This is a genomic window from Mycobacterium sp. 1245111.1 (assembly GCF_001673405.1).
Classification (GTDB): domain Bacteria; phylum Actinomycetota; class Actinomycetes; order Mycobacteriales; family Mycobacteriaceae; genus Mycobacterium.
In genome coordinates this window covers 1-115,343 of record NZ_LZLV01000020.1, presented here as the reverse complement: position 1 = coordinate 115,343, position 115,343 = coordinate 1, and the positions used below count along the sequence as shown (strand labels likewise).

Annotated in this window: 101 protein-coding genes, 2 tRNA genes and 2 pseudogenes (1 of these 105 running past the window's edge); 61 read left to right on the top strand and 44 right to left on the bottom strand. The window is 65.6% G+C overall.

Annotated elements, in window-relative coordinates:
* The 4 genes in view from A5658_RS04330 to A5658_RS04315 are tightly spaced (at most 15 nt apart) and all read left to right on the top strand, a layout consistent with a single transcriptional unit that may run on beyond the window.
* Positions 1-60, top strand: the 3' end of a protein-coding gene (locus tag A5658_RS04330; protein WP_067331532.1) for an acyl-CoA synthetase. 1,566 nt of this gene lie to the left of the window's left edge; only the last 60 of its 1,626 coding nucleotides appear in the window; its start codon lies off the left edge, out of view; the stop codon is at positions 58-60.
* Positions 57-896, top strand: coding sequence for an amidohydrolase family protein (locus tag A5658_RS04325; RefSeq protein WP_067331531.1), 840 nt, complete (start codon positions 57-59; stop codon positions 894-896). The genes A5658_RS04330 and A5658_RS04325 overlap by 4 nt, the downstream gene beginning before the upstream one ends.
* Positions 897-898: 2 nt before the next feature.
* Complete coding sequence (locus A5658_RS04320) at positions 899-1,945, top strand: acyl-CoA dehydrogenase family protein (RefSeq protein WP_067331530.1); 1,047 nt, start codon at positions 899-901, stop codon at positions 1,943-1,945.
* Positions 1,946-1,960: 15 nt separating this feature from the next.
* Complete coding sequence (locus tag A5658_RS04315) at positions 1,961-3,151, top strand: acyl-CoA dehydrogenase family protein (protein ID WP_067331529.1); 1,191 nt, start codon at positions 1,961-1,963, stop codon at positions 3,149-3,151.
* Positions 3,152-3,158: 7 nt separating this feature from the next.
* Here the strand turns inward: A5658_RS04315 and A5658_RS04310 are convergent, their stop codons facing one another.
* Together A5658_RS04310 and A5658_RS04305 are read right to left on the bottom strand one after the other, a co-directional pair.
* Complete coding sequence (locus A5658_RS04310; protein WP_067331526.1) at positions 3,159-4,304, bottom strand: thiolase family protein; 1,146 nt, start codon at positions 4,302-4,304, stop codon at positions 3,159-3,161.
* Positions 4,301-5,533 carry a cytochrome P450 gene (locus tag A5658_RS04305; RefSeq protein WP_067331524.1) on the bottom strand — a complete coding sequence of 411 codons (1,233 nt, stop codon included), beginning with the start codon at positions 5,531-5,533 and terminating at the stop codon, positions 4,301-4,303. Before A5658_RS04305 ends, A5658_RS04310 begins: the two co-directional genes overlap by 4 nt.
* A 79-nt stretch (positions 5,534-5,612) precedes the next feature.
* Between A5658_RS04305 and A5658_RS04300 the strand changes: the two genes are divergently transcribed.
* Positions 5,613-6,458, top strand: coding sequence for an acyl-CoA thioesterase domain-containing protein (locus A5658_RS04300; RefSeq protein ID WP_067331627.1), 846 nt, complete (start codon positions 5,613-5,615; stop codon positions 6,456-6,458).
* A gap of 15 nt (positions 6,459-6,473) precedes the next feature.
* Here the strand turns inward: A5658_RS04300 and A5658_RS04295 are convergent, their stop codons facing one another.
* Positions 6,474-6,953 carry a helix-turn-helix domain-containing protein gene (locus A5658_RS04295; RefSeq protein WP_067331522.1) on the bottom strand — a complete coding sequence of 160 codons (480 nt, stop codon included), beginning with the start codon at positions 6,951-6,953 and terminating at the stop codon, positions 6,474-6,476.
* A gap of 92 nt (positions 6,954-7,045) precedes the next feature.
* Between A5658_RS04295 and A5658_RS04290 the strand changes: the two genes are divergently transcribed.
* Complete coding sequence (locus tag A5658_RS04290) at positions 7,046-8,230, top strand: acetyl-CoA C-acyltransferase (protein WP_067331520.1); 1,185 nt, start codon at positions 7,046-7,048, stop codon at positions 8,228-8,230.
* A 149-nt stretch (positions 8,231-8,379) separates the two neighbouring features.
* On the opposite strand, the gene A5658_RS04285 is transcribed toward A5658_RS04290, so the two are convergent.
* Together A5658_RS04285 and A5658_RS04280 are read right to left on the bottom strand one after the other, a co-directional pair.
* A complete protein-coding gene (locus tag A5658_RS04285; RefSeq protein WP_156751253.1) occupies positions 8,380-8,874 on the bottom strand; it encodes a hypothetical protein in 495 nt (164 codons plus the stop codon).
* Positions 8,875-9,340: 466 nt separating this feature from the next.
* Positions 9,341-10,411, bottom strand: coding sequence for a hypothetical protein (locus tag A5658_RS04280; RefSeq protein WP_156751252.1), 1,071 nt, complete (start codon positions 10,409-10,411; stop codon positions 9,341-9,343).
* Between the two features lie 583 nt (positions 10,412-10,994).
* On the opposite strand from A5658_RS04280, the gene A5658_RS04275 reads away from it, so the two are divergent.
* The gene (locus A5658_RS04275; RefSeq protein WP_156751251.1) at positions 10,995-11,624 is read left to right on the top strand and encodes a hypothetical protein; all 630 of its coding nucleotides are present in this window, start codon (positions 10,995-10,997) and stop codon (positions 11,622-11,624) included.
* 129 nt (positions 11,625-11,753) lie between these two features.
* Here A5658_RS04275 and A5658_RS04270 read toward each other — a convergent pair whose 3' ends face one another.
* The 4 genes from A5658_RS04270 to A5658_RS04255 form a co-directional block, all read right to left on the bottom strand.
* On the bottom strand, positions 11,754-12,647 hold the full coding sequence (locus A5658_RS04270; RefSeq protein WP_067331512.1) for a hypothetical protein: 894 nt from the start codon (positions 12,645-12,647) through the stop codon (positions 11,754-11,756).
* Positions 12,648-12,921: 274 nt separating this feature from the next.
* Positions 12,922-13,476: a hypothetical protein gene (locus A5658_RS04265; RefSeq protein WP_156751250.1), complete on the bottom strand. Its 555-nt coding sequence runs from the start codon at positions 13,474-13,476 to the stop codon at positions 12,922-12,924.
* An 86-nt stretch (positions 13,477-13,562) separates the two neighbouring features.
* Entirely contained in the window at positions 13,563-13,850 is a 288-nt protein-coding gene (locus A5658_RS04260) for a hypothetical protein (RefSeq protein ID WP_067331508.1), read from the bottom strand.
* A gap of 242 nt (positions 13,851-14,092) precedes the next feature.
* Positions 14,093-14,629 (bottom strand): hypothetical protein, encoded by a 537-nt coding sequence (locus A5658_RS04255; RefSeq protein ID WP_067331506.1) that lies wholly within the window; start codon positions 14,627-14,629, stop codon positions 14,093-14,095.
* 73 nt (positions 14,630-14,702) lie between these two features.
* Between A5658_RS04255 and A5658_RS04250 the strand changes: the two genes are divergently transcribed.
* Together A5658_RS04250 and A5658_RS04245 are read left to right on the top strand one after the other, a co-directional pair.
* Positions 14,703-16,001 carry a cytochrome P450 gene (locus A5658_RS04250; protein ID WP_067331504.1) on the top strand — a complete coding sequence of 433 codons (1,299 nt, stop codon included), beginning with the start codon at positions 14,703-14,705 and terminating at the stop codon, positions 15,999-16,001.
* A 35-nt stretch (positions 16,002-16,036) separates the two neighbouring features.
* Complete coding sequence (locus tag A5658_RS04245; RefSeq protein ID WP_067331500.1) at positions 16,037-17,362, top strand: cytochrome P450; 1,326 nt, start codon at positions 16,037-16,039, stop codon at positions 17,360-17,362.
* On the opposite strand, the gene A5658_RS04240 is transcribed toward A5658_RS04245, so the two are convergent.
* The 5 genes from A5658_RS04240 to A5658_RS04220 are packed head-to-tail and all read right to left on the bottom strand — an operon-like array spanning position 17,338 to position 21,617.
* Positions 17,338-17,718 (bottom strand): nuclear transport factor 2 family protein, encoded by a 381-nt coding sequence (locus A5658_RS04240; protein ID WP_067331499.1) that lies wholly within the window; start codon positions 17,716-17,718, stop codon positions 17,338-17,340. The two genes, A5658_RS04245 and A5658_RS04240, sit on opposite strands and share 25 nt — an antisense overlap.
* Positions 17,715-19,370 (bottom strand): acyl-CoA synthetase, encoded by a 1,656-nt coding sequence (locus A5658_RS04235; protein ID WP_067331488.1) that lies wholly within the window; start codon positions 19,368-19,370, stop codon positions 17,715-17,717. The genes A5658_RS04240 and A5658_RS04235 overlap by 4 nt, the downstream gene beginning before the upstream one ends.
* Positions 19,371-19,378: 8 nt before the next feature.
* On the bottom strand, positions 19,379-19,999 hold the full coding sequence (locus A5658_RS04230) for a PaaI family thioesterase (protein ID WP_067331485.1): 621 nt from the start codon (positions 19,997-19,999) through the stop codon (positions 19,379-19,381).
* Positions 19,996-20,622 (bottom strand): cysteine hydrolase, encoded by a 627-nt coding sequence (locus A5658_RS04225; RefSeq protein ID WP_369830479.1) that lies wholly within the window; start codon positions 20,620-20,622, stop codon positions 19,996-19,998. Before A5658_RS04225 ends, A5658_RS04230 begins: the two co-directional genes overlap by 4 nt.
* Before the next feature lie 2 nt (positions 20,623-20,624).
* On the bottom strand, positions 20,625-21,617 hold the full coding sequence (locus A5658_RS04220; protein WP_067331481.1) for a Rieske 2Fe-2S domain-containing protein: 993 nt from the start codon (positions 21,615-21,617) through the stop codon (positions 20,625-20,627).
* A 77-nt stretch (positions 21,618-21,694) separates the two neighbouring features.
* Here A5658_RS04220 and A5658_RS04215 point away from each other — a divergent pair, with 77 nt between their 5' ends.
* The 5 genes and pseudogenes from A5658_RS04215 to A5658_RS04195 all read left to right on the top strand — a co-directional run bounded on the left by A5658_RS04215 (position 21,695) and on the right by A5658_RS04195 (position 25,290).
* Positions 21,695-22,030: a nuclear transport factor 2 family protein gene (locus A5658_RS04215; protein WP_067331478.1), complete on the top strand. Its 336-nt coding sequence runs from the start codon at positions 21,695-21,697 to the stop codon at positions 22,028-22,030.
* A 12-nt stretch (positions 22,031-22,042) separates the two neighbouring features.
* Entirely contained in the window at positions 22,043-23,170 is a 1,128-nt protein-coding gene (locus A5658_RS04210) for a PHB depolymerase family esterase (RefSeq protein WP_197503044.1), read from the top strand.
* Positions 23,167-23,404 (top strand): annotated as a pseudogene (locus tag A5658_RS04205) (hypothetical protein). Before A5658_RS04210 ends, A5658_RS04205 begins: the two are co-directional and overlap by 4 nt.
* A complete protein-coding gene (locus A5658_RS04200) occupies positions 23,401-24,444 on the top strand; it encodes a TIGR03857 family LLM class F420-dependent oxidoreductase (protein WP_067331473.1) in 1,044 nt (347 codons plus the stop codon). Before A5658_RS04205 ends, A5658_RS04200 begins: the two are co-directional and overlap by 4 nt.
* A 9-nt stretch (positions 24,445-24,453) precedes the next feature.
* Positions 24,454-25,290 (top strand): SDR family oxidoreductase, encoded by an 837-nt coding sequence (locus A5658_RS04195; RefSeq protein ID WP_067331471.1) that lies wholly within the window; start codon positions 24,454-24,456, stop codon positions 25,288-25,290.
* Between the two features lie 22 nt (positions 25,291-25,312).
* Here the strand turns inward: A5658_RS04195 and A5658_RS04190 are convergent, their stop codons facing one another.
* Positions 25,313-26,809: an acyl-CoA carboxylase subunit beta gene (locus tag A5658_RS04190; RefSeq protein ID WP_067331469.1), complete on the bottom strand. Its 1,497-nt coding sequence runs from the start codon at positions 26,807-26,809 to the stop codon at positions 25,313-25,315.
* An 80-nt stretch (positions 26,810-26,889) separates the two neighbouring features.
* Between A5658_RS04190 and A5658_RS04185 the strand changes: the two genes are divergently transcribed.
* The 3 genes from A5658_RS04185 (at position 26,890) to A5658_RS04175 (ending at position 29,723) form a co-directional block, all read left to right on the top strand.
* Entirely contained in the window at positions 26,890-27,348 is a 459-nt protein-coding gene (locus tag A5658_RS04185) for a pyridoxamine 5'-phosphate oxidase family protein (protein ID WP_067331467.1), read from the top strand.
* 85 nt (positions 27,349-27,433) lie between these two features.
* Entirely contained in the window at positions 27,434-28,477 is a 1,044-nt protein-coding gene (locus A5658_RS04180) for an LLM class F420-dependent oxidoreductase (RefSeq protein WP_067331464.1), read from the top strand.
* 10 nt (positions 28,478-28,487) lie between these two features.
* Positions 28,488-29,723 carry a cytochrome P450 gene (locus tag A5658_RS04175; protein ID WP_067331462.1) on the top strand — a complete coding sequence of 412 codons (1,236 nt, stop codon included), beginning with the start codon at positions 28,488-28,490 and terminating at the stop codon, positions 29,721-29,723.
* Positions 29,724-29,725: 2 nt separating this feature from the next.
* On the opposite strand, the gene A5658_RS04170 is transcribed toward A5658_RS04175, so the two are convergent.
* The 4 genes from A5658_RS04170 to A5658_RS04155 form a co-directional block, all read right to left on the bottom strand.
* Entirely contained in the window at positions 29,726-31,084 is a 1,359-nt protein-coding gene (locus A5658_RS04170) for a 13E12 repeat family protein (protein ID WP_067331460.1), read from the bottom strand.
* A 111-nt stretch (positions 31,085-31,195) separates the two neighbouring features.
* Positions 31,196-31,966, bottom strand: coding sequence for an alpha/beta fold hydrolase (locus tag A5658_RS04165; RefSeq protein WP_231997204.1), 771 nt, complete (start codon positions 31,964-31,966; stop codon positions 31,196-31,198).
* On the bottom strand, positions 31,938-33,095 hold the full coding sequence (locus tag A5658_RS04160) for a Zn-dependent alcohol dehydrogenase (RefSeq protein WP_067331458.1): 1,158 nt from the start codon (positions 33,093-33,095) through the stop codon (positions 31,938-31,940). The genes A5658_RS04165 and A5658_RS04160 overlap by 29 nt, the downstream gene beginning before the upstream one ends.
* A complete protein-coding gene (locus tag A5658_RS04155; protein ID WP_067331455.1) occupies positions 33,092-34,315 on the bottom strand; it encodes a cytochrome P450 in 1,224 nt (407 codons plus the stop codon). The genes A5658_RS04160 and A5658_RS04155 overlap by 4 nt, the downstream gene beginning before the upstream one ends.
* 98 nt (positions 34,316-34,413) lie before the next feature.
* On the opposite strand from A5658_RS04155, the gene A5658_RS04150 reads away from it, so the two are divergent.
* The 3 genes from A5658_RS04150 to A5658_RS04140 are packed head-to-tail and all read left to right on the top strand — an operon-like array spanning position 34,414 to position 36,964.
* Positions 34,414-34,773, top strand: a complete 360-nt coding sequence (locus A5658_RS04150) for a Rieske (2Fe-2S) protein (protein ID WP_067331453.1) — start codon at positions 34,414-34,416, stop codon at positions 34,771-34,773.
* The gene (locus A5658_RS04145; RefSeq protein ID WP_067331451.1) at positions 34,770-35,822 is read left to right on the top strand and encodes an amidohydrolase family protein; all 1,053 of its coding nucleotides are present in this window, start codon (positions 34,770-34,772) and stop codon (positions 35,820-35,822) included. Before A5658_RS04150 ends, A5658_RS04145 begins: the two co-directional genes overlap by 4 nt.
* Positions 35,819-36,964 carry an amidohydrolase family protein gene (locus tag A5658_RS04140; RefSeq protein ID WP_067331449.1) on the top strand — a complete coding sequence of 382 codons (1,146 nt, stop codon included), beginning with the start codon at positions 35,819-35,821 and terminating at the stop codon, positions 36,962-36,964. Before A5658_RS04145 ends, A5658_RS04140 begins: the two co-directional genes overlap by 4 nt.
* On the opposite strand, the gene A5658_RS04135 is transcribed toward A5658_RS04140, so the two are convergent.
* Both A5658_RS04135 and A5658_RS04130 read right to left on the bottom strand, forming a co-directional pair.
* The gene (locus A5658_RS04135) at positions 36,961-37,584 is read right to left on the bottom strand and encodes a hypothetical protein (protein WP_156751249.1); all 624 of its coding nucleotides are present in this window, start codon (positions 37,582-37,584) and stop codon (positions 36,961-36,963) included. The two genes, A5658_RS04140 and A5658_RS04135, sit on opposite strands and share 4 nt — an antisense overlap.
* Positions 37,581-38,318, bottom strand: a complete 738-nt coding sequence (locus tag A5658_RS04130; protein WP_067331446.1) for a hypothetical protein — start codon at positions 38,316-38,318, stop codon at positions 37,581-37,583. Before A5658_RS04130 ends, A5658_RS04135 begins: the two co-directional genes overlap by 4 nt.
* A 130-nt stretch (positions 38,319-38,448) precedes the next feature.
* On the opposite strand from A5658_RS04130, the gene A5658_RS04125 reads away from it, so the two are divergent.
* Positions 38,449-39,585 (top strand): acyl-CoA dehydrogenase family protein, encoded by a 1,137-nt coding sequence (locus A5658_RS04125; RefSeq protein ID WP_067331620.1) that lies wholly within the window; start codon positions 38,449-38,451, stop codon positions 39,583-39,585.
* On the top strand, positions 39,585-40,844 hold the full coding sequence (locus A5658_RS04120) for an acyl-CoA dehydrogenase family protein (RefSeq protein WP_197503037.1): 1,260 nt from the start codon (positions 39,585-39,587) through the stop codon (positions 40,842-40,844). Before A5658_RS04125 ends, A5658_RS04120 begins: the two co-directional genes overlap by 1 nt.
* On the opposite strand, the gene htpG is transcribed toward A5658_RS04120, so the two are convergent.
* Positions 40,841-42,772: a molecular chaperone HtpG gene (htpG, locus tag A5658_RS04115; protein WP_067331443.1), complete on the bottom strand. Its 1,932-nt coding sequence runs from the start codon at positions 42,770-42,772 to the stop codon at positions 40,841-40,843. The two genes, A5658_RS04120 and htpG, sit on opposite strands and share 4 nt — an antisense overlap.
* Before the next feature lie 313 nt (positions 42,773-43,085).
* On the opposite strand from htpG, the gene A5658_RS04110 reads away from it, so the two are divergent.
* From A5658_RS04110 to A5658_RS04070, 9 genes are read left to right on the top strand one after another with little or no spacing between them, the layout of a single operon-like run.
* Positions 43,086-43,949, top strand: coding sequence for a mycofactocin-coupled SDR family oxidoreductase (locus tag A5658_RS04110; protein WP_067331441.1), 864 nt, complete (start codon positions 43,086-43,088; stop codon positions 43,947-43,949).
* Positions 43,950-43,999: 50 nt separating this feature from the next.
* A complete protein-coding gene (locus A5658_RS04105; protein ID WP_067331615.1) occupies positions 44,000-44,323 on the top strand; it encodes a DUF4286 family protein in 324 nt (107 codons plus the stop codon).
* Between the two features lie 32 nt (positions 44,324-44,355).
* Positions 44,356-45,294: a thiamine pyrophosphate-dependent dehydrogenase E1 component subunit alpha gene (locus A5658_RS04100; protein ID WP_082992940.1), complete on the top strand. Its 939-nt coding sequence runs from the start codon at positions 44,356-44,358 to the stop codon at positions 45,292-45,294.
* Between the two features lie 4 nt (positions 45,295-45,298).
* Positions 45,299-46,297 (top strand): alpha-ketoacid dehydrogenase subunit beta, encoded by a 999-nt coding sequence (locus tag A5658_RS04095; protein WP_067331437.1) that lies wholly within the window; start codon positions 45,299-45,301, stop codon positions 46,295-46,297.
* Entirely contained in the window at positions 46,290-46,532 is a 243-nt protein-coding gene (locus tag A5658_RS04090) for a lipoyl domain-containing protein (protein ID WP_067331613.1), read from the top strand. Before A5658_RS04095 ends, A5658_RS04090 begins: the two co-directional genes overlap by 8 nt.
* Positions 46,533-46,538: 6 nt before the next feature.
* Positions 46,539-47,411 (top strand): enoyl-CoA hydratase-related protein, encoded by an 873-nt coding sequence (locus tag A5658_RS04085; protein WP_067331435.1) that lies wholly within the window; start codon positions 46,539-46,541, stop codon positions 47,409-47,411.
* Positions 47,412-47,413: 2 nt separating this feature from the next.
* The gene (locus A5658_RS04080; protein WP_067331433.1) at positions 47,414-48,946 is read left to right on the top strand and encodes an acyl-CoA synthetase; all 1,533 of its coding nucleotides are present in this window, start codon (positions 47,414-47,416) and stop codon (positions 48,944-48,946) included.
* A gap of 9 nt (positions 48,947-48,955) precedes the next feature.
* On the top strand, positions 48,956-50,308 hold the full coding sequence (locus A5658_RS04075) for an SRPBCC family protein (RefSeq protein WP_067331431.1): 1,353 nt from the start codon (positions 48,956-48,958) through the stop codon (positions 50,306-50,308).
* A complete protein-coding gene (locus A5658_RS04070; protein WP_067331428.1) occupies positions 50,305-52,005 on the top strand; it encodes an FAD-binding protein in 1,701 nt (566 codons plus the stop codon). The genes A5658_RS04075 and A5658_RS04070 overlap by 4 nt, the downstream gene beginning before the upstream one ends.
* Here the strand turns inward: A5658_RS04070 and A5658_RS04065 are convergent, their stop codons facing one another.
* From A5658_RS04065 to A5658_RS04045, 5 genes are all read right to left on the bottom strand, one after another.
* Positions 52,006-52,854, bottom strand: coding sequence for an enoyl-CoA hydratase-related protein (locus A5658_RS04065; protein ID WP_067331426.1), 849 nt, complete (start codon positions 52,852-52,854; stop codon positions 52,006-52,008). It abuts the gene before it with no gap.
* 30 nt (positions 52,855-52,884) lie between these two features.
* Positions 52,885-54,090, bottom strand: coding sequence for an amidohydrolase family protein (locus A5658_RS04060; protein WP_067331424.1), 1,206 nt, complete (start codon positions 54,088-54,090; stop codon positions 52,885-52,887).
* Positions 54,091-54,163: 73 nt separating this feature from the next.
* Entirely contained in the window at positions 54,164-55,207 is a 1,044-nt protein-coding gene (locus A5658_RS04055) for a hotdog fold thioesterase (RefSeq protein ID WP_067331422.1), read from the bottom strand.
* Between the two features lie 79 nt (positions 55,208-55,286).
* A complete protein-coding gene (locus tag A5658_RS04050) occupies positions 55,287-55,844 on the bottom strand; it encodes a hypothetical protein (protein ID WP_067331611.1) in 558 nt (185 codons plus the stop codon).
* 78 nt (positions 55,845-55,922) lie between these two features.
* Positions 55,923-57,434, bottom strand: a complete 1,512-nt coding sequence (locus A5658_RS04045) for an MFS transporter (protein WP_067331610.1) — start codon at positions 57,432-57,434, stop codon at positions 55,923-55,925.
* Positions 57,435-57,795: 361 nt separating this feature from the next.
* On the opposite strand from A5658_RS04045, the gene pstS reads away from it, so the two are divergent.
* The 4 genes from pstS to A5658_RS04025 all read left to right on the top strand — a co-directional run bounded on the left by pstS (position 57,796) and on the right by A5658_RS04025 (position 61,458).
* Entirely contained in the window at positions 57,796-58,890 is a 1,095-nt protein-coding gene (gene pstS, locus A5658_RS04040) for a phosphate ABC transporter substrate-binding protein PstS (protein ID WP_067331419.1), read from the top strand.
* A gap of 207 nt (positions 58,891-59,097) precedes the next feature.
* Positions 59,098-60,060: a metal-dependent hydrolase gene (locus tag A5658_RS04035; protein ID WP_067331417.1), complete on the top strand. Its 963-nt coding sequence runs from the start codon at positions 59,098-59,100 to the stop codon at positions 60,058-60,060.
* Positions 60,060-60,248, top strand: a complete 189-nt coding sequence (locus A5658_RS04030) for a ferredoxin (RefSeq protein WP_067331414.1) — start codon at positions 60,060-60,062, stop codon at positions 60,246-60,248. Before A5658_RS04035 ends, A5658_RS04030 begins: the two co-directional genes overlap by 1 nt.
* 4 nt (positions 60,249-60,252) lie before the next feature.
* Complete coding sequence (locus A5658_RS04025; RefSeq protein WP_067331412.1) at positions 60,253-61,458, top strand: NAD(P)/FAD-dependent oxidoreductase; 1,206 nt, start codon at positions 60,253-60,255, stop codon at positions 61,456-61,458.
* Positions 61,459-61,460: 2 nt separating this feature from the next.
* Here A5658_RS04025 and A5658_RS04020 read toward each other — a convergent pair whose 3' ends face one another.
* The 5 genes from A5658_RS04020 to A5658_RS04000 form a co-directional block, all read right to left on the bottom strand.
* Complete coding sequence (locus tag A5658_RS04020; RefSeq protein ID WP_231997203.1) at positions 61,461-62,933, bottom strand: class I adenylate-forming enzyme family protein; 1,473 nt, start codon at positions 62,931-62,933, stop codon at positions 61,461-61,463.
* Positions 62,930-63,865 carry an acyl-CoA dehydrogenase family protein gene (locus tag A5658_RS04015; RefSeq protein ID WP_067331408.1) on the bottom strand — a complete coding sequence of 312 codons (936 nt, stop codon included), beginning with the start codon at positions 63,863-63,865 and terminating at the stop codon, positions 62,930-62,932. The genes A5658_RS04020 and A5658_RS04015 overlap by 4 nt, the downstream gene beginning before the upstream one ends.
* On the bottom strand, positions 63,862-65,010 hold the full coding sequence (locus tag A5658_RS04010) for an acyl-CoA dehydrogenase family protein (protein WP_067331406.1): 1,149 nt from the start codon (positions 65,008-65,010) through the stop codon (positions 63,862-63,864). The genes A5658_RS04015 and A5658_RS04010 overlap by 4 nt, the downstream gene beginning before the upstream one ends.
* Positions 65,011-65,012: 2 nt before the next feature.
* On the bottom strand, positions 65,013-66,131 hold the full coding sequence (locus tag A5658_RS04005) for an acyl-CoA dehydrogenase family protein (protein ID WP_067331609.1): 1,119 nt from the start codon (positions 66,129-66,131) through the stop codon (positions 65,013-65,015).
* 70 nt (positions 66,132-66,201) lie between these two features.
* The gene (locus tag A5658_RS04000; RefSeq protein WP_067331403.1) at positions 66,202-67,275 is read right to left on the bottom strand and encodes an acyl-CoA dehydrogenase family protein; all 1,074 of its coding nucleotides are present in this window, start codon (positions 67,273-67,275) and stop codon (positions 66,202-66,204) included.
* 92 nt (positions 67,276-67,367) lie between these two features.
* Between A5658_RS04000 and A5658_RS03995 the strand changes: the two genes are divergently transcribed.
* Complete coding sequence (locus tag A5658_RS03995; RefSeq protein WP_067331401.1) at positions 67,368-68,219, top strand: LLM class flavin-dependent oxidoreductase; 852 nt, start codon at positions 67,368-67,370, stop codon at positions 68,217-68,219.
* Here the strand turns inward: A5658_RS03995 and A5658_RS03990 are convergent.
* A complete protein-coding gene (locus A5658_RS03990; protein ID WP_067331608.1) occupies positions 68,200-68,928 on the bottom strand; it encodes an SDR family oxidoreductase in 729 nt (242 codons plus the stop codon). The two genes, A5658_RS03995 and A5658_RS03990, sit on opposite strands and share 20 nt — an antisense overlap.
* Positions 68,921-69,742, bottom strand: a complete 822-nt coding sequence (locus A5658_RS03985; RefSeq protein WP_067331398.1) for a FadR/GntR family transcriptional regulator — start codon at positions 69,740-69,742, stop codon at positions 68,921-68,923. The genes A5658_RS03990 and A5658_RS03985 overlap by 8 nt, the downstream gene beginning before the upstream one ends.
* Before the next feature lie 193 nt (positions 69,743-69,935).
* On the opposite strand from A5658_RS03985, the gene A5658_RS03980 reads away from it, so the two are divergent.
* Both A5658_RS03980 and A5658_RS03975 read left to right on the top strand, forming a co-directional pair.
* Positions 69,936-72,317 (top strand): CoA transferase, encoded by a 2,382-nt coding sequence (locus tag A5658_RS03980; protein WP_082992934.1) that lies wholly within the window; start codon positions 69,936-69,938, stop codon positions 72,315-72,317.
* A gap of 13 nt (positions 72,318-72,330) precedes the next feature.
* Positions 72,331-72,522: a ferredoxin gene (locus A5658_RS03975; RefSeq protein ID WP_067331394.1), complete on the top strand. Its 192-nt coding sequence runs from the start codon at positions 72,331-72,333 to the stop codon at positions 72,520-72,522.
* Here A5658_RS03975 and A5658_RS03970 read toward each other — a convergent pair.
* Positions 72,519-73,742: a cytochrome P450 gene (locus tag A5658_RS03970; RefSeq protein WP_067331392.1), complete on the bottom strand. Its 1,224-nt coding sequence runs from the start codon at positions 73,740-73,742 to the stop codon at positions 72,519-72,521. The two genes, A5658_RS03975 and A5658_RS03970, sit on opposite strands and share 4 nt — an antisense overlap.
* Positions 73,743-73,884: 142 nt before the next feature.
* On the opposite strand from A5658_RS03970, the gene A5658_RS03965 reads away from it, so the two are divergent.
* Genes A5658_RS03965 through A5658_RS03935 form a run of 7 tightly spaced genes read left to right on the top strand, consistent with a single transcriptional unit; the run spans position 73,885 to position 79,694 of the window.
* Positions 73,885-75,006, top strand: a complete 1,122-nt coding sequence (locus A5658_RS03965; protein WP_067331389.1) for an aromatic ring-hydroxylating dioxygenase subunit alpha — start codon at positions 73,885-73,887, stop codon at positions 75,004-75,006.
* A 10-nt stretch (positions 75,007-75,016) separates the two neighbouring features.
* Entirely contained in the window at positions 75,017-76,615 is a 1,599-nt protein-coding gene (locus A5658_RS03960) for an AMP-binding protein (RefSeq protein WP_067331387.1), read from the top strand.
* 17 nt (positions 76,616-76,632) lie between these two features.
* A complete protein-coding gene (locus A5658_RS03955) occupies positions 76,633-77,043 on the top strand; it encodes a nuclear transport factor 2 family protein (protein ID WP_067331385.1) in 411 nt (136 codons plus the stop codon).
* Positions 77,016-77,567, top strand: coding sequence for a MaoC family dehydratase N-terminal domain-containing protein (locus A5658_RS03950; RefSeq protein ID WP_067331383.1), 552 nt, complete (start codon positions 77,016-77,018; stop codon positions 77,565-77,567). The genes A5658_RS03955 and A5658_RS03950 overlap by 28 nt, the downstream gene beginning before the upstream one ends.
* Positions 77,567-77,971, top strand: coding sequence for a MaoC/PaaZ C-terminal domain-containing protein (locus tag A5658_RS03945; protein ID WP_231997206.1), 405 nt, complete (start codon positions 77,567-77,569; stop codon positions 77,969-77,971). Before A5658_RS03950 ends, A5658_RS03945 begins: the two co-directional genes overlap by 1 nt.
* 5 nt (positions 77,972-77,976) lie before the next feature.
* Positions 77,977-78,495, top strand: a complete 519-nt coding sequence (locus A5658_RS03940) for a maleylpyruvate isomerase family mycothiol-dependent enzyme (protein WP_067331378.1) — start codon at positions 77,977-77,979, stop codon at positions 78,493-78,495.
* Positions 78,486-79,694 (top strand): NAD(P)/FAD-dependent oxidoreductase, encoded by a 1,209-nt coding sequence (locus A5658_RS03935; RefSeq protein ID WP_369830478.1) that lies wholly within the window; start codon positions 78,486-78,488, stop codon positions 79,692-79,694. Before A5658_RS03940 ends, A5658_RS03935 begins: the two co-directional genes overlap by 10 nt.
* Before the next feature lies 1 nt (position 79,695).
* Here A5658_RS03935 and A5658_RS03930 read toward each other — a convergent pair whose 3' ends face one another.
* Positions 79,696-81,168 (bottom strand): aldehyde dehydrogenase, encoded by a 1,473-nt coding sequence (locus A5658_RS03930; RefSeq protein ID WP_067331376.1) that lies wholly within the window; start codon positions 81,166-81,168, stop codon positions 79,696-79,698.
* A 101-nt stretch (positions 81,169-81,269) separates the two neighbouring features.
* Here A5658_RS03930 and A5658_RS03925 point away from each other — a divergent pair, with 101 nt between their 5' ends.
* Positions 81,270-82,589, top strand: a complete 1,320-nt coding sequence (locus A5658_RS03925; protein ID WP_067331374.1) for a lipocalin-like domain-containing protein — start codon at positions 81,270-81,272, stop codon at positions 82,587-82,589.
* Positions 82,590-82,598: 9 nt separating this feature from the next.
* On the opposite strand, the gene A5658_RS03920 is transcribed toward A5658_RS03925, so the two are convergent.
* The gene (locus tag A5658_RS03920; protein ID WP_067331371.1) at positions 82,599-84,236 is read right to left on the bottom strand and encodes a serine/threonine-protein kinase; all 1,638 of its coding nucleotides are present in this window, start codon (positions 84,234-84,236) and stop codon (positions 82,599-82,601) included.
* A 141-nt stretch (positions 84,237-84,377) separates the two neighbouring features.
* Between A5658_RS03920 and A5658_RS03915 the strand changes: the two genes are divergently transcribed.
* The 5 genes from A5658_RS03915 (at position 84,378) to A5658_RS03895 (ending at position 98,000) form a co-directional block, all read left to right on the top strand.
* A complete protein-coding gene (locus A5658_RS03915; protein ID WP_067331601.1) occupies positions 84,378-85,577 on the top strand; it encodes a low temperature requirement protein A in 1,200 nt (399 codons plus the stop codon).
* 478 nt (positions 85,578-86,055) lie between these two features.
* Complete coding sequence (locus tag A5658_RS03910) at positions 86,056-95,268, top strand: type I polyketide synthase (protein ID WP_067331369.1); 9,213 nt, start codon at positions 86,056-86,058, stop codon at positions 95,266-95,268.
* 34 nt (positions 95,269-95,302) lie between these two features.
* The gene (locus tag A5658_RS03905; protein ID WP_067331367.1) at positions 95,303-95,695 is read left to right on the top strand and encodes a holo-ACP synthase; all 393 of its coding nucleotides are present in this window, start codon (positions 95,303-95,305) and stop codon (positions 95,693-95,695) included.
* Positions 95,696-95,759: 64 nt separating this feature from the next.
* Positions 95,760-97,085 (top strand): dipeptidase, encoded by a 1,326-nt coding sequence (locus A5658_RS03900; protein ID WP_067331365.1) that lies wholly within the window; start codon positions 95,760-95,762, stop codon positions 97,083-97,085.
* 57 nt (positions 97,086-97,142) lie between these two features.
* Entirely contained in the window at positions 97,143-98,000 is an 858-nt protein-coding gene (locus A5658_RS03895; protein WP_067331363.1) for an adenylate/guanylate cyclase domain-containing protein, read from the top strand.
* A 25-nt stretch (positions 98,001-98,025) separates the two neighbouring features.
* Here the strand turns inward: A5658_RS03895 and bcp are convergent, their stop codons facing one another.
* Complete coding sequence (gene bcp, locus A5658_RS03890) at positions 98,026-98,499, bottom strand: thioredoxin-dependent thiol peroxidase (RefSeq protein WP_067331361.1); 474 nt, start codon at positions 98,497-98,499, stop codon at positions 98,026-98,028.
* An 88-nt stretch (positions 98,500-98,587) separates the two neighbouring features.
* Here bcp and A5658_RS03885 point away from each other — a divergent pair, with 88 nt between their 5' ends.
* The 4 genes and pseudogenes from A5658_RS03885 to A5658_RS03870 all read left to right on the top strand — a co-directional run bounded on the left by A5658_RS03885 (position 98,588) and on the right by A5658_RS03870 (position 104,574).
* The gene (locus tag A5658_RS03885) at positions 98,588-98,815 is read left to right on the top strand and encodes a DUF3618 domain-containing protein (RefSeq protein ID WP_067331358.1); all 228 of its coding nucleotides are present in this window, start codon (positions 98,588-98,590) and stop codon (positions 98,813-98,815) included.
* 97 nt (positions 98,816-98,912) lie between these two features.
* Positions 98,913-99,101: pseudogene (locus tag A5658_RS03880) on the top strand (sigma factor-like helix-turn-helix DNA-binding protein); the annotation flags it as partial.
* Complete coding sequence (locus A5658_RS03875) at positions 99,098-101,812, top strand: AAA family ATPase (protein ID WP_067331353.1); 2,715 nt, start codon at positions 99,098-99,100, stop codon at positions 101,810-101,812. The pseudogene A5658_RS03880 and the gene A5658_RS03875, both read left to right, overlap by 4 nt.
* Complete coding sequence (locus tag A5658_RS03870; protein WP_067331350.1) at positions 101,779-104,574, top strand: toll/interleukin-1 receptor domain-containing protein; 2,796 nt, start codon at positions 101,779-101,781, stop codon at positions 104,572-104,574. Before A5658_RS03875 ends, A5658_RS03870 begins: the two co-directional genes overlap by 34 nt.
* Before the next feature lie 3 nt (positions 104,575-104,577).
* Here the strand turns inward: A5658_RS03870 and A5658_RS03865 are convergent.
* Positions 104,578-104,653: transfer RNA gene (locus tag A5658_RS03865), tRNA-Lys, on the bottom strand.
* 217 nt (positions 104,654-104,870) lie between these two features.
* Here A5658_RS03865 and A5658_RS03860 point away from each other — a divergent pair.
* Together A5658_RS03860 and A5658_RS27900 are read left to right on the top strand one after the other, a co-directional pair.
* On the top strand, positions 104,871-106,028 hold the full coding sequence (locus A5658_RS03860) for an Ig-like domain-containing protein (RefSeq protein ID WP_067331599.1): 1,158 nt from the start codon (positions 104,871-104,873) through the stop codon (positions 106,026-106,028).
* 130 nt (positions 106,029-106,158) lie between these two features.
* On the top strand, positions 106,159-106,335 hold the full coding sequence (locus A5658_RS27900; protein WP_156751248.1) for a hypothetical protein: 177 nt from the start codon (positions 106,159-106,161) through the stop codon (positions 106,333-106,335).
* 29 nt (positions 106,336-106,364) lie between these two features.
* On the opposite strand, the gene A5658_RS03855 is transcribed toward A5658_RS27900, so the two are convergent.
* Positions 106,365-106,440, bottom strand: a tRNA-His gene (locus A5658_RS03855).
* Between the two features lie 41 nt (positions 106,441-106,481).
* The gene (orn, locus tag A5658_RS03850; protein ID WP_067331348.1) at positions 106,482-107,129 is read right to left on the bottom strand and encodes an oligoribonuclease; all 648 of its coding nucleotides are present in this window, start codon (positions 107,127-107,129) and stop codon (positions 106,482-106,484) included.
* A 118-nt stretch (positions 107,130-107,247) separates the two neighbouring features.
* Here orn and A5658_RS03845 point away from each other — a divergent pair, with 118 nt between their 5' ends.
* On the top strand, positions 107,248-108,783 hold the full coding sequence (locus tag A5658_RS03845) for a helicase HerA-like domain-containing protein (RefSeq protein WP_067331346.1): 1,536 nt from the start codon (positions 107,248-107,250) through the stop codon (positions 108,781-108,783).
* Positions 108,784-108,785: 2 nt separating this feature from the next.
* Here the strand turns inward: A5658_RS03845 and cmrA are convergent, their stop codons facing one another.
* Complete coding sequence (gene cmrA / locus A5658_RS03840) at positions 108,786-109,592, bottom strand: mycolate reductase (RefSeq protein ID WP_067331344.1); 807 nt, start codon at positions 109,590-109,592, stop codon at positions 108,786-108,788.
* 24 nt (positions 109,593-109,616) lie between these two features.
* Between cmrA and A5658_RS03835 the strand changes: the two genes are divergently transcribed.
* Complete coding sequence (locus A5658_RS03835; protein ID WP_067331341.1) at positions 109,617-110,945, top strand: MFS transporter; 1,329 nt, start codon at positions 109,617-109,619, stop codon at positions 110,943-110,945.
* A gap of 6 nt (positions 110,946-110,951) precedes the next feature.
* Here the strand turns inward: A5658_RS03835 and A5658_RS03830 are convergent, their stop codons facing one another.
* Positions 110,952-111,707 carry an MmpS family transport accessory protein gene (locus A5658_RS03830; RefSeq protein WP_067331596.1) on the bottom strand — a complete coding sequence of 252 codons (756 nt, stop codon included), beginning with the start codon at positions 111,705-111,707 and terminating at the stop codon, positions 110,952-110,954.
* 76 nt (positions 111,708-111,783) lie between these two features.
* Positions 111,784-112,416 (bottom strand): TetR/AcrR family transcriptional regulator, encoded by a 633-nt coding sequence (locus tag A5658_RS03825; protein WP_067331338.1) that lies wholly within the window; start codon positions 112,414-112,416, stop codon positions 111,784-111,786.
* Between the two features lie 81 nt (positions 112,417-112,497).
* Here A5658_RS03825 and A5658_RS03820 point away from each other — a divergent pair, with 81 nt between their 5' ends.
* A complete protein-coding gene (locus A5658_RS03820; RefSeq protein ID WP_067331335.1) occupies positions 112,498-114,048 on the top strand; it encodes a carboxyl transferase domain-containing protein in 1,551 nt (516 codons plus the stop codon).
* Positions 114,049-114,053: 5 nt separating this feature from the next.
* A partial coding sequence (locus tag A5658_RS03815; protein ID WP_156751247.1) for an acetyl/propionyl/methylcrotonyl-CoA carboxylase subunit alpha occupies positions 114,054-115,343 on the top strand: 1,290 nt, incomplete at its 3' end.

Here is a 115,343-nt window from a genome sequence, read left to right as displayed (position 1 = left end):
AAGGCCGACTACCGCTGGGCGAAAAGGCAAGCGACAGAAAAGGCGTCGATGTCCACATGAGCACAAACCAAGTCATCGACTGCCTGGTCAACGTGCATTTCGGTGAGACCGAACAGCAACCGACGTGGATGCTCAAGGTTCGCGACGACTACTTCAAAGGCCCCGACTCGATGTTCGCCCCGGTCGACATGTCCGCGCTCATCGATGAGATGGATGAGCAGGGTGTGCGCAAGGCGATCCTGATGGACAACCTGGCGAAGCCGTCGGTCACGGCGCGAAAATTCGTCGAAGCCAAGCCCGATCGATTCGCGCTCGCCATGGGCGGTGTCAACCTGCTTCGGCCGATGCCGTCGCTACGCGAACTCAGCGCGGTGGTCGACGACCTTCCGGTCGCGTATGCCGTTGTCGGCCCGAGCTTCTGGGGCGATGGCATGTACCCGCCGAGCGACGCCGTCTACTACCCGCTGTACACCAAGTGCGCCGAGATCGGGCTGCCGCTGTGCATCAACACCGGACTTCCCGGTCCGCCGATTCCCGGTGAGGTGCAAAACCCGATCCACCTCGACCGGGTGTGCGTGCGCTTCCCCGAATTGAAGTTGTGCATGATCCACGGCGCAGATCCTTGGTGGGACATCGCGATCCGGCTGCTCATCAAGTATTCGAACCTGCGCCTGATGACCTCGGCCTGGTCACCAAAACGGCTACCCGACAGCCTGCTGCACTACATGCGGACCCGCGGACCAGACAAGGTGATCTATGCCTCGGACTGGCCAGTGCTGAAGATGCGCCGCGTGATCCCTGAAGCCCAGGCACTGGACCTACCCGCCGACGTTCTGGAGAAGTACCTCTACACCAATGCGCACACCTTCTTTTTCGAGGGCGACGAGGAGCACTGACTATGGACCGTTACGAACTCCGCAGACTTGACTACAGTCTCAGCGAGGACCACCAAGCGCTACAGGCCGCCTACAAAGACTTCTTCAAGACGCACTGCCCGATCGAAACCGTCCGCGCCGCAGAGGAATCCGGCTTCGACAAGAGCCTCTGGGAACGGTTGTGCGGGATGGGCGCCACTACGATGGCGTTGCCCGCCGACGTCGGCGGAGACGGTGCAACGCTCGTCGACCTGACGTTGGTCGCCGAGGAGATCGGCCGCTCACTGGCACCCGTGCCGTGGATCGACCACGTCTGCGCCGCACGGTTGCTCACCCGGCTGGGGGCGGCCGAACCCGACATTGTCAGCGGCAAGCAGATCGCCTCATTGGACCCCCAACATGACAGTGTCACCGGGATCCGGCTGATTCCCGCCGCGTCGATCGCCGACCAGATCATCGTGCGGGACGGTAGTGGAGATGGGGCCGTTGTCCGACTTCAATTCGACACCCGGCCGACAAAGGTGGACAACATCGGTCGGCTCCCGATGGCATGGGTCGATCCGGATGCCGCCGACGCCAGCGTGGTTCTCGGCAGCGGGCCCGAGGCGCTGGCGGAATACCAACGCGCACTGGATGAGTGGCGGGTGTTGATGGCCGCGGCGCTGACCGGGCTGGTCGAAGAGACGATGACGATCGCTGCGGAGTTCGCCAAGACCCGCTACACGCTCGGTGTGCCGATTTCGACGCTGCAGGGCATCTCGCATCCGCTGGCCAACATTGCGATCGCCGTGCAAGGCGGCCGCAATCTGGCGCGCCGTGCGGCGTGGTTCCTGGATAACGAGCCCGACGAGCGTCCCGAGCTGGCGCCGTCGGCGTTTGTGTTCATGGCCGAAGAAGCGTCGAAAGCCGCGACGATGGCCGTGCACGTGCAGGGCGGTCTCGGTGTTTCCGCGGAGGCCGCCGCGACGGCGTATCTGGTGCGTGCCCGCGGGTGGGCCCTGGCCGGCGGCGACCCCGGCGCAAGCGCCAAATATGTCGGTGAGCTCGTTGCCGCTCGTGAAAGCCGTTGAGGAAAGGACATATAAGTGGATTTCTCACGAGTCACCCTCGCCGATGGCGATCAAGCCTTCCTCGAGGAGGCCCGCGACTTTCTGACCACTCACGTCACCGACGAGGTTCGGCGGCGTGACCGGGAAACCGGTGACAACTTCGACGAGGGCGTGCATTTGGCCCTCGGTGCCGCCGGTTACCTGGAAGGCGAGTGGAAAGGCGCGTCCGAGGGCGGCTTCACCCGGGTTCGCCGTCGCATCTGGGAACTGGAAAAGCGCCGGGTGCACGTTCCCTGGGTGACTTGGGGGACCACCGCCATGGTGGCGCGTTCGGTGGCGAAATTCGGCTCACCGGAGCTGCAGGCCGAAGTCATGCCGCGGGTCTTCAGCGGCGAGGTGCGGCTGTGCTTGGGTTACACCGAACCCGAGGGCGGTTCCGACATCGCGACCTGCAAGACCCGCGCCGTGCGCGACGGCGACGGCTGGGTTATCAATGGCTCGAAGATGTTCACCACTGGCGCACACAAATGCCAGTACGTGTTTCTGATCACCAACACCGACCCCGAGGCGCCAAAGCACAAGAGCCTGACCATGTTCCTGGTGCCGCTGGATTCCCCGGGCATCGACATCCAGGGCATCCGCACCGTCGACGGCGACCGCACCAACCTCGTCTACTACAGCGACGTCCGCGTCGACGACAAGTACCGACTGGGCGAGGTCAACGCGGGCTGGACCGTGCTGCGTGAGCCACTCAACACCGAGCACGGCGCGGTCGCGGCCGCGCCCGACGGCCTTCAGGACGTCTCGATCATGATGCATCAGGCCGGCTTCATGGCCGACGCGCTGGACAAGGCGGCAGCCAAGACGGCGGAACGGGATCCCAACGGGCACAGGCTGGTTGACGACGGCTCGGTGGCATATCGGTTGGGTCGCAGCGCAGCGAGAATCGAGGCGGCGCTCAGCGCGCCGAGCATCTTCGGCCGGGTGGCGATCGCGCAGACGATGCGCGACGTGTCACCGGAGCTGATGGATCTGCTCGGCACCGCGTCGGCGCTGCCAATGGGCACCGATGGCGCGGCCGACGATGGCGCATCGGAATACGCGTACCGCTTCGCACCGCTCGTCGGAATCTACGGCGGCACCCTGGAGGTGTTCCGCAACATGATCGCGCAATACGTGCTGGGCTTGGGCAAGCCGAACTACTCAGCGCCGAAGAGGGTTTCGTAACGCCGGTTCAGGCCGTCAGGACGGTTGCGGCCGCTGTCCCGGGCGCGCCGTATAGCTGAGCAAACCCGACCTTCGGATTGCCTGGGATCTGTCGGTCGCCCGCCTCGCCGCGGAGCTGGCGAACGATTTCGTGAACCTGGCGCAGCCCCGAGGCGCCGATTGGCTCACCGTTGGCGATCAGTCCACCGTCGGTGTTGATCGGCATCGTCCCGCCGATCTCGGTGGCGCCCTCGGCCAGCAGCTTTTGCTGATCGCCGTGCGCGCAGAACCCGCACTCGGCCATGTGGATGATTTCGGCACCCGCATCGGTGTCCTGCAGTTGGATGACGTCGACGTCTTCCGGTGCCACGCCGGCCTTTTCGAAGGCTGCCGTGGCGGCGTAAACAGTCGGAGACACGTCCTCCTCGACCGGAGCGAAGGTGGTGTTGACCTCGTAGGCGCCGTAACGGCGAGTCCGGATCTCCACCGCCCGCAGGTATACCGGCTTGGAGGTGTAACGGTGCGCAATGTCCGCCCGGCACATCACCGCGGCCGCGGCACCCTCGTCGGGTGCGCAGAACATGTACTGTGTCAGCGGGTAGTTCAGTGTCGGAGACGCCAGGATGGCCTCTTCGGAAATCGGTTTACGCCGGAATGCGTTGGGATTCAACACACCGTTGCGGAAGTTCTTTGCCGCGACTTTGGCGAGTGTCTCCTGGGAGATGTGGTGCTCGTGCAGATAGCGGTTCGCTTTCATACCGAAGAACTGCGTGGTGAGATACTGGCCGTTCTCGGCATACCAGCTCGGCATACCCACGAGCGCCGGGTCTTCGGTGAACGCTCCGCGCGGATGCTTGTCCATGCCGACGGCGATGCCGATGTCGTAGTCGCCCAACCGGATCCCGTCGGCGCACGCCTTTAGCGCACTGGCCGCCGTCGCGCACGCGTTGAACACGTTGGTGAACGGAATGCCGGTCAGTCCGACCATAGCGACGATCGCGTCGGGGTTAGCCACTGTCCAGCTGCCGCCGGTGGCGAACTCGATGTCCTGCCACGCGACACCAGCGTCGGTGATCGCGGCAAAGATCGCGTCGACTCCCATCTGCATCGCGGACTTGCCTTCGAAGCGACCGAATGGATGTAGCCCGACGCCGATGATGGCTACGTCATTCATGCGGTAGCTCCTGTCGGGCTCAGCGGTGCGAAGGTCACCGGGAGTGCGGTCGGCGAGCGGAACGGCTGGCCGTAGATGTGCGGGTCGTTGTCGGTGATGAGCTCAATGTCGGTCAGGCGGTTCAGCAGGCACTCCAACGCAACTCGGGTTTCCATGCGTGCGAGGTGCAGCCCCAGGCAGGTGTGTTCACCGGCGGCGAAGGAGATGTGCGGCGTCTGCGCGCGGAAAATGTCGAATTCCTCCGAGCGTTCCCAGCGGCGCTGGTCGCGATTCGCCGAGCCGATGCACAGGTCGACAGCAGACCCCTTCGGGATCGTAACACCCTGCAGCACAGTGTCTTCGGTGGTGAACCGTTGGACCGTGGTCAGCGGTGTCTCGAAGCGCAACCCTTCTTCGATCGCCGGCGCGATCAGCGTGCGGTCGGCCTGCACCGCGGCGAACTGCTCGGGATGGGTGAGCAACAAGAACAGTAGGTTGCCCGACGACCGGTAGGTGGTCTCCAGGCCGGCGGGCAGCAGCAACCGCAGGAACGAGTAGATCGCTTCGTCGCTGAGCTTTTCGCCGTCGATCTCGGCGGTCACCAGATCCCCGATGATGTCTTCGGTCGGTTTGGTCCGGCGTTGCTCGATCTGTTCCAGGAAGTAGTCCTTCAGCGCGGCGGAGGCTTCGAAGGCGCGCTCGTATTTGACCGTGTAGTTGATCAACTGCACCGCGCGCTTGCGGAATGCGGGCAGATCTTCTGCGGGCAGACCCAAGAGCTTGGCGATCACGCGGGTCGGAAACTCGAAGGTGAAATCGCGGACGAGATCTGCGGTTCCGGCGTCGACGAATTCGTCGATGAGCCCATCGCAGATCGGCCGCACGATCTCGGGTTCCCAACGCGCAAGCGCCTTCGACTTGAACGCCGCGGACACCAAATTGCGGTGTTCGCGATGCGTTTTGCCGGCCATCGCCAAGATGGAGGGACCGATGAACAACCCGATCGTGTTGTCGTAGTAGGTCGAGCTGAATACCTGGGCGTCGCGGAACGCGGCGTTCACCGCCTCGAACGACACAGCCGCGAACGGGTTTTTCGGACGTAGCGACTCCGGCGTCTTCGAGTAGTCGATGACCGTCCCGCGGACCACTGGCGCATCGGTTCGTTTCTGGGCGAAGTAGGGGTACGGGTTACGGATGAAGTCGACAGGCTTGTCGTCGCTGACGGCCACATCTTGAACTGGACTTTCCACAGCTTCTCCGTCTTCGCTAGACGCTCGTACTGTAAAGATTACAGTATAGGATGTGGGCTTCCAGAAGGGACGCATCAGAATGACCGAGCCGAACACCGTCACGGATGATGTCGAGCCGGCGGCGCACTCCGCGTACTTTCGGCGCGACGAAGATCGTTACGTGCCAACCCCAATCGCGCGCGGCGGGTGGGGGCCGACGGTCAGCCGCGCGGGGTGCAACTGCGGATCGTCGACCGCGCTTTCGGCCGCCCAGGCCAAGAGCCCCCCGGCGGCATGTCCGCTGACCGTCGACCTTCCCGCACCCATGGCATTGGAACCGGTGGAGCTGCACACTCGCGTCCACCACGAGCGGCGGCGGTTGCGGCTCGTGGAAGTCGTGCTCTTCCAGCAGGGCACCGCGGTGGCGCGTGGCAGCGCACTGTTTTTGCGGCGCGGCCAGCAGCCCGAGGGTGACGTGTGGTCAGCACCCGTGCAGATGCCACCGCTACCCGTCGAGCAGAACGGCAACCACCCCTCACTGTTTATCCGGACCTACGGCTGGGGCGTCGGGCTGCAGAATCCCGATCCCGAATGGGCCGCCTCACCCGGACCGAAATACACGTGGTTAGAGGAGACCCGTCCGTTGCTCGACACCGAACCATTGAGCGCGTTCACCCGCGCCGCGATGGCCGGCGACGTCACGGCCTCAATCGCCAACTGGGGAACCCGCGCGCTCCAGTTCATCAACGTCGACTACACGCTGGCGCTGAGCCGCCTGCCAGACGGACCCCACATCGGCTTGGCCTCACAAACTCACTACAGCAACGACGGGATAGCCACCGGTTCGGCCGTGCTCGTCGACCACAGCGGCCCGATCGGCAGTTGCATGTCAGTTGCTTTGGCGCATTCCGGATTTCGTCCGCCATCAGCGATGCCGCCGACCTGACCGACAGTCGTCCGCTCAATCGCGACCTTGCCGCGCCAACCGCACACCGAGCTCGTCGGGAGGCACTGGGTGGCCTTCAGTGCAGCGGATTTCGACGGTCGCGTCGGCCCCGCAGTCGAGGTGCGTGAGACGGAGCCGGTTGTGGCCGGGCAGGTGACGCCTGCCCCATTCGAACATCGCCCACACCACCGGCATGAAATCGACGCCGGCCTCCGTGAGGACGTATTCGTCGCGCGTGCGCTGTCCCGGCTCGCGGTAGGGCTGGCGCGTCATCAGTCCGAGGTCGACCAGTTCGGACAGTCGCGCCGCGGCGGCGGCCTTGGTGATTCCCACGCGATGGGCGAAGTCGTCGAATCGGGTGGTGCCGTAGTAGGCCTCGCGCATGATCAGCATCGCGGACTTGGTGCCGAGCGCTGACATGGTCTTTTCGATCGCGCAGTGGCCGACCGCCGACCAGGCGTCGCGATCGGCCAGCACGCCTTGCAGGAGTGGCATACATCACCTCCATTCTGGGTTGCTCCCAGTATACCTAGGTGTTACACCTGGGTATAGCGACATAAACCTAGTGGTGGACTCAAGGAGGAGTCATGGGATACCAGGATCGCGACGCCGTCATTGTGGGCGCAGTACGCACGCCTGTCGGCAAGGGCAAGGCGAGCGGCGCTCTGCACGGCATCCTGCCGGCGGACCTGTTGGCGCACAGCTTGCGGGAGCTGGTGGTGCGCAGCGGCGTGGACCCGGCGCAGATCGACGACGTAATCGCGGGAGCGGTGACCCAGGTCGGCGATCAGGCGGTTAACATCGCGCGTAATTCACTGCTGGGCGCGGGCTTCCCCGAGTCGGTTCCGGGTACGACGATCGACCGCCAATGCGGGAGCAGCCAACAGGCGATCAGCTTCGCCGCCCAGGGCGTGCTCGCCGGCGCCTATGACATCGTCGTGGCGGCCGGTGTGGAATCCATGAGCCGGGTGCCGATGGGCAGTTCGGTTCTGCCGGGCAGCAACCCGTTCGGCGACGGCATGAAGGACCGCTATCCCGACGGCCTCGTACCGCAGGGCATCAGTGCCGAACTGATCGCCGCGCGTTGGGGTTTCTCGCGGGCCGAACTGGATGAGTTCTCCGCGGGCAGCCACGAGAAGGCCGCGCGCGCAACGAAAGACGGGCTCTTCGAGAACGAGCTGGCCCCGATCGCGGGGTTGAGCACCGACGAGATCATCCGGCCCGGCACCACCGTCGAGACGCTGGCCGGACTGAAGCCGGCGTTCTACGACGCGGCGGTGGGAGAGCGCTTCCCGCAGATCAATTGGGAGATCACGCCGGGGAACTCGTCGCCGCTGTCCGACGGCAGTGCCGCGGTGTTGATCACCAGCGGAGCGGCCGCGAAGAAACTCGGTTTGCGTCCGCTCGCCCGGATTCACACCACCACGGTGGTGGGCTCGGATCCGCTCTACATGCTGACCGGTGTCATCCCGGCCACCGAGAGGGTGCTGCACCGTGCCGGGCTGAAACTGTCCGACATCGACCTGTTCGAGGTCAACGAGGCCTTCGCTCCGGTGGTGCTGGCGTGGGCGAAGGACACCGGCGCCGATCTAGCCAAGACCAACGTCAACGGCGGCGCGATCGCGATCGGACATCCGTTGGGCGCCAGCGGTGCTCGCATCATGACCACGATGGTCAACGCTCTCGAACAACGCGGCGGCCGGTACGCCCTGCAGACGATGTGCGAGGGCGGCGGCATGGCCAACGCCACCATCATCGAGCGCTTGGACTAAACACCACCAGTAGCTGATCCCCTCCTGCGTTAGGCAGGAGGGGATTTTGCTGTCGGATAGTCCCGAAGGCTGTGTTGTCTGAGTGTCATCTTGACTACCTATATCTCTGCGGCGGACTTTATGCGCGCCTTCACTTTCCCTGCGACGTCTCACGGAACGAACGGCGCGCTGCCGTAGCGACGAGCGTTGTACCAGAATGCGTCCATTGCGGTCATGGCGCTGCCGTGTGTGAGGAACCAGTGCCCGTGTTGATTGACGAGCACGATGGGCTTGGCCTTGCTGACTTGATGAAACGACCCGGTGGTCGCCAAGGTGGCTCCCGCGAAATTGTCTGGTGCGGCCTGAATGTCGGTCACGACGAATGACAGCGGCACGATCTGGACAGCGTCCATTCGGCGAAGATGGTTATCAATCGTGCCAGCTTCGTCGGGCGAGAACCCGGGCGTGACGATGTCGCCCTTGTCGGCGGCGGGCTTATGCGGGTCAGTCAATTCGGCCATGATCGCGACCACCTGATCGACGGTGGGCACGGGGCCGGTGCAGGGGTCTTGGCCGGGGTCTCCACAGTCTGCGTAAGCCGCTGCGGGAGAGGCGATCAGCGCAGCCGTGAACATCGTGACCGCGGTACCCGAGTGTTTCCTCACGGCGAAACCGGGACAGGTGATGGCGGCGGCGAATCGTCACCCGGTTCATCGGGTACCCGTGGCTGGTCACCCGGTGGCCGTGGCGGCGGAGAATCGGGTGGCGGATCGCAGCACGGCCAATAGAAATAGCCCGGTGGGGCATCGTAGGGAACGTAGCCGCGAGGTAAAACCCCTAGCATCCACATGGAGCCCGTACACCACATCGGGACTGCGACGTTCGGATTGTTGCGGTAGGCCCATGCCAGATGTTTGCACCAGGAATATCCACCACCAATTGCTTGGGTACGTGATTGCGGTGAAACCCACGGGGCGACAACATGACCCGGCGCTGCGAGAGCAACGATCAGCACCGCGAGCGCGCAGGCACCGGCCAGGTACGCAGCGCGCAGTATGGCGTCGACCGCGGTCTTCATTCGCGGCCTGTATGAGTGTTTGCTGTCCATCATCTGCGCACCCACTGCCGGGATTACAGCCCGATGGACGACAGCAGATCGACGAACGACGACGGATCAACGGCGGTCGCGGCTTCGGGCAGAGTGCCGGTGTAGTTGAGTAAGAAATCGACGATGGGAGTGAGGTTTTCGGTGCCGAATGGTGTCATCAGGTAATCGCCGACGGTGTCGGAGGTTCCGGTGCTGTTCATGGCCAGTTCCAGTACGTTGCCCCATCCGCCACCGAATTCCTCGACGACGAAGCTGGTGTTCTCTGGCAGCAGGGTTCCGGGTACGCCTAATACGCTGATGTCCTCCCCGTAGGGGCTGCCGAATATGTCGAGCGGGCTGGAGACGGCGCCGTACTCGACGTTGCCGGTGAATGTCCCCACGGGGAAACCAAGTTCGGAGATGGTGAACTCTTGCGTGCCGAAGACATCGCCGCTCGCATCGGTCACGGTGACATCCTCGGGACCTGTCGGCGAGATCGTGTAGACGGGCGAAAATATGTTGTTCGGGTCCGCGCTGTAGTCGAACACGGCGGGGTCGTACTGATTGCCAGCCGCGGCGGCGCTGGTCGCGATGTCCGCAGCGGTGCCGGCGCCGCCGGTGTCAAAGCCTCCGATGTCAAAGATCTGATCGGTGAGCTTGCCGATGATAGTCGAGGGGATTTCGCCAAAGATGGAGTCGATGACCTGGAAACCCGTTGAAGCGTAGTCGCCGAGCGCAATGAGGTTTGTCGTATCGGACGAGAGGGCCTCGGCGGCTGACAGGAAGGCCTCGCTGGCCTGGAAAAGATTCTGATCTGGGCCGTTGAACAACACCTCGCCGAAGCCCGACACCAAACTGTTGTCAGATGACAGCAGGGGCGTCTGAATTGCCTCCAATTCAGGGAAAAATCCTGTGCCCGCGTCCGCGTGGCCTGACAAGCTGAAGGCCTCGACAATATCGGTTTGTGCCGTATTAAGCAGCCCGATATCTGTCGGGATAGACCCGTCGTCCGCCCAAGCCGCCGGCGCACCGACGGTCCCGATCATCGCAGCGGCGACCGCTGCTCCTCCGGCTAAACCCACACCCGTAGCCAAGCGACGGACAGTATTGGTCATCGGAACTCCCGGGTGATCGTGAATACTGCGACTGCAGGTGCCCACACTTAGCGGGACCTAAATTTTGCTGATACTAATCTCAGACATTTTCTCGCCGTTAGGTGTCCAAGCACATTCGCAGCAAACTCCCAGTGGTGGCCTGTGCAAGTGCAATTCGATCCGTGAAACGCAAATTGCAAACGTGGGTGCTCGATTGCAGCGCAACTACTCGCAATGACGCACCTCGAAAAGCGGTGCAGGACCACACGAGTGGACACACGGGCGGCGATGAGAGCCTAGTTACCCCATCGCGACGCCCAGTTCCTGTGCGAAGACTTTGAGCATGTGAGCCTAACGAGAAGCAGCCGAACACCCTTGTTCTTACAACTTTCGATACAGGCGCGAGGCCGCCGTGCCGAAAGCCGTTGCGTTGTCGGCCGAATGCTCGCTTCGTTGAGCAACGTACCGGCAGGCTGTCGCAGCGGAAGAAGATTATGTTCCGAGACCGGCCGGCCGCGCACGCGCTGAATCAGTCCCCGGCAAATTCTGAGCCAGCCGCACCTTCCGCCGGCGACTGAGCACACGAACTTAGGGAACTTTCCCCATGCGCGCGCGCCCTGCTCAACGCAGACTTCTCAGCATTAGCTCAGGCAAATTTGTTCGGAGGGGAACTCACATGGGCCACAGAATTGATCGGCGCACCAAGCGTCTCGGCGCCGTCGCCGCCGCAACCGCCGGCCTGACTCTCTGGGCGCTGAGCGAACTGGCTATAGCGCCCATCGCCCACGCCGACGACCCCCTCGGTGACCTGCTGAACAATGTCCAGTTCGCCGTCGCAGCCGGCGATTCCTATCTAGACGCGGCTCAGTCCTACTTCTCTATCGGCGATGTGACATTGGGCGCATACAACGCTCTGCCCGGCCTCGAGAACCTGCTGATCGCGCCGGAAGAAAACATCTTTGTCGATTCGATAGACGCGCTTTCCAACACCGCTGTGAATGGGCCGATCGAAATTGGCCAAGTCGGCATTCCCTTAGACTGGGCGTCCACCCTCACAGAGGTTCAGGGCTTCACCAACACGGCCAACATCGACTTCATGCAGGCCGTCAACCTGATGACCGCAGGCGACCTTCCTGCCGCCGAACTGCTCGAGGTCGCCGGATTCAATTCGCTCTGGGTCGACGCGCCGAACGCATTCATCCTCGGCGTTACCGAGGCTCTGTTCCCGATCTGAACGGTGTGACTTCAAGAAACCCGGTAGTGCGCTGACCAGACAGTGCCGCCTAGGTGTACCAGCTAGTGACCTCAGCAGGCTGGCGAGTTCTGGCATAGAGCCACAACGATCCAGAGGGTGCGTTGCGAATCAGTATCGCGAGTCAGGCGGCGTTGGTAGCTGTGCCCAGTCGATGGCCCAGCGGCGACTGGGGTCGCAGGGGTCGACTACGCAGGGCAGTTGTTTCCCCAGGAACAACTGTGGGACCTGTGCGACCGGAACAGCCTGCACGGAACGTGCGGTGATCGCAGGCAGGTTCGGCACATGTAATTCGACCTCGAAAACATAGTGCGGCGCGTCGAGGAGTTCAGGTCGGCTCGGGGTTCTGTGGAGGCTTCGAGGAGTAGTCCCGGTTGGGGCGAACGACTTGAGGACAGCCGATACTCGTTGACCGTGGGCGATCAGATCGGCCGCCGAAATGACCGGCACCGCCGTGGGATTGCTCGCGTAAGCGTGTGTCATGGTGTCCAGGTCAGCGGGCGGAGTCGACGCCTGATCGTTCGGGTATGCCGGCTCGCTTGTGACGACGATCGGCGCACCATTGACCACGATCCGTGGGGCTCCTAGGGTGCCCGTCGCCGCTGAACTCCAACGTTTGAAGTCGATCCGTACGCGCTGCGGGTTGCGCGCGTCGACCTCCACCGGCACGGTCGCTCCCGGCGCAAGTCGCAACCTCAAGACGAAGTTGTCGACCTTTTGCCGCACCTTCACCTCGTAGCTCTCGCGCTCGGGCACGCTGACGCGTAGACCGACGGTGCATGGCCGGTCGCCGTTGCCTGGGTTGCCGATGACCCAAGGCGCCACCTTCACCGATAACACTTGGGCAGTACCTGCGATGGTCGGGCTGCGAAGACTCGGATCACGGTACTTCAGCATCAGATACAGCCAAATGGCGATCGGAGCAATGGACAGCATCGGCAGCAACTCGACGAAGAACTGGTCCAACGAGTCGGCCGACGAGATTGCTAGGGCGACAAGGTGCATGAGCGATGTTCCTTCAATGACGAGTCGAGTCTCAGCGAATTAGCCTCGGCCCGAACGGTTGTCGTCCCACCGCAGGGGCTCGAGCCGTTACCGGCACGTAAGGCGATGGGTGAGCGCTGGCGCAGCGTGATCGCGGCCCATCGCCAAATCGGACGTCCCGCTGGGTGCGATCACAATGTGGGTTGAGTCAGGCTGAAGAAACTACGGGGCGATCACCCCATCTTCTGGGCTTGCAAAGGCTTATCTACTGAAGGTTGTTTCATCGCAGCCAACCTCAAAAGCGCCACTTGAAACGCCAGGCAAGCAGCGCTATGCCCAGGAACGCTAAACCAATCGCGAGCGCCACGGGAGCCCCCGAGGGCGCACACGCAGCCACGACCAACGCCACCACCCCAAACATCAAGGGGGCGCGCCATGTCCACGGGTTTTCTGCATAGAACTCGGCAACGAAGGCCGTAATGTGCTCGCCCAGGGTATGCGGCGTGAACTCATCTACTAGGTCGGAGGCCAGGTCCAATCTGTCAGCCAAACCGAGCCACTCCGTGTCGGTGGCCAAGTAATTCGGCTGCTGCGTCCGGGCGCTTCTTCGCCACGTGCCGGCACCGCCGTGCGGTCGAATGATCAGGGTAGGTAAACCTGGACCACGCAACACCAACACCGGGATCCCGCCATGTTCTGCCGGCGTCGACGTCACCTCCGCAAGCGACGTCGACGCGACGAGGACATTAGTGTCGACGTCTAGCACGCGGATCGTGTGGTGATCCACTTCGATCGCGAGGACCGGTTTGGGCGGCTCCGAGCTGCCGAGCCGTGGAAGCTCTGTCAGCACACACCGAGTAGCTCCGACTGATGGCCGTGGCGCGCCGGCCGCTGACTGCCTGCCACCTTCGGCGCCCACTGCGTGGGGGTGTCGATTCATAGTTGGCGGGTTTCGCTTGTCTCGTCCACCGTCGGAGTCTTCGCATACCGGGTCAGAAATCCGGTGGCGGCGATGGCCGCGACTATTCCGATGACACCCCACAAGACGATCTGGAATACCAACGAGCCGAATAGAACGTTGTAGCTCATCGAGAGGTAGATCGACCACATCACACGGTAGAGCGACCAGAAGGCGAGCAGTCCGCAGCTAATCCCGATCACCAGACTGCGTTGGCGATCCACACGATCGATGTGCTGTGCGACGCGACGGGGAATGATCTTCACTCGGTTACTCCTTCTTCGGTACGCGTTCCGCAATTCATCGCGGGGGGTGCGATAGGCATCCACATCGCGATCACCGCTCATCCCTACGGACCTGCAGATGCACTGCGCTCGATAAAAAGTGTGCTGGACCGCAGCCCTCAAAATCATGGGGAATTCTCCCCATAAATGACCTACTGCAGACGTAACCGGACGCGGCCGCCTCAGCCTCACCGACTTCAGTGACGGCCTATACGGGACCGCGGTTAGAGCCAGCCGGTGCGCGCTGCCGCGACGGGCTCGGCGGGCTCGGGAGCCAACTCGCCGTTCCGCACGCCGTCCAACATCCGCTTCACTGCGGCGACGATGTCCGGGGCCGACGCGGCCAGCCCGGCCTTGTCGGCCTCGCTGACGTCGTCCGGGTCGACACCGGCGCGGCTCAGCACCGCGTCGGGGTGGGCGAGCTCATTGGCGAGCCACGACACCGGATCGGCCGACAGCTCGGGAACGAAATTGCGGCGACCCGGCTCCCAACCGCTGAATTTCGGGTGGTGATGGGCCCGGTCCAGCGTCCCGGGTGGGCTCGCCGTCGACCCGAACAGGTCGACCCGCCACACCGGGCGGGCCAGCGAGATAGGCACGCCCGCGTAAATCGAACCCTGCGGCTCGCCCTTGTCGACCAGACGCAGTTCCAATCGGACACCGCGCTCCGGGGTTTCCTGGCCTTCGTTCGGTGTCGGGTCGACAAAGAACATGTCTCCCACCACCACGCCCATGGTTTCGAATCCGAACGCTGCAAACATAATGACGAGAGTAGACCCGTTCAGCGCAGGCCCTCGGGCTCTTACGCAGTCGATTGACAGGGAGTGTGGGCAGATGGACCTGCCGGTCCGGGACCTGACGCATTGGGCGGCAGGCTATGGCCTTCCGCGCACGATGCTGAAACTGCTGGCACGACAGGATGACCCGATGGCCAAACTGCTGACCATCGACAGCAACCCGGTCGACGACATCTACCCGCTTATCGAGCAGGTTCGCGCGCGCGGGCGCATGTCTCGCGTACCGGGAGCCGGCTGGGTCAGTACCGACATGCAGATCCTTCGCGAGGTGCTGCGCGACAGCCGGATCAGGACCGCGAAACCCAGCGATCGGTCACCGTTTCGGCTCGGCCAATGGATCCTTGCCAAGACCGACCCCGGCGTGATGAATCCGATCGAGCCGCCCTCGATGCTGGTCACCGATCCGCCCGACCACGCCCGGCTACGGCAGCCGGTGACGCGGGCATTCACGCCACGGGCGCTGGATCGACTTCGCGCACGTATTCACGACCTCGCCAACGGGCTGCTCGACGACCTGGAAGGCCGGGCTGAGTGTGATCTGGTCGCCGAGTACGCCTCCCAGATCCCGGTCGCGGTGATCGCCGAATTGATGGGGATGCCACGCCACGACACGGCCTACCTTCTCCAAGTAGCGGAGACCGCAACGAGTTTGCTTGGCACCGTGGGCGCATCGTGGCGGAATTACCGCTCCGGCATCACTGTGTTGCGTGAATTCGAAGGATACGTCGGAAAGCACATCGAGCGACTACGGGTCAGCGGCGGCGATAGCATCATGTCCGACCTCATCCGCGACAGCGATCTGACTATGGACGAGCTCAAAATGCTCGCCGCGCTGCTCTTTGGTGCCGGGTTCATCACCACGACACATATTTTGGGCAAGGCCGTCATTGTGCTCACCCGTCACCGGGACCAGCTCGCCGCGCTGTGCGCGAACCCCGAGGGATGGCCCAACGCCGTCGAGGAAATCCTGCGCTACGACACCCCGGTCCAATTCGTACCGCGGGTCACGGCGAAAGACCTTGAAATCGAAGGGTATTCGATCCGAGCTGGCGAGGCCGTATTCATCATGTACGGCGGGGCCAACCGGGATCCGGCGGTCTTCGACGACCCGAACACCTTCGACACCACCCGTTCCAACGCCCGCGACCACCTCACGTTCGGTACCGGTGTGCACACCTGCTTGGGCGCCGCCCTCGGACGGATGGAAGTCCAGATTGGGCTGCAGGCTCTGTTCGAGCGCTTCCCACAGTTGACCCTCGCCGGCAAACCCACCTATAACAACATCATTGGATTACACGGACTTAAACACCTACCGGTCTCGCTGCGAGCGACCTAAGCTCGACCACAACCGATCGTCGGGAGTGTGGGCACATGGGCGTGCCGGTTCGGAATTGGACCCATTGGGCGCTGGGGTATGCGCCGTCCCGCGCGATGCTCAGCGTGCTGGGGCGACGGGGCGACCCGCTCGCGCAGCTGATCACCATCGACATCCGTCCCGTCGACGATATTTATCCGCTGATCGAGCAGATTCGGCGGCGCGGACGAATGTCGCGCGTTACCAGTCTCAGCGGTTGGGTGACCGCTGACGCGCAGATCGTGCGCGAAGTGCTGCGCGACGGGCGGTTCAGGACGCTCAAACCCCAAGATCGATCGGTGTTTCGTGCGGTCCAGTGGATGCTGGCTAAGACCAATCCCAATGTGCTCAATCCGCTCGAACCGCCGTCGCTGCTGGTCAGCGATCCGCCCGAGCACACGCGGCTTCGTCGGCCAGTGTCGCGGGCGTTCACGCCGCGAGCGTTGGACGGACTCCGTGCCCGCGTTCACGAGGTGGTCGACGAGTTACTTCGCCGCCTGGAAGGCCGCACCGACTGCGATCTCGTTGCCGAATACACCTCGCAGATTCCGCTCGCGATCATCGCCGAGATGATGGGAGTACCGCCTGGCGAGGCGCCCTACCTCCAGGAAGTCGCCGGGACGATATCGAACATGATCGGAACGACGTCCGCATCGTGGCGCGACTTTCGTTCTGGCACAGCCATTATGCGCGAGTTCGATGAGTACCTCGGTGAGCATGTCGAGCGGCTTAGAAACGACCGCACCGCCGACAGCATCATGTCCGACGTCGTACGAAGCGGAGACTTAACCGAAGCTGAGTTGAGGGGACTCGCGGGCCTACTTCTCGGCGCGGGCTTCGTCACCACTGCGCATGTCATGAGCAAGGCCATCGTTGCGCTGATCCGTCATCCTGACCAGTTGGCTACCTTGTCGGCCGACCCGGACGGCTGGCCTAACGCAGTCGAGGAGATCCTTCGCTACGACACGGCGGGTCAATTGGTGCCGCGGATCGCTACCGAAGACCTTGACATTCAAGGGTATTCGGTTCGGAAAGACGAGCCCATTTTCCTGTTGGCAGGTGGAGCCAATCGCGATCCCGCAGTTTTCGCGGATCCCGACGTGTTCGATGTGACCCGGGCCAATGCTCGCGAGCACATCAGCTTCGGCACGGGCCTCCACGTCTGCCTGGGCGCGGCGCTGGCGCGGATGGAACTGCACGTCGGCCTGCAGTCGCTATTCGAGCGCTATCCACACCTGACGCTGGCCGGCGACCCGATCTTCAACCGCACCATCGGATTACATGGGCTCACATACCTGCCGGTAGCGCTGGGTGCGGCTCAGTCCATCGGCTCGACCCACTGAGCGCGAGACGGCCCAGGTTCGAACGGGTCGCCGAAATATTGCGATTCGCGGATGACGTGCCCCGCTTCGAACTCCATGATGCTGACCACGTACGAGGGCTTTCCGTCATAAGTCATCACCAGTTCGCTGACCCATAGGTCGCCGCTACCGCGCATGCATGTCACGGTGAAGCGCTTGAGGTTTGGCTGGGCGGTACGGGAGGCCTGGATGTTGCTACGGCCTCTGATGCGCTCGCCCGACTGTGGATACTCGAGAACCGCATCGTCGCGGTAGATTTCATGCTCGGTGTCGAAGTCGTTGACGTCAGAGGCATCCCAGTGGCGCTGCAGCGCGGCCCGTACCTCGTCGTCGCTCATGGCAGTTCGTTGACCGCTTGTTCGCGGGCCCACCGGTAGTCGGCCTTGCCGGCTGGGCTGCGCTCGATCGCGGCCCGGAAGACGATCGCCTTCGGCAGCTTGTAGCGAGCCAATGTCTGTGCAGCATGGTCGATTAGCTCCGCGGCCTCGACCTGCGCGCCGTGGGTGAGCGCCACGACGGCGACCACTTCCTGGCCCCACCGCTCGCTGGGGCGCCCGGTGACGACGACATCGGTCACGGCGGGATGCGATGCGATCGCGGTTTCGACCTCCTCGACGAAGATCTTCTCGCCGCCGGAGTTGATCGTCACCGAGTCACGGCCCAGTAGTTCGATGTGGCCGTCGTCTCGATGCCGTGCCCGGTCGCCCGGAACGGCGTACCGCACACCGTCGATCACCGGGAAGGTGGCGGCGGTCTTTTTGGCGTCACCCTTGTAACCCAGTGGCACGTAACCCCTTTGGGCGAGCCAGCCCATGCCATCGTGGCCCGGCTGCAGCAGCGATCCGAGATCTTCGGCGGCGACGAAGGTGTCCGGTCCGGCGTTGAACGTGCCGGTCGAGACGGCCCCGTTCGTCGAGAGGTGACTCATCTGTGAGCCGGTCTCCGACGATCCCACACCGTCGACGACGATGGCGTTGGGCAGCACCTCGATCAGACGTTGTTTGATGTAGGGCGTCAGCAGCGCTCCGCCGTTGGCCACCACTGCCAGCGACGATACGTCGGCGATGCCCTTTTCGATCGCGGCGACCAATGGCCGCGCCACGGCATCGCCGACCACGGTCACGGTCATCACTTGTTCGCGTTCGATGGTGCGGACCACGTCGTCAGCGTCCAAATGGTCGACGACGGAGGGAAACACGACGGTCTGTCCTGTCGTGATCGCGGTCATCACGCTCCATTGCGCAGCGCCGTGAATCAGCGGCGGCAGGATCATCAGCTTCGTGGGCGTGCTTCCGCTCAGCCGTGCCACGATCTCGTCGAGCGAATTGGTGCACTCGCCCGTCATCAGATTGCGCCCACCGAAGGACGTCATGAAGATGTCGTGTTGCCGCCACAGCACACCTTTCGGCATCCCGGTCGTGCCGCCGGTGTAGAGCACGTACAGATCGTCGGGGGAGTGCTGGACCGCGGCTCGTGGAGCTTCGCCTTTGATGACGGTCTCGTAGTCCACGGCGCCGTAGAGCAGCGGGTTGCCCGAGTCGTCGGCAATCTGAATCAGCACCCGCAGCTCCGGAAGGTCCGGCAAGACTTCCGCGACCCGCGGTGCGAACGCGGAGTGGTAGATCAGGGCCGTCGCACCCGAGTCGGCAAGCAGATACTGCAACTCGCTCTTGACGTAGCGGTAGTTGACGTTGAACGGTGCCACCCGCGCGGCGAACGCACCGACCAACGACTCGACGAATTCGTTGCCGTTGTAGGCGTAGAGGCCGACGAGATCCTGCCCGACCTCGTGGCCGTCGAGCGCCGATCGCTCGGTGTGACAGCCAAGCCCACGGGAGTGCAGGTAGGCGGCCAATCGGCGCGACCGGTCCATGATCTCGGCGTAGGTGTACCGCTTGTCGCCCTGGATGATCAGCTCGCGGTCTGGAATCGCCGCGGCGACTGCGGCGGTGACGTCGGGAACGGTGAATTCGACTGCAGTGTCGGACATCTGGACCCTTACGGCTGGTGCGGGAGCAAGCGAACCATCAGGCCGTTGGCTTCGCTGAGGACATCGCCGTCGGCCGATGTCATAGTAGCCTCTATGAAAACCTTGCGGTCGTCGACCTTGGTGATCGCCGCCCGAGCCTGCAGCGGCTCGTCGATCGGGGTGACCTTGCGGTAGTCGACGTGCAGGTATGCGGTTCGGGTCGGCCGGATGTTTCCGGCGGTCACAGTCATCCCGAACAGCCAGTCGTACAGCAGCGGAATCATGCCGCCGTGCACGGCTCGATTGCCGCCCACGTGTGCATCGGTGAAGTGCCCGGCCATAGTCACGCCGTCGGTTCCCGAGTCGGTCACACTCCACGGCGGCAGCAGCGGATGGGCCAGTCCAGGTTCGCTCAACACGCGGCCAGCGACCGCGTCGGTCTCGGGAACCTGATGGCCGTCCAGCAGCGCGCACGCGCTCTCGAGGTGCGCCGTCGCGTCGGCCCACAGTGGGCCGCCAGGGTTGGTGGAGACGGTCAGATCCTGCAGCCGGCGCAGCGCCGTCACGAATCGGCCCAGTTCCGGTGGCGCGTCCTCGACCGGTTTGACGTCGGGAAAACCACCTCGGGCGGCGGGCGCGGTTTCGGTCACGAAGTCTCCTTGTGTGGGCTCCAGGCCTGAAGCAGATCGTCGGTGCTGGTGATCGTCGCCAGCAACGACAGCATGTTGTCGATGATCGCATTGCCGTACTCGGTGGGGATGCCCGCGACGGCGTCGCGCGGCACGACCACGCGATAGGCGGCGTTGACAGCGTCCATCACGACATTGGGGATCGCGATGTTCAGCGAGACCCCGACGACCACGATGGTGGACACCCCGAGATTGCGCAGCACCGCGTCCAGATCCGTTCCGCCCATCGGACCGATGCCATGCCACCTGCTGAGGACGAGATCGGTTGGCTCAGGGCCTAATTCGGGCAGTACCGCGGCTCCCGGCGTGCCGGGCACGATGTTCACCTCGCCACGCCCGATCGCGAAGATCTTGGCATTGTGGTTGGCGCCGAGCCCGTCGGGACGCCGCTGGACCGTGCAGTGCACCAGCCGCACACCGGCCGTGCGGGCGACCGGTAACAACCGGGTGATGTTGGGCAACGCCACGCGGCGCGCCTCCTCGGCGAGCTGCGCCAAGCCGGCGTCGGGACCGATGACGGCGCCTTGGCACTCCTGGGTCACGATCGCGGTGTGCTCGGGCGCCGCGATGTCGGCCAACCTCATCGTCACGCCGGCACTTCGTAGAACTGGGTCGCCCACTTACGCAGTGCCATATACCCTTTCGCGTCTTCTCTGGACAGCGCGGGATGTTCGACATACTTCTGGTAGCGCCAGATCTGCAGATCGTCGAAGACCGTCGACAGGAAATGCTTTTCGATGGTGTCGCGCAGTTCGCGGTTTGGGACGTCGGAGGAGTCCCCGGAAAGCCTTGGCCACCAGATCGAATAGAACAGGTCCGAGCACTCGTCGTCGACCGGCGTGCAGGTGAAGATCAGCCGGTGGTTCTGGGCGCCCTCGAACACGCTGATCGCCCCGCCCAATCCGAATAGGTGACTGTGAAAGCGCAACGCGAGATCTTCCGGGTCGTCGCTGCTGGCGTCCGGCCAGCCCGCGACGAACTGCCACTCGTGGTCGACGATCTTCCAATCCAGCACCCGGGGCGTCACCGTGGCATGGTGCACATACTCGAAATGTGCACTGTCGGGCGCGTTCTCGGCCACGATCTGCGGATGCACCGGCTCGCGCTCGGCGCGTCGAGAGAATTCCGGGTATGCGCGATAGTACGCGGTTGGATCGGTCTCGAATTGCGGAAACTTGTCGAAGATATCCGGCATATCCCACTGTGGCTCTTTGCCTTCCGGCTGGTGCCAGATGAACACGCAGTCGTGCTGCTCGCGGACCGGATACACCCGCAACCGCAACACCTTGTTGGGCCGGTCCGGCTGGTAGGGAATGTAGCGATTGGTGCCGTCCGGCCCCCAGCGCCAGCCGTGGAATGGGCACTGGACGCAGTCGCCGACGACCGTGCCGCCGTGGCCGATGTGGGCCCCGAGATGCTTGCAGTGAGCCTCCAGCACATGGAGCTCACCCTGCTCGTCGCGATAGGCGACCAGATCCTCACCGAAATAACGCAACGGCCGGGTCTCGCCGACCGGGAATTCCGGTGACCAGCCAACCATGAACCAGCCGGTGACTTTCCAGGTGAAGGGAACTTTCACGCCGGTTCCTCCAGACCTCTTTCCAGTGATACTAAATACGTTACAGTATAGATTTCAGGACCAGGAGGCACCGGGACGTGGTTGACGAACTCGAAGCGATCCGGCAGTTGAAAGCCCGTTATTGCCGCTTTCTCGACGCCAAGGACGCCGACGGCTGGCGCAGCGTGTTCAGCGACGACGTGGTGGTCTTGGCAACCATGCACCACTGCCACACCCCGGAGATCACCCTCACCTCGCCGGAAATCGCCTCCGGCATTTGGACGATGGAGGATTGGATTATCTTCGGCAACGGCAACGAGTTGCACGGCGCCGGTCACTACCACGAGACCTACGAAAAGCGGGATGGCAGCTGGCGGATCAAGACCCTGCATCTGACCCGGACCATTCAGCAGATCACCGGTGGCAATGCCTGAGATTTCGATGCACTGATGAACGGCATGTCGTTGCCGACACTCGGCTTGAATGCGGCCCGCGAGTTGGGCCTGCTACTCCCGCGCACCCTAGCGGGGTTGTACGGGTCGACGGGATGGAATCCGGCGTCCCCGCGCGGTGTCCGTCAGTTCGGCGAGGTCATGCTGGACGAGCTTGTCCTGTCCGGCTTTTCGCTGCTCGGCGGAGCGCCGCAGGATATCCGGTCACCCGACCAGTGCAGCGCGGCGGCCGAGGAGTTGTCAGCGCTGGGCATCGACGGTGCTCACGCCGCGCCGGCGCCGTTGCGGGTCAAGACAATTGAACGCCGGCGGGTGGCCGGACTGGCCTATGAGCGGCTCACGTTCGAGCACGACCCGGCGCTACCGAAGACACTGGCGGCAGAAGGATTGGGCGGCCCGGTCGACGCCGTCGTCCATCTGTGCCGTCACCCCGGCGGGGCGAGGCCGTGGCTGGTGTGGGTGCACGGCGCCGGCCAGGGCGGCGTCGAGGACCTGCTGTTGACCCGAGTCGGACGCATCCATCACCAACTCGGCTTCAACGTCGCGATGCCGGTGCAGCCCGGTCATGGCTGTCGACGCCGGGAATGGCCGGCGTATCCGGACATGGATCCGCTCGGGAACGTCGCCGGCATGATGCGCGCGGTCTCGGAGATCCGAGCCGTCGTGCGATGGGTGCGATCGCAGGCCAGTGCCGTTGTGGTATGCGGGATTTCGATGGGAACTCCGGTCGCCGCGCTGGTGTCGCATCTGGAGCGCGACATCGACGCGGTGGGTCTCTACACGCCGATCCTCGGGCTCAACGCGATGATCGCTCAGCACCTCGGCCGGTGGGGTTCGTCGCGGGATGAGTTCCGGCAGCTGCTCGGCTCGCCGGTGGTTGCGAAACTGACTTCGGTGATCGATCCGCTCGCCGTCGACCCGGCGCCACCTCCGGAGCGCCGCCTGATCGTCGGCGCGTGGCATGACCGGATGGCGATGCGCGCGCCCACCGATGCGCTGCAGGCGCGATGGGGCGGTCAACTGTATTGGTACGACGGCGGTCATGTCGGCCATGTGTTCTCGCGCAGGGTTTTTGGGGTCACCGAGGAGTTCTTGCGCGGTGTGGCCGGGGAGGTCCGGTGAGCAGCCGCACAGCACGTGAGGTGGTTGAGCTCTACAACCTAGTCGTCTGGAATGAGCGGGACTTCGAGCTGGCGAACGACTTGTTCGCCGAGACCGTGATCCGGCACGAAGTCGAACAGGCGGTCGATCGGGTCCGACGAAACCAACGTCGCGAGTATTGAGGTGTTCCACGTCGTGGACGGCAGGATCACCGAGGTGTGGAACTGCGGCTACAAACAAGGGGTTGGGAATTGACGGACCGGCAGCTGGACGAATTGGGCTACTACCTGCTGGCCGGGGCGGGCGGTGAAGGCCCGGCCACGCTGATGGACGAGGCCCGCCGCGGCGAGGAGCTGGGCTTCGGCACGGCGTTCATCTCGGAGCGATGGAACGTCAAGGAGGCGTCGTCGTTGGTCGGGGCGGCGTGCGCGGTCACGAGTCGAATGCAGATCGCGACCGCCGCAACCAATCACAACACCCGTCATCCGTTGATCACCGGATCCTGGGCCACCACCATGCACCGATTGTCCGGCGGGCGCTTTACTCTGGGCGTGGGCCGCGGCATCGCCGCGATCTACGGGGCGTTCGGCATCCCGGCCGTCACGACGGCGCAGATGGAGGATTGGGCTCAGGTCATGCGTCGGCTGTGGCACGGCGAGGTGATCTTCAACCACGACGGTCCGATGGGTAAGTACCCAGTCCTTTTCCTGGATCCGGACTTTCGCGAGGACATCCGGCTCGCACTGGTCGCGTTCGGGCCCAACACCCTGGCGCTGGGCGGCCGGGCGTTCGACGACGTCATCTTGCACACGTACTTCACCCCCGAGACGTTGCAGCGCTGCGTCGCAGCCGTGAAGTCCGCCGCAGAGGCAGCCGGTCGCGACCCCGACAGCGTGCGGGTGTGGTCGTGCTTCGCCACGGTCGGCGACCACCTGCCCGAACAGCTGCGGTTGAAGAAGACGGTCGCGCGGCTGGCCACCTACCTTCAGGGCTATGGCGACCTGTTGGTGCGGACCAATGACTGGGATCCCGCCGTCCTGGAACGCTTTCGAGCCGACTCGGTGGTGACCTCGATCGCCGGCGGTATCGACCACAAGGCCACGGCCGAGCAGATCGAGCACATCGCCACGCTGATTCCCGACGAATGGCTCGAGCCGTCGGCCACCGGCTCGGCTCAGCAGTGCGTCGACCGCATCGGCAAGGAATTCGACTACGGCGCCGACGCGGTCATCATGCACGGTGCGACTCCTGACGAATTGGAACCAATCGTGACGGCGTACCGAGCGAACAGGTAGGAATGACCTATGTCGACGTATCTGCAGGACAAGGTCATCATCGTGACGGGCGCCGCCAGTGGCTTCGGCGCGTTGATATCGCAGAAGTGCGCAGCGGGCGGCGCGAAGATCGTCGGCGTGGACGTCAGCGTCGACGCGCTGAACGCTGTCGTCGACGCCGTCCGCGCCGCCGGCCATGACGCGACCGCCCACGTGGCCGACGTCGCCGACATGGCCCAGATGCGGGCCGCGGCGCGGCACGCCGTCGACGCCTACGGCCGCATCGACGTGATCGTGAACAACGCCGGCGTGATGCCGTTGGCGTTCTTCGCCGACCACGAAGCCGCATGGGAGAAGTGGCACAAGGCAATCGACATCAACATCAAAGGCGTCGTCAACGGAATCTCGGCCGTCTACGACACGATGATCGCCCAGGGCCGCGGTCAGGTCGTCAACATCGCATCCATTTACGGCAATGCCGGGACCGAGGGCTCCGGCGTGTACAGCGCGACCAAGGCGGCCGTCACCGTGCTCTCGGACTCGTTGCGGATAGAGGCGCAGGGCAAGATCAAGGTGACTACGGTCAAACCGACCGGCGTACTCGGAACCAATCTGGCCAGCGGGGTTGTCAACGAGGCGGCGGCCGTCGGCATCGTCGGGCACAAAGCCGCTCAGTTCTTCGAAAATGCCGGCAACATGTTGACCGGCTCTCTTCGACCCGAGCAGACGGACGTCGACTCCGTCGGCTACTGGCTGATCACTCCCGATGACCTGACCGATGCGGTCGTCCACGTCATCGACCAACCGTGGGGCATCAACATCAGCGACGTGACAGTCCGTGCCAGCGGCGAAAACTACATCTACTGAGGTCCCTTTGGAATGGATGTGGTTACGGCATGATCGCGGTGCGGGCCACCGGCTCGGGCACCACCTGCCGGCTCGACAACCCGCGCGTGAGGGCTCCCAGCAACGCGTCACGCGTCTCGCGTGGGTCGATCAACTCGTCGAACCCCATGTGCTCGGCGGAGCGATACGACGCCTGCAGTTCCGCGTCGCGCAGCTTGGCGGTGAGGTCCTCGCCGGCGTGCGATGCCTTGCTCAACGCCGCCGCACTCATCGCGCCCATCGTCGCGCCGGGGTAGGCGAACGTCGCGCCCTGACCGTCAAAACTCAACAGCGACATGACCATTGAGCCGAAGCCGTATGCCTTGCGCAGGGTGACGTGCAACTTGACGGTGGTGGCCACCGTCTGCGCGACGAACATCCGGCCGCCGGCCCGCAGTACGCCGCTGCGTTCCGAGCGGCTGCCCGGCAACATGCCCGGATTGTCGGCGAGGAACACGATCGGGAGATGGAACGAATCGGCGACGGTGATGAAATGCGCTGCCTTGTCGGCGGCGTCGGCGTCGATCGAACCTGCCAGCACCTGAGGCTGGTTGGCCACCACCGCCACCGGATGCCCGCCGAGATGGGCCAGCGCGCAGATGATCGCCCTGCCGAACCGCGGCTGCACTTCGAACCAGTCCGGTCGGTCGAACACGACATCGAGCACCGAACGCATGTCATAGACCCGGCGGTTGTCGCGCGAGACGATCTCTACCAATTCGGGAGTCGCCCGTGGCTTGGCGTTCTCGTCGGCGGGCAGCGGCGACGCGTAAGACCATGCGCTAGAAGGGAAATACGACAGGTAACGACGGATGTCGTCGAGCACGGACTCGTCGTCCTCGCCGACGTTGTGGATCACCCCACTGGGCAGAGCGACATCCGGGCCGCCGAGGTCTTCCTTCGAGATGTCCTCGCCGGTCGACTCTTTGACGACGGGCGGTCCGGCGGTGAAGATCGCGCCCTGGTTGCTCATGATCCGGAAGTCGCAGACCGGAGCCACCAGCGCGCCGTGTCCTGCCGAGGGGCCCAGCACCGCGGCAACGGTCGGCACCCTGCCCGAGCATTGCGCCTGAGCGAGTAGGTCGGTCGGAGAACGCCCGTAGTGTCCGCCGGTCGGCCGAAAACCCGCCCCCTCCAGCAACATCACCAGCGGAATCTTGTCGCGCAGCGCCAACTCGGCGATGCGGTAGCGCTTGGAATTACCACCGGGTCCGATGCTGCCGGCCAGCGTGGTGAAGTCCTCGGCGCCGAGCATGACCGGCGATCCGTTGATCAATCCGGAACCGACGACGATGCCGTCCGCCGCGGTCTCACCGCCGACCATGGTGCCGATTTCGCGAAACGACCCCGGGTCGAGGAGGTGCTCGATGCGTCCGCGGGCGTCGAGCTTGCCTTTGCCGCGGTGCTTGGCAACCCGCTCCGGACCACCCATCGCCCGCGTGCGCTCGCGGCGACTGGCCAGGTCGTCGAGCGTTTCCTCCCAGTCGGGGAGTTTCGTCATCGGCACGTCCTTCGTCGGCGAGCATCTACTGAAGTGCTTACTGTAGCGTCTGCGGGAGGCAGACGGCGAGAGGCGGTGCGATGGGTATCCGGCTGACGGAAGACGAGGCGTGGGAGGCGGTGCAATCGGCGCATACCGGAATTCTGACCACGCTTCGCCGCGATGGTGTGCCGATCGCGCTTCCGGTGTGGTTCGCGGTCGACGATCGCACGGTGGTGCTGACGACTCCGGCCACCACCAAGAAGGTCGCGCGTATCCGGCATGATCCGCGGGCGTCATTTCTGGTCGAGAGTGGGCAGAAGTACGTCGACCTGCGCGGCGTGCATCTCACGGGGCGAATCGAGGTGGTCGACGACGATGCTGAGAAAGCCCGCATTGAGGATGCCGTCAACGCCAAGTACGCCGCGTACCGGCCCGCCGCCGGTGCCCTGCCCGCCAAGGCTCAAGCTTTCTACGCCCAGCAGGCATTTCTGCGGTTCGTGCCCGCCGGCCGAATTCTGACATGGGACAACGCCCGGCTCGGATTGCCGAAGTGTTGACGAAACGGCTGTGCCGCAGAGCTTTTGCCGCTCGCCCTGCAGTAGTCATTGACCCTACCGAATTGCTTACTGTAGCTTCACGAGTATGACGCCGTCACGCTCAACGCGACCGGCCGGCCTGAGGGTCGACGGCGGCATCTTCACCGACCTGGCGCGAGTGCCGGAGTTGGCACGCGAACTCGAGCACCTGGGTTACGACGCCGCGTGGACGGGTGAGATCAACCATGACCCGTTCTTTCCGTTGCTGCTTGGCGCCGAACACACCTCGCGACTCGAACTCGGCACCAGCATCGCGGTGGCGTTCGCGCGCAACCCGATGACCGTCGCCAACGTCGCCTGGGATCTGCAGACGTACTCGCGCGGCCGCTTCATCCTGGGACTCGGCACCCAGGTCAAGCCGCACATCGAGAAAAGATTCGGCATGCCGTGGAGCCACCCGGTCGCCCGGATGCGCGAGTTCGTGCTTGCGCTGCATGCGATCTGGTCGGCATGGAATGACGACACCCCGCTGCGATTCGAGGGGGAGTTCTACACCCACAAGCTGATGACGCCGATGTTCACCCCTGAGCCGCCGGCCTCTTGGGTGGCTCCGAAGATCTTTATCGCCGCCGTCGGCGAGGCCTTGACCGACATGTGCGGCGAGGTCGCCGACGGTCTGCTGGCCCATGCCTTCACCACCCGGCAGTACCTGCACGACGTCACCCTGCCCGCGGTGCAACGCGGCTTGCAGCGATCCGGTCGCGATCGTGGCGCGTTCCAGGTGGCGTGCCCGGTCTTCGTGGTGACCGGAAACGACGAAGACGAAATGAGTGCCGGCGCCGCCGGTGTCCGCAAGCAGATTGCGTTCTACGGCTCGACACCGGCGTATCGCAAAGTCCTTGAGCTACACGGCTGGGGGGAGGTGGCCGACGAACTGCACCGGTTGTCGCGGCAGGGCGAATGGGACCCGATGGCGACGCTGATCGACGACGACATGCTGAATGCCTTTGCGGTGGTCGCGACGACAGACAAGCTCGCGGCCGCGCTCAAGGACCGCTGCGACGGCGTCATCGACCGGGTGATGCCGACGTTTCCCCGCACCCTTTCCACCGACACCGTGAAAGCGGTGCTGACCGAGTTGCGCCAATGAGGAGCTGCCGATGAGCACACCGACGATAGACGACGCCGGCAAGGTGCTTGCCGACCCGCAGGCCTACACCGACGAGGTGAAATTGCATGCGGCACTGGCGCATTTGCGAGCGAATGCTCCGGTCTCCAAGGTCGAGGTGCCAGACTACAAGCCGTTCTGGGCGATCACCAAGCACGCCGACATCATGGACATCGAGCGCAACAACGTGCTGTTCACCAACTGGCCGCGCCCGGTGTTGACGACGACCGAAGGCGACGAGCTGCAGGCCGCCGCTGGAGTTCGCACGCTGATCCACCTCGACGACCCACAGCATCGCGTGGTGCGGGCGATCGGCGCGGACTGGTTCCGGCCCAAGGCGATGCGGGCGATGAAAGTCCGCGTCGATGAGCTGGCGAAAAACTACGTCGACAAGATGCTCGCGGTGGGGCCGGAATGCGACTTCGTTCAGGAGGTCGCGGTGAATTACCCGCTGTACGTGATCATGTCGCTGCTGGGGATCCCGGAGGCCGACTTCTCTCGCATGCTCAAGCTCACCCAGGAGCTGTTCGGAAGCGACGACAGCGAATTCAAGCGCGGTAGCAACAACGAAGATCAAATACCGGCTCTTTTCGACATGTTCAACTATTTCAACGGCGTCACCGCGGCGCGTCGGGAGCATCCGACCGAAGACCTGGCATCCGCGATCGCCAACGCCCGCATCGACGGTGAGCCGCTGTCGGATATCGAGACGGTGTCCTACTACCTGATCGTCGCGACGGCCGGCCATGACACCACCAGCGCGACCATCTCCGGCGGTCTGCAGGCCCTGGTCGAGAATCCCGATCAGCTCCACCGGCTGCGCGACAACCTTGAGCTGATGCCACTTGCCACCGAAGAGATGATCCGATGGGCCACTCCGGTCAAGGAATTCATGCGAACCGCCAGCGAGGACACGGAGGTGCGTGGCGTGCCGATCGCGGCGGGGGAGTCGGTGCTGCTTTCGTATGTGTCGGGCAATCGGGACGAGGATGTCTTCACCGACCCGTTCCGCTTCGATGTCGGCCGCGACCCTAACAAGCATCTGGCGTTCGGATACGGCGTGCACTTCTGCCTGGGCGCGGCATTGGCCCGCATGGAGGTCAGCAGCTTCTTCTCGGAGTTAGTTCCGCGGCTGAAATCGATTGAGCTGGCCGGTGATCCAGAGTTCGTCGCGACGACGTTCGTGGGTGGACTCAAGCACCTACCGGTCCGCTATTCGCTGCGCTGAGTCTAGTCGGGGTCGTCATCGTCTGCCCGTAGCAGTTTTTCCGGGTGGTGGTAGGTGTTGACCCTCGGTTGACCGCGGTCGAGGTGGGGTGGTGGGATCCATTGGGTTTGGTAGCGGCTGTTTTTGCGGGTGGTCCAGCCTTGTTCGGTCATGGCGTGGTTGGGGTGACAGGTCAGGGTCATGTGGTTGACGTCGCTGATCGGGTTGGTTCGGTAGGGGTCGTCGTGGTGGACTTCGCACTGATAGCCCGAGACGTCGCAGCTGGGGAAGGTGCAGCCACGGTCCCTGGCGTGCAACACAATTCGTTGCGCTGGTGAGGCCAGGCGTTTGGTGTGATACAGCGCCAGCGCTTTGCCGTGGTCGAAGATCGCCAGGTAGTGATGAGCGTGCTGAGCCAGGCGGATGACATCGGACATCGGCAGTAGCGTGCCGCCGGCGGTCAGGCCACGCCCAGCGCCCTTCTCCAGCTCCTGCAGCGTGGTGGTGACGATGATCGATGTCGGCAGGCCGTTGTGTTGCCCGAGATCGCCGGAGGTCAGTAGGGCGCGCCCGGCCGCGACGAGGGCGTCGTGATTACGTTGGGCGGCGCAGCGGGTGTCGCCTTGGATGGCTTCTTGTGACGGTGTGCCACTGACGCAAGGGGTTTCATCGTCGGGGTTGCACATACCCGGTGCGGCCAGCTTGGCGAAGACGGCGTCGAGGGTGGCGCGAGCTTCGGGGGTCAGCCAGCCATTGATCGGGCTCATCCCGTCGAGGTCTTGGCGGCCAATCGTCATGCCGCGGCGTTTGGCGCGGTCGACGTCGGTGAAGTCGCCGTCGGGGTTGAGGCAGTCCATCAGCTTGTCGGCTAGCTTGGCCAGCTCGTCGGGGCGGTGCTCGCGACCCAACCGGGCCAGTTGCGCTTCGGCTCGCGCGCGGGTCTCGATGTCGACGAAGTCGGGAATCCGCTGCCAAAACGACCGGATCACCGCGACATGCCCGGCGCCGAGGTCGCCACTGCGCTGCGCGGCAGCAGTCGCGGGCAACACCGGATCTAGGGGTTCACCGTTCAGCGAGCGCCGCTGACCGAGCTCCGCCGCCTCATGTACCCGCCGTGAGGCCTCGGCCCGGGTTATCCGGAGACGATCCGCCAACACCGGAGCCAGTTTCCCGCCCAACTCACTGGTCTCAATATGAGTCAGTTCATTGAGCAAGGCATGCTCGAAGGCGGGCTGCCAGCGCCGGAACCGTTCCCAACGCTCCAAAACAGCCAGCCGCTCGGGGCTCGTCAGCGCATCGAACGTCAAATCCAAGGCGCGCTTGTAGTCGTCCTCGAGCGCGTCGAGGACCTCGACGATCTCCTCACGACTACTCGAACGCATGTTCGAATTATAGCCACTCGGACCGACACGTGCAGAAAGTTGTCCACACGTGAAACTAAAGTGGCACAAGTGATTTGGGTCGAGGGACAGTCGCCGAGGCGGGCTAGCGGGTCACGAATACAACCGGCACCGGTCGAGCAGGATCTCGGCCAGCCGGCGGGGCTCGGTGATCATCAGGTCGTGACACGTGTCGATGGGAATCAGCGTCTGCACGCCGCCGAGCGCGGCGACGCTGCGCAACTGTGTGCTGCGGGACAGGGCGTGATCACGCAGCGTCAGGATCCAGGTCCGCGGAATGTCGGCGGGAAGATCACTGCGGTCGACCGCCTCGGTGATGAGCGTCGTTGCCTCAGGGTGAATCCGCGACAGCGTGAACCGGCGTTGCGCCCGCGTCATCCCATTGCAGAAGATCAAGCGGCTCAACAGATCGGGTGTGACCGAAGGGGGCCGTCGTAAACGAACCGCCCGGCGGACATACCAGGCCAACGGTCCGACGAGCGTGTCGACGATGGCGGTGCCCTGCACGGGCACGGAGGCGGCGGCCAGGATCATCTCCCGCACCCGCGCGGATCCCAGCTTGGCCGCCATGCCGGGCACCGTCAACCCGGCCAGCGAATGCCCGACCAGGATCACCTGGTCAAGACCCGCCGAGTCCACTTGCGAGACCGCCGATCGCACGCAGTCGGCGATGCCAACCGTGGTCAGATCCCCGGGAGTCCCGCCGTGGCCCGGCATGTCCACGGCCAACACCGGCAATTCCAGTGCCAGACGGCGCAATTCGTCGACAACCAGATCCCAGCAGTCAGCCGAGTGCTCGCCGCCGTGGACGAGAACCAGGGCTGGCGAGTGTAGGTCAGGCCACCCCGAAATCGATAATTCCACGGACGATTTCACCGTTCAGCAGGTCGGCGTAGGCATCGTTGATGTCGTCGAGACGGTAACGCCTGGTGATCATCTCGTCGAGCAACAGCTGGCCGCTCTGATACAGCTTGGCCAGCCGGTCGATGTCCGCCTTCGGGTTACACGAGCCGAAGATCGTGCCCGCCAGCGTCTTGTTCATCAGGATGAATTCCTGCAAGTTGATCTTGACCGAGTGGGTCAGCTGCGACGTCATCCCGGTCAGCACGCAGGTGCCGCCCTTGCGGGTCAGCGCCACCCCATCGCGGACGTCTTCACGCGCCATCAACGACGGCGATACCACCACGGCGTCGGCCATCACGCCGTCGGTCAGGCCCCGTACCAGATCCATTGCCTCCTCGGCCGATCCCGCGCTGTGCGTCGCGCCGAACCGCAAGGCCGACTTCTGTTTGAACTCAACGGGATCGACGGCGACGATCTGCGCGGCCCCGTTGATCCGCGCGCTCTGAATGGCGGCCGTGCCGATCCCGCCGACGCCGATCACCACGACGGTGTCGCCGGCCCGCATGTTGGAGCGGTTGGAGACCGACCCGTATCCGGTCGGGATCGCGCACGACAGCAGCGCGCTTGGCGCCAGCGGAAGATGCTGCTCGATTTTCACCAGTGACCGGGTGGAGGCCACCGTGTGTTCGGCGAAGGTGCCGACCTTGGCGAGGTGTCCGAGGTCGCGTCCGTCGGCGGTGTGATGGCGGAACGTGCCGTCGGTGGGCATGCCCGGAATCATCGTGCCGATGCCGGCGTCACAGATGTACTCGGCTCCGGTTGCGCACCAACGGCATTGGCCGCAGACCGCCACGAATGACATCACCACGTGGTCGCCCGGTGCGAACTCGGTGACGCCGTCTCCGACCTCGACCACGATGCCCGAACCCTCATGCCCACCGATGGTGGGGAACATGCTCGGTAGCCCCATCGACTTCATCACCTCGTTGGGCGCGGACATGTCGCCCTTGAGGATGTGATCGTCGGAATGGCACAGACCGGCGGCGGCCATCTTGACCAGAACCTCGCCGGCCTTCGGGGGATCCAACTCGAATTCCTCGACAGACCAAGGCCCGCCGACGTCATGCAGGATCGCGGCGCGGCTTTTCACGAGACCGGGGTGAAGGTCACGGGCAGGCTGTTGGGCGAGCGGAACGTCACGCCGACGATCCGCGTCTCGTCGTCGGGCTCGAGCCTGAGATTCTCCACCCGATCCAGGAGGCTGTTCAGCATCACTCGGGTTTCCAAGCGCGCCAAGTGCATTCCCAGACACATGTGGATGCCGCCGGCGAACGCGATGTGCGGCTGGCGTGGCCGCTGAATGTCGAAGGTGTTGGCATCCGGCCAGCGACTCTCGTCGCGGTTGGCGGATCCCATACACAAGTCGACCTGTGCGTTCGCGGGGACTGTGGTGCCGCTGATTTCGACGTCTCGCGTCGTCGTGCGCATCACCATGGTCAGTGGGGTCTCGACCCGCAACCCTTCTTCGATGGCGGCGGGGATCAGCGACCGGTCGTGTTGCACCATCGCCAACTGCTCGGGATGGGTCAGCAATAGATAGAGCAGGTTGCCCGACGACCGGTACGTGGTCTCCAGTCCGGCGGGTAGCAGCAGCCGCAAGAACGCGATAATCGCTTCGTCGTCGAGCTTCTCGCCGTCGATTTCCGCGGTGCACAGATCGCCGATGATGTCATCGGTCGGCTTCCTGCGTCGCTGCTCAACCTGGTCGGAAAAGTAGCTGTGCAACTCGGTCGCGGCGATCAATCCCGCCTCGATGTCGGTCTGGATCGAGATCAGGCCGAGCGACAGCCGCCGGAACGTGTCGAGATCTTCACGGGGCAGCCCGAGTAGCTCGGAGATGATCCGGGTGGGGAACTCGAACGTCAGCGCCTTGACCAAGTCTGCGTGCCCATCGGCTTTGATCTCGTCGACAAGTCGATCGCAGACCGGCCCGATGACCGACGGTTCCCAGCGCTCCAGCGCCGTGGCCCGGAAGGCCTTGGCCACCAGGCTGCGATGGTCGTGATGTTCCTTCCCCTCCATCGCCAGGATGGTGTGTCCCATCACCAGCCCGATCGTCCTGGCGTAGGCGGCCGAGGTGAAGGACTTCTCTTCGCGGAAGGCCTGATGAACCCCGTCGTAACCGAAGAGCACCCATTCGTCGTCCGGCTTCAGCTCCGGCGGCATCAGATCGTTTTCCATGAAACTGCCGTGGAACACCGGATCGGTGCGCCGCATGTACTCGAAGTACGGGTAGGGGCTGGTCTGGCCAGTGGTGTCGAGGACGACCGGTTGATCCCCAACATCTGATACTTCGGTGCGCAGCGTCATTGCCGCTCCTTCGTGACCGGGAATTTCGCTATCATAGTATAAATAGCAACGAAGCCCAATGGCTTGTGGCGGTTACCGTAACGAGGACAGTATTAACTGTGGCTGAACGTCGACTCGTGTGCTCGCTCGACGACTTGCCGCCCGGCGAGATGAAACTCGTCGATGTCGGCAAGTTCGGGGTCGGGGTGTACAACGTTGCCGGGTCGCTGCACGCGATCGTCAACTACTGCTCCCACGAAGGCGCGCCGTTGTGCGAGGGCCTGATTGGTGGCACCAACGAATTCGACCCGGACGAACCCGGTGGTGTACGTCGGATCAAAGACGGGCAGATCGTCCGATGCCCCTGGCACAACTGGGAATTCGATGTCACGACGGGACAGAACGTGGCCGATCCCAAGCGACGGATCCGCACCTACGACGTCGACGTCGCCGACGGAAAGGTGTACCTCACCGCATGATCATCGACACCAATGTCCAGCCGCATTTTCGCTACAACGCCGAGATCCGGCGCTATCTGCCGGCCGCGCACAAACTGCGGTCCATCCCCGACGTCGAGCCTCAGTGGTACCAGGCGCCGGGCGGAAACTACCGCCAGGACCTCTACGGCGAGCACTATCCCGGATCGGACCGCGAGACCGTCGCCCGGCATCTGTTCGACGAAGCCGGCGTCGACTACGCGGTGTTGAACCCGTTGACCCGCGGCAACATCGCCGACTATCTGCTCAACAGCCGCATTTGCGCCGCGGTCAACGACTGGCTACTGGACCGCTGGCTGGAACCGGACACCACGAACCGCTTCCGCGGCACCATCCGGGTCAACCCGGAGGATCCCCGCGGCGCGGTCGCCGAGATCGAACGCCTCGCCGCGCACCCCAAGCTGGTGCAGGTGGGCGTCCCGCTGCAATCCCGCGAGCCATACGGCAAGCCGATGTTCGAGCCGATCTGGGAGGCCGCCGCCGCGCACGGGCTCCCGGTAGCCGTACACATCAACGGCGGCAACGGCGTCGACTATGCGCCGACATTCGCCGGCCATGCCGGCACCTATCCGGGCTACGCGGCGTTCATGCCGCTGAACTACTTCGTCCACCTGGCGACGCTGATCGTCGAGGGAACGTTCGGGCGCCATCCCGGGTTGAGGTTCGTCTTCGCCGACGGGGGATACGACATCCTGACCCCGCTGATGTGGCGGCTGGACACCTTCTGGTTGTCGATGCGCGATCAGACGCCCTGGGTCGATCGCTATCCCAGCGACTACCTGCCCGACCACGTCCGGTTCTGCACGTCATCCTTCGACGGCCCAACGGATCTCGGTCAGATGCAGCGCTGGATGGAGTTCTCCGGAAAGGCCGATCTGCTGATGTACGGATCGGGTTACCCGCACTGGTCTTCGTTCCCACCCGAGGACGCCGCCGGCGGACTGGACAGCACACAACGCGACAACGTGCTGTGGCGCAACGCCTCCCAGCTCTACGGACTCACCGCCCCGATGGAAGGGAGCATCCGATGACCATCATCGAGCGGGCCGAACCGCACACCGAGGAAGAGATCGCGGTCGCCATCGTCGACACCGACGTGCATCCGATGCCGGTCTCGACCGACGTGCTCAAGTCCTATGCGCCGCCGGAGTGGGTGGACAAGATCTGGCCCACCGGCAACGCGGTCACGCCGCTCCCGCACTTCTACGACACTCCTGACTCGTACAAGACGATGTCGATGCGGGTCGACGCGGCGCCGCCCGGCGGCGGCTTCGCCGGAACCGATCCCGACTATGCCGCCAAACAACTGCTCGTCGACGCCGGAGTCGGTATCGCCACGCTGGAGCCGATGTGCGATGCGCAGTTGCCGGAGGCCGAGCACGTGCTGAAGGCCACCTACAACGACTGGCTGGCGGACGTCTGGCTGGACCGCAACAACGCCCACGGCCGCTGGCGAGGATCGATCAGCGTCACCGCCCAGGCGCCCGAATTGGCCGCCCGCGAAATTCAGCGGTGGGCGGGACACCCGTACATGGCGCAGGTCTTGATGACGCCGCAGACGCGCGGAATCCCGTTCGGCAACCCGCATTTCGATCCGCTCTACGCGGCGGCTTCGGCCAACGGGCTACCGGTGGCCACGCACTTGATGGGGCAGACACCGTTCGAGCTGATTCCGATCTACCCGGTCGGCAATCCGGCGCACTGGCACGACTTTTTCGCGTCGTGGCCGCTGCTGTACGTCTCGCATTTGATGAGCCTGGTGTTCGACGGCGCCTTCGACCGGCACCCTGGCCTTCGGGTGGTGTTCGTCGAGGGCGGCTTCACCTGGGCCATGCCGGTGATGTCGCGGATGGACCGGATCTGGGAAGCGCGGCGCGGCGACCTGCCGCACGTGCGGCGCCGGCCGTCGGACTATGTCCGCGAACACGTCCGGTTCACCACGCAGCCGCTGGAAGACACCGACGTCAAACAGTTCCGCGAGTACCTCGAGATGATGGACCTCGGCGACAACCTGATGTTCTCGACCGACTATCCGCATTGGAGTTACGACGCGCCGACCTACGCGATCAACCGGTTCCCCGCCGCGCAGCGGGAGCGGATCATGCGCGGCAACGCCACCGCGTTGTATGGGCTGCCGTCGACGGTCAAAGCCCTGCCCGGGGAGCGCGTCTAGACGGGGTCGAACTTGGTGATCAGCCACTGGCCGTTCACCTTGGTCAGCGTGACCTTCACGGTGCTGGACGCCATCGACGGATCCGGTCGCTCCGTGCTGGTCGTGACCTGGTTGACGAAGACCAGCACCGTCGCCGAGTCAGGGTGAAGTTCGGACGCGGCCGCGCCCATCACTTGAGCGGTGGTCGTCACCCCTTTCGTTCTGGCGGCCGGCGTCACGACCTGCTTGGTGAAGTCGTTGTAGTAGTTCAGGAAGTCGCCGCTGAGGTGAGATTTCGCAGCGGCGAAGTCTTGGTCGAGGGTGTCGGGCTTGTACGACAGCAGGGCCACGGTTCCTTCCTTCGCCGCGTTGACAACGCGCTGCGCGACCGCGTCGTCCGTCTGCTGGTCGGGCCGGTACTGCGTGAAGTACAGCCATCCGGCCAGTCCGGCGGCGGCCAACAGCGATAGCAGCAATACCAGCGGCACCACTGGGATGGCGGTGGCCCGGCGCCGCACCTCGCCGGTGCTCTTGTCGTCGGAGGTATCGGTTTTCACCGAGTCTTCCGCGCTGTCGGTCGGCTTGTCGATCTCGACGCCTTCGGTCGGCTCGAGGTCTGTTGTGGTGTTGTCGTCGCTCACAGCACGAACTCCACTTTGGACAGCTTCAGGTCGTCGCCGTCGTGCACCACGCTCACGCGAAACCGGAAGGTCCGCGGTTGGTCTTTGGCGCCGGCGATATTGGTGACGCTCTCGTTGGCCAGCACCAGAACGACCGCGGAGTCTTTGGTCATCGATTCGACCGCCGTCGCTGCGACAGATCCTTCCGTCACCACCTTGGAATCCTTGACGACAGACTCGAAATCTTCTGCGCGCTTTTGGAAGTCGTCCTTGAACTCGCCGGTGGCGGTGTCCAGCACGCGCTGCACGTTCTCCTTGGCCTTGTTGTAATCGAGCGATGTCAGGTTGATGACGCCTTGTCGCGCGGTCGCGACGTAGGCGGCGGCGCGCTCGCGGTTCTGCACGACGGTGCGGTGCTCCCAGAACATCCAGCCGCTGGCCGCCAGGAATCCCACGATGCCGACGATCGCGGCAACCGACAGGGCCAGTGGCACGTTCACCCGCCGCTGGGGGGTCGATTCACGTTCCGGGGTTTGCGCCGGCTGCGCCTCGGCTTCGTCGGCTTCCGGGGTCTCGACCGTCTCGGCCGCCTTGCTCTGCGCCTCGCGCCGCAGCTTGATGGCCTTGGCGCGGGCGCGGGCTGCCGCCGCGAGGGCCTCGGCCTCGGCGGCCTCCGCCTCGGCTTGCTCGGCCAGCGCGATCGCATCCAACTTCGCCTTGGCCGCGTCCTGCGACTCTTCGTCGGCGTCAGCCATGGCGCGCGCGGCTCCTCACAGTCATTATCGATTGCACTCCGGTATCTCTTACGGTATTGCTCATTGCTACCATCGGGTCACCAGCGACCAGCGATTGGGACGCACGGTCAGGAAGGTCTTCGCCAACAGCATGACTGCCGTCGATTCCCCCGAAAAGATACTCTTCGCCTCCACCACCCAAGCTTTTCTGCAAAAAGAGGTTCCGCTGACTCGGGTGCGGGAGTTGCACTCTGCGGGCATCGCGTTCGAGCCGGCCTGGTGGCAGCGGGCCGCCGAACTGGGGTGGACGGCGTTGCTGGTCCCCGAGGAACTCGGCGGCGGCAGCGTCTCCGGTGACGGGTTCGCCGACTTGGCAATGGTCGCCGAGCAACTCGGCAAGACCGTGGCTCCCGGACCGTTGTTTCCGGTCAGCGTGGTGCTGGCCGCGTTGGTGGAATCGGCCGAGCCGCAAGCGCATGCGGAGACCATCGAATCGCTGATCGCCGGCGAGACGGTCGCGTCGTGGGCCGTGTACGAGCCGGGACAGGGCTGGGCCCCGCACGAGCCGACGGTCACCGCGACCGCAACCGACTCCGGGTATCGCATCGACGGCGTCAAAGACCGGGTGGAAGCCGGCGCGCAGGCCAATCTGCTTCTCGTGGTCGCGCGCACCGACGACGGCGTCCAGCAGTTCCTGGTTCCCACCGACGCCCCCGGCGTGCACATCGAGCCGCAGCAGTCCGTCGACATGGTCAAGCAATACGCCCGCGTGCAGTTCGACGGCGTCGCGGTCGACCGCGCCGCGGCACTCGGAGGCATGCCCGACATCGACCGCCAAAGCCAAATCGCGCAGGTGCTGCAGTGCGCCGAGGTGGTCGGCATTCTGCAGACCGTCTTCGACTTCACCGTGGCGTGGGCGCTCGACCGGCACAGCTTCGGTCGTCCGCTGGCGTCCTATCAGGCCCTCAAACACCGCTTCGCCGACATGAAGATGTGGCTGGAGGCGTGCCGGGCCACGACCGCGGCGGCGGTCACGGCCATCTCGACGCGCGCGGCCGACGCGTCCTTGTCGGCCAGCATCGCCAAGTCCTACGTCGGAGAAATGGCAGGAGAAATCATCCAGGCCTGCGTGCAGATGCACGGCGGCATCGGTGTCACCTGGGAACACGACCTGCACGTGTATCTACGGCGAGCTGCCTTGTACCGCTCCATGTTCGGCACCCCGGAGGAGCACAACCTTCGGGTGTACGCGCTGCAGGACGCGGGACAGCCGCCGAGGTCGGCGTGATGACCGAGACAGCCGGCTCCGTGACGGACACCGAGACCATCGACGAGTTCCGGGCGCGGGCGCGAGCCTGGCTTGCCGAGAACATGCCGCCGATCGACCCGGCGCATCCACCGGCGGCCCACCGCGACGAGGAGCGCTGCTGGCAGCGTGCCCGTGAACTCCAAAAGCGGCTCTACGAAGGCGGATTCGCCGGTATCTGTTTTCCCCGCGAGTACGGCGGGCTGGGCCTGGACTACGAATACCAGAAGGCGTTCAACGACGAGAGCCTCAGCTACGAGATGCCGCTGATTCTCAACACGCCGACCTTCACCATCTGCTGTGCGACGTTGCTGGACACCGCCAGCGAGGACCAGAAGCGCCAACACATCGGTGCCGCGCTGCGAGGCGACGAGGTATTGGTCCAGCTGTTGTCCGAGCCGAGCGGCGGTTCAGACCTTGCCGGCGTGCTCACCCGTGCCGAGCGGGACGGGGACCGCTGGGTGCTCAACGGCGCAAAGACCTGGAGCACCAGCGCTTTCAGCGCCGACTACGGCCTGTGCCTGGCCCGCACGAATTGGGATGTGCCCAAACACGACGGTCTGACGATGTTCCTGGTGCCGATCAAGCATCCCGGAATCACGTTGCGGCGCATCACCCAACTCAACGGGTCGACGGAGTTCTGCGAGGAGTTCCTCGACAACGTCGACGTCGGTGACGATGCGGTGGTCGGCGAGGTCAACGACGGGTGGTCGGTGGCGTCGCGCCAGCTGTACCACGAGCGGCGCGCGGTCGGGATGAGCTCGGAATTCGCCAGCGGCAGCGGCAGCGAGGGCGGCCGCTCGATGCCGGTGAACTACGCGCGGCTGCTCGCCAAGATCGGGCAGTCCGACAACGAGCGGCTGCAAGAGATGGCCGGGCGTGCACTGGTACACCGCGCGGTCAGCGACCAACTCGGCGCGCATGTGTTCCACCGTGTGAACGACGGCTCGTTGCCGCCCGCCGCCGGAACGCTGCTGCGGCTATTCCACGCCGAGACAGTCACTTTGGAGATGGACGCCGGGCTGGCGATCACCGGGACGGCCGGGGTCGTCGGCGCCGAGGGAGACGGCTTGGAGACCGGCCTTCGCTACCTGTCCCGTCAGACCGTTTGCATCGGCGGTGGCACCAGCGAGTTGGCACGCAATGTGATCGGTGAGCGGGTGCTGAACTTCCCGCGCGAGTACGCCGCCGACCGCGGCGTGCCGTTCAACCAGGTCAAGCACGGCAAAGCCGACCGCTAGACGGTGCGGGCCAGTCGGTTGGTCAGCAGTTCGGCGAACCGGGCCGGATCCTCGGGCGCGTTGCCCTCTGCGAGAAGAGCTGCGCCGTACAGCAATTCGGCCGTCTCGCCGTTCGCCGGATCGTCGCCGCGATCTTTGTGGGCCTGCTGCAGGCCGGTGATCAGTGGATGGGTCGGGTTGATTTCCAACGTCCGCTTGCCTACCGGGACGTCCTGGCCGGTGGCCCGGTAAATGCGGGCCAGCGACGGGGTGATGCCAAAAGCGTCGGTGATCAGGCAGGCCGGCGAGTCCGTCAGCCGGGTCGACAGCCGCACCTCCTTGACGTGGTCGCTCAGCGTCTCGGTCAACCACGTCAGCAGGTCGGCGAAGTTCTCTTCCTGCTCTTTGCGTTCGGCTTCGTGCGCCGACTTTTCTTCCTCGGTGTCGAGGTCGACGTCGCCCATCGCGATCGACTGCAGCGGCTTGCCGTCGAACTCGGTCACCGAACCCAGCCAGATCTCGTCGACAGTGTCGGAGAGCAGCAGCACCTCGTAGCCCTTGGCCTTGAACGCCTCGAGGTGCGGTGTGTTGAGAATCTGCTGGGGGGACTCGCCGGTGGCGTAGAAGATCTGTCGCTGGCCCTCTTTCATCCTGGAGACGTATTCGGCCAGCGTGGTGAGCTGGTCCTCGCTGTGGGTCGAGGCGAACGAACACACCTCCAGCAGCGTCTCCTGGTTGTCGAAGTCCCGCATCAGGCCTTCTTTGAGGACCTTGCCGAACTCACCCCAGAAGGTGCGGTAGTCGTCGGGCCGCTCGGTCTGCAGCTCCTTGATGGTCGACAGCACCTTCTTGGTCAGGCGGCGCCGGATCGCATTGATCTGCCGGTCCTGTTGAAGGATCTCGCGGGAGACGTTCAGCGACAGGTCCTGGGCGTCGACGACACCTTTGACAAACCGCAGGTATCGGGGCATGAGCTGGTCGCAGTCGCCCATGATGAAGACACGCTTGACGTACAACTGCACACCGATGGCGGCGTCGGGCTCGTAGAGGTCGAGCGGGGCACGCGATGGAATGAACAGCAGCGCTTGGTATTCGAACGTGCCCTCGGCCTTCATCGAGATGACCTCGAGCGGCTCGTCCCAGGCATGCGCGATGTGTTTGTAGAACTCCTTGTACTCCTCCTCGGACACCTCGTCCTTGGGCCGCGCCCACAGCGCCTTGCCCGAGTTGAGGGTCTCGACCTCCTTGGTGACGGTCTCTTCGCCGTCGACTTCTGAGCGCTTTTCGACCTCCATCCGGATCGGCCAGGCGATGAAGTCGGAGTACTTCTTGACCAGCGTCCGTAGCTTCCATTCCGAGGTGTAGTCGTGCAGCGCGTCCTCGGCGTCGACCGGCTTGAGATGCAGCGTGACCGACGTGCCCTGCGGGGCGTTTTCTACGGAGGCAATGGTGTAGGTGCCGTCGCCGCTGGACTCCCATTTGATGGCCTCGCTGTCGCCCGCCTTGTGCGTCAACAGTTCGACCTTGTCGGCCACCATGAAGGTGGAGTAGAAGCCGATGCCGAATTGGCCGATCAGCTCCTCGGACACCGCTGAGTCTTTCAGGTTCTGAGCGTCCCGCAGCTGCTGGCGTAGTTCGGCCGTCCCGGACTTGGCCAGCGTGCCGATCAGATCGACCACTTCGGCGCGGGTCATGCCGATGCCGTTATCGCGGATGGTCAGGGTGCGCGCCGCGGAGTCGACCTCGATATCGATGTGCAGATCAGAGGTGTCGACATTGAGATCTTTGTTTCGGAAGGCCTCGATACGTAGCTTGTCCAGCGCGTCAGAGGCGTTGGAGATCAACTCCCGCAGAAAAGAGTCCTTGTCGGAGTAGACCGAGTGGACCATCAAATCCAGGAGTTGTCGCGCCTCGGCCTGAAACTCCCGTTGCTCGACGCCAGAAGTCATCAGCTTCCCCTCTACCAGTCGGCATTCGAGGGCAGGGTACAGGATGGGCCGTGACCGGCTGTGCCAGCACCTTTCCGGTGTCTTTCCTATCTTTAGTAGAATAGATAGTATAGATTTTCGTCAGCCTGTCCTGCAATGACGCAGCGTCGTGGAAGAGAAGCGATGGAGTTGAACGCTCATCCGGGCCCAATCGTGGGTCGGGTCAGCGCCTCTGTCGCGCCCACTATGACCGCCGCAGCTGCCGGCTCCCTCATCGAATGTCTTGAGCGCCAATGTAGGTCGCGTTCGGCGAGCACATGAGGAAGGATCGGCCATGGGCAGAGTGACGGGCAAGGTCGCGGTCGTCAGCGGGGCCGCGCGAGGCCAGGGCCGGTCGCATGCGCGGACACTCGCCGCCGAGGGCGCCGACATCATCGCGGTGGACCTCTGCGAAGACATCGAGACCAACGAGTACCCGCTGGCCCGGCCGGAAGACCTGGACGAGACCGCTCGGCTGGTCGAGAAGGAGGGTCAGCGCGTCCACACCGAGATCGCCGATGTGCGCGACCGCGCCGCGCTGTCGGCCGCGATCGACCGCGGCGTCGCCGAGCTCGGTCATCTCGACATCGTGGTCGCCAATGCCGGCATCTGCCCGCTGACGGCGGGACTGCCGCCGCAGGCGTTCGCCGACGCCGTCGACGTCGATCTGGGTGGCGTGCTCAACCTGGTGCATGCCAGCCTCAAGCACCTGGAGTCCGGCGCGTCGATCATCGTGATCGGCTCCAACGCGGCCTTCATGTCGTCGATGAACACCACCGGCATCGACGGCGGCCCCGGCGGCGCCGGGTACGCCTTCGCGAAAATCGCTGCCGCGCACTACGTCAACGACTTCGCTCGAGCGCTGGCGCCGTTCTCCATCCGGATGAACGCCGTGCACCCGACGAACGTCAACACCGACATGCTGCACAGCGCGCCGATGTACCGGGCGTTCCGGCCCGACCTGCCGAACCCGACCCGCGAGGATGCCGAACCGGTTTTCCCGTTGGTGCAGGCAATGCCGATTCCCTACGTCGAACCCGAAGACATCAGCGAGGCGGTGTTGTTTCTGGCTTCCGACGCCGCGCGCTACGTCACCGGCCAGCAACTCCGCGTCGACGGCGGCGGCTTCTTGAAAGTGAAGCCGTGGTCGGGCGGCTAAGCCCAGATCAATCAACCAAACTGCAGCGCAAGCGAATTGGAGATCCGAAAGTGCCCAAAGGCGTCATCTACCTGCAGACCATGCCGGTCTCGTCGGACCTCGAGCAGGAGTACCACGACTGGTACAACGACACCCACCTTGCCGAGATCTGTTCGGTGGACGGCATCGTCTCGGCGCGCCGGTTCGCGCCGACCGACGGGAACGGTCCGTTCGTCGCCATCTACGAACTCGACTGCGATGACCTCGACGGGGTGGTGCAGAAGCTCGGCGAACTCGGGGCCAGCGGCAAGATGTCGTCGCTGCAGTATCTCAGTATGGACAACCCGCCGCCAATTCCCAAGGTGTACCGGGAGATTGGCTCCTACACAAAGTGACTGCTGTGCTCGAGAGACGGCTCTATGAGCTGATGGTCTTGATGAAGGCCGCCGACGACCGGCTGTCCAAGGGCATCGGCACCGGAGAGTTCATGTGCGTGTACTGGCCGTCGCGCGGCCAGGAGGCGATCGCCGCCGCGATGGGTGTCGCGCTGCGCGCCGACGACCAACTCGTCACCACCTACCGCGGCCTGCACGACCTGATCGGCAAAGGCGTTCCGCTCGAAGAGATCTACGGCGAGATGATGGGACGCGTCACCGGGGCCAGCCGCGGCAAGGGCGGCACCATGCACATCGCCAAACCGGAGAACGGCGTGATGCTGTCGACCGGCATCGTCGGGGCAGGGCCTCCGGTGGCGGTGGGGCTGGCGATGTCGGCCAAGCGTAAAGGGCTCGACCGCGTGACGGTGGTCAGCTTCGGCGACGGCGCGACGAACACCGGCTCGTTTCACGAGGCCGCGAATATGGCCGCGCTGTGGGACCTTCCGCTGGTCTTCGTCTGTCAGAACAACCTCTATGCCGAGATGACGCCCACCGGCGACACGATGAAGATCGAGCAGGTCGCCGACCGGGCCGCCGGTTACGGCATGCCGGGTGTGCGGGTCGACGGCAACGACCCGCTGGCGGTGAAAGCCGTTCTGGACGAGGCAGTTCAGCGGGCGCGCGCCGGTGGCGGGCCGACGTTCGTCGAGTGCGTGACATTCCGCTTCCGCGGCCACTACTTCGGTGACAGGATGCCGTACATCCCCAAGGAACAACTGGCCGCGGCGCTGGACGCCGATCCGGTGCCGAAGTTCCGCGCACACCTCGCCGAGGCCGGCCTCTGCACCGAGGCGGAGTTGGACGGCATCGACGGCGAGGCGCTGGCGGCAGTGGAAGCCGCGCTGCAGATCGTGATGAATGCCGAGTCGCCGTCGGCCGACGAACTCGACCGCGACGTGTACGCAACCTCGATCAGGTACCCGGTATAAAGCCATGGACGACAAAGAGATGACGATGCGCGAGGCGCTGAACCTCGCGCTGGATCAGGCATTGCAGGCCGATGACCGGGTGTTCCTGCTCGGTGAGGACATCGCCGACCCGGGCGCCTCGGGTCCGACCGCGGGATTGTCGACGAAATACGGCCACGACCGGGTGCTGGACACCCCGATCTCGGAGGCCGCGATCGTCGGCGCCGCCATCGGTGCGGCCATCGACGGGATGCTGCCGGTCGCGGAAATCATGATCATGGACTTCATCGGGATCGCCGCCGACCAGTTGATCAACAACGCCGCCAAGCTGCGGTTCATGACCGCCGGGCGCACCACCGCGCCGATCACCATCCGCACCCAGGTCTACGCGGGGTTGGCCACCGGCGCAACGCATTCGCAGAGTCTCGAGGCCTGGTTCATGCACATCCCCGGCATGAAGGTGATCGTGCCGTCCACACCGTGGGACGGCAAAGGCCTGCTGGCTTCGGCGATATTCGACGACGACCCGTGCCTGTTCGTCGAAACGGTGCGGCTGCAGAGCAAGAAGGGCCCGGTGCCCGTCGACCCCGCCTTCCGGATTCCGTTGGGCCAGGCGGACATCAAGCGGTCCGGCAACGACGTGACCCTGATCAGCTACGGCCGTCCCGTGCACGACGCGCTGGCCGCCGCGGAAACCCTGGCCGGCCAGAACGTCAGCGCCGAGGTCGTCGACCTGCGCACGCTGGTGCCGCTCGACGTCGACACCATCGTCGAATCCGTCCGGCGAACCCGGCGCGCCGTAATCGTCCACGATGCAGTGCAATTCGCTGGGCCCGGAGCGGAGGTCGCGGCGATCCTGCAGGCCGAGCTGTTCGGTGAGCTGGCGGCGCCCGTCGAGCGGGTGGCAGCGAGGTTCGTGCCGAATCCCGCCGCCGCCACGCTCGAGGCTCAGGTCTATCCGTCGCCGCAGCGCATCGTCGCCGCCGCGCAGCGAACGTTGCAGAGGGCGGGTGCGCGTGGCTGACTTCACCATTCGCATCCCGCGGGTGTCGGTCGCGGTCTCCGAGGCCGAGTTGACCGGCCTGCTCGTGCCGGCCGGCGAACACGTCGAGGAAGGCACACCGATCTTCACCATCGCCACCGAGAAGGTGGAACAGGAAATCGAAGCCGGCGCATCGGGCACCCTGCAATGGACCGGCGAGATCGGCACGACTTACGACATCGGCGCGGAAATCGGCGTCATCACTCAGGAAGGGTAAAAGTATATGGACCTCAACGAAACTCGCGAGCGGATCATCTACCAGAAGGATGGTCCGATCGCGAAGATCACCCTCAACTGGCCGGAGAAGGCCAACGCGCAGGACCAGAAACTGGCCGAGGAGGTCGACGCGGCGCTCCTGGACGCCGACCGCGACTACGACATCAAGGTGCTGGTACTCAAGGCCAACGGCAAGGGCTTCTGCTCCGGACACGCGATCGGCAACAACGCCGTCGACTATCCGTCGTTCGTGGAGAACGCGATGGTGACCGGCCACCCGTGGAAGGCGCAGTCGGATCTGTTCGTCAAGCCGACCCTGAACCTGTGGGAGTTCTCCAAGCCCACCATCGCTCAGGTGCACGGCTACTGCGTCGGCGGCGGCACGCACATGGGCCTGACCACCGACATCGTCATCGCTTCCGAAGACGCCTACTTCTCATACCCGCCGCTGCAGGGATTCGGGATGCCGTCCGGTGAATGTTCCATCGAGCCTTGGGTGTTCATGAACTGGCGGCGCGCGGCCTACTACCTGTTCACCGCCGAGGTGATCGACGCCAAGAAGGCCCTGGAGGTCGGGCTCGTCAACGAGGTGGTCAAGAAGGAAGACCTCGACGCCCGCGTGGACGCGATCGCTCGGCACATCGCCCAGGCGCCGCTGACGACGCTGATGCTCACCAAGGCCAACCTGAAGCGGGCCTGGGAGCTGATGGGCATGCGGGTGCACTGGCAGAGCTCCAACGACCTTGTCGCGCTCGCCTCGATCAGCAAGGACGTGCAGCAGCTGATCCAGACCGTGTTCAAGGATAAGGTGCTGCCGTCCGAGCATGCCCGGCGCCAGGCGGCGGCGGCCGCGTCGAGCGACGGCGCGTCGGCTTCGTAGTCGTGAACATCGCCGATCATGCGATCAGCGCCGCCGATTCGCCGGCGCTGATCATGTCCGATGGCGATGTGATGTCCTACGGCGAGCTTTTCGCCAGAAGCAGGCGGGTCGCGGCGGCCCTGCACGATGCGGGGCTGCGTCCCGGCGACGGGGTGGCCCTGGTGTTGCCGAACAGGCCGGAGTTCTTCGAAATCACCTGGGGCTGCCAGCTTTCCGGGCTCTATTACACGGCGGTAAACACCCACTTCACCCCCGACGAGGTCGCGTACGTCATCGACGACTCCGACGCCAAGGCGGTGTTCGTGGACGCCGCGATGGCCGATCTCGCGGCGCATCTGCGTGCCGCCAGCGCCGGCGTCGACGTGCACATCGCGGTCGGTGGCGGCCTGGCGGGCTGGCAGTCCTACGAGGATGCCCTGGCGGCGGCCGGCGAAGCGCCGCCGCGGTCGGACGGGTCGGAGATGTTGTACTCGTCGGGAACCACCGGGCGGCCCAAAGCCGTTCGCCGACCGTTGCCAACTGACGGCAACGGGTCGTGGGCGCAGTCGGTGCTGGAGCTGGCGCTGATCCACAAATACGGCATGACCGCCCAGAGCGTGTACCTGTCGCCCGCGCCGATGTATCACGCGGCCGGGGTGAACTACACGATGGCGGTCAACCGTGTTGGCGCCGCGGCCATCATCATGCGCAAGTTCGACGCCGAAGACGTGCTGCGGCTGATCGAGACGCACCGGGTCACCCACGCGCAGTTCGTGCCGACGATGTTCGTCCGGATGCTGAAGCTGCCCGAGTCGGTACGCCGACGGTACGACGTGTCGAGCCTGCAGTGCGTGATTCACGCGGCGGCGCCGTGTCCGGTGGACGTCAAGCAGCAGATGATGGACTGGTTCGGTCCGATCATCCACGAGTATTACGGCGGGACAGAAGGATTCGCGGGGACCACGATCGGGCCGGACGAGTGGCTGGCCCACCCGGGTTCGGTGGGTATCCCCATGTCTCCGGTGCACGTGGTCGGCGACGACGGGGACGAGGTTCCGATCGGGCAGACCGGTGAGCTGTTCTTCGAGGGCGGGCCGAAGTTCGAGTACTTCAAGGACCCGGCCAAGACCGCGTCGGTATCCAACGACCGCGGCTGGCGGTCGCTGGGTGACATGGGCTACGTCGACGACGAGGGCTACCTGTACCTCACGGACCGGTCGACGTTCACGATCGTCTCCGGCGGGGTGAACATCTACCCCCAAGAGGCCGAGAACCTGCTGGTGATGCATCCCAAGCTGGTCGACGCCGCGGTGTTCGGGGTGCCCAATGACGAGTTCGGCGAAGAGGTGAAGGCCGTCGTGCAGCCGGCCCCCGGCGTCACCGCTGGATCCGACTTGGCGGCCGAGCTCATCGAATATTGCCGAACCCACCTCGCGGGCTACAAGTGCCCGCGCACAATCGAATTCGACGTCCTTCCGCGTGACCCGAACGGGAAGCTGTACAAGAAGCGTATCCGCGAACGGTATTGGCAGGGGCGGGCGTCCCGGATCGTATGAGGTGACACGATGACCAACCAGGTGCCGTGGGCGGTGCGTAATCCGAGTCGGATTCCCAAACAGCGCTACTACGATCCGGAGTTCTACGCCGCCGAAGCCGAGCTGTTCTGGCCGCGGGTGTGGCAGATGGCGTGCCGGCTCGAAGAGATCCCCAAAGCCGGCGATTTCGTCGAATACGAGATCCTGGACCAGTCGGTGATCGTGGTGCGGGTTGACGCCGACACCGTGCGGGCCTACCACAACGCATGCCGCCACCGTGGGGTAAAGCTGGTGGAGGGCAACGGCTCTCTGCCTGGGGCCCGGCGCACGTTCGTCTGCCCGTTCCACGGCTGGTGCTGGGGCGTCGACGGCCGCAATACCTTCGTGCTGCGACCCGAGGCCTTCGCCGGGGACAACATGGCCGCTGACGACCTAAGGCTCGTCGACGTCAAGTGCGAACTGTGGGGTGGGTGCGCGTGGATCAACCTCGACGACGACGCCCCGCCGCTGCGCGAGTGGATGGAACCGTTCGCGTCGATCTACGACGCCTGGAAGGTGGAGTCACTGCGCGTCGAGTGGTGGCAATCGTGCCGGCTGCCGGTGAACTGGAAGCTGGCGACGGCAGCGTTCATGGAGGGCTACCACGTGCCGCAGACGCACCCGCAGTTGCTGCCGTCGGCCGCGACCGGCGGCGGGTCGGAGGCGGTGCACCCGGTTGTGGCCAGCAGCCTCTATTTCATGCGGACGTTGGGCGACGGCATGGGCGGCATGACACACGAGAACGACATCCGCATCGCCGAAGGGCTGCAGACGATTACGCTGCCATCGGATCCGGGGGAGGCGCTGGCCGGTTGGCGGACCGCGCTCAACGATGCGGTGGTGAAATGGCATCGGGCGCGGGGGAGCGCGATGCCCGATCTCAACGACCTGATCCGCCACGGCATTACCGACGCGATCGGGTTCGCCTTCCCGCACCACTTCATCCTGCCCACCTACAGCAGCGCCTCGTCGTACCGGATCCGTCCGCTCGGCCCGGAAGAGACGCTGTTCGAGATCTGGTCGTTGACGCGCATGCCCGACGACCTGTCGGCGGGGAGACCGACGCCGCCGGAGCCGTTGGCGCCGGATGACCCGAGCTGGCCGCCGATCCCCGCGCAAGACTTCTCGAACCTGCCGCGGCAACAAAAAGGGTTGCATTCCAAGGGCTTTGAGTACATGCGGCTCTCCGATCAGATCGAGGGCCTGATCTCGAACTTCGAGCGCGTCGTCGACGGCTTCCTGGCCGGGCTGTCCTACGACGAGTTGGTGCCGGCGATTCAGAAGACGAATACCACCATCGACGTGCCGATCGCCGATCTCGGTCTCACCTCGGAGGCGCCATGACCACGCACTGGGACGGATCGGTCGACCTGCTGATCGCCGGCAGTGGAGGCGGCGGCATGGTCGCCGGTTTGGCCGCGCTCGACAACGGGCTCGAGCCACTGATCCTGGAAAAGCAAGCGCTGGTGGGCGGTTCGACGGGATTGTCGGGCGGCATCGTCTGGCTGCCCAACAACCCGCTGATGCGGGCCGACGGCATTGCCGATTCGCACGAGGACGGGCTGGCCTACCTCGCCGACGTGGTCGGTGACATCGGCGCCCCGTCGTCACCCGAACGCCGCGAGATGTTTCTGACCGCGGGCTACGAGATGATCAACTTCCTGATCCGCCGCGGGGTGAAGCTGATCCGCTGCGACGGCTGGAGCGACTACTACCCGAATCACAAGGGCGGCAACGCGGCCGGCCGCGCCATCGAGGGCATTCCGTTCGACGCCGCCGAGCTGGGGGAGTGGCACGACAAGGTCCAGCCGTCGCTGGCCAAGAACTACGGCTATGCGGTGCTGACCAATGAGCTGCGGTCGGTGCAGTACTTCAACCGTGCGCCCAAGGCTTTCGCGGTGGCCACCAAGGTGTTCCTGCGCACCGCCGCGGCCCGGCTAAGGCGGCGTCAGATCCTGACCAATGGCGCGTCGCTGATCGGTCAAATGCTCAAGGCGCTACTGGATCTCACCGACGGCCGACCGCCGCTGTGGATCAACGCCGCCCTCGACGACCTGATCGTCGAAGACGGCCGGGTGGTCGGTGCGCGCATCACCCACGACGGCAGCGCGCTGAACGTCGAGGCGCGCCGGGGAGTCCTGTTGGCCGCCGGGGGTTTCGGGCACAACGCCGAGATGCGAAAGCGGTACAGCGGCGACCAACCCAACGAGGCCAAGTGGTCGATCGCCAACGCCGGCGACACCGGGGAAGTGCTGCAGACCGCGATGCGGCTGGGCGCTCGCACCGATCTGTTGGACGAAGCCTGGTGGCTGCCTTCGGTGTTCATCGCCAACGGCGGGGCCGTCGCCGCGTCACTCGGGTCGGGGCGTCAACGGCCCGGTGCGATCTACGTCGACTCGACCGGTCGGCGGTTCTGCAACGAGTCGAACTCTTACGTCGAGGTCGGCAAGGCGATGTACGCCAACAAGGCGGTGCCCTGCTGGATGATCTTCGACGACGGCTACGTCCACCGCTACGTCACCAGCGTCAACCCGCTCAAGCGCAACCAAGGCCTGCCGGCCGGGCTGATCGAGTCCGGCGCCGTCAAGCGCGCGGACACTCTCGAGGACCTGGCCCGCCAGACCGAGCTTCCCGCAGACGAATTGGCGCATACCGTGAAGCGGTTCAATGAGTTCGCGGCCAAGGGGCTCGATCCCGACTTCGGTCGTGGGCAGTCGGCCTACAACGACTGCTTGGGCGATCCGGGGTATCGGCCCAACGCCGCGGTCGGCCCGCTGGACCGCGCGCCGTTCTACGCGACCAGGGTGCTACCCGCGGACGTCGGGACGTGTGGCGGCGTGATCACCAACGAGCACGCACAGGTTCTCGACGGCAACGACCAGGTGATCGACGGGCTGTACGCCACCGGCAACACCACTGCGACCGTGATGGGCCGGACGTATCCCGGCGCCGGTGCCAGCATCGCCAGCTCGATGGTGTTCGGTTACGTCGCTGCCCGGCACGCGGCCGGGCGTGCGCTTCCCGGTGAGCGCAGCCGCTAGTCACGCTCGAGGCGGCCCGCCCCCGTCGCCCTCGACGAAATCCCTTGGCTTCAAGCCGGATTGCTTGAGCTGGGCACGTCGCTCCTGAACGTCGGACGCCGCGCCGACCATGTTGGTCAGGATGTGGCTGACCTGCAGGTGGACCCGCATGCCCATCAACTCGTAGGCCCGTTTCACGCTGTTCTTGACGGCCATCGACGTGGTCAACGGGACCTGAGCGATCCTGCGGGCCATCTCCTCGACGGTGTCTTCGAGTTGGTCGCGCGGCACCACCTTGTTGAGCAGGCCCCATTCCAACGCCTCGGCGGCCGACAGCGTCGGCGCCAGCAGCAACCAATCCATGGTGCGATGCCAGTTCATCAGCAGCCACGGTTCGATCATCGTGTGCCCGCCGGGTTCACCGAGGCTCTGCGCGAGCGGCATCTGGAAATACGCGTCCTGCGATGCCACGCAGAAGTCGGTCAGTAGGCCCAGATAGATGCCGCCGCCCATGCAGTAGCCGTGAATCTGCGAGATCGTCGGCTTCGGAAACTCCCACAGGTACAACGTCGGCCACAAAAACAAGTCGGCGGTGCCTTTGTAGAGATCCTCGAACGTGTCCCCGAAATCCGGGTAGGGGTTTTCGTCCGGACCCCAGCGGGCGACGTGCCCGCCGCAGAAGCCGTTGCCGTTGGCCTTGAGGATCACGACCTTGATGTCGCGGTCGCGGTCGGCCTCGTGCAGGCAGGCGTCGACCTCCTGCACCAGCGTCGCGTCTTTGGTGTTGGCCTTGTCGGCCCGGTTGAGGATGATCCGCGCGATCGGTGGTTCGCGTTCGTAGATAACCGCTTCGAGGGTGCGCCGCTCCATGCTGGCGAACCTATTACGGCGACAGTCGGATCAGGCCGAAACCGGTTTCTTGACCGGCTTGGTGACCTTCATCAGCTTCATCAGGTTGCCGCCCATGATCTTGGCGACGTCCTCTTCGCTGAACTCGGTCAGCTCGTCGACGAAGCTGATCGGGTCTTTCAGGCCCTCCGGGTGCGGCCAGTCGGAGCCGAACAGCACCCGGTCGGTGCCGACCATGTTGACGATCTCGGTGAACCGGTCTTCCCAGAACGGGGTGATGTAGACGCACCGCTTGAACGCCTCGATCGGGTCCTCGAGGAAGGCCTGCGGCATCTTCTTGTAGACGCCCTTGAGTCCCTTGAACAGATCCGGCACCCAGTCGGCGCCGTTCTCGATCGACAGGATCCGCAGCTCCGGGTTGCGTGACAACGCGCCGTGGCAGACCAGCGCGCCCATCGCGTCGAGGATCGGACGGTGGCCCATCGCGAAGCTGCGGAACGGGGTCGGCTTGAACGGCAGGAATTCGTCGCCGGGCTCCCACACGTTCGCGAACTCGGAGTAGCCGCTGTCCGAGGCGTGCATCGACACCGGGATGTCGGCCTTGATGCAGGCCTGCCAGAACGGGTCAAACTCCTCGAGCCCGAACGAGCGGCTGCCCTTGAATCCGGGGACCGGGGCCGGGCGGACCAGCACGGTGCGGGCGCCGCGCTCCAGACACCACTCGAGTTCTTCGAGCGCGCGATCGACGATCGGCAGGGTGATCACCGGGGTGGCGAAGATCCGGTCTTTGTGGTTGAACGACCACTGCTCATGCATCCACTGGTTGAGCGCGTGGATGACGTCGTGGGTCATCTCCGGGTCGTCTTTCATGCGCTCCTCGACCAGGCTGGCCAACGTCGGGAACATCAGCGCGTAGTCGATCCCGAGTTCGTCCATCACCTCCAACCGGGCGGCCGGCTCGCGGAAGGCGGGGATCGACTGCATCGGCTCGCCCAGAATTTCGCGGTAGCTCTTGCCCTGCGCGCCGTTGCGGAAGTAGTCCTCCTGAGCACCCGGCTTGGCGACCTTTTCGAAGGTCGGGTTGGGGATGTATTCGCTGATGTGGCCCCGCACCACGATCTTGGTGCGGCCGCGGACCTGCACGTAGTCGATGACGTGCTTGCGGTTCTCGGGGAGGTATTTGGTCAGCGCTTCCTGAGGCTCGTACATGTGGTTGTCGGCGTCGAAAACGGGAAAGGAAAGTTCGCGAGACGGCATGGCGATCTCCTGAAAGTCTGGGATTCTCACTTGGTGGTAATGACGTTACCACCGAAGCCCCGCGAGCCGAAAACTAGCGGGTCGGCCATTCCGGCAGCTTCGGGGTCTCCCCGTTGATCACGGCGAAGTTCACCGTGGCGGACGCGAGCAGCGCGTCGTCGCCCTCCCCGTCGGTGAGGACGTCGACCTGCATGACCAGGGCGCGCCGGCCGCCGCGCAGCATCCGTGGCACCGCGTAGGCGGTGCCCTGCCGGATCGGGCGCAGGTAGCGGATGTTCATGTCGGCAGTCGTCATCGTGGTGCCGTCCTGCAGATAGTCCAGGCCGAACTGCCCGCCGGCGACGTCGATCAGCGTGGCGATCAGCCCGCCCTGCAGCGCGCCGGAGGTGTTGACCACCTGCGGGCTCACCGGGATCGTCATCGCGAATTCGCCGTTACGGGAACCCGGCCGCATGCCGATCTGGTTGAACAGCTCGGACAATGTCAGTGTTTCCGGTTGCACGTCCTCGTCGGCGCCCAGCGCGCGCACGCAGAAGTCGTATAGGTGCGCGGCATCGATTGGCGCACCGGTCAATTCGGCACCGAGCCAGTGCAGTCGCAGCGCACCCAGCACGGTCTGCATCACGATCGCGGCGGCTGGCCCGACATCGAGGTTGGGCCGGAACACACCTTCGCTGATGCCACGTTGGATGACGTCGCACAGCAGATCGTGCAGCGGCGCGATGACCCGCGCGTAGTCGCGAGGCCGGGTTTCGGCCAAGTGCTGGTTGTACAGATTCATCGCCCGGTTAAGGCTGTCCTGGGTGCTCGACTCGGGCTCGGCACTGATCCGATCGATGATCAGCTTGATCGCCTCGGTGCTGGCCAGACCGGTGGTCTCGGCGCGCCAGGCTTGGGTCGACTGCGCCATCGTTCGCTCCAACAGCGCGAGCAGCAGTTCGTCCTTGCTGCTGAAGTGCTGGTAGAACGCCCGCAGCGATGTCTTGGAGCGGGCCACGACTTCCTGCACGGTGAAGTCGGTGCGCCCGGTTTCGCCGAGGATCTCGACCGCGGTCCTGATGAAGCGGGCGTCCCGTGTCGTCGGTTCGGCTTCGTCGGCATTGTTATCTGCGGCCATGGTGCCTTCCTCGGTCCCACGCGGTTGCGCTGTGAGAATGAGGTTACCGCGCGCGTGCGGCAGCCGGTGGGCAGCCGTCTTACGGCAGCATCGGCAGGCGCCACACCGGCGTCGCGGGGTCGAGCAACCACAGGCGAGTCGCTGTCAGCCGGACGAGTCGCACCGCGCCGACGATCATGATTGCCGCGAGCGGCACGTTGGCCAGGGCGGCGGTCAACACCGACAGCCACACTTGGTGGGGGCCGGCGGTCATGATGTCGAACCAGGCGTCACAGATCAGCAGCACGCCGGTGGTGAACGCCGGGAGGATGACCAATTGGCGACGCAGCCAGCCCAGCAGCGCGGTCGCGATCATGGAGATGATCAGCACGCAGTCGAAGCCGATCCACGTGGCCGGCCAGTTGTGGGCCACATAGTTGTCCGGCAGCGTGACGGCCAGGTAGATCATCCACGGAATCAGCGCGATGGTGCCGCCCACCATCAGCGTCAGCCGATTGCGCCGCATTCGTCTGGCAAGGGTCGGCGGAAAGACCTCCTCGAGCGGACGCTCCAGTCGTTGAATCAGGTCTCGGCGCTGCGCCGGCGACAACGCCGCGATCTGGGCGTCCGACAAAGCCGCGTCCCCGTAGTAGGTCATCACTGACGAGTACCCGCCGCTCCCGCCAAAAGCAACGACCGGCCGCCGCAGCGACCGGTCGTTGAATGGGCTCAGCACCTACGACGTGGTGGCGGCGGGGGATGCCTCTTCCTTGCCGACCTCTTCGAGGTTCAGACCGGTCGTCTCGATCCGGAAGAAGTACGTCACCACTGCTCCCAGCAGGAAGCACACCACCAGGCCCCAGAGCAGCGCGGTGGTGCCGATCGTCTTGAGCAGGATCGGGAACATGAAGGCGGTCAGCACGGCACCGATCTTGGCGAACGACGCGGCGAAGCCGGCGCCCTTGCCGCGGACCTCGGTCGGGAAGACCTCGCCCGCAAGGAGGTACGTCATCGCGTTCGGCCCGAAGTTGACCATGAAGTAGAAGATCGTGAACCCCAGGAAGAGCAGCCACATCACGTTGCTGCCGTCCGGCTTGATCGACAGCCCGGAGAGCAGGAGCCCGACCGCGCAGCCGATGAAGCCCCAGATCTGCAGCTTGATGCGGCCGACGCGGTCCACCAAGAAGATCGCGACGATGACGCCGAGGACGAACAGCACGTCCATCATCGCCGAACCCTTGGCGCCCAGGATGTCGTTGTGGATGGTGTCGGACAGGCCGTGCGACTTGGACTCCTTGCCGATGACCGCGCCCAGGATGGTCGGGGTGAAGATGCCGATGCCGTAGACGCCCAGGTCTTGCAGGAACCACGGGACGGAGGCGAGGATCGTCGCGCGACGGTTCCGCTTCTTGAACAGCGCGAGGTAAGACGTGTGTTCTTCGGCGGCCTTGGCCGTTTGGGCCAGGTGCGCGAGGTCCACATGCTTGGGGTACTGCGGATTGCGCTTGAGTAGCTGGGTGGTTGCCTTCTCGCCGTGCTCAATTCGGCCCTTCGACACCAGCCAGTGCGGGCTCTCGGTGACGTAGAGGCGGCCGATGACGACCAGGACGGCCGGCACGATCGCGGCGGCGTACATCATCCGCCAGGCGCCCAGGTTCGGGTTGGCGTACAGGATGCCGAAGCCCAGCGCTGTGCCGAAGAACGCTCCGACGGCCTGGAAAGCGAACGCGCTCAGCACAAGTCGGCCACGCATCGAGGTGGCGATGCTTTCCGAGATCACCATGTGTGCGGTCGGGTAATCACACCCCAGCGCGATTCCAGCGCCGAACAGACAGACGACCAGCGTGATGAAGTTCGGGGCTGCGGTCAGCCCGACCAGGAACACCGCGAAGATGATCATCTCGATGATGAACATCTTCTTGCGCCCGTAGCTGTCGGCCAGCCCGCCGAGGGCGGTCGCGCCGACCAGGATGCCGGCCAGCGAGGATGCGGTCACCAAGCCTTTGTCGGTCGCGTTCAGGTGGAATTGAATCGAGATCAGCGGCAGGGCAACGCCGGTCATGAATACGACCATGCCTTCGAAGAATTTGCCCGCGCACGCAAGCGCCCAGATTCGGAATTGCATCGCCGTCATCGGCATCGACTTCAGCGCCGTGCCGTCGGGCCACTGGGGCAGCTCGTCGATGTATTCCTGCACCGTTTTGCCATTGACTTTCGGTGCCTGCGATTGGTCGAGCGTGTCGGTCATGTCACCTCTCTCGGCGAAGCGGATCAGCGCGGCGTTACTGGCCGGCGGGACCCGCACTGACCAGCGTCAACCACGCAGACGCTAAGTCAGGCAACTGAACGGCCGCTAACGGCGGAATGAATTCGGCAAACTGTCGGCAATACCGAAGGATGCGGGTCGGAGATGGCATCGGTGCGACAGCAATTTCCGCAATTCAGAGCAAACTCTTCGGGCCCCGACGATGGCTTCACCTGTTGTTTGCTTGCGGATTGATTCGATGTCGATATTGGTGACTATTAATTCTCGCGGACGTGCTCGAACCTTCGGCCCGGCAAGCGGGCGGCCGATGTGCGGCTAACGGGTTGTTGCCAAGGAGGCAAACATGAAGCAGCACAAGGGATTCCTGGCCGCTGGCCTGCTCGTGGCGGCAACTCTTACACTGTCGGGCTGTACCCAACTCGACACCCCACCGAAATACGCCAAGGACGCGAAGGTCGACTGCGGCGGCAAGCAGGACCTGAGCGGTAGTGGTTCGACCGCTCAGGCCAACGCGATGAGCCACTTCATCACCAGCTACGAGGAATCGTGCTCGGGCAAGCAGCTGAACTACTCGGCCACCGGATCGGGCGCCGGCGTCTCGGATTTCCTCGGCGCCAAGACCGACTTCGGTGGCTCGGACTCACCGCTCAGCGGCGACGAGTACGCCGGCGCCAAGCACCGCTGCGGCGGCAACGACGCCTGGAACCTGCCGGCGATCTTCGGCCCGATCGCGATCACGTTCAACGTGAAATCCACCGACGTGCTCACCTTCGACGCGCCCACGCTCGCAAAGATTTTCAGCGGCGCCATCACTCGCTGGAACGACCCGGCGATCACCGCGCTGAATGCCAACAGCAGCCTGCCCGACGAGGACATCAAGGTCGTCTATCGCAGCGACGCGTCGGGCACCAGTGACAACTTCCAGCAGTACCTGCAGGCAGCCGCGGGCGGCGCCTGGACCAAGGGTGTCGGCAAGACCTTTCACGGTGGGGTCGGGACGTCGGCTCAGGGCAACGAGGGCACGTCGGAAGCCGTCAAGAAGACCGAGGGCGCGATCAGCTACAACGAGTGGTCCTACGCGATGAAGCAGCACCTCGACGTCGCCGGCATCAAGACCGCGGGCGGAGTCGTAGCCATCGGCAACGACTGGGTCGGTAAGACGATCTCTGACGTCACCATCAAGGGCACGGGCAACGACCTCGTGCTCGACCTGTCGAAGGTCTACGCCACCAACACGCCCGGCGCGTACCCGATCCTGCTGGCCAGCTACGAGCTCGTCTGCTCGAAATACCCTGATGCACAAGTGGGTACGGCGGTCAAGGCGTTCATGGAGTCGACCGTTTCCAGCGGGCAGAACGGCCTGACGCCGCTCGGATACATCCCGCTGCCGGCCGACTTCCAGACCAGGGTCGCGGCGGCCGCCAAGAGCATCAGCTGAGGCGTGAACTGGCCTGGGCTGTCCGCAACCGGCAACAACTCTCAGGATTCTGATACCGCTGCGATGCGTAGCGGGCGGCTCGTATGGGTATGGCCTTCAGTCAACGGTCGTTTACGCAACCGTGTTGGCCCGCGGAGGCGCACCGGCGGCCGTTCGTGACACGCACGGAAGGTCTGCCCCGCGGTGGACCGTCGGGAGGTACTGCCCATGCCAGAAATTCAACTTCACCACGAGGGCCATCCTCGGTACCGCCGAATGGTTCGATTCGACTGGTCGGAAACGCCGCTGCACTGGGTGCCTGGCGACCCGTTCTCGACGCACATGATGAACGTCTTGCACCTGTTGCTCCCCGAGGGCGAGCGACACTTCATCAAGGCCGTCCTCGAAGCGTCGTCGCTGGTCGACGATCCGGAGCTGGAAGCGGCCATCAAGCCATTCATCCAGCAGGAATCGTGGCACGCCTGGGCTCATCAGGTGGTGCTCGATCACCTGTCCAGTCAGGGCATAGACACCCAGGGATACATCGACAAGCTGGGCAAGACGTTGTCTCGAACGCTGGGTGACCCACCCAAGTTCTTTCCGGCGCCCCTGCGGCGCTGGTGGCTCTACCGGCGTCTGGCCGACGTGGCTGCGCTAGAGCACTTCACCGCGGTTCTCGGCCAATGGGTCTTGACGAACCGTGGTCTCGACTATGCGAAAGCCGATCCGATGATGCTGGATTTGTTGCGCTGGCACGGCGCCGAAGAGGTTGAGCATCGGTCACTGGTATACGACGTGTACCAAAACGTTTGTGGCAGTTATCCAATCAGGGCTTTCTCGATGCTCATGACGGCACCGCTGTTCGTCGGCTGGTGGATTGCGGGAGCACGTTATCTGCTGGCGCAGGATCCGACCATCGACATTAAGTGGACCTGGGGGGAGTGGCGTCGGGCCGCACGCGAGTACCTGTTGCCCGGGCCGTGGAAACTTCTTGTCACCGTACCGATCCGGTATATGCGGCCCGGTCATCATCCGAACGGCGAGGCTTCGACGCAGATGGCGATCGACTATCTGAACTATTCGCCCGTAGCCAAAGCTGCCCGGCGGCGGGCGCAGTCGCAGGGGAAGGCGCCTAGCGACACCGCAGAGGTCGAGTCCGGCGCGGTGCAAGCGCGAAAGGTAGACGTGTGATGAAGGTTTCGGTCGATCTGGACACCTGCGACGGCAACGGCGTGTGCATGAGCATCTGCCACGAGGTGTTCGACGTACGCGAAGACGGATTGCACGTGCTTCAGGAGGAGCCGGCCGCGGCGCTGCGTCAGCAATTGCTCGGAGCTCAGGTGTCGTGTCCGACTCAGGCAATCACAGTCCAGGAGTGACTCCATGCCGACTGCTCAGCTCGAGAACATTGTCGTCGTTGGTGCCGGGGTGGCCGGCACACGGGCGGCTGAAACGTTGCGGCAGGAGGGCTTCGACGGAAACTTGACGATTGTCGGAACCGAGCGACACGCGCCTTATCACCGTCCGCCGCTTTCGAAGAAATTGCTCACCGGCCAGGTGCACCGGGCCGGCGTCGATATGGCGCCGCAGTTCGATGTCGGAGCGCGGGTGCTGCGGGGCGCGTCCGCGGTCAAGTTGGACACGGCGTCGCGAACCCTTCACGTTCGCGACGACGACCAAGACCTGGCCATGCATTTCGACGGACTGGTGATCGCCAGCGGTGCCGTCCCACGTGAATGGAAAAGCGGAGCGACCCTCGGCGGAGTGTATGTACTGCGGACCGTCGACGACTGCCTGGCAATACGGGATCGTCTGGGACACCGCTCCCGGGTGGTCGTGGTCGGCGGTGGCTTTATCGGTGCCGAAGTCGCCGCGAGTTGCCGATCGATTGGGCTGCAGGTGACGCTGATCGAGAAATCTGATGGTCCGCTGTTGGCCGCGCTGGGCAAGGAGATGGCTTCGCGTTGGGCCGGTTTGCACCGTCAGCGCGGCGTGGACGTTCGAGTCGGCGTTGGCGTCGAGGAGTTTATCGGCAACGGTGACGTGAAAGCCGTTGGCCTGACCGACGGGTCGCAGATTTCTGCGGATGTGGTCGTCGTGGGGCTCGGTGTTGAGCCGGCCACCGACTGGTTGGACGGATCCGGATTGCACCTCGACGATGGCGTGGTCTGCGACGCCACTGGCACTGTCGACGGTGCCCGCGACATCGTCGCAGCCGGGGATGTCGCGCGCTGGTGGCATCCGCTGTACGAGAGACATCTGCGTGTCGAACACTGGGACCATGCCGGGCGTCAGGGTGTGGCCGCAGCTCGGAACCTGCTGGCGGGTCCGGAGCGCGCGAAGCGCTACCAGGACGTTCCATATTTCTGGTCGGACCAGTACGACGTGAAGCTGCAAATGATGGGCGTGCCAACGGATTACGATGCGGTTGAGATCATCGAGGGCGATCCGCAGGGTTGGCGGTTTGTCGCCGCGTATGGCCGTGGCGGTCGCACCATCGCGGTGCTGGGAACGATTCCAGGCCGTGTGCACGCGTACTGCGACGCGATCGCCTCGCGCGCCGAGTTTCCGCCCGAGCCACGCGACTGAGTTCAGCCCCCGCGAGCTTCTACCATCGCCGAGCGGTTGACCTTGGTCGCCGCGGTGCGCGGGATCTGGTCGACGAACTCCACGCTCTTGGGGACTTTGTAGGCGGCCAGACGGGTCTTCGCGTACCCGATCACGTCGTGCTCGGTCAGTGGCGTCGCGCTGTCGGCGAGCTGGATCACGGCGTGCACGCGGCGGCCCCACTCGCTGTCGGTGAGCCCGATGACGACCACGTCGGCGATGCCGTCGTGCTCGGCGAGCGCGCATTCCACTTCGGCGGGAAAGACATTCGCCCCGCCGGTGATGATCATGTCGCTGCGGCGGTCGGCGATGTAGAGGTAGCCGTCCTCGTCGATGTGGCCGATGTCGCCGGCGGTCCGGAAGCCGTCCGGCGTCGACGGCAGCAGCGGCGCCCCGCCGAGATACCGATACCCGGCGCTCATCGGTGAGCGCAGGTATATCTCGCCGAGCTCGCCCCGGGGCACCGGATTGCCCTGTTGATCCAAGATGCGCACCTCGGTGTCGCGGAACCCGCGGCCGACGCTGCCCGGATGCTCGAGCCACTCGTCGCCCCGCAGCGCCGTGAGTCCCAGACCTTCGGTCATGCCATACGCCATCACCACCTGTTCCGGGCTGAGCAGCTCGAACCAGGTGCGCAGCAACGTATGTGGCATCACCGCGGCGCCCTGCAAGATCCATGCGACACTGGAGAGATCCCGTCGCCGGATGTCAGGAAGAGCCGCAATGCGGGAAAGCATCGTCGGGGTGGCCGTGAAGTTGGTGATCCGGTATAGCTCGATCGCATCGACAACGGTTGCCGCGTCGAACTTTTCGAGTATGACCAGCCTGTCGCCGCCCAGCAGGTAGGTCAGCGGTGAGAACCCGTTGGTGTGGTACATCGGACCGGGCACCAGGATGGTCTGCGGTGTGGGCGTCGGCGTCCAGGCGGCCAGGAACGGAAACGACGACTCCGGCGTCCAAACTCCTTGCGCCAGAGTCAGAATCACCTTGGGCAGCCCAGTGGATCCGCTGCTGCATATTCCGTTGGCATTGGGGGACACCACGTCAGGCAGGGGGTCGGTGGACTCACCGGCGGCCCGGGCGGCGAGCACGGCCCCGGTCTCGTCGTCGATCGCAACCGTCGGGGCGATCACCTCCAGCACGCGTGAGCGTTCCCAATCGGGCAGATCCCAGCGCATCGGTACCGGGACCGCGCCGATCTTCCAGCATCCGAGAACGGCCAGCACGAACTCCTCGGAGTTCGGAATCCCCAGGGCGACCAGCGAACCGACCTGGGCGCCGGCGTCTGCCAAGGCGCGGCCCCATTGGTTGGCCAGGCCGTCGAGCTCGGCGAACGTCGACGACTGCGCAGTCCCGTCGCGTGCGATCACGGTCACGGCAATGTCGTCGCCGCGTTGTTCGGCGAGCTGTCGAAGCTTGGCGCCGAACGGAATTCCTTCTTCCGTGGGGTTTGTCACGCCGATACCGGGCCGGAGAACAACGTCTCGAGTGCGCCGCTGCGAACGTCCGGGAGCAGGCGTATCGCCAGCGCTTCGGCGCTTTCCGGCAGCCGAACCAGCGGCTGGGTGTGCCTGTCGAGCACGCTGACATCGGACTCGTCACAGAAGCCCAGCGCCCCCAGCAGCTGATGCGCGGCGCGGAATACCTGTCGGGCGGTATCGGCGGCCTTGAGCCTGAGCACCAGGGCGTCCGCCGAACGCACCTGCGCAGGAGACGATTCCATGCGGCTGATCGTATACTTCGCGAGTTCGTACAATCCGCGAGCGGCGACGGAGGCGTCGGCGACGGTGAAGCGGACGGCCTGAAATTCCGCGAGCGGCTTGCCGAACTGCATCCGGGCGACGACGTGCTGGCGGGTGATCTCCAGGGCTTGCTGCACGGCGCCGACGATCCGCCACGAGCCCAGCGTGAGGTGTAGATCGACGTCGGCCGCCGGCACCGTGCCGTCGGCCCGGCTCACGGTGGCCGGCACCAGAAACGGTCCGAGTTTCGCGGCGGTGCGCGTGGACGGCCGGACGTTGTAGCGGGCGCCGTCGAGGTCGGCGGCAATCCAGTCGCCAGCCAGGTCGCCGTGGTCGATGCGCGGTGTCTCGGGATTCACCAGGGCAAGTCGGGCGCCGTCGATTGCGAGCAACTCGTCGACGAGGGGGTAGGGCAGTGCCGTCGCGCCGGCGGCCTGGCAGAGCACCGCGGCGGCCAGCCGATCCTCCGCCGAATCCCGGACGTCGAGGTCGAATGCCCCGAGGTCGGACAGGGCGATCCGGGCATCGTGCCGCAGCTGATCCTCCGTCTCGGCCCGCAGTGCCGCCTGCACTCCGCCGAGCCGGACCAGCCGCTTGCCCGCGACCGCGGCGAACTCGGCAATGTCTTCTGGCAGAGCGGTTTTCATCCGTGGTCTCCTAATGTCTCGCGCGCGACCAGCATTCGCTGCACTTCGATGGTGCCCGACGCGACGGTGGCCGCCTGGGCGTAACGCCAATGGTCTTCGATCGCGCCGTGCAGCGGTGCCGACATGCCGCTGTCCAACGCCGACGGGCCGAGCACGTCGAACAGCAACTCGGCGACCTGCTGGTCGCAGGTGGTGGTCGCGATGCGGGCGGCGCTGGCCGCACCGCCGGCGGTCGGGTCGTCTTGCAGCGACACCGCGCGGTAGGCCAGCAGCCGCGCGATGCGCAGATCGATCAGGGCCCGGACCCAGCGCGTCCGGATCGACTCGGGCAGGTGGTCCCAGTCGTCGCCGAGTTCGGTCTGCATACGGTGCAGCAGCGATTCACATCGGGCATAGCGAGCGATGCCCACCCGCTCGAACGCCAGGGCTTCGCGCATCACCCGCCATCCGTCGCCCACCTCGCCGAGCACCTCGTCGGGGAAGACTTCAACGTCGTCGAGGAACACCTCGTTGAGGTGATGCGGTCCCAGCATCGACCGGATCGGTCGCACGGTGATGCCCTCCCGGTCCATCGGAACCAGAAACAGGCTGAGCCGCTTGGGTTTCGGGGCGTCTGGATCGGTGCAGGCCGCCAGCACGCACCAGGACGCCATCTGCGCGTAGGACGTCCACACCTTTTGCCCGGTGATGCGCCAACCGTCGCCGCTTCGAACCGCGCGGGTCCGCAGCGACGCGAGGTCGGTCCCGGCTTCCGGCTCGGAGAACCCCTGGCACCAGATCACCTCGCCGGCGGCGATCGCGGACAGGTGGCGGTCCTTCTGCTCGGCCGTTCCGTAACGCATGAGTGCGGGTCCCACCCAGTTGATGCCCATGTATTGGGCGCCGCGGGGTTCGTGGTGCGCCCACATCTCTTCGCGTAATACCGTCTGCTGCCACACCGAACCCCCGCCGCCGCCATGCTCTTTCGGCCAGGCCAGCGCCAGCAGCCCGTCGGAGGCGAGCATCTTGCAGAACGACTCGGTGGTCGCCAGGTCCTTGGGGTCGCTGGTGCAGGCGCCGAGGAACCCTTCGGGGATGTGCGTCGAGATCAGCTCGCGCAGGCGGGTTCTCAGTTCGACGGCGTCGGTGCCGAGGTCGTAGTCCATCGTCATCCCTTCGGCAGTCCGAGCAGGCGCTCGGCGATGATGTTGCGCTGTACCTCAGATGTGCCGCCGTAGATGGTCGCGGCGAGCGCGTCCTGGCGTTCGAAAAGTAGGTCGGCGTCGTCGATCGAACGGGGCCCGGCCGCCGCCGCGGCAAGCTCCCAAACTCGTTGCAGAGTAACCGAACCGAGGAGCTTGAGAGTGTCGGCCTCCGGGCTCGGCAGCCCGGCCAGCTCGTTGTTCAATGCGCGGTAGCCGTTGGCCCGCAGGGCTTCGGCGTCGGCGAGCAGCGAGCCGAGTTCGGCGAACACCTCGCCGGCGGCGAAATCGTCGTGGGTGGCCTGCGAATCCCTGACCGCGGTGAGGCCGCGCTGGATCTCCACCCAGTTCATGATCCAAATCATTTGCCGCTCATGGTTCAGCGACGACATCGCCACCTGCCATCCGCCGTTGAGGTCGCCGAGCAGGCTGTCGGCGGGGATCTCGACATCGTCGAGAATGACCTCGCAGAAGGTTTCGTCGGAAATGGATGCCATCCGGATGGGTTCGATGGTCAGCCCGGGTGATTCGAGATCGAGGATGAAGCAGGAGATTCCGCGGTGCTTGGGTGCATCGGGGTCCGTGCGGGCGTACAAGGTGCACCACCGCGACAGGTGTGCCTGGGTGGTCCAGATCTTTCTGCCCTTGACGCGGAACATATCGCCTTCGCGGACCGCGCGGGTACGCAGCCCGGCGAAGTCGGATCCCGCTTCGGGCTCGGACATGCCCAGCGCCCACCACTCGTCGCCGCGCAGCAGCGGGACGAGCAGCCGGTCGATCTGCTCGGGGGTGCCGAATTGCCGCAGCCCCGGCGCCGCGACGCCCGGCCCGGCGACGTTGGGCAGCTTCGGGGCCGACCGCGTCGCCGCCTCGAGTCGGATTTCCATCGCCTCGGCCAGACCCAGCGATCGGCCGCCATGTTCGCGTGGCCAGGTCGGCTGCAACCAGCCGGCCTCGAAGGCGGCCCGTTGATGATCGCGGCGAAGCGGGACGTCCCAGCGGTATTCGCGGTAGCGCTCGTAGTAGTCGCCGGGCAGGAAGTCGGTCAACCACGCCGCGTATTCGGCCGTCAACTCACGACTCATGAGCGCCACTCTCCCCCGCAAGCGGGAGGTGCCCCCACCTCATCGCTGCGCTCTGCATCGTCGTAGCGCGTCATCGGGTGCTCCCGGCGAAGCGGCGTCCCACCGCGTGGTACAGCGCGCGGCCGTCGCCCAAGGTCGAGGCCCCCTGCCAGGCGTGCCGCAGGTACAAGTGCATGTCGTGTTCCCAGGTCTGGGCCAACGCACCGTGCACTTGAACCGCAGTGCGCGCGCAACCGACCGCTGCCTCACCGGCCGCCGCCTTGGCCAGCGCGGCGGCGCTCCAGCCCTCGGCGGGTGTGGTCGCCGGGTCGTCGAGGCGCGCAGCGGCGGCATAGGTCAGGCCGCGGGCGCGCTCCAACGCCACATAGTTGTCGGCCAACGCGTGCTTGATGCCCTGGAATGCGCCGATCGGCTTGCCGAACTGATGCCGTGATTTCGCGTGTTCGACCGAGCGGCCCAGCGCGGCGGTCGCGACGCCGACCAGGTCGGCGGCCACCGCGAGCAACGGCGTTGCCAACGCCGACTCCAGGTCGACCGGGGCGATCGCAATGGGTTCGGCGTCGATGTCGACCTCGCCGGCGGGTTGGACGGGATCGGTGGATTCGGCGTCCTGCGACGTGACGCCGTCGCCGACGCGGACGACGGCGGCGACGGGACCGTCGGGTGACGACGCCAGCGTGACGACCAGTTCGGCGCGGGGGAGGCCGGGCACCGCGATCGCGTGGCCCCGCACACGGCCGCCCGCCAGCGTCATCGGAACACCCGGCAGCCGGTGGCCAGGTGGTTGCACGGCCAGCGCGGCGACCACGCCGGCACCGATGTCGGTCAACACATCGGTCGCACCGGGACCAGCCACCCGTAGTAGACCCGCCGCCAGGCCCACGCTGGACAGCAGCGGCACGGGTGCCAGCGCCGACCCGCACTCCTCGAGGACCACGGCGAGATCCATCCGGCCGAACGGGCTGTCGTCGTCGGGCTGGGCGAGTTCGGTCCAGCCGAGGTCGACAACGGTCTTCCACACCGTGCGCCACCGCTGCGGGTCTGTCATGGCCTGTCGCGCGGTCGCGGGCGGGGATTCGGTGCGCATGACGTCACGCACGCTGTCGCGCAGCGCCAATTGTCCGGAATTCAGTCCGACGTCCATAAGGCCTCTAACATAGTAAAAATAGTAAACTAGCGCGACAAACTCAATCGCTGTGGCGAAGCAGCTGTGTGATCCGAATAGGTGGTGCGGTTATGCCGGAGTGGTACTTGTTCCTGCCGCAGGTGCGGGTGCCGGTCGCCGACATCGTGGAACGGGCCCGCCATGCCGAGGCCAGCGGGTTCACCGGGATCGCGTTCATCGACCACCTCGAGGCGCCGGGGCTTCGCGACGAAAGCATTTGGGAGGCAATGGGCGTCGCGACCTGGGTGGCCGCCAAGACCGAGCGGTTGAGGATCGGCCATCTGGTGCTCTGTGACGCGTTCCGCCACCCGGCGGTGCTGGCCAAGCAGGCCGTCACGCTGTCGGAAGCCTCCGACGGCAGGTTCGAACTCGGGCTCGGCTCGGGGTCGTGGCCTGCCGAGCTTGCGAGATTCAATGTCGGTCAACAAGATCCGCTGGCCCGGGTCAAACAGCTCGAACAAAACCTGGACCTGATGAATCGATACTGGGGACGAGGTGGCGACGCCGGCGAGAGTCAGTCGCCGCTACCGACTCGTCACATACCGTTGATTCTGGGTGGGACGGGACGGCGGATGATGGAACTCGTTCGTAGACATGCGGATTGGTGGAACATCCCGGCCAATCACATCGACCGACTCGCAGAGTTGGCTCCCGCCGCCGGGTCTGCCCGGGTGTCGATTCAGCAGATGGTCGGATTCATCCGCAAGGACAGCGATCCGGCCAAGGTGCGTGAGGTGAGCGCCAAGCGGTTCGGCAATCTAGGGTCGGGCCTGATTTGTGGCGATGCCGACGAATTGTCCGGACACTTCCGGCATTTGTCCGGTCAAGGCGTCGAGCGCTTCTACGTCTGGTTCTCCGATTTCGCCGCGCCGGAATCGCTGGACGAATTCGGCGAAACGGTGATCACGACTTTTTCGCGCTAGCGGCGCGACGATGGACCTCCTCGGGTACCACCGGCACCCGGGCGTAGGGCCCGCGCCGCACCGCGGTCAACCGGATCTCCGGTAGATCCACCGACGGGTCCACGGTGTCGAGCCAGGCAACGGCGTCGGCGACATCGGAAACCTGAATGGCCTGCATCTCGAATGGAACATCCTGCAGCATCTCGGTTTCCACCGGTCCCGGCGTCACAATGTGGACGGCAATGCCGTCGCGATCGACCTCGAGAGCCAGCGCGCGGGCGAACGCGTTCATCCCGGCCTTGGACGCGGAGTAGGCGGTGCGGCCCATCATCGGCTCATAGGATGCGGACGACGAGATGAACACGAAGCGGGAGCCGGCGCGCATCTTGGGCAGCGTGGCCGAGGTCAGCACGAAGCAGGAGTCCAGGTTCGCCGAGATGATTGCCTGCCACTGCTCGAATGTCTGCTTGCGCGCGTAGGTTCCGCCGAGTGCTCCCGCGGCGTGCACGACGAGATCGATGGTGTCCAGTGGGTCGATGGCCGCCGCGAAACCGTCGGGATCGGAGGCGTCGGCGACGATGTAGCGGGCGCCGATCTCGTCGGCCGCGGCGCGCAACGGGTCCTCCCGACGTGCGGAAAGCATTACGTCGTAACCGAGTTCGCACAGTTTGGCGGCGCAGGCCTTGCCGATGCCGCCGCTTCCACCGGTGACCAGGGCGGTTCTAGAGATGGCGGTTATCCCGTGGGCGGGACAACGCCTGCGGCGACAGCGCGTAGATCCGTTGGTCAGGTCCGGCGGCAAGCACGTGGCTCTGGGTGTCGGAAAGATGGCGGGCCGCAACGCGACGCGCCCGGTCGACGTCGCCCGCCTCGATCATCTCGGCCATCTTGATGTGGGTGCTGAGCACGGCGCGACGCTTGGTCAGCGACGGGTAGGTGCCCTTCGCCGCGCTCTCGTCGGCCCACTGCTGTTCGTGGCTGGTCCACAGCGTCTCGAGGGTGCCGACGACGGCGATGATGGTTTTGTTGCCGCAGCCGTGCACGATCGCGTCGTGGAATCTGCGGCCGATTTCGGTGAATTCCGGTCCGTCTTCCAGATGGGTTTCCATTGCGTCGTTGATCTCTTTGAGCTCGGCCACGATGGTGTCGGCGCGGTCGGCACGCTGGGCTGCCAGTGCGGCGCAAGCGGGTTCGAGTTCCAGCAGCGCGCTGCCGAGGTCGGCGACGACAACCGACTCGCTCTGCAGCACCAAGCCCAACATGTAGGCGGCGCTGGTCTTGGCCGGGGCATGCACGATGGCGCCGCCGCGGTTTCCGCGCCGAACCGAGACCAGCCCTTCGGTTTCCAGGATTCGCAACGCTTCTCGCAGCGAGACCAGGCTGACGTTGAACTGCTCGACGAGCACTTCCTGGCGCGGCAGCAAATCGCCGTCGGCCAGTTCGCCGTCGATGATCTGGCGCCGCAACTCGTCGGCGACGATCTCGGCGATGCGCGGCGCCGACAGTCGGCGCCGGGCCTCTGGGCCAATTCCCAGCGCAGTCATCTGATTCCAGCAGCGGAACTCACGGCCGGAGACGCGGCCGCTGCGCCCGCGAACTCCATTTACTGCAATCTTAGCAGTAATGGCATAATAGCCGCGCAGGTCAATCCAGCCGTCCCAAACGGGGGCACGCCGGGGCTGGCAACTTTACTAAGATGACATAGACAACATCCCGACGAGCACAGACGGATACAGGTTGAGCGACGGGCAAGGCAGCCGACCGACACCACTGGAAGACGTCCGTGTCGTCGAGATCAGCGACCGCATAGCAGGCAGCTACTGCGGAAAGCTCTTGGTCGACGCCGGAGCTGACATCCGGAAAATCGAACCGGCGCAAGGGGATTGGCTGCGGCGCTACACCGCCAGCGGGTCGACCGTCGCCGACGGCGCCGATTCGCCGCTGTTCAGTTATCTCAATGCCGGCAAGCGCAGTCTGACCTGGTCGGATGCCGACCTCGACGCAGAGTTGGCCGGCGCCGACATCATCGTGGTGACCGCGACGCGGTCGCAGGCGGCCGACTGGGGCATCGATCCGGAGCGTCTGCTCGCCGACTATCCGCGGGCGGTGGTCGTCACGATCTCCGACTTCGGCTGGACCGGGCCCTACGCCGACCGCGCCGCCAGCGAGTTCACCCTGCAGGCATGGTCGGGTTTAACCGGCTTCCGCGGCGATCCCGCCGGACCACCGATCTCGATCGGCGGCGACCTGGGCGAGTACATGGGCGGGGTGTTCGCCGCGTTCGGCGCTCTGGTCGTGCGGCGGCGTGTCGAGCACGGCGGACCCGGCGAACACCTGGATCTGTCGATGCTGGAAGCGATCACGTTGATGCAAAGCGGCGAGTGGTTGCACTCGCATCTGCTGAACGTGCCGCCGGTGGCCCGCACCGTCGAGGTGCCGTCGATCGAGCCGGCGAAGGACGGCTACGTCGGGATCACGATGGTCACCGGTCAGCAGTGGCTGGATTTCGCGGCGATGGTCGACTGCGCGGAGCTGACCGAGAATCCGCAGCTGAGTTTCCAGATCGGTCGATGGGAATACCGCGAGTTCATCCGCGAGCGGATTCGGCCGTGGCTTGCCGAACGCACCGTCGCCGAAGTCGTCGAGCTGGGCCAGCTGTTCCGGTTGCCGATTGCCGCCCTGGGCAATGGCGCGACGATCCGCGACACCGACTACGCCACCGAGCGTGGCGTGTTCGTGCTCAACCCGGCGGGATTTCATCAGCCCCGCACGCCCTGGCTGATGTCGCAGTGCGCTCCGGCGTCACCGCGCGACGCGCCCGCGCTCGGCGAGGCCGACGGAACCGCGCCGTGGCCGGCCCGTGAATACGCCGAACCGCCGTCGGGACCGCGCTTGCCGTTCGACGGCCTTCGCGTCGTCGATCTGACGGCATTCTGGGCGGGGCCGGCCGCTACGCATCTGCTCGCGGCATTCGGCGCCGACGTGATCAAGGTCGAGTCGATCCAGCGGCCCGACGGCATCCGGTACTCCGGCGGCATGCGCAAAGACGTCGACGACTGGTGGGAATACGGCTGGGTGTTCCACGCCATGAACACCAACAAGCGTTCCGTCACACTGGATTTGGGCTCCGACGAAGGGCGTCGCCTGTTCGGGCAGTTGGTCGCCGGCGCCGACGTCGTGATCGAGAACTTCTCCCCGCGGGTGATGGAACACTTCGGGCTCACCGCCGACGCCTTGCTGGCGATCAACCCGCGACTGGTCGTCGCCCGGATGCCGGCCTTCGGGCTAGACGGCCCGTGGCGCGATCGCGTCGGTTTCGCGCCCACCATGGAGCAGATTGCCGGGCTGGCATGGGTCACCGGCGCAGCGGACGGCCCGCCGGTCCCGCCGCGCGGAGCCTGCGACCCGCTGGCCGGCGTGCACGCGGCGTTCGCCGTGACGGCCGCGCTGTGCTTCGCCGACCGCACCGGAACGGGCCAGCTCGTCGAGCTGCCGATGATCGAGACGGTCCTGAACGTCACCGCGATACAGCCGATGGAAGCCGAGGTATTCGGCGTCACGCTGAGCCGCCGAGGCAACCGTGGACACGGCTGGGCCGTGCAAAACCTCTACCGCTGCGACGGCGACGACGACTGGATTGCGGTCACCGTGCGCACCGACGAGCAGTGGCACGCGCTGGTCGACCTGCTGGACCGGCCGACGTGGGCCGACGACGGCCGCTTCGACACCGTAGACGGGCGGCGCACCCAGGCTGACGAGATCGACCAGCATCTAGCGGCCTGGTTCGCCGGCCAGAAGCTCGACGAGGCGGTGAATTCCCTTGCTGCCGTGGGTATTCCCGCCGCTCCCGTGGTATCGCCGTCGTTGATCACCGAGAACGATCAGCTCAACGGCCGCGGGTTCCTGGAAACGCTTGACCACCCCCGTACCGGTGCGGGGCGCTACCCGCGTCCACCGTTTGCTCCACTGGCCGGGCAGCGCGCCTGGTTGATGCGTCCGCCGCCCACCCTCGGTGAACACAACGGCGAGGTGCTGCGCGAGATATGCGGGCAGACCGACGACGATCTGGCGCGACTCGCCAGTGCCGGCGTGATCGGCACGCGGCCCAAAGGCCTATGAAAGGAAGCACATCATGCGAGTAATTGTCGACGAATCATTATGTGAGGCAAACGGATTCTGTGAATCGCTGGCGCCGGACATCTTCGTGATCGGCACGTCGGACGTGGTGCACGTCGCAGACGGCGAGGTGCCCGAGCATCTGAAGATCGACGTCGCGGCCGCCGTCGACCAGTGCCCGAAAGCCGCGCTGCGGATCGTCGACTAGCGAGCGCTCAGCGTTATCGGCATCTGGTCGTAGATCGACATGTTGGTGGTCAGATTCGGGTAGCTCACCTGAGCGGGTCCGAGGCTGAATCCGTCACCGCGCAACAGCAGCTCGTCGAATACCGCGCGCAGTTCCGCCCTGGCCAGCATGGCACCCAGGCAGTGATGCGGGCCGCCGCCGCCGAAGGCCACGTGCGGATTGGGTTGGCGGCCAATGTCGAACGTGAACGGCGACGAGAACACCTCCTCGTCGCGATTCGCCGAACGCAGCATCGCCACCACCCGCTCGCCCTTCGGGATGTGTTGGCCGTCCATCTCGATGTCGACTGCGGTGGTGCGCGTCCAGTAGGCCACCGGCGACGCCCAGCGCAGCACTTCCTCGACGGCGGTGGACCGCAACGACTCATTCTCGCGGTACCGCTCGATCTGTTCGGGGTTGGCGACAAAGGCCTGCAATCCGATCGCCAGCGCGTTCTTCGTGGTGTCGCTGCCGGCGAACGCCAGCACGAAAAAGAAGAACTCGAGTTCGTTTGTGGCCAAGCTGAATTGTTCGCCGTCGTCGCCGGTGATGACACCTGACGCGATCGTGCTCCAGATGTCGTCGGCCGGGTTCCGTCGCTTTTCGGCGGTGAGCTCCATCGCGTAGCCGAATATCGAGGCGAACACTTCGCTGTCGAGCTGCTCCTGGCTGGACTGTGCCTTGAGGATGCGGTCGAAGGTGTCGAAGATGCGCGGCCGATCCCGCTCCGGAATACCGATGATGTCGCCGATCACCGTCATCGGTAGCGCGTCGGCGACGTCGTCGATCCAGTCCCCACCGCCGCGGGCGAGCAGGTCGTCGATCATCCGCGACGCCCGGGTCCGGATGCCGTCCTCGAGCTTGGCGATCGCCCGCGGGGTGAACGCGCTGGAAATGAGTTTGCGGTGCTTGCTCTGTTCCGGGGGATCCAGCGTGATGATGGTCGGATACGACGAAAACAGGTCGGCCGGTTGAATAAGCGGGCCGTTTACCGCGGTGAACGACTCGTAGTCGCGATGCAGCCGCACGGCGTGACGATGCTTGGTGGTCATCCAGAAGTCCCGCTTGACGGTTTTCTCGACGCCCGGCGTCAAACCGTGGCGGAACAGCGGCCGCTCGCGGCGCAGCTCGGTGAATACGTCGTCGGGAAAGCCGTTGCGCCACAACGCGAAATCGGACAGATCGACGGCGGCGGTGGTCATGCGCAACCTCATCATCGGCAAGCAGTTGACGTGCAATCACTAAAATAGTAACAATAGGGGGCAGGTCAACGTCGAGTTGTTGGGCGGTTCGAGGCGATTCCGCCACCACAAGTCGACGCTCGGCCAGGAAACGGAGTAGCCAATGACGGACACGATTTCGGACTCGGACTCCTCGCTCGATCCGTCCGAACGTGAATTCGGGCCGAGCGGCATCAGCCTGTCGCCGTATCGATTCCCCACCGGGTGGTTCATCATCGGGTTCGCCTCGGACTTGGCACCCGGCGAGGTCAAGCGCGTGCACTACTTCGGCGAGGAGATGGTGCTGTTTCGCACCGAGTCCGGCCACGTCAACGTGATGGACGCGTACTGCCAGCACCTCGGAGCCAACATGGGCGTCGGTGGCACCGTCGAGGGCGAGAACATCGTCTGCCCGTGGCACGGATGGCAGTGGCGCGGCGACGGCACCAACGCACTGATCCCGTACAGCAAAATCGGATGCAAGAACAACGTCCGCATCCGCACGTACCACAGCACCGAGTGGTACGGCTTCATTTTGGTCTGGCACGAGCGGCACGGCCGCGCGCCGTACTGGCAGCCGCCGCTGCTGCCCGAGTTGGAGACCGGCGAGTACTACCCGCTGCACCCGCACAGCCGCATGCTGAACAGGGTCAAGGTGCACGCGCAGATGATCATCGAGAACGCTGCCGACCCGTATCACGTGCAGTACGTGCACAAGGCGGCAAACCCGGCCAACACGACGTCGTTCGAGGTGGCGGGCTATCACCTGCACGCCACCGTCAGCGCCCACTTCGGCGGTGGCCGGTCGCAGACCTGGCTGACTCCGAACGGTCCGGTCGACGCCAAGATCATCTACGACAACTACTCGCTGGGTCTGGGAATCGTTCGGTTCCCCAGCGACCTGGTGGCCACCATCGAGGTCACCGGACAAACGCCGGTCGACGAGGATTACACCGACTACTTCTATACGCAGGCGTCGGTGCGCGAACCCGGTGACACCGGCGACGTGCCCACCGGTCGGGCCGCCAAATTCCTGGCCCTGCAGCAGGAAGTCATCAAACAGGACTTCTTCACCTGGGAGAACATGAAATACCTGGAGAAGCCGAACCTCGCACCGGAAGAGGCGCACGACTATGCCGCGCTACGGCGTTGGGCGCACCGCTTCTACCCGGGCGAAGAGGCCGCGCCGGACGACTTCGGCTACACCGCCAACGGTGATCCGGACCCCGCGGCGTCGAAGGTTTAGAGGAGCCCGAATGGCTCGCGTGCCGGCTCGGGCGGCACCCGCATGCGACGGAAAGCCCATCCGCCCACGGGATTACGGCGTCGAGCGGTTCAGCGTCGCGGCGGTCCTGGAACGGCGAGCCGAGCAGCACCCCGACCGGGTGATGATGTCGATCGACGGTATCGACGTGACCTTCGAGCAGATGCACCGGCGCTCGTGCGCGGCCGCTCTCGCGCTGCGGGACTTGGGTGTTGGGCCCGGCGACGGTGTCGCATTGTTCGCCGGCACCTGTCCGGAATGGGTCTACTTCTGGTTGGGCGCGGCTCGCATCGGCGCGGTCGCCGCGGCGGTGAACACCGCCAACAAGGGCGACTTCCTACTACATGCGTTTCGCCTGTCGCAGGCGAAAGCGGTGGTCACCGATGCCGAACGCCAGCCGCGGGTGGCCGAGGTAGCCGACCGGCTGCCCGGTATGTCCAGCGTTGTGCTGCAAGCCCATTCGTTGGACGCCGGTGCCGACGCGGTTGCCGAGCATGCTGGCGATATCGTTGATACCGGTTCGCTGTTCTTCACCTCCGGCACGACCGGGCCGTCGAAAGCCGTTGCCACCACGTGGCATTACCTGTTTACGGTCGCCGCCACCGCCGCCGCGGCCTGGGAGTTCGGTGCCGGCGAGGCGCTGTGGACGGCGATGCCGCTGTTCCATCTCAGCGCCGCGCCCGTGGTGCTCGCGCCGATGCTGGTCGGCGGGACAACGGTATTGGCGTCGGCCTTTCACCCCGCTACGGTGTGGGATGAGGTGCGGGCTTGCGGCGCCGTGGGTTTCGTCGGCGCCGGCGCGATGGTCTCGATGCTCATGAATCAGCCACCGGATCCGCGCGACGTGGAGTTGCCGCTGCGCTTCATCTCCGCGGCGCCGATCGCCGCCGAGGTCTACCGCGACATCGAACAGCGTTACGACTGCCGGATCGTCACGATGTACGGCATGACCGAGGCCTTTCCGGTCGCGGTCAAGGGCGTGGCCGAAGACGGGGTGCCCGGAACGTCGGGCCGGCCGAACCCCGCATTCGACGTGCGGATTGTCGACGCGGATGGCGCGCCGCTCCCGGTTGGCACGGTGGGGGAGATCGCCTGCCGTCCCCGCTACCCGCACGTGATGAGCGAGGGCTACCTGAATCCCGCGGACCGAGCGGTTGTGCCGCATCCGGAATGGTTTCGCACCGGCGACCTCGGTGCGCTCGATGGCGACCAGAACCTGACCTACGTCGACCGGGTGAAGGATTCGTTGCGGCGCCGAGGAGAGAACATCTCATCGGTCGAAGTCGAGACAGTAGTGACGCGGCATCCGGCGGTGCTCGAAGCCGCCGTGGTCGGCGTGCCCAGCGACCTAGGCGAGGACGACATCCTGCTGTTCGTCACCGTGCGACCCGGTAGCGACCTGGATTACGCAGAGCTGCTGGACTTTTGCGGTGCACGGATGCCGTACTTCTCGGTACCGCGATACGTGGAGATCGTCGGTGAGCTGCCGAAGAACGTCATGGGCCGGATCCGCAAGGACATCCTTCGCGCACAAGGTGTCGGACCCGCGGCCTGGGACCGCGAAACCCACGGATACATCGTCAGTCGGTAAGACAGGGAGAACAACAGATGGCCATGACCTATCAGCAGCAGTATGTCCTCGACGGCGCGGTCGGGCGCGACGCGATCCTGAACCTGACGGCGCGACACAACCGCTGCTTCTCCGAGGGCGACCTCGGCGGATGGATCGCGACGTTCCGGCACTCGGGTGCCCGCTTCACTCGCGGCGGAACGGAATTCACCGATCTGCGTGAGGCTTTCGACGGTGGCAGCGGCCGGCTGGTCACCGTCGACCACGAGATCACCGTCGACGGCGTCAACGCGACGCAGCGGTGTGTGGCGCTGCTCTTCACCGCCGGTGATGGCGGCTCGACGTTGCGTGCGACCGGAAGCTATTGCGATCAACTGATCTACGAACGCGGCGGCTGGTACTTCACGTCCCGCGAGCTGCAATGGGATTCGGTGCCGGTATCGGCGTGACTCCGATCAGCTACCAGCTCGCGTTCGGCACCTACGAGGACGCCCTGCGGATGGTTGGGGCGGCGTCCGAGCCGAGGACCGCGGGGACCGTGGTGAGCGCGGCCCGGATCCAAATGTTCGCCGCCACAGTGCAAGACGCTAATCCATCGTATTGGGACGCCGATTTCGCGACACGAACGTGGGGCGGGCTGCTGGCGCCGCCGGCGCTGCTGATGGGTTGGCTGATTCCGCTGCCGTGGGAACCGGGCGGGCGGCCGCCGGCTGCGGCGATCGCACTGCGGGTTCCGCTGCCGGGCACCACAATCGTCAACGCCGCCAACGAAGCCGAGTTTCCGCTACCCGTCGTCGACGGCGACCGGCTCACGATCGTCGAAGAAGTGGTGTCGGTGTCGCCGGAGAAGAGATCCAAGCTCGGCGTCGGACATTTCATCGAAACCCTGGACACGTTCACCCGTCAGGATGGCGCGGTGGTGGCGACCAACCGGAACACCCTGTTCCGCTTCACTCCCGTGGAGACGTCGTGATTCGGTGGAAGGACGTCCGTGTGCCCACGGAATTGTCTGAGGTGCGCGACGAGATCAGCTACCAACGGGTGGTGATGAACTCCGGCTCCACCTGGGACTACACCCCGGTCCACTTCGACCCGTACTACGCCGAAAAGCAAGGTCATCCAGCCATTTTCGTCAATACCATGCACATCGCGGGATTCGCGGACCGGATCGCAACCGACTGGGCCGGCGCGCGGAGTCGAGTGGTCCGTCGAAAGATGCGGCTCGCCGGTTCGATCTACGCCGGCGACACCATGGTGGGCCGAGCCCGCGTGGTGGCCAAGCCCGCGCTGGGGCTGGTCGAACTCCAGATCGACATCGTCAATCAGCGCGATGAGTTGTGTTGTCCGGTCGAGCTCACCCTGCAGTTGCCCGAGTAGGTGCCGTGGCCGATAACGTGGGCGAGCGACATCTAGCGGTGTGCCGGAGATTCGGCGAGGCGGTCCGCGCGGCAACGGGGAAATGGGAGCGCCCGTCGCCGTGTGCCGGGTGGGATGCCCGGGCTGTCCTCGAACACGTCATCGGTTTTCACGACGTGCTGTTGCTACGACCGCTGGGGCTCAAGCCCGATCGCCCCCGCGACGACCCGCAGCGCCGGTGGGAGTTGACCTACTGCCAGCTGGAAAGAGCCTTCGAACTCGATATCGGCCCGGACGCCACCGCGATGTTGCCGAACGTGACCCGGGACGTGCTGGTGCACACCTGGGATCTGGCCCGGGCGGTGGGTGCCGACGACCGGCTGGATGCCCACTGGTGTGAGTCGTTCTACGCGGCGCTACCTGACGACCCCGGCGCACTCACCGGCGCTGGGATGTTCGATGTTCCCGTCGCGGTGGGTATGCAGAGCGACGTGCAGTCGAAACTTCTTGCCCGGCTGGGTCGTAACCCCGACTGGTGGCCGTAGTGACCCCTAGGGAGATCGTGGTGCTCGGCTCGGGATTCGCGGGGCTGTGGGCGGCCCTAGGTGCCGCACGGCGCCTCGACGAACTCGATGTCCCCCCAGGCGAAGTCGGGGTGACGATGATCAGCTCACAGCCGTTCCATGACATCCGCGTACGCAACTACGAGGCCGACCTGGCACCGAGTCGCCTGCCGTTACGCGACATCCTCGGGCCCGTCGGTGTCGACCACGTCGCAGCGGACGTCACCGCGATCGATCCGGCTACCCGCACCGTAACCCACTCGACCGGATCGACTACCTACGACCGGCTGGTCGTCGCCCTGGGTAGCGAGTTGGTCAAGCCCGACATCGCCGGCTTGGCCGAATTCGGTTTCGACGTCGACACGTTCGACGGCGCGATGAAGCTGAGCCGCCATCTTGCGGCGCTGGCCGACGGCCCTGCCGACGCGGCCAGCGACACGGTCGTGGTCGTCGGCGCGGGCTTGACCGGTATCGAGACCGCGTGCGAACTGCCCGGCCGGCTCGCGCGCGCGTCGGTGCGGGTGCTGCTCGTCGACCGCAACCCATCGGTTGGCTCCGACATGGGGGAGTACGCGCGGCCGGTGATCGAGCGAGCACTGGCGGATAACGGCGTCGAAACCCGTACTGGGACAGGCGTAGCCGCCGTCAGTGCCGAGGCAATCAGGCTGACCGGCGGCGAAACCATCGCTACCCGCACGGTGATCTGGTGTGCGGGCATGCGGGCCAATCCGCTCACCGCGCAGTTCGGCATCCACTGTGATCATCTCGGCCGATTGCCGGTCGACGAGTATCTGCGCGTGGTCGGGGTGCCCGGTGTGTTCGCGGCGGGCGACGTCGCGGCCCTGCACGTGGACGGCGACCACATGTCGGTGATGTCATGTCAGCACGGCAGACCCATGGGCCGATACGCCGGCCACAACGTGGTCGGCGATCTACTGTGTGAGCCGATGCTGGTGCTTCAGATCCCTTGGTATGTTACGGTTCTCGACCTCGGGCCCGCGGGCGCGGTGTACACCGAAGGATGGGACCGCCACGTCGTCGCGCAAGGCCGGCAGGCCAAGGCCACCAAACGCACCATCAACACCGAACGAATCTACCCGCCGCTCAACGGCAATCGGGACGACATCCTGTCCGCCGCGACACCAGTACTTCAAGACCGGCCGAGCCGCGCGGCCGGGTAGATCAGCTGGACAGCGGCGGCATCGTGCCCTTACTGATCACCGACTGCAACTCGACGTACTCGTGCAGACCCTCCGGTCCGAACTCGCGGCCGATGCCGGAGTGCTTGAAACCGCCGAATGGGCTACCGATGTCGAGCGTGTACATGTTGATGCCGTAGGTCCCGGCCCGCACACTGGCGGCGACCTCGAGGCCGTGCGCGATGTCGGCGGTCCACACCGACCCCGCCAGCCCGTAGTCGCTGTCGTTGGCGATCCGGACGGCGTCGGCCTCGTCGCGGTAGGTCAGCACGCTCAGCACCGGGCCGAAGATTTCCTCGCGCGCGATTCGCATGTCGTTGGTGACATCGGTGAACAACGTCGGCCGCACATACCAACCCTGGCTGTGGGGTGCGTCCTCGCCACCGAGGACCATCCGGGCGCCCTCCTTGACGCCGGACCGGATGAAGTCCTGCACTCGCGCTTGCTGGCGCTGAGCGACCAGGGGGCCGACATCGGTGGCTTCATCGGTCGGGTCGCCGACCTGCAGACCCGACATCATCTCGGCGAGCGCGTCGACGACTTCGTCGTGTCGTCGCTCACTGACCAGGATGCGGGTCTGCGCCACACAGGCCTGCCCGTTGTTCATCAGGCTCGCGGACTTCAACTCCCGGACCGTCTTGCCGATGTCGGCGTCGTCGAGAATGATCGCGGCCGACTTGCCGCCTAGTTCCAGGCTCACCCGCTTGAGCTGTTCGCCGCACAGCGCGGCGATGCGGCGTCCGACAGCGCTCGACCCGGTGAACGAGACCTTGTCCACGCCGGGATGGCGCACCAGCGCCTCGCCGACGTCGGTGCCGCCGGGCAGCACCGAGACCACTCCTTCGGGCAGGTCCAACTGCTCGATCATCTCGGCCAACCACAAAGCGTCGAAAGGCGTTTCGGGCGCGGGCTTCACGATGACGGGACAACCGGCGATCAGCGCGGGGATCAGCTTCGGCATGATCAGGAACTGCGGCACATTCCAGGGCACGATCGCCGCGACCACACCGACCGGCGCCCGATGCAGATGTACTTCGCCAAGCACGCCGTTACGCCGCTCGGTCCAGGGGAAGTCGCGAGCCACCCCGAGGGTGAGATGGATCATCGACACCGCCGCGGCGGCCTGGCCCAGTCGGCTGAAACTGCGCGGGGAGCCCATCTCGTCGGTGATCAGGTCTGCCATCTCGTCGAGGTGGCCACCGTAGATGGTCGCAAGTTGTTCGACCTTGCGCATGCGTTCCTGCGGGTCCAGCCGCGGCCACGGGCCGTGGTCGAAGGCGTGCCGAGCGGCGGCGACCGCGTCGTCGACGTCGGCCGGAGTCGCCGCGGGGACGTCGCCGATCGAGGTTTCGGTGTGCGGGGAGATGACCGTCAGCCGCTCATCGGTGGACGGATCACGCCATCGCCCTCCGATGAAAAGCTGGTCGTAGCAACGGTGGTCACGGGTTTCCGGCATGGGGCACGACCTTCGACAAGGCGATGGCAACTTCGCTATTGATGCTAACATAGCAAAAAAGCCGGGAAGTCTGGTTTCGATCCCAATCGCAGAGGCGTGAGATGAACACTGACTGGCGCAAATACCCATTCCGTTTAGTCGACAACGACCGTGCGCTGGACTTCCCCGAGGCCGAAGGCGTGCACGACGACCAGGAGTCTGACACCTGGTTCATCGCCGGCGAACTGACCAGCGCCACCGGTCGCACCTTCGCGTACCTGACCATCTTCAACAAGAACCGCCCGGGCGGCACCGTCGTCGCCGACTTCTACACGATGGCGTTATTCGATTGCGACACCGGCGAATACGGCACCTACACCGACTACGACATGCCGCCGAAAAACATGCAACCGGGCGCACAACCGAAGATGACGATGGCCGCGGGCTGCCTCGACATCCGTTACGACAGCGACGCCGGTCCGGTGGCGTGGACGGCGTGCCGGGACCACGACGGCGAACTGGTGCCCTACGCCTACCGGGTCAGCCTGCGCGGCACCGATCATGCCGGTCGGCCGATGGAACTAAACCTCGACGTGACACCCACCCGCGCGCCCGTACCCGTCGGCGCAGACACCTACCACGGCGTGATCTCCTGCTTCGGCCAGCCCGGCACCTACTCCTACTTCCAAACCGGCATGGTCATGAACGGAACGCTGCGCTGGGGCGAGCAACGCGAAGTGGTCAGCGGTAGTGCGGGACACGTCGATCGGCAGTGGTTCCCGAAGTACGCCGGCGGCGGCGGAACCGACGGGGACCCGCGGGCCAGGTCGCACGAATGGCGCACGATCAACTTGGACAACGGCGTCGACATGAGCATCTGGCATCAGTTCGACCGAACGGACGGCAATGCGCTGCAACCGTTTACGGGCGCGACGGTGAGCTATCCCGACCCGTCGAAGGCTCCGGAATGCGCCGAAGACGTCGAGGTGACGGTGAACAGTTACGTGCGCTGGCCCAACTCGGTTCGGCCACTGGTCCGGCCGCCGGCTCCGAACCGGTTCATGCCCAACCTGCATCGGTTACGCAGCGCAGCACTGGAATTGGATCTCACCGGGGAGCCGCTGGTGCCGGCGCCGGCCCACGGGCTACCGATCGAGTACATGGAAGGACCGTATCGCTACCACGGGACCATGCGTGGCGAACCGGTCAACGGCTTCGCGTTCTACGAGCGATCGCTGGCGCTGTACCGGGATTGGGAGCTGATCGACGTGCTGGCGTCGGCTACCGACGGCGCGGAGCTCGCCGATCAACTGCGCCCCCTGCTCGCCTCCGGCAGCCGATTGCAGGCGCGAAAGCTGCTGCAGGACAACCTCACTGGGTTGTCCTGCGACGGTCGTGATGTCGCCGAGGCGCTGATCGCGGTGCTGTCGGCCGAAAGCTGACCGAACGGGTTATCCGCCGCTGGGCGGTGTCCCTGGTGCTTCCCAGGCGGATCCGCCCGGGGTGCTGACGCACGTCACCGGACCGCCCGAGTTGGAGATGGCGGCCGAACCCTCAGCGCCGCAAGGCATGCCGATTGCGGGCCGGGTATCCAGGCCGGTCGGCGTTGTCGTGGTTGCCGGCTTCGGCTTCTGCACAGTGGTCTCCGGCGCCGTCGTCTGTGCGTTCGCGGTGGTGGTCGGTGCGGCCTTGGTAGTCGACGGCACGGCCGTCGTGGGAGTCGGCTTGGTGACGACGGGGGGCGGGGGAGCCACCGGCGGAGGGGGAGCGACGACCGGCGGCGGCGCGAACACCGGGGACCACGTCGGTTCAGTGGACGTGGTCTCGACAGGGGCCGGTGTCTCGTTCGATTGAGAGGCCGAGCGCAGAGCCTTGATCCCGGCGAACCACGCAATGAGTACGACGGCGATCACCCCGGCGATCGCGGCCGAGTGGCGCAGTCGGCGTCTGCGGGCTTCGGCCGATTCGTCGTAGTCGTCCTCGTCGTCGTAGTCGTCGAACTCATCGGGCTCGTCGGATGCCGAGGGCGCATCGACCGGCGTGGCCTGGTGGACGCCGTTGTGCGACACCATATCTGGAGTAGCCGCGAGGGTGTGGTGATTCGTCTCGGGCGCCGCCACGGCAGCGGCTGTGGGCGTCACCTCGGTCGCCGCGGTATCGCCCTTGGCCGCGCCGTTCGTCTCGCCGTTGGTGGACTCGCGGAAGATGGATGCCGCCCGGACCTCCGACGTGGCGCGGATGTGCGAGCGGGTTCCGCCGGTCGATTCGAGCGCCTTGGCGAAGTCGCGACAGCGCCGGAATCTGTCGACCGGGTCCTTCGACAGCGCGCGGGCGAAGATCGCGTCGAAGTCGGTCAGGTCCGGCCGGATCTCGCTCGGCCGAGGGGCGCGATCGTTGAGCTGCCTGTTGACCACCACCGACGGATTGAAATGCGCGAATGGCGGCGCTCCGGTAAGGAGATGGAAAGCGGTGGCCGCCAAGGAGTATTGGTCGGCGCGGCCGTCGAGTTCGTCACCCATCAGCTGCTCGGGGGCGGTATAGCCGGCGGTTCCGATGAACATCCCGGCGCGGGTCAGGGTGTTGTGGGCGCCCTCGGGTCGAGCTACGCCGAAGCCGGTCAACACAATTCGCCGTCGGTCGGCGGGCGATTTGCTGACCACGATGTGGCCGGGATTGACGTGGCGATGCAGTACGCCGGCGTCGTGTGCGTAGTCCAGGGCGTCGGCGATCGCGGAGACGATCTCGATCACCATCCGCGGCGGCATGCCCTCGAGGTGGCCCTCGCCGAGTAACTCGGCCACGTCGATGCCGTCGACGTACTCCGAGGAGATCCACAGCTGGTCTTCGAACTCGCCGCGGTCGGTGAGTCCGGCGATGTTCGGATGCCAGAGTGGGGCGGCCAGATCGGACTCCTGGTAGAACCGCTGACGGTAATCCAGGTCGATCGATGTTTCGGCGGGGATCAGGTGCAGTACCTGCTGCCGGGGGAGCCGCGGATGCTCGGCGACGTAGAGTTCGCCGAACTCCTCGTATCCGAGCTGCCGCACGATATTGAACTCGGCGGCCGTCGCTCCAATGACCAGCGGCATGGGGAGATGGTACAGAGTGCGGCCCCCTGTTAACGGTCCTGGTGCAAAGCGGACACCCAATTGAGACCGGGGCAAAATGGTCGCGTGAGCGAACCCGGCGGCCATTACCATCACCTGGCCCGCGCGCACCGGCTGCGCCGAATGTCGGGCCGCGATCCGCACGAACCACATCGGGTCGCGACTCCACTCGAGCTGCTGTTCGACCTGACCTTTGTGATCGCCTTCGGCGTCGCGGCCTCGCAATTCGCCCACGCGTTGTCCTCGGGCCACCTCGAGCCCGGGTTGGCCAGCTTCGCTTTCGCCACGTTCGCGGTGTGCTGGGCGTGGATCAATTTCAGCTGGTTCGCCTCGGCCTACGACACCGACGACTGGGTGTACCGGATGACGACGATGCTGCAGATGGTCGGCGTCCTGGTGCTCGCGCTGGGGATTCCGCAGGTGTTTTCGTCGATCGCCGCCGGCGCCCATGTCGACAATCGGGTCCTGGTCGCCGGTTATGTGGTGATGCGGGTAGCCATGGTGATCCAGTGGTTGCGCGCCGCCGCGCAAGATCCGGCCCGCAAGCCCGCGTGCCTGACTTACGCGGCCACCATCACGATCGCGCAGGTCGGGTGGGTCGCGATCGCGATCGTCAACAGTTCGGTGGGCGTCACGTTCGTATTGTTCGCGGTGATGATCGCGATCGAGCTGAGCGGTCCGCTGATCGCGGAGAAGCGGATGGGCGGGACGCCCTGGCACGCGCACCACGTCGCCGAACGCAATGGCCTGCTGACGATCATCGCGCTGGGCGAGGGCGTGGTCGGGACCGTGGCTTCGCTGTCGGCGATGGTCGCCGAGCACGGTTGGACCACTGACGCCGCCGTGGTGGCGATCGCGGGGACCGGACTGACCTTCGGCATGTGGTGGGTCTACTTCGTGGTGCCGGCGGCCCAGCTGCTGCACAGCCACCGCGACCGGTCGTTCGGTTACGGGTACCTGCATATCGCGGTGTTCGGATCGATCGTCGCCACTGGCGCCGGCCTGCACGCCGCGGCGGACTTCATCGAGCATCGGTCGGTGATGGATCCGGTAGCCACCGTGCTGGCCGTCGCGACTCCGGTGGGGGTCTACATCGCCGCGGTGTACGGGACCTACCTGCTGCTGACCCGCACGTGGGATGGCGTCTACGCCGTCGTTGTGCTGATCACGCTCGCGTTGCTGGGCGCCGCGATCGCCCTCGCGGCGGCGGGGGCCTCGACTTCGCTGTGCCTGCTGGTTGTCACGGCCGCGCCGGCTGCCGTGGTCGCGGGCTACGAGTCGCTGGGTCATGCCCGAACCGCGGAAATCCTGGGCCGGAGCTGACTCCGGAGTAAGTTGCCAGCAAACTCCTCCCGGCGCCGCCATCGGACGGATTCTCAACAGTCGCACCGCGCCGGCTCATCCGCCTCGGACCGAGACGCACGATATCGTGCAAAATTTCTAGATAACGATTAGATAACAATACTGCCTTGATCTGCGCAGTTATAGCTACTCGACCGTAACCGCCCGCACGCAGCAGGTTTGGTCCGGGCACTACGAATGCCCCTAGAGCGGAGTGTTACCCAGCCCACCATTACTCGCGCGTAGAACTCACCAGTAACCAATTTCCCCCGGAAACCTCCCAATTTCTTATGACACTCTTAGTGCAGCCGATGACGCCCTTTTGGCGCGACCCGCGACAGCCGGGTTGGCCAAGCCACGGCCGGGTTGCACCCGGGGGCAGGTCGGGTTCTTGACGGTATTTGCGGGGCAGCGCGGCTCTGGCACGTAGGCGGACGACCGCTTTTAGGGAGATACACACGTGACGATCTATGAGCACCATCGAGTGTCCGCTGACCGCGACGGAATCGCCGCGGACCACGCTCTGGTCGATCGTCTGACCGCCGGCGAGGCCTACGCGGTCGCCTTCGGCGGCCAGGGCGGCGCGTGGCTGGAGACGCTGGAAGAGCTGGTGTCGTCGTCCGGTATCGAATCCGAGCTGGCGACGCTCGCCGGTGAGGTGGACCTGCTGCTCGAGCCGGTGGCCGATGAGCTCGTCGTCGTGCGCCCGATCGGCTTCGAGCCGCTGCGCTGGGTCCGCGCACTGGCCGCCGAAGACCCGGTTCCGTCGGAAAAGCACCTGACCTCGGCGGCGGTCTCGCTGCCCGGCGTCCTCCTCACGCAGATCGCCGCCGTTCGTACCCTGGCCCGGCAGGGCATGGACCTGCTGGCTACGCCGCCCGTGGCCGTCGTCGGGCACTCGCAGGGCATCCTGGGCGTCGAGGCCCTCAAGGCGGCGGGCGCGCGAGACATCGAGCTGCTGGCGATGGCGCAACTGATCGGCGCGGCCGGCACGCTGGTGGCACGCCGCCGCGGAATCTCGGTGCTGGGTGATCGTTCGCCGATGGTGTCGGTCAGCAACGCCGACCCGGAGCGCATCTACCGGCTCCTCGAAGACTTCTCCCAAGACGTCCGTACCGTGCTGCCGCCGGTCCTGTCGATCCGCAACGGCCGGCGCTCGGTCGTCATCACGGGCACCCCCGAGCAGCTGTCCCGCTTCGAGCTCTACTGCAAGCAGATCTCGGAGAAGGAAGAAGCCGACCGTAAGAACAAGATCCGCGGCGGCGACGTCTTCGCACCGGTCTTCGACGCGGTTCAGGTCGAGGTCGGCTTCCACACGCCGCGGCTGGCCGACAGCATCGACATCGTCGGCGAATGGGCCGAAAAGGTGGGCATCGACGTCGAGCTGTCCCGCGCGATGGCCGAGGCGATCCTGGTCCAGCCGGTCGACTGGGTCGACGAGGTGATCGGCGTCCACGAGGCCGGCGCCCGCTGGATTCTCGACCTGGGCCCCGGCGACATCCTGACCCGGCTAACGGCCCCGGTCATCCGCGGACTCGGGGTCGGTATCGTGCCGGCGGCGACCCGTGGTGGTCAGCGCAACCTGTTCACCATCGGCGCCGTGCCCGAGGTGGCCCGGCCGTGGTCGACCTATGCGCCGTCGGTGGTCGCCCTGCCCGACGGGCGGGTCAAGCTCTCGACGAAGTTCACCCGGCTCACCGGCCGGTCGCCGATCCTGCTGGCAGGCATGACCCCGACCACCGTCGACGCCAAGATCGTCGCCGCGGCGGCCAATGCGGGCCACTGGTCCGAGCTCGCCGGCGGCGGACAGGTCACCGAACCGATTTTCAACGACCGCATCGAGGAGCTTGCCGGGCTGCTCGAACCCGGACGCACGTACCAGTTCAACTCGCTGTTCCTCGACCCCTACCTGTGGAAGCTGCAGGTCGGCGGAAAGCGGTTGGTGCAGAAGGCCCGTCAGTCCGGCGCGGCCATCGACGGTGTGGTCGTCAGCGCCGGCATCCCCGAACTGGAAGAGGCCGTCGACCTGATCGACGAGCTCAACGAGATCGGCATCTCGCACGTGGTGTTCAAGCCAGGCACCGTCGAGCAGATCCGCTCGGTCATCCGCATCGCCACCGAAGTGCCGACCAAGCCGGTCATCATGCACGTCGAGGGCGGACGCGCGGGCGGTCACCACTCGTGGGAAGACCTCGACGATCTGCTGCTGGCCACATACTCGGAAATCCGGTCACGGCCGAACATCACGGTCTGCGTCGGCGGCGGCATCGGTACGCCCGAGCAGGCGGCCGAGTACCTGTCCGGCCGCTGGGCCCAGTCGTACGGCTTCCCGCTGATGCCGGTCGACGGCATCCTGGTCGGCACCGCCGCGATGGCCACGCTGGAAGCCACCACGTCGCCGTCGGTCAAGCAGATGCTGGTCGACATCCAGGGCACCGACCAGTGGGTTGGCGCCGGAAAAGCCCAGGGCGGCATGGCATCTGGCCGCAGTCAGCTCGGCGCCGACATCCACGAGATCGACAACACCGCCTCCCGGTGCGGCCGGCTGCTCGACGAGGTCGCCGGTGACGCCGACGCGGTCGCCGCGCGCCGCGACGAGATCATCGCGGCGATGGCCAACACCGCCAAGCCGTACTTCGGCGACGTCGGCGAAATGACCTACCTGCAGTGGCTGCAGCGCTATGTCGAGTTGGCCATCGGCGACGGCGACAGCACAGCGGACACCGCGGCGCCGGGCAGCCCGTGGCTGGCCGACACCTGGGTCGAACGATTCGAGCAGATGTTGAAGCGCGCCGAGGCACGGCTGCACCCACAGGACTCCGGGCCGATCCAGACGCTGTTCGCCGACCCCGATCTGCTGGAGCGTCCTGACGAGGCGATCGCCGCGCTGCTCGCTCGCTACCCGGACGCCGCGACCGTGCAACTGCATCCGGCCGACGTGCCGTTCTTCGTCACGCAGTGCAAGACGCCGGGCAAGCCGGTGAACTTCGTGCCGGTGATCGACAAGGACGTACGCCGTTGGTGGCGCAGCGATTCGCTGTGGCAGGCCCACGATGCCCGTTACGACGCCGACCAGGTCTGCATCATCCCCGGCACCGCTGCGGTCGCCGGCATCACCCGGCTCAACGAGCCCGTCGGAGAGCTGCTGGACCGCTTCGAGCAGGCCGCGATCGACGATGTGGTCGCCGCCGGCGCCACCCCGACACCGGTCACCGCGCGCCGGCAGGGTCGCATCGACGTGCGGGGGCCGCTGGCCACCGTGCTCGACGCGCCCGACGTGCTGTGGGCCGGCCGCGTTGCGACCAACCCGGTTCACCGCATCGCCGACCCCGCCGACTGGCAGGTGCACGACGGACCCGAAGTGCCGCAAGCCACGCACTCGTCGACCGGGTCGCGCCTGGTCGTCGAGGACGACCAGGTTGTGCTCAGCGTGCCGATCGCCGGCGTGTGGATCGATATCAGATTCAGCTTGCCCCCCAACACAATTGACGGCGGAATTCCGGTGATCCGCCCCAAGGACGCGATCGAGGCGATGCGTTCGGTGCTGGCGATCGCCGCCGGCGCGGACAGCCCCGAGGCACTGCCCCGGGTGCACAACGGCACCGCGACCGTGACCGTGCAATGGGACCCCGAGCGGGTCGCCGACCACACCGGTGTCACCGCGATCTTCGGTGAGCCGCTGGCGCCGACCCTGACCACCGTGCCCGACGCCCTCGTCGGCCGCTGCTGGCCGGCCGTCTTCGCCGCCATCGGGTCCGCTGTTACCGGTGCCGGCGTCCCCGTCGTGGAGGGCCTGCTGAGCCTGGTGCACCTGGACCACGCCGCCCACCTGCTTGCCGCCCTACCGAAGGTGCCGGCCGAATTAACCGTTACCGCAACGGCTTCGGTGGCCATCGACACCGAAGTCGGCAGGGTCGTCCCGATCTCGGTGACGGTTGCCGACGCCGACCGCACCGTGCTCGCCACGATGGAGGAGCGGTTCGCGATCCGTGGCCGCACCGGGGCCGCCGAGTTGACCGACCCGTCGCGGGCCGGAGGCGCGGTGTCCGAGAACGCCACCGAAACGCCCCGGCGTCGCCGTCGCGACGTCACGCTCACCGCGCCGGTCGACATGCGGCCGTTCGCAGTGGTCTCCGGTGACCACAACCCGATCCACACCGACCGGGCCGCCGCGCTGCTGGCCGGTCTTGAAGGGCCGATCGTGCACGGCATGTGGCTCTCGGCCGCCGCGCAGCACGTGGTTACCGCGACTGACGGCCAGGCCCGGCCACCGGCCCGGCTGATCGGCTGGACCGCTCGCTTCCTGGGCATGGTGAAGCCGGGCGACGAGGTCGACTTCCGCGTCGACCGGGTCGGAATCGACCAGGGCGCCGAGGTTTTGGAGATTGCTGCCCGCATCGGGTCAGATCTGGTGATGTCGGCGACGGCCCGACTGGCCGCGCCCAAGACCGTCTACGCGTTCCCCGGCCAGGGCATCCAGCACAAGGGCATGGGCATGGAGGTCCGGGCCCGGTCCAAGGCCGCCCGCAAGGTCTGGGACGACGCCGACAAGTACACCCGTGAGACGCTGGGGTTCTCGATCCTGCATGTGGTGCGGGACAACCCGACCAGCTTGATCGCCAGCGGCGTGCACTACCAGCACCCCGAGGGCGTGCTCTACCTGACGCAGTTCACCCAGGTCGCGATGGCGACAGTGGCGAGTGCGCAAGTCGCCGAGATGCGCGAGCAGGGCGCGTTCGTCGAGGACGCGATCGCTTGCGGGCACTCCGTCGGTGAATACACCGCGTTGGCCTGTGTGAGTGACATCTACGGCCTGGAAGCGTTGCTGGAGACGGTGTTTCAGCGCGGCTCCAACATGCACGACATCGTGCCGCGCGACGAGCTGGGCCGGTCAAACTACCGGCTGGCCGCGATCCGGCCGTCGCAGATCGATCTCGACGACGCCGACGTGCTGGCGTTCGTCGAAGAGATCTCCCAGCGCACCGGTGAGTTCCTGCAGATCGTGAACTTCAACCTGCGTGGCTCGCAGTACGCGATCGCCGGCACCGTCCGCGGTCTGGAAGAACTCGAGGCCGAGGTGGAGCGCCGACGCGAAATCTCCGGCGGCAAACGGTCTTTCATCCTGGTGCCGGGTATCGACGTGCCGTTCCACTCCGAGGTGCTGCGGGTCGGCGTCGCCGAATTCCGACGCTCCTTGGACCGTGTCATGCCCCGCAACAAGGATCCCAAGGTCATCATCGGGCGTTACATTCCGAACCTGGTCCCGCGGCCGTTCAGCCTCGACCGTGACTTCGTCCAGGAGATCCGCGACCTGGTACCGGCCGAGCCGCTCGACGAGATCCTCGAGAACTACGACTACTGGCGTAACGAGCGCCCGTTCGACATGGCCCGCACGGTGTTCATCGAGCTGCTGGCCTGGCAGTTCGCCAGCCCGGTGCGCTGGATCGAGACCCAGGACCTGCTGTTCACCGAAGAGGCGGCCGGCGGTCTGGGTGTGGAGCGGTTCGTCGAAATCGGCGTGAAGTCGGCGCCGACCGTCGCCGGGCTGGCCACCAACACGCTTAAGTTGCCCGAATATGCCCACAGCACAGTGGAAGTGCTCAACGCCGAGCGCGACGCCGCGGTGCTGTTCGCCACCGACACCGACCCCGAGCCCGAGGACATCGTCGACGAGGCGCCGGCTGGCGAATCGGGCAGTGCCCCTGCCGCTGAAGCTGCCGCCGCCGCGCCGGCGGCTCCGGTCGCGCCGTCAGGTGCCCCGCGCCCCGACGACATCGGCTTCGACGCCGCCGACGCGACGCTGGCCCTGATCGCGCTGTCGGCCAAGATGCGCATCGACCAGATCGAGGAGCTGGACTCCATCGAGTCCATCACCGACGGCGCCTCGTCGCGACGCAACCAGCTGCTGGTCGACCTGGGTTCGGAGCTGAACCTCGGCGCGATCGACGGCGCCGCCGAAGCCGACCTGGCCGGGCTGCGGGCGCAGGTGACCAAGTTGGCCCGCACCTACAAGCCTTACGGCCCAGTGCTTTCCGACGCGATCAACGACCAGCTGCGCACGGTCCTCGGCCCGTCCGGTAAGCGGCCCGCTGCGATCGCCGAACGGGTGACCAAGACCTGGGAGCTCGGCGATGGCTGGGTCAAGCACGTCACCGTCGAGGTGGCACTCGGAACTCGTGAGGGCACCAGCGTCCGTGGCGGCTCGCTGGGCAACCTTCACGAAGGTGCGCTGGCGGATGCCGCCGCGGTCGACAGCGTCATCGACGCCGCTGTCACGTCCGTGGCGGCCCGCCGGGGCATCGCGGTTGCGCTGCCGTCGAGCGGTGGTGGCGGCGGTGCGACGGTCGACGCCGCCGCGCTGAGCGAATTCACCGACCAGATCACCGGCCGCGACGGTGTGCTCGCCTCGGCGGCGCGCCTGGTGCTTGGCCAACTGGGGCTCGACGAAAAGGTCAGCGTGCCGCCGGCCGCCACCGACGCCGAGCTGATCGACCTGGTCACCACCGAACTCGGTTCGGACTGGCCGCGATTGGTGGCACCGACGTTCGACGGCAAGAAGGCCGTCGTGTTCGACGACCGGTGGGCCAGCGCCCGCGAGGATCTGGTCAAGCTGTGGCTGATCGACGAAGACGAAGCCAACGCCGACTGGGCGCGGCTCTCGGAGCGCTTCGAGGGCGCCGGTCACGTCGTCGCCACGCAGGCGACCTGGTGGCAGGGCAGGGCTTTGGCCGCCGGACGTCAGATCCATGCATCGCTGTACGGCCGGATCGCGGCCGGCGCGGAGAACCCGGACAACGGTCCGTACCACGCCGAAGTCGCCGTGGTGACCGGCGCGTCGAAGGGCTCGATCGCCGCGTCGGTGGTCGCCAAGCTGCTCGACGGCGGTGCCACCGTGATCGCCACGACGTCGAAGCTCGACGACGACCGGCTGGCGTTCTACCGCAACCTCTATCGCGACCACGCTCGCTTCGGTGCCACGTTGTGGGTGGTGGCGGCCAACATGGCGTCCTACTCCGACATCGACGCACTCGCGGAGTGGATCGGTAACGAGCAGTCCGAAAGCCTTGGGCCGCAGTCGATTCACATTAAGGACGCTCAGGTCCCGACGCTGCTGTTCCCGTTCGCGGCGCCGCGTGTGGTCGGCGACCTGTCCGAGGCCGGCTCGCGCTCGGAGATGGAAATGAAGGTGTTGCTGTGGGCGGTGCAGCGACTGATCGGTGGCCTGTCGAAGATCGGCGCCGAGCGCGATATCGCCTCGAGGCTGCACGTGGTGCTGCCGGGCTCGCCCAACCGCGGCATGTTCGGTGGCGACGGCGCCTACGGTGAGGCCAAGTCGGCGCTCGACGCCGTGGTCACCCGTTGGGGAGCCGAGTCGTCGTGGGCGCAGCGCGTCAGCCTGGCGCATGCGTTGATCGGCTGGACCCGCGGCACAGGGCTGATGGGCCACAACGACGCCATCGTCACCGCCGTCGAGGAAGCCGGTGTGACAACGTATTCCACCGACGAGATGGCCGACATGCTGCTCGGGCTCTGCAGCATCGAGTCCCGCGCGGCCGCCGCGACCGCTCCGATCAAGGTAGACTTCACCGGCGGTCTCGGCGACGTGGAGATCGACATGGCCGAACTGGCCGCCAAGGCCCGCGAGGAGATGACGTCCGAGGCGGCCGCCGACGATGACACCGCCGACGAGGGCACGATCGCCGCGCTGCCGTCGCCGCCGCGGGGCTTCAAGCCCGCGCCGCCGCCGGCGTGGGACCGCCTCGACGTCGACCCGTCGGAGTTGGTGGTCATCGTCGGTGGCGCCGAACTCGGCCCGTACGGCTCGTCGCGGACCCGCTTCGAGATGGAGGTCGACAACGAGCTGTCGGCCGCCGGTGTCCTCGAATTGGCTTGGACCACTGGGCTGATCAAGTGGGAAGAAGACCCGACGCCGGGCTGGTACGACACCGCATCCGGGGATCTGGTCGACGAGGCCGAGCTGGTCGAGCGCTACCACGACGTCGTGGTCGAGCGGGTGGGTATCCGCGAGTTCGTCGACGACGGCGCGATCGACCCCGACCACGCCTCGCCGCTCATGGTGAGCGTCTTCCTGGACAAGGACTTCACGTTCGTCGTCTCCTCGGAGGCCGACGCCCGGGGATTCGCCCAGTTCGACGCCGAGCACACCGTGGTCCGGCCGGTCCCGGGCTCCAGCGACTGGGAGGTTACCCGCAAGGCGGGCACCGAGATTCGGGTTCCGCGCAAGACCAAGCTGTCGCGGACCGTCGGCGCGCAGATCCCGACCGGGTTCGACCCGACGGTGTTCGGCATCAGCCAGGACATGGCCAGCTCGGTCGATCGGGTGGCGCTGTGGAACATCGTCGCGACCGTCGACGCGTTCCTGTCGTCCGGTTTCACCCCGACCGAGTTGATGCGTTGGGTGCACCCCGGCCTGGTGGCCAGCACCCAGGGCACCGGGATGGGCGGTATGACGTCGATGCAGACCATGTATCACGGCAACCTGCTCGGCCGGAACAAGCCGAACGACATCCTGCAGGAAGTCCTGCCGAACGTCGTTGCCGCGCACGTGATTCAGTCCTACGTCGGTAGCTACGGCGCGATGATCCACCCGGTCGGCGCCTGCGCCACCGCGGCAGTGTCGGTCGAGGAGGGCATGGACAAGATCCGCCTCGGCAAAGCCGAACTCGTGGTCACCGGTGGATTCGACGACCTGACGCTGGAGGCCATCATCGGCTTCGGCGACATGGCTGCCACGGCGGACACCGGCATGATGCGGGGCAGGGGCATCAGCGACTCGAAGTTTTCCCGGCCCAACGACCGTCGCCGCCTCGGCTTCCTGGAAGCCCAGGGCGGTGGGACGATCCTGTTGGCCCGCGGCGACCTCGCTCTGAAGATGGGTCTGCCGGTGCTGGCGGTAGTCGGCTACGCGCAGTCGTTCGCCGACGGTGTGCACACCTCGATTCCGGCCCCCGGCCTGGGTGCGTTGGGTGCCGGCCGCGGTGGCAAGGACTCGCCGCTGGCCCGGGCGCTGGCCAAGCTGGGCGTCGGCGCCGACGACATCGCGGTGATCTCCAAGCACGACACCTCGACGCTGGCCAACGACCCTAACGAGACCGAAATGCATGAGCGACTGGCCGATTCGATTGGCCGGTCCGATGGGGCACCGCTGTTCATCGTGTCGCAGAAGAGCCTCACCGGGCACGCGAAGGGTGGCGCGGCGGTCTTCCAGATGATGGGTCTGTGCCAGATCCTGCGCGACGGCGTGATTCCGCCGAACCGCAGCCTGGACTGTGTCGACGAGGAACTCGCCGACTCGGCGCACTTCGTCTGGGTTCGCGAGACCCTGCGGCTCGGGGAGAAGTTCCCGTTGAAGGCCGGTTTGGTGACCAGCCTCGGGTTCGGGCACGTGTCCGGTCTGGTCGCGTTGGTGCACCCGGAGGCCTTCATGGCCACGCTGGATGCCGAGCAGCGCGCGGACTACCAGCGACGGGCCGACGCGCGCCTGCTGGCCGGCCAGCGCCGACTGGCGTCGGCGATCGCCGGTGGCCGCCCGATGTACGAGCGGCCCGCCGATCGTCGTTTCGACCACGAAGTATCCGAGAAGCGGCAGGAAGCGGCGATGCTGCTCAACGCCGCGGCGCGGTTGGGCGACGACGACCAATACCGCCTTTGAGCACCCCCGGTGGCAGTCCGCTAGGTTTCTCCCAATGAGCATCGTCGGAGTGGGGATAGACCTTGTCTCCATTACTGAATTCGCCGAGCAGGTCGACCAGCCCGGAACGGTCTTCGCCGAAACCTTCACCCCAGGTGAGCGTCGTGACGCCTCGGACAAGAGTTCGTCGGCGGCGCGCCACCTCGCGGCCCGGTGGGCGGCCAAGGAGGCCGTGATCAAGGCCTGGTCCGGTTCGCGGTTCTCGCAGCGGCCGGTGCTGCGCGAAGACATCCACCGCGACATCGAGGTGGTCACCGACATGTGGGGTCGACCGCGGGTGCGTCTGACCGGTGATATCGCCAAGCATCTCAAGGACTTCACGATCCACGTGTCGTTGACACACGAGGCCGACACCGCGGCTGCGGTGGCGATCCTGGAAATGCCCTAGCCTGGCATTTTGTGCACGCTCGCGCCATGGTGGGGCGCTGCACGCAGCGACTAGCCTCGAGACCATGAGCGATCTGGTCGCACGCGTCCGCGAGTTGCTGCCGTCGGTGCGCGACGATTTGGAGAACCTGGTCCGCATCCAGTCGGTGTGGGCCGACCCGGCCCGGCGCGACCAGGTGCACCGAAGCGCCCAAGCTACCGCAGACCTGTTGTCGCAGGCCGGTTTTGGCGACGTGCGGATCGTCAGCGAGGGCGGCGCACCCGCCGTCATCGCCCGCCATCCCGCGCCGGCCGGAGCGCCAACCGTGCTGCTGTACGCCCACCACGACGTGCAGCCCGAAGGTGATCCCGACCAGTGGACGTCGCCACCCTTCGAGCCCACCGAACGCAATGGGCGACTCTACGGTCGCGGCAGTGCCGACGACAAGGCCGGTATCGCAACGCATTTGGCGGCGTTTCGGGCGCACAATGGCAAGCCGCCCGTCGGCGTGACGGTATTCGTCGAAGGTGAGGAAGAATCGGGTTCGCCGTCGCTGGGCCGGCTACTGGCCGCCCATCGGGAGGCGCTCAAGGCCGACGTGATCGTCATTGCCGATTCGGACAACTGGAGCACCGAGGTGCCGGCGTTGACGGTGTCGCTGCGCGGGCTGGTCGATTGTGTGGTCGAGGTGGCCACCCTCGACCACGGCCTGCACTCCGGGCTGTGGGGTGGCGTGGTGCCGGACGTGCTGTCGGTGCTGGTGCGTCTGCTGGCCAGCTTGCATGACGACGACGGCAACGTCGCGGTCGCCGGCCTGCACGAAAGCGCCGCCGCGGCAGTCGATTACCCCGCCGACCGGGTCCGCGCAGAATCAGGACTGCTGGACGGGGTGAGCGAAATCGGTTCGGGCTCGGTGCCGCAACGCTTGTGGGCCAGGCCGGCGATCACGGTGATCGGGATTGACACGACTTCCATTGCGGCGTCGTCGAATACCTTGATTCCGCGCGCGAAAGCGAAGGTGAGCATGCGGGTCGCGCCGGGCGGCGACGCCGTCGAGCACCTGGAAGCACTTCGGGCGCATCTGGAGCAGCACGTGCCGTGGGGCGCACACGTCACGGTGACACTCGGCGAGATCGGTCAGCCGTACGCGATCGACGTCACTGGGCCGGCCTACGACGCGGCGCGGGCGGCGTTCCGGCAGGCCTGGGGGACCGACCCGGTCGACATGGGCATGGGTGGCTCGATCCCGTTCATCGCCGCGTTCGCGGCGGCGTTCCCGAAGGCGGCGATTCTGGTCACCGGTGTGGAGGACCCCTCGACGCAGGCGCACAGCATCAACGAAAGCCTCGATCTGGGCGTGCTCGAACGGGCGGCGACCGCCGAGGCACTGCTACTGGCCAACCTCGGTTGATCGGGAATGGCGAAGCACCCCATGTCCGCCACCCCAGCGCATTAAAGTGCACTTTTCATGGGCGAGGTTCGAGTGAAGAACCTGATGAGCCCGGACGATACCCTCGAGTTTCCCGGGATCACGGTCCACCAGGTTGACGTCGGCGACCTGACGGTGGGGCAGATCGTGACTCAGCCGGGTTGGCGTTGGTCCACGCACGTCCGTCCACACGTCGGCGGGGACTGGTGCGAGGCGCGCCACGTGGGGGTCGTGTTGTCGGGCCGTTTCGAGGTCGTTTTGCGCGACGGGACCACGCTCCAGTTCGGACCCAACGACGTGTTCGAGATCCCGCCGGGTCACGACGGATACACGGTCGGGGACGAGCCGTGCGTCCAGATCGAGTGGTCGGGACTGCGCGCCTTCGCGGGATTCCGGCTGTTGGGCGCACAGACCCGGGCGCTGGTGACGCTGATGTTCACCGACCTGGTCGACTCGACAGCCATGGCGAAACGGTTGGGCGACCGCGCCTGGAGAGACGTGCTCTCCGCGCACTATGAGGCGACTCGGGTGGCGTTGGAGCGCCACCATGGCTACGAGGTCAACACGACTGGGGACGGGCTGCTTGCGACCTTCGATGGACCGGCCGCGGCATTACGGTGTGCGGCAGCGGTGGGCCGGGCCGCCGGTCGGGAAGGTCTGCAGGTCCGTGCCAGCGTGCACGTCGGCGAAGTGGATGTGGTGGGCAACGACGTGCGCGGCGTCGCGGTGCACGAAGCGGCGCGGATTCTGAGCGTGTCAGCGGCCAACGAGATCCTGGTGTCGACCACCACGCGAGCACTGGCGGGCAACGCGGGTTTTGTGTTCGAGCCTCGTGGCACACACGCTCTGAAAGGCCTACCGGGCGAGTGGGAGCTGTTCGCCTGCGTCGAGGAATAGCCGCCCCGGCGCGGTGTCCAGCGGCTTACACGGACAGGTCGCGCCGCAGCTTGGCGACGTGTCCAGTGGCCTTGACGTTGTACTGCGCCACCTCAACCTTGCCCTTTTCGTCGACGACGAACGTCGAACGAATGACGCCCTGGACGGTCTTGCCGTACATCTTCTTCTCGCCGTAGGCGCCGTAGGCGGTCAGCACCTTACGTTCGGGATCGGACAGCAGCGGAAACGTCAGGCCCTCGGCGTCACGGAACTTGGCCAGCTTCTCCGGCTTGTCGGGGGAGACGCCGACCACGTCGAGGCCGGCGCCGTTGAGTTCGCTCAGACTGTCGCGAAAGTCGCAGGCCTGCTTGGTGCAGCCGGGCGTGGACGCAGCCGGATAGAAGTACACGATCACGCGGCGGCCTTTGTAGTCGGCCAGGGACACCTTGTTGCCGTCGGCGTCGGGAAGGGTGAAGGCGGGCGCTTTGTCGCCCGGCGCGAGGCGCACGGTGTCGGTCACGGAGCTGCCTTTCTGAACTAGGGTAGGTCGGCAGGCACCAACCTAGACCGAGCCTGGTCTGGGTGCGCCGACGACAGGGAGGACGAGAGTGGCGGAGCGCGATCCCGACACCATCAAGCAGGAGATCGACAAGGCTCGCGACCAGCTCGCCTCGACCGTCGACTCGTTGGCTGTGCGGGCCAACCCCCGCCGCCTCGCGGACGACGCCAAGGCGCGGGCGATCGGGTTCGTCAAAAAGCCAGCGGTGGCGATCTCACTGGCCGGGGTCGCGGCGCTGACGCTCGCTCTGGCGGTCCGCCGGATTCGTCGCCGCTAACCCGGGCTGTTGCCTCGTCTTTGAACCAATACGACGCCTACCTCGTGGAACCATCGGAAGGCTGATGATGGTCATTCCAGAAACCAACCGGACCTCGGTAGCCGACGCGCTCGGGCGCCTGTCTGCTGAGCATCGCGCGTTGGTACGGCGCGCGTACTATTACGGCTGGTCGACTGCACAAATCAGCGCGGATTTGGGAATGGCGGAAAGCACCGTGAAAGAGGGGCTACATCACGCGCTGCGAGCCTTACTGCAAACGCTGCAGGAGATGGGGGTGGCGCCATGACCGCCTTTGCGGATCAAGACGGCCACAAGTACGCGCACTGGGACGCGGCCTACGTTCTGGGTGCACTGACCGAGACCGACAGGGTCGAATTCGATAGTCATCTGCACGACTGCCGAATCTGCCAGGTCGCAGTGTCCGAACTCTCCGGTCTGCCTGCGTTTCTTGCGTTGCTCGAGGTTGGCTCGCCGCTGCAGACGGATTTGGTCGGCCGGCAATGGGAAATGTCCGCCGTTGCGGGGTTGCTGGACCGTGCGTTGGATGGGCACGGCACGGTGGTCGGTCTGGTCGGCGCGGCCGGCATCGGTAAAAGCCGTCTGGTACGCGAAGTTTCGGCGATGGCAGCCGTCCAGGGTGTCGACGTGTTCACGGCTTTCTGCGAATCGCACACCAGCCAGGTTCCATTCCATGCGGTCGCGAACTTGCTGCGTGCCGCGGCAGGTGTCGAGAACCTTGATCCGCCCGCCGCCCGGGCCCGGATCCGGGCTTACGCTCCCGACGCGATGTCCGAAGACGTGTTGCTCCTCGAGGACTTGCTGGGCATCGCCGATCCCGATGTCGAACTGCCGAAGATCGATCCGGATGCCCGGCGGCGACGGCTGACGATGCTGGTCAATGCGGCCTCGATGGCTCGCCGGGCCCCCGCGGTCTTCGTCATCGAGGACGCGCATTGGATCGACGAGGCCAGCGAGTCGTTGTTGGCCGAGTTCCTCACGGGCATTGCGCGCACGCCCTCGCTGGTGCTGATCACGTACCGGCCCGAATATCAAGGTGCGCTGACCCGAGGGGTGGGCACCCAAACGATTTCCCTTGCACCGCTGAGTGATTCAGAAACCGCGGGACTGGTGGCGGAGCTGCTCGGCCCGGATCCCACGAACGGCGCGCTGGGCCGCAGGATCGCCGAACGAGCCGCCGGTAACCCATTCTTCGCCGAGGAGATCGTGCGTGAGCTGGCTGGGCGCGGCGTCCTGCGCGGCGAGCCGGGTGCATACCTGGCGGTCGCCGAAATCGGCGAGGTGACCGTGCCGACCACGCTGCAGGCAACCATCGCCGCTCGCATCGACCGACTCGACGTAACGACCAAGCGCACGCTGAGCGCGGCGTCGGTGCTCGGCGCGCGCTTCGACCTCGACCTGTTGGCCGCCATGGGAGTTGACACGACAGTCGACGAGCTGGTGGCCGAAAAGCTCATCGATCGGGTCGGCGTCGCGCGGCAATCCGAGTACGTCTTTCACCACCCGTCGATCCGTGCGGTGGCCTACGAACTGCAGGTCGAGTCGGACCGTGCCGACCTTCATCGACGTGCCGCGGACGCGATCGCGGCACGTAACCCGTTGTCGGGCGATGAAAATGCGACCTTGATCGCCGAGCATCTCGAGGCAGCCGGCGACGGGCACGCCGCTTACGCCTGGCAGGTGCGCGCTGCGACCTGGGCGACCAACCGCGACATCACCGCGGCGTGGCGCAGTTGGGAGCGGGCTCGGACGATCGCCGACGCCCTACCGTCCGACGACCCCGACCGGGCAGCCATGCGCATCGCTCCCCGCACGATGTTGTGCGGGATCGCCTGGCGGGTGCACGACCATGCTACGGCCGCCCGCTTCGAAGAACTGCGTGAATTGTGCGCGGCGTCCGGGGACAAGGCCTCGCTGGCCATCGCCATGTCGGGGCGAGTGATGGACAACTTGCATCAGGCCCGGCTGCGGGAAGCGTCAGAGCTGGCGTCCGAGGCGATGGCCCTCATCGAGTCGATCGAGGACCCGAATTTGACGGTCGGCCTGGCCCTCGCATCGATCTACGCCAGAGCTAAAAGCGCCGAGTGGCCCGACGCGCTGCGGTGGTCGCAGATGGTGATCGACGTGGCCGACGGTGACCCCTCAACGGGCAACTTCATCATCGGATCGCCGTTAGCGCTCGCATACACGACGCGCGCGACGGCCAGCTATTGCCTGGGACTTCCTGGATGGCGCGACGACCTGCGGCACGGCCTCGCCATGGCCCGCAGCACCGACCCGATGTCCTACGCCACCGTCGTCACCTACGCCTACTCCGCGGCGATACCGCCGGGCATGCTGAGGCCCGACGATCGCGCGATGGGTGAGATCGAGGATGCCCTGCGCATCGCCGAACAATCCGGTGACGATGTCGCCGTTGCCATTTCCCGGATGACGCTGGGCATTGCGCTGGTGCACCGCCAGACCGACGCGGAGCGCGATCGGGGACAGCAAGTCCTGGCCGACGTCCGTGACGTGTTCTTGCGTCGGGGGTTCTTTCTGGCCGAGTTGCCCATCGTCGAGGTCTGCCTGGCTCGCGAGCAGGCTCAACGCGGGGACCGCGACGGCGCGATACCGCTCCTGCGCGCGGTCGCAGACGGCCAGTTCCCCGAGGGACGCCTGCTCGGGTGGGCCATTCCGGCGACCGGTGTGCTGGTGGAGACCCTGCTCGAGCGTGGAACCGAAAGTGACGTGGTGGAAGCCGAATCCGCGATCATGCGGTTGGCCCAGGCGCCGATCGAGCGACTGGCGGGGGAGACGGACGGCGGTTTCGTGGTGCGCGATATCTGGCTGATGCGGCTGCGAGCTCTGCTCGCGCGGGCCCACGGCGATGACGCGTCCTACGCGCGCCTACGGGATGGCTATCGCGACAGGGCGAAAACACTTGGTTTCGAGGGCCATATCGAGTGGGCCGAAGCGATGCCGCAGCACCTGCGTTGACTCCCGACGACGGCGCCAACGCTGAGTACGACGCGTTCTTGTCCTACGCCCATCGGGATCGGCATGTCGCCAGCGCGATTCAGAAGGGTCTGCATCAGATCGGGCGGCGGCTGGGCCGGTTGCGCGCGCTGCGAGTGTTTCGTGACGACACGAATCTGACTGCCAGCCCGGATCTTTGGGGCAGGATCACCGAGGCGCTGGACCGGTCCCGGTACATGATCGTGGTGCTCTCGCCGCAGTCGGCGGCGTCGCATTGGGTGAACGAGGAGATCGGCTACTGGCTGGCGCACCGCGGCGACGGGCAGTTGATGTTGGTGCTGGCCGAGGGGCAGCTGCACTGGGACGCCACGCAACAGCGATTCGACCCGCAGCGCTCCGATGCCGCACCTACGGTGTTGACGCAGGCCGGGTCGCTGCCCGCCGAGCCGTTGTACATCGACGTCAGCGACGACGCGCCATGGGATCTGGCCTCGTTGACGTTCCGCGACAAGGTGACCGCGCTGGCCGCCCCGATTCACGGCAAGCCCAAAGACGCGTTGGCCGGCGAAGACCTGCGCGAGCAGCGGCAGTTTCGCCGCCTGCGGGCGGCCGCGGTGACGGGGCTGGCCCTGCTGAGCGTCGTCGCGGTGGTCGCCGCGCTCGTCGCCGTGGGCAAGCAGCACGAGGCGAATCGGCGTCTCCGGGACGCAGTAGTCGCCAAGCTCAACGCCGAGGGAGCGTCGATGCTGGCCGGGACGACGCCGGGCACCGACTCGCGTGCTCTTCAGGAACTGCTGGCCGCCAACGCAATCCAGGCCAACGGCGTGCCGATCCTGAATGCTCAAATTTCGCGGTTCACCACCCAGAAGATCATCGACACCGGCTCCAATGTGTTCGGCGTCGCGTACAGCCCGGACGGGCGGCGCGTTGTGACGGCCCAGGACAATAAGACTGTGCAGCAATGGGATTCGGTCACCGGCAAGCCGATCGGCGGCCCAATGAAAGGCCATACCGATCGAGTGACCGCCGTTACCTACACCCCGGATGGGCACACGGTCGCGACTGCTTCGTTGGACGGCACGATGCGGCTTTTCAATGCCGACACCGGCGCCGCGATTAATCCCGACCCGAAGCGCGTCGACGCGCTGCATGCCATCGCGGTAAGCCCGGACGGCAAGGCGTTATTCACGGCGGGCGAAAAAGACGGCCTCCAGCTATGGGATCCCACTACCGGTCAAATGCGGACTGCCATACAGGTTTTCGACAACGCCACCGAGACAATTCAGAGCCTGGCGATCAGTCGCGCGGGCAACCTGTTGGCGGTGGCAGGTGACAAGGGCGAAATCGCGATCCACGACATCGTCTCGTCGACGCCGAAAGGCTCAACCCTTGTCATCCAGCGCCCCAGCGGGACGCAGACGACGGTTTTCCAGATCGCATTCAGCCCCGACGGGCACACGCTTGCGGTGGCCAGCGAGGACCTGCAGTTATGGAACGTCGATACGGGCACCCTCGTTCGCCGGATCCCGCTCGGAACCTCCTTCGCATGGGCCATGGCCGTTGCCTTCAGTCCCAACGGACTGCGGGTTGCCGTCGGACGCCAGGACGGGGCAGTACAGCTGTGGGACGCCGGTAGTGGCACGCAGATAGGGCAGACGATGACCGGGCATACCGGGATGGTGCAGGGTGTCGCTTTCAGCCCCAATGATCGACAGATCGCAACGACAAGCATCGACGGCTCCCTTCGGCTCTGGAGCACCACAGTCGGGCAGCCGATGCGGGCCACCGAGGAGCACCTCTACCAGGCAGCCTTCAGCCCCAATGGCCGGCGGATTGCCGCGCTCGGCGACGCTGCGATCGAGCAGTGGGACACCGGCACCGGTCAGCCACTGGCATCGCTGCCGATCAGCGATACCGGGGATATCTCTTTCGATTACGTCGGTGACCGCCGGATCATTACCGCGTCAACCGACGGCACCGTTCGGGTGATCGACACGGACACAGGTCAGGCCGTCCAGCCGCCCGTCCACCTCGAAATCGGCGGAGCGCGTGTGGCGTTCGCGTTCGGCAGTGACGGACGCACGATCGCGACCGGGCGCCGTGACGACGGCGTCCTGCAGTTGTGGGACGTCGGGTCCGGCAAGGCAATAGGGCGTCCCATGGCCCCTGACAAACCAGGCAAATCGATGGAAGGGCTGGCCTTCACGCCTGATGGTCGGCACCTCGTCGCTGGGCAAGACAACGGTGTGCGGGTCTGGAGCACCGGCACCTCCGGGCGCGAAGGTGACGTGTTGCGCGATCCGACAGACCCGAACAAGCCGGTGATGAGCCTGGCCGTCAGCCGCGACGGTCACACACTGGCCGCAGCTGGTCTCGACGGTGTCAACCTCTGGGATTTCGATACGCGAAACCCGCTGCGCGGCAGCCCGCTTCGGGGTCAGAACGGCTTGATCCTCAGCGTGGCCTTCGGCGTTGAGCATCAACTGGCGAGCGGGGGAGTCGACGCAACGCTTCGCTTGTGGGACACCGCCGCCGGGAAACCGACAGCCCACCCGCAACGGCAGACCGACACTCTCCTCGGCGTGGCGATCAGCCCGGACGGGCAGCTGGCCGCGTCCGCCAACGCAGACGGAACCCTGATGCTCTCGCCCGCACTGGCCGATGCCGGGCAGCTGTGTGACAAGTTATCGGCCAACATGAGCCACCGGCAATGGAACGACTGGGTGTCTCCGGGAATCGACTACATCACACTGTGCCCCGGTTTGCCGGTGGCACCCGATTAGTGGTGGTGCGCCGTCAGGGTTTCGAACCCCGGACCCGCTGATTAAGAGTCAGCTGCTCTACCAACTGAGCTAACGGCGCGTGCGTCCTGCTGGACCGCGTTTGAGACAATAACAGTCATTCCGTCGACGGGCGAAATCGTCGCGCGTGGGATTGATCGGTGATGACCGTTAACAGTCGTCCACGCCCTAGAATACTCCGCAGTAACACGCCGTTACATGTCTCGAGGGGAATCGCGCAGGTGGCAGGTCGCTTCAACAGGCTTCAGCACGGAGGCCGGCGGTGGCTGGCTGTGCTGATGGTGCCGCTTGCCGTGTTCGGCGCCGGGGCCTGCAGCGGTCACGGGAGGGCTCCGGAGCCCAGGGCCATCATGGACAAAGCCACCCCGTTCAGCGACCTACTCGTCCCCAAACTCACCACATCGGTCACCGACGGCGCGGTCGGCGTCGCGGTCGACAGCCCGGTGACGGTCAGCGCGGACGACGGCGTGCTGGCCTCGGTGGAGATGGTCAACGAAAACGGTGGCACCGTCGAGGGCCGACTCAGCCCCGACGGCGTGCACTGGTCGACCACCGAACGGTTGGGCTACAACCGGCTTTACACGCTGACCGCCAAGGCGCGCGGTCTGGGCGGCGTGGCGACTCGCCAGCTGTCGTTTCAAACACATTCGCCGCACAACCTGGCGATGCCCTACCCGAGACCAAGCGACGGCGAGGTTGTCGGGGTGGGCGAGACGGTGGCGGTTCAGTTCGACGAGAACATCGCAGACCGGATGGCCGCCGAGAAGGCGATCCACGTGACCACCGATCCGCCCGTCGAGGGTGCGTTCTACTGGCTGAACAACCGCGAAGTGCGTTGGCGCCCAGAGCATTTCTGGAAGCCGGGCACCAACGTCGACGTCGTCGTCAACACCTACGGCATTGACCTCGGAGACGGGGTGTTCGGCCAGGACAACGCGCACACCCACTTCGCCATCGGCGACGAGGTCATCGCGACGGCCGACGACAACACCAAAATGGTAACCGTCCGCGTCAACGGTGAAGTCGTCAAGACCATGCCGACGTCGATGGGCAAGGACAGCACGCCGACCGCGAGCGGGACCTACATCCTCGGTGTGCGATTCGCCCACATGATCATGGACTCATCGACCTACGGCGTACCGGTCAACTCGCCCAACGGATATCGCACCGAGGTGGATTACGCCACCCAGATGTCCTACAGCGGTGTCTTCGTGCACTCGGCCCCGTGGTCGGTGGGCGCCCAGGGCCACACCAACACCAGCCACGGCTGCCTCAACGTGAGCCCGAGCAACGCGCAATGGTTCTTCGAACACACCAAGCGCGGCGACGTCGTCGAGGTGCTCAACACCATCGGACCGCCACTGTCGGGCACCGAAGGCCTCGGCGACTGGAACATCCCGTGGGATCAGTGGCACGCCGGCAACGCCAAGACCTGACACCGGTTAGCAACGTCACAGTCGTTATCCAGCAACCTTATTCGGGCTCAGTTAAGCGCCCGGACGTCTAACACGCCGACTCGATCACTCATCCACGCAAGCGAACGGTTGCGCTCTTAACCTTGTGGGCATGAGTGAAACTCTCAATCAGCGGGAAGCGGCGGCGCACCGCAGCCGCCTGGCCGCATTCGGCGGCATCGTGCTGTGGCAAGTGGTCGGTGCAGCCGCCGGCGCGATCAGCTACGCCGCCGAGGCGGGCGGCTTCGAACTCGAGATGCGCCGAGCCGCCCTGCGCGCCCGGCGGTAGCGATCAACGCCGAGCGCGGGGCGCTCCTTTGGGGTGAGTGACGGGACTCGAACCCGCGACATTCAGGATCACAACCTGACGCTCTACCAGCTGAACTACACCCACCATTGCTGCGGCCGCCGAGGCGACTTACAGCGCCGTCGATACTAACCGCTCGAGTCCTCCGCGGGCGAATCCGTTTCCTCCGGCGTGGCCGAGCCGACCCCGAGCGCGTCGGCCACGGCTGCGATTTCGCTGGTCGTGGGCCCGGGCGGCGGCACGAACGCGGTGCCCCGGTAGTACTTCAGTTCGCGGATGGATTCGTGAATGTCGGCCAGCGCGCGGTGCGCCAGACCCTTGGCCGGTTGGCCGTAGTAGATCCGCGGATACCAGCGGCGGCACAGCTCTTTGATCGAGCTCACATCGATCATCCGATAGTGCAGAAACGAGTCCAGGGTTGGCATGTCGCGAGCGAGGAAGCCGCGGTCGGTCCCGATGGAGTTGCCCGCCAGCGGCGCCGTTTTGGCTTGCTTGACGTGCTGACGGATGTAATCGAGAGCGGCGGCCTCGGCGGTGGCGAGATCCACGGTGGATGCCCGCACCTCGTCGATGAGTCCCGAGCGGGTGTGCATGTCGGCGACGACATCGATCATCGAGTTCAGGTCGGCGTCTTCCGCGTGGATCACCATGTCGAGGCCGTCGCCGAGGATATTCAGTTCGCTGTCGGTCACCAGGACGGCGATTTCGATCAGCTTGTCCGAGGACAGGTCCAGCCCGGTCATTTCGCAGTCGATCCACACCAGTTCGTCCCGCACAGCGTTCACAGTAGGGCAGAGTTCGCTGGCGAGGCTGCGGCCACCCCGCCTGGGCCCGGCAGCCAGTAAGGTCGTGCGTGATCTTCGACCACGCAACTCCGGGAGAGGCAAGGGTCTTATGAGCGCTGAATCAGCAGCCCCCGCACAGCAGATCGCGGCCGGTTACGCGGTCGGAGGCCAGGCTCTGGAACTCGGCACTGTCGTCATCGACGGCAAGACGGACCAGCGTGCGCAGATCCGAATCCCGCTGGCCACCGTGAACCGGCACGGCTTGGTGGCCGGCGCGACCGGTACCGGCAAGACGAAGACCCTCCAGGTGATCGCCGAGCAGCTTTCGGCGGCGGGCGTGCCCGTGCTGATGGCCGACGTAAAGGGCGACCTGTCGGGCCTCTCGCGTCCCGGGGAGAGCAGCGACAAGATCAGCGCCCGCGCCAAGGAAATCGGCGATGACTGGCAGCCGAGCGGCTTTCCGGTGGAGTTTCTTTCACTTGGCACCAAGGGCATCGGTGTTCCGGTGCGTGCCACGATCGCGAGCTTCGGGCCCATTCTGCTGTCAAAAGTGTTGGGCCTCAACAATACGCAAGAATCAACGCTAGGCCTGATCTTCCACTGGGCTCAGGACAAGGAGTTCGAACTGCTCAACCTCGCGGACCTGCGCGAGGTGATCGGCTATCTCACCAGCGACGAGGGCAAGCCCGAGCTGAAAACGCTGGGTGGCGTGTCGGCGCAGACGGCCGGGGTCATTCTGCGGGCGCTGGTCAACCTCGAAGCCGAGGGAGGCGACACGTTTTTCGGTGAGCCGGAGTTGGACCCCAAGGATCTGCTGACCGTCGATGGCGGCCATGGCCGGATTTCGCTGATCGAGCTCGGCGACCAGGCCACCCGACCGGTGCTGTTCTCCACCTTCTTGATGTGGGTGCTGTCCACCCTGTTCAAGTCGCTGCCTGAAGTCGGTGACGTCGACAAGCCCAAGCTGGTGTTCTTCTTCGATGAAGCCCACCTGCTGTTCGCCGACGCGTCAAAGGCATTTCTGGACCAGGTCGAGCAGACCGTCAAACTCATCCGCTCCCGCGGCGTAGGTGTGTTCTTCTGCACCCAACTGCCGACCGACATACCGAACTCGGTGCTGTCACAACTGGGAGCGCGGATCCAGCACGCTCTGCGCGCGTTCACTCCCGACGACCAGCAGGCGCTGGCCAAAACCGTTCGCACCTATCCGAAAACCGATGTTTACGATCTGGCTTCGGCACTGACGTCGCTGGGCACCGGTGAGGCGGTCGTCACCGTGTTGTCGGAGCGAGGCGCGCCGACGCCGGTAGCGTGGACCAGGTTGCGGCCACCACGCTCGCTGATGGCGGCCATCGGCAACGATGCGATCAGCTCCGCGGCCAAATCAAGTCCGCTGGAACAGAAATACGGCAAGACCGTGGACCGGGAATCGGCATACGAGAAGCTGCAAGCCAAGAAAGCCGCCGCCGAAAAGGCCGAAGCAAATCAGCCGGCCCCCGCGGGAAAGAACGCGCCTGAACCCGCGAAGAAGCCCGGCTGGTTCAGCCGATTCGTGAACAGCCGCGGCTTCCAGACCTTCCTCAAGGCGTTGGGAACCGAGCTGATCCGCAACATGTTCGGCAGCGGCAGCAAGCGCCGGCGGTAGGTTTAGCCGCCGCCCATCTTCTTGTAGAAGCGTCCGACGATCGGCGCCACGATAGCGCGCGGCGAATACTGGCTGGCCGCCGACATCGCCTTCGACGTCACACCGGGTACGATGCGCATCTTGTTGCGCGCCAACGCATCCAGTGATTTCTTCGCGGTGTATTCGGTGGAGATCCACAAGAAGTTGGGTACCAACTTCTCCACGATCGACGCGTCGGCAGGTCCCGGCAGTTCGCTGCGTACAGGGCCGGGGGCCAAAACCGTCACGTGCACACCGGTTTTGCGCAATTCACCGCGCAGTGACTCGCTGAAGGTGTTGGCGAACGCCTTCGTCGCGGCGTAGGTCGCGTTGTAGGGGATCGGTGAATTGCCCGCTGCCGAACCGGAAATCAAAATGCCGCCCGCTTTGCGCGCGAGCATTCCCGGCAGCACGGCTAATACCATGTCGTGTACCGCAACCGCATTTAACTGGACCTGAGCCCGCTCGACGTCGGGATCGAGCGTGGAAACCGGTCCGAACGTGGCGGTGCCGGCATTGGCGCACAGGATCGAGATGTTCCGGGTGGCCAATTCGTCGATGAGCTTGGCGCGGTCGGCGGTGTCGGCGAGGTCGGCGGGGCGCACTTCGACGGTGACGCCGTACTTTTCGCTCAGGGTACCGGCCAACGCGTTGAGCAGATCTTCGCGTCGTGCCGTGATGATCAGGCTATGGCCGCGAGCGGCCAATTCGGTGGCCAGCGCTGCGCCGATGTTTTGTGAAGCTCCGGTGACAACTGCGCGGGCGTCGGGACTGGGGGCGGGTACCGGCATGCGCCAATGGTAGACAGACCAACGATGCCTGAATCCAGCAGTCACGTCTCGCCCGGCACCAAGCGGTCCCAAGCTGTGGCGTGGGCGCTCTGGGACACGGGCTCCGCGGGCGTCAGCGCCGTGGTGGTCACGTTCGTGTTCTCGGTGTATCTGACCGGTGCGGTCGGCAAAGGTCTGCCAGGTGGAACCCCGCCGGCGAGCTGGCTGGGCCGGGCCCTGGCGATCGCCGGGCTCACCATCGCGGTGCTGGCACCGGTGATCGGAGTCTGGGTCGAGAACCCTCGACGGCGGCGTCTCACGCTTACCGTGTTGACCGGCCTGGTGGTCGGGCTGGTCAGCGCAATGAGCCTGGTCCGCGAGCGCCCCGAGTACCTGTGGGCGGGCTTGGCGTTGCTCGCGGTGGCCGCGGCGTGCGGCGACCTGGCCAGCGTCCCGTACAACGCCATGCTGCGCCAGCTGACGACGCCGCAGAATTCCGGGCGGATCTCCGGCTTCGGGCTGGCGGCCGCGTTCGTCGGCAGCGTCGGGTTGTTACTGCTCGTCTACTTCGGCTGCATCGACGGCAAGGGCCCCACCCGCGGATTCCTGCATCTGCCGGTCGGGGACGGGATGAACGTCCGAATCGCGATGCTGGTCGCCGCCGGGTGGCTCGTGACGTTCGCGACGCCGCTGCTGCTCACCGCGCACAACCTGCCGTCGTCGACGGCCGACGTCGCGGCACCCGCACACAGCGCGCTGGGCGGCTACCGCAAGCTCTGGCGCGACTTGGTCGCCGAGTGGCACCGGGACCGCAACCTGGTCTATTACCTGTTGTCGTCGGCGATCTTTCGGGACGGCCTGGCCGGTGTGTTCACCTTCGGCGGGGTGCTCGGGGTCAACGCCTACGGCATCTCGCCGGACGACGTGCTGATCTTCGGTGTGGCCGCCAGCGTGGTGGCCGCGGTGGGCGCCGTCTTCGGCGGCTTCCTGGACGACTGGCTCGGCTCCAAACCGGTCATCATCGGGTCACTGGCCTGCATCATCGCGGCCGGGTTGGCCATGATGGCGATGTCGGGTCCGCGCGCGTTCTGGGCCACCGGGCTGCTGCTGTGTCTGTTCATCGGCCCGGCGCAGGCGTCGGCGCGGACCTTGCTACTGCGGATGTCCAGCGACGGCAAGGAGGGCGTGGCCTTCGGCCTCTACACGATGACCGGACGGGCGGTCTCGTTTGTTGCGCCGTGGCTATTCTCGGTTTTCGTCGACGTGTTCGGCGCGGTGCGCGCCGGCATGGGCGGGCTGTGCCTGGTCATGATCGTCGGGCTGCTGGGCCTGGCGATGGTGCGGGCCCCGCACCGGGTGGCGACGGCGGACTGAGCAGGTTCAGCTGTTTCCGGTGCAGATCGTCAGCCCGGCGCCACTGCGATGGTTGATCTCGACGCCGTCGACGGTGACCGTGCACGTGACGTCATGGCCGATGTTGACGATCGTGACGTTGGGCGTTTTGCTGCCGGACTCTGGCAAGCTGACCTCTTTGCTCCACGGCAAGGGGACGTTGAACTCGGTCTGCATCATCCCGTCGTTGTCCACGTAGGTGATGCTGATCGCCCGGCCGTCGCCCGTGACGTTGTAGACCACGGTCTGCATCGCGCTCGGATCGGTGGGCTGACCGGGTTCGGTGGTCGCCGGGACGGGCGCCTGCGCTGAATGCGAGGGCGAACTGGGCACCACGGGGACGGGCTGTTGCGAGCTCGGCGTCGACGGCAGTGCCGGGACGGCGGTCTGCTTGCGCGCCGTGCCGTTGGCGATCACCAACGCGATGACCAACGCGGTCACCAGCACCACCGCCGCGGCGGCGGCGATCCACAGCCAGCGCGGCGCTTTGGGCTTGCCGGGCTCGGGCCCCTGTTGAGGCTGATTCGGTGGCGGCTGACCCTGCAGCCAATACTGCGGCAGCCTGTCGGTGGGGTTTGCCGAGTTGGGATCGTACGACGTGCCGGGATAGTACGGCGGCGGATAAGATGGCTGGCCGCTGTAGGCCGGGTCGGTGTAGGACCCGTACGACTGGTCGGCGCGTCGGGTTTGCTCGGTCCGCTCTTGGCTTGAACGGGTGTATCCGGGATGACGTCGATCGCTCATGCCCACCTCATTTTTGCAGGGTACCTGCAGCGCAACCGCCGGTGCCGAAATGTCGGATGAACACTGAAACTGCCCGTCAAACAGGCGAAGGCCCCACGGTCAACGCGGCGACGGTCATCGCCCGCATCACTGCCCGCGACCGCGCGATGCCGTCGGACTTGAGGCTGTGCGGGGTGGAGTTGAGCAGCCCGAACGCGGCATGCGCCATCAGCCGGGCATCGGTCTCGGCAAGCCCCGTATCGACCTGGCGCAGTACGCCCACCCAGACTTCGACGTACTGACGTTGGGCCCGTCGCACTTGGCGTTCCGCAGCGGCGGGCAGATGGGCGAGGTCGCGGTCTTGGATCCGGATGAGGTCCGGCTCGCCGAGCGCGAAGTCGAGGTGAAAGTCGATCAGGCCGTCCAGCGCCGAGGCCGCGTCGGTCGCTCGCGACTGGACTTCTCGTGCGCCGGCGAGCAGCCGGGTGCTGATCCCGACGAGCAGCTCGACCAGCAGCGACTCCTTGTTGGGGAAGTGCCGGTAGATCGCCGGCCCGCTGACTCCCGCTGCGGCGCCGATGTCTTCGAGGCGCACCGCAAGGAAGCCACGCTCGGCGAACAGTCGCTCGGCGGCGGCCAGCAATTGCAGGCGGCGGTCCGACTTCCGTCGGCTGCGCGGGTTCGGTGCCGGGGTGGCGTCGCCGTGGTCGGCCGGAGCGGTCGCTGCCATTCCGCCTCCCTAGACAGTTCGGTTAATCGCCACTAACATAGCACGAGTTAGTGACCATTAACCGAAATTGGCGTGTAACAGATGACCTCACCGGCCGAAAACCGCAACGCGCACACCGCGCTTGTCGAGCAGTTGCGCGGCAAGCTCGCGACGGCCGCGCTGGGTGGTTCGGAACGTTCGCGCGCCCGTCACGTCGATCGCGGCAAGCTGCTGCCACGCGACCGCGTCGACGGATTGCTCGATCCCGGTAGCCCGCTGCTCGAAATCGCGCCGCTGGCCGCCGACGGGATGTACGACGACGAGTGTCCCGGGGCCGGCATCATCACCGCAATCGGCCGGATCTCCGGCCGTGAATGCATGATCGTGGCCAACGACGCGACGGTCAAAGGTGGTACCTACTACCCGATTACGGTCAAAAAGCACCTGCGCGCCCAGGAGATCGCGGCGCAGAATCGACTGCCCTGTATTTATCTGGTCGACTCCGGCGGTGCCTTCCTGCCGCGTCAGGACGAGGTGTTCCCCGACCGCGAGCATTTCGGCCGGATCTTCTACAACCAGGCCAATCTCAGCGCGCAGGGCATCCCGCAGATTGCCGCGGTGTTGGGGTCGTGCACGGCCGGCGGGGCGTACGTGCCGGCCATGAGCGACGAGGCCGTGATCGTGCGCAACCAGGGCACCATCTTTCTCGGCGGACCGCCCTTGGTGAAAGCCGCCACCGGCGAGGTGGTCTCGGCCGAAGATCTCGGTGGCGGAGAACTACATTCGAAGACCTCCGGCGTCACCGACCACCTCGCCCACGACGACCGCGACGCCCTGCGGATTGTCCGGCGCATCGTGTCGACGCTGGGCCCGCGCGAACCACGGATCTGGGATATGCGGCCGGCGGTGGATCCGATCGCCGACCAGTCCGAGTTGTACGACGTGGTCCCGATCGACCCGCGGATCCCGTACGACGTGCACAACGTCATCGAGCGACTTGTCGACGGCGGCGAATTCCAGGAATTCAAAGCCGAATACGGCAGCACACTGGTCACCGGCTTCGCCCACATCCACGGCCACCCGGTCGGGATCGTGGCCAACAACGGCGTGCTGTTCTCCGAGTCCGCAGTCAAGGGAGCACATTTCATCGAACTGTGCGACAAGCGGATGGTCCCGTTGTTGTTCCTGCAGAACATCTCCGGTTTCATGGTCGGCCGCGAATACGAGGCCGGCGGCATCGCCAAACACGGCGCGAAAATGGTGACCGCGGTGGCCTGCGCCCGGGTGCCCAAACTCACCGTGGTAATCGGTGGGTCGTACGGCGCGGGCAACTATTCGATGTGCGGGCGGGCGTATTCGCCACGCTTCCTGTGGATGTGGCCCAACGCCCGGATCTCGGTGATGGGCGGTGAGCAGGCGGCGTCGGTGCTGGCGACCGTGCGCGGCGGGATGACGGCCGAGGAGGAAGAAGCGTTGAAGGCCCCGATCCGCGAGCAGTACGAGCACCAGGGCAACCCGTACTACTCGACAGCCCGGCTCTGGGACGACGGGGTTATCGATCCCGCGGATACCAGAACAGTTGTGGGGCTCGCGCTTTCCGTGACGTCCACCGCGCCGGTCGACCCGGTCTCCTACGGCGTCTTCCGGATGTGAGCGCGATGGGATTCCACACCGTTCTGGTTGCCAACCGCGGCGAGATCGCCGTGCGGGTGATCCGCACGCTCAAGGCGATGGGGATTCGATCGATCGCCGTCTACAGCGAGGCCGACGCGAACGCGCGGCACGTGGCCGAAGCGGATGTCGCGATCGCGATCGGCCCGGCGGCGGCACGCGACAGTTACCTCAATGTCGCCGCGATCGTCGATGCGGCCCTGCGCACCGGGGCTCAAGCGGTGCATCCGGGCTACGGATTCCTCTCGGAGAACGCCGATTTCGCGGCGGCACTGGACAAGGCCGGGATCGCTTTCATCGGTCCGCCGGTGGGTGCCATCCAGACGATGGGCGACAAGATCGCGGCGAAGGGCACGGTGTCGGCGTTCGGGGTGCCGGTGGTTCCGGGCATCGCGCGGCCCGGCCTCAGCGACAAGGAATTGATCGCAGCCGCAGACGAGGTCGGCTACCCGGTTCTGGTCAAGCCGTCTGCCGGCGGGGGCGGCAAGGGCATGCGGATGGTCGAGCGGCCGGCCGACCTGCCGGCCGCGCTGGTCAGCGCTCGACGCGAATCGGCCGCGGCATTCGGTGACGACACGCTGTTTCTGGAGCGATTTGTGCTGCGTCCCAGGCACATCGAGGTGCAGGTGTTGGCCGACGCCCACGGTAACGTGGTGCACTTCGGCGAGCGCGAGTGCAGCCTGCAGCGCCGGCATCAAAAAGTAATCGAGGAGGCGCCGTCGCCGCTGCTCGATGCCCAGACCCGCGCCCGGATCGGCGCGGCCGCGTGTGACACCGCCCGCAGCGTGGATTACACCGGCGCGGGCACGGTCGAGTTCATCGTCTCGGCGGATCGTCCCGACGAGTTCTTCTTCATGGAGATGAACACCCGGTTGCAAGTCGAGCATCCGGTCACCGAGATGGTGACTGGATGGGATCTGGTCGAGTGGCAGGTCCGGATCGCGGCGGGGGAGAAGCTGACCGTCGCCCAGGACGACATTGCGTTGCGGGGTCACGCGATTGAAGCACGGGTCTACGCCGAGGATCCGGCCCAGGGCTTCCTGCCGACCGGCGGTGATGTGCTGGCGGTGACGGAGTCGCATGCGGCCGGTGTGCGCATCGACTCGGGGCTGTCCGCCGGCATGGTCGTGGGCAGCGACTACGACCCGATGCTGGCGAAAGTCATTGCCTACGGCCCGGATCGGGCGACGGCGCTGCGAACCCTGGGCCGGGCCCTGGCCGACACCGCGGTGCTCGGCGTCATCACCAACATCGAGTTCGCCCGCTTCCTGCTGACC

Bases quoted from the DNA above. Each gene is read 5' to 3' on its own strand.
- A5658_RS04325 (WP_067331531.1), top strand. From the start codon at position 57: ATGAGCACAAACCAAGTCATCGACTGCCTGGTCAACGTGCATTTCGGT.
- A5658_RS04320 (WP_067331530.1), top strand. From the start codon at position 899: ATGGACCGTTACGAACTCCGCAGACTTGACTACAGTCTCAGCGAGGAC.
- A5658_RS04310 (WP_067331526.1), bottom strand. From the start codon at position 4,304: ATGAATGACGTAGCCATCATCGGCGTCGGGCTACATCCATTCGGTCGC.
- A5658_RS04300 (WP_067331627.1), top strand. From the start codon at position 5,613: ATGACCGAGCCGAACACCGTCACGGATGATGTCGAGCCGGCGGCGCAC.
- A5658_RS04295 (WP_067331522.1), bottom strand. From the start codon at position 6,953: ATGCCACTCCTGCAAGGCGTGCTGGCCGATCGCGACGCCTGGTCGGCG.
- A5658_RS04290 (WP_067331520.1), top strand. From the start codon at position 7,046: ATGGGATACCAGGATCGCGACGCCGTCATTGTGGGCGCAGTACGCACG.
- A5658_RS04280 (WP_156751252.1), bottom strand. From the start codon at position 10,411: ATGACCAATACTGTCCGTCGCTTGGCTACGGGTGTGGGTTTAGCCGGA.
- A5658_RS04275 (WP_156751251.1), top strand. From the start codon at position 10,995: ATGCGCGCGCGCCCTGCTCAACGCAGACTTCTCAGCATTAGCTCAGGC.
- A5658_RS04270 (WP_067331512.1), bottom strand. From the start codon at position 12,647: ATGCACCTTGTCGCCCTAGCAATCTCGTCGGCCGACTCGTTGGACCAG.
- A5658_RS04255 (WP_067331506.1), bottom strand. From the start codon at position 14,629: ATGTTTGCAGCGTTCGGATTCGAAACCATGGGCGTGGTGGTGGGAGAC.
- A5658_RS04250 (WP_067331504.1), top strand. From the start codon at position 14,703: ATGGACCTGCCGGTCCGGGACCTGACGCATTGGGCGGCAGGCTATGGC.
- A5658_RS04245 (WP_067331500.1), top strand. From the start codon at position 16,037: ATGGGCGTGCCGGTTCGGAATTGGACCCATTGGGCGCTGGGGTATGCG.
- A5658_RS04240 (WP_067331499.1), bottom strand. From the start codon at position 17,718: ATGAGCGACGACGAGGTACGGGCCGCGCTGCAGCGCCACTGGGATGCC.
- A5658_RS04235 (WP_067331488.1), bottom strand. From the start codon at position 19,370: ATGTCCGACACTGCAGTCGAATTCACCGTTCCCGACGTCACCGCCGCA.
- A5658_RS04225 (WP_369830479.1), bottom strand. From the start codon at position 20,622: ATGAGGTTGGCCGACATCGCGGCGCCCGAGCACACCGCGATCGTGACC.
- A5658_RS04195 (WP_067331471.1), top strand. From the start codon at position 24,454: ATGTCGACGTATCTGCAGGACAAGGTCATCATCGTGACGGGCGCCGCC.
- A5658_RS04190 (WP_067331469.1), bottom strand. From the start codon at position 26,809: ATGACGAAACTCCCCGACTGGGAGGAAACGCTCGACGACCTGGCCAGT.
- A5658_RS04185 (WP_067331467.1), top strand. From the start codon at position 26,890: ATGGGTATCCGGCTGACGGAAGACGAGGCGTGGGAGGCGGTGCAATCG.
- A5658_RS04180 (WP_067331464.1), top strand. From the start codon at position 27,434: ATGACGCCGTCACGCTCAACGCGACCGGCCGGCCTGAGGGTCGACGGC.
- A5658_RS04175 (WP_067331462.1), top strand. From the start codon at position 28,488: ATGAGCACACCGACGATAGACGACGCCGGCAAGGTGCTTGCCGACCCG.
- A5658_RS04170 (WP_067331460.1), bottom strand. From the start codon at position 31,084: ATGCGTTCGAGTAGTCGTGAGGAGATCGTCGAGGTCCTCGACGCGCTC.
- A5658_RS04155 (WP_067331455.1), bottom strand. From the start codon at position 34,315: ATGACGCTGCGCACCGAAGTATCAGATGTTGGGGATCAACCGGTCGTC.
- A5658_RS04145 (WP_067331451.1), top strand. From the start codon at position 34,770: ATGATCATCGACACCAATGTCCAGCCGCATTTTCGCTACAACGCCGAG.
- A5658_RS04140 (WP_067331449.1), top strand. From the start codon at position 35,819: ATGACCATCATCGAGCGGGCCGAACCGCACACCGAGGAAGAGATCGCG.
- A5658_RS04130 (WP_067331446.1), bottom strand. From the start codon at position 38,318: ATGGCTGACGCCGACGAAGAGTCGCAGGACGCGGCCAAGGCGAAGTTG.
- A5658_RS04125 (WP_067331620.1), top strand. From the start codon at position 38,449: ATGACTGCCGTCGATTCCCCCGAAAAGATACTCTTCGCCTCCACCACC.
- A5658_RS04120 (WP_197503037.1), top strand. From the start codon at position 39,585: ATGACCGAGACAGCCGGCTCCGTGACGGACACCGAGACCATCGACGAG.
- htpG (WP_067331443.1), bottom strand. From the start codon at position 42,772: ATGACTTCTGGCGTCGAGCAACGGGAGTTTCAGGCCGAGGCGCGACAA.
- A5658_RS04110 (WP_067331441.1), top strand. From the start codon at position 43,086: ATGGGCAGAGTGACGGGCAAGGTCGCGGTCGTCAGCGGGGCCGCGCGA.
- A5658_RS04100 (WP_082992940.1), top strand. From the start codon at position 44,356: ATGGTCTTGATGAAGGCCGCCGACGACCGGCTGTCCAAGGGCATCGGC.
- A5658_RS04095 (WP_067331437.1), top strand. From the start codon at position 45,299: ATGGACGACAAAGAGATGACGATGCGCGAGGCGCTGAACCTCGCGCTG.
- A5658_RS04085 (WP_067331435.1), top strand. From the start codon at position 46,539: ATGGACCTCAACGAAACTCGCGAGCGGATCATCTACCAGAAGGATGGT.
- A5658_RS04075 (WP_067331431.1), top strand. From the start codon at position 48,956: ATGACCAACCAGGTGCCGTGGGCGGTGCGTAATCCGAGTCGGATTCCC.
- A5658_RS04070 (WP_067331428.1), top strand. From the start codon at position 50,305: ATGACCACGCACTGGGACGGATCGGTCGACCTGCTGATCGCCGGCAGT.
- A5658_RS04065 (WP_067331426.1), bottom strand. From the start codon at position 52,854: ATGGAGCGGCGCACCCTCGAAGCGGTTATCTACGAACGCGAACCACCG.
- A5658_RS04060 (WP_067331424.1), bottom strand. From the start codon at position 54,090: ATGCCGTCTCGCGAACTTTCCTTTCCCGTTTTCGACGCCGACAACCAC.
- A5658_RS04055 (WP_067331422.1), bottom strand. From the start codon at position 55,207: ATGGCCGCAGATAACAATGCCGACGAAGCCGAACCGACGACACGGGAC.
- A5658_RS04050 (WP_067331611.1), bottom strand. From the start codon at position 55,844: ATGACCTACTACGGGGACGCGGCTTTGTCGGACGCCCAGATCGCGGCG.
- A5658_RS04045 (WP_067331610.1), bottom strand. From the start codon at position 57,434: ATGACCGACACGCTCGACCAATCGCAGGCACCGAAAGTCAATGGCAAA.
- pstS (WP_067331419.1), top strand. From the start codon at position 57,796: ATGAAGCAGCACAAGGGATTCCTGGCCGCTGGCCTGCTCGTGGCGGCA.
- A5658_RS04035 (WP_067331417.1), top strand. From the start codon at position 59,098: ATGCCAGAAATTCAACTTCACCACGAGGGCCATCCTCGGTACCGCCGA.
- A5658_RS04030 (WP_067331414.1), top strand. From the start codon at position 60,060: ATGAAGGTTTCGGTCGATCTGGACACCTGCGACGGCAACGGCGTGTGC.
- A5658_RS04025 (WP_067331412.1), top strand. From the start codon at position 60,253: ATGCCGACTGCTCAGCTCGAGAACATTGTCGTCGTTGGTGCCGGGGTG.
- A5658_RS04015 (WP_067331408.1), bottom strand. From the start codon at position 63,865: ATGAAAACCGCTCTGCCAGAAGACATTGCCGAGTTCGCCGCGGTCGCG.
- A5658_RS04010 (WP_067331406.1), bottom strand. From the start codon at position 65,010: ATGGACTACGACCTCGGCACCGACGCCGTCGAACTGAGAACCCGCCTG.
- A5658_RS04005 (WP_067331609.1), bottom strand. From the start codon at position 66,131: ATGAGTCGTGAGTTGACGGCCGAATACGCGGCGTGGTTGACCGACTTC.
- A5658_RS04000 (WP_067331403.1), bottom strand. From the start codon at position 67,275: ATGGACGTCGGACTGAATTCCGGACAATTGGCGCTGCGCGACAGCGTG.
- A5658_RS03995 (WP_067331401.1), top strand. From the start codon at position 67,368: ATGCCGGAGTGGTACTTGTTCCTGCCGCAGGTGCGGGTGCCGGTCGCC.
- A5658_RS03985 (WP_067331398.1), bottom strand. From the start codon at position 69,742: ATGACTGCGCTGGGAATTGGCCCAGAGGCCCGGCGCCGACTGTCGGCG.
- A5658_RS03975 (WP_067331394.1), top strand. From the start codon at position 72,331: ATGCGAGTAATTGTCGACGAATCATTATGTGAGGCAAACGGATTCTGT.
- A5658_RS03970 (WP_067331392.1), bottom strand. From the start codon at position 73,742: ATGACCACCGCCGCCGTCGATCTGTCCGATTTCGCGTTGTGGCGCAAC.
- A5658_RS03965 (WP_067331389.1), top strand. From the start codon at position 73,885: ATGACGGACACGATTTCGGACTCGGACTCCTCGCTCGATCCGTCCGAA.
- A5658_RS03960 (WP_067331387.1), top strand. From the start codon at position 75,017: ATGGCTCGCGTGCCGGCTCGGGCGGCACCCGCATGCGACGGAAAGCCC.
- A5658_RS03955 (WP_067331385.1), top strand. From the start codon at position 76,633: ATGGCCATGACCTATCAGCAGCAGTATGTCCTCGACGGCGCGGTCGGG.
- A5658_RS03950 (WP_067331383.1), top strand. From the start codon at position 77,016: ATGGGATTCGGTGCCGGTATCGGCGTGACTCCGATCAGCTACCAGCTC.
- A5658_RS03930 (WP_067331376.1), bottom strand. From the start codon at position 81,168: ATGCCGGAAACCCGTGACCACCGTTGCTACGACCAGCTTTTCATCGGA.
- A5658_RS03925 (WP_067331374.1), top strand. From the start codon at position 81,270: ATGAACACTGACTGGCGCAAATACCCATTCCGTTTAGTCGACAACGAC.
- A5658_RS03920 (WP_067331371.1), bottom strand. From the start codon at position 84,236: ATGCCGCTGGTCATTGGAGCGACGGCCGCCGAGTTCAATATCGTGCGG.
- A5658_RS03915 (WP_067331601.1), top strand. From the start codon at position 84,378: ATGTCGGGCCGCGATCCGCACGAACCACATCGGGTCGCGACTCCACTC.
- A5658_RS03905 (WP_067331367.1), top strand. From the start codon at position 95,303: ATGAGCATCGTCGGAGTGGGGATAGACCTTGTCTCCATTACTGAATTC.
- A5658_RS03900 (WP_067331365.1), top strand. From the start codon at position 95,760: ATGAGCGATCTGGTCGCACGCGTCCGCGAGTTGCTGCCGTCGGTGCGC.
- A5658_RS03895 (WP_067331363.1), top strand. From the start codon at position 97,143: ATGGGCGAGGTTCGAGTGAAGAACCTGATGAGCCCGGACGATACCCTC.
- A5658_RS03875 (WP_067331353.1), top strand. From the start codon at position 99,098: ATGACCGCCTTTGCGGATCAAGACGGCCACAAGTACGCGCACTGGGAC.
- A5658_RS03860 (WP_067331599.1), top strand. From the start codon at position 104,871: ATGGTGCCGCTTGCCGTGTTCGGCGCCGGGGCCTGCAGCGGTCACGGG.
- A5658_RS27900 (WP_156751248.1), top strand. From the start codon at position 106,159: ATGAGTGAAACTCTCAATCAGCGGGAAGCGGCGGCGCACCGCAGCCGC.
- A5658_RS03845 (WP_067331346.1), top strand. From the start codon at position 107,248: ATGAGCGCTGAATCAGCAGCCCCCGCACAGCAGATCGCGGCCGGTTAC.
- cmrA (WP_067331344.1), bottom strand. From the start codon at position 109,592: ATGCCGGTACCCGCCCCCAGTCCCGACGCCCGCGCAGTTGTCACCGGA.
- A5658_RS03835 (WP_067331341.1), top strand. From the start codon at position 109,617: ATGCCTGAATCCAGCAGTCACGTCTCGCCCGGCACCAAGCGGTCCCAA.
- A5658_RS03830 (WP_067331596.1), bottom strand. From the start codon at position 111,707: ATGAGCGATCGACGTCATCCCGGATACACCCGTTCAAGCCAAGAGCGG.
- A5658_RS03825 (WP_067331338.1), bottom strand. From the start codon at position 112,416: ATGGCAGCGACCGCTCCGGCCGACCACGGCGACGCCACCCCGGCACCG.
- A5658_RS03820 (WP_067331335.1), top strand. From the start codon at position 112,498: ATGACCTCACCGGCCGAAAACCGCAACGCGCACACCGCGCTTGTCGAG.